Annotated in this window: 104 protein-coding genes and 1 other RNA gene; 34 read left to right on the plus strand and 71 right to left on the minus strand. The window is 67.9% G+C overall.

The features are described 5' to 3' along the window. Positions 1-246: 246 nt before the first annotated feature. Positions 247-465 carry a hypothetical protein gene (locus ACFFGN_RS20760; protein ID WP_380050198.1) on the minus strand — a complete coding sequence of 73 codons (219 nt, stop codon included), beginning with the start codon at positions 463-465 and terminating at the stop codon, positions 247-249. A 291-nt stretch (positions 466-756) separates the two neighbouring features. After that, on the minus strand, positions 757-2,556 hold the full coding sequence (locus ACFFGN_RS20765; RefSeq protein WP_380050201.1) for a DEAD/DEAH box helicase: 1,800 nt from the start codon (positions 2,554-2,556) through the stop codon (positions 757-759). A 186-nt stretch (positions 2,557-2,742) separates the two neighbouring features. On the opposite strand from ACFFGN_RS20765, the gene ACFFGN_RS20770 reads away from it, so the two are divergent. Further along, positions 2,743-3,027 carry a DUF3039 domain-containing protein gene (locus ACFFGN_RS20770; protein ID WP_380050204.1) on the plus strand — a complete coding sequence of 95 codons (285 nt, stop codon included), beginning with the start codon at positions 2,743-2,745 and terminating at the stop codon, positions 3,025-3,027. A gap of 8 nt (positions 3,028-3,035) precedes the next feature. On the opposite strand, the gene ACFFGN_RS20775 is transcribed toward ACFFGN_RS20770, so the two are convergent. The 7 genes from ACFFGN_RS20775 to ACFFGN_RS20805 all read right to left on the minus strand — a co-directional run bounded on the left by ACFFGN_RS20775 (position 3,036) and on the right by ACFFGN_RS20805 (position 11,035). Continuing rightward, positions 3,036-3,593 carry a YqgE/AlgH family protein gene (locus ACFFGN_RS20775; protein WP_380050207.1) on the minus strand — a complete coding sequence of 186 codons (558 nt, stop codon included), beginning with the start codon at positions 3,591-3,593 and terminating at the stop codon, positions 3,036-3,038. Positions 3,594-3,600: 7 nt separating this feature from the next. Then, positions 3,601-3,942: a VanZ family protein gene (locus ACFFGN_RS20780; RefSeq protein ID WP_380050210.1), complete on the minus strand. Its 342-nt coding sequence runs from the start codon at positions 3,940-3,942 to the stop codon at positions 3,601-3,603. Beyond that, positions 3,939-5,366: an NAD-dependent malic enzyme gene (locus ACFFGN_RS20785; RefSeq protein ID WP_380050213.1), complete on the minus strand. Its 1,428-nt coding sequence runs from the start codon at positions 5,364-5,366 to the stop codon at positions 3,939-3,941. The genes ACFFGN_RS20780 and ACFFGN_RS20785 overlap by 4 nt, the downstream gene beginning before the upstream one ends. Before the next feature lie 609 nt (positions 5,367-5,975). Then, the gene (locus ACFFGN_RS20790; RefSeq protein WP_380050216.1) at positions 5,976-7,142 is read right to left on the minus strand and encodes a CaiB/BaiF CoA transferase family protein; all 1,167 of its coding nucleotides are present in this window, start codon (positions 7,140-7,142) and stop codon (positions 5,976-5,978) included. A gap of 139 nt (positions 7,143-7,281) precedes the next feature. Next, positions 7,282-8,259 (minus strand): alpha/beta fold hydrolase, encoded by a 978-nt coding sequence (locus ACFFGN_RS20795; RefSeq protein WP_380050219.1) that lies wholly within the window; start codon positions 8,257-8,259, stop codon positions 7,282-7,284. A gap of 155 nt (positions 8,260-8,414) precedes the next feature. Beyond that, the gene (locus ACFFGN_RS20800) at positions 8,415-9,236 is read right to left on the minus strand and encodes an SDR family NAD(P)-dependent oxidoreductase (RefSeq protein WP_380050222.1); all 822 of its coding nucleotides are present in this window, start codon (positions 9,234-9,236) and stop codon (positions 8,415-8,417) included. Beyond that, a complete protein-coding gene (locus ACFFGN_RS20805; RefSeq protein ID WP_380050225.1) occupies positions 9,233-11,035 on the minus strand; it encodes a hypothetical protein in 1,803 nt (600 codons plus the stop codon). Before ACFFGN_RS20805 ends, ACFFGN_RS20800 begins: the two co-directional genes overlap by 4 nt. 102 nt (positions 11,036-11,137) lie before the next feature. Between ACFFGN_RS20805 and ACFFGN_RS20810 the strand changes: the two genes are divergently transcribed. Then, positions 11,138-11,899 (plus strand): MerR family transcriptional regulator, encoded by a 762-nt coding sequence (locus ACFFGN_RS20810; protein WP_380050227.1) that lies wholly within the window; start codon positions 11,138-11,140, stop codon positions 11,897-11,899. On the opposite strand, the gene ACFFGN_RS20815 is transcribed toward ACFFGN_RS20810, so the two are convergent. From ACFFGN_RS20815 to ACFFGN_RS20825, 3 genes are all read right to left on the minus strand, one after another. After that, entirely contained in the window at positions 11,851-12,090 is a 240-nt protein-coding gene (locus ACFFGN_RS20815; RefSeq protein WP_380050230.1) for a hypothetical protein, read from the minus strand. The two genes, ACFFGN_RS20810 and ACFFGN_RS20815, sit on opposite strands and share 49 nt — an antisense overlap. After that, the gene (locus ACFFGN_RS20820; protein WP_380050678.1) at positions 12,087-13,385 is read right to left on the minus strand and encodes a hypothetical protein; all 1,299 of its coding nucleotides are present in this window, start codon (positions 13,383-13,385) and stop codon (positions 12,087-12,089) included. Before ACFFGN_RS20820 ends, ACFFGN_RS20815 begins: the two co-directional genes overlap by 4 nt. Positions 13,386-13,448: 63 nt before the next feature. Continuing rightward, the gene (locus tag ACFFGN_RS20825) at positions 13,449-14,912 is read right to left on the minus strand and encodes a flavin-containing monooxygenase (RefSeq protein ID WP_380050233.1); all 1,464 of its coding nucleotides are present in this window, start codon (positions 14,910-14,912) and stop codon (positions 13,449-13,451) included. Positions 14,913-14,974: 62 nt separating this feature from the next. Here ACFFGN_RS20825 and ACFFGN_RS20830 point away from each other — a divergent pair, with 62 nt between their 5' ends. From ACFFGN_RS20830 to ACFFGN_RS20845, 4 genes are all read left to right on the plus strand, one after another. Continuing rightward, positions 14,975-15,637 (plus strand): TetR/AcrR family transcriptional regulator, encoded by a 663-nt coding sequence (locus ACFFGN_RS20830; RefSeq protein WP_380050236.1) that lies wholly within the window; start codon positions 14,975-14,977, stop codon positions 15,635-15,637. Between the two features lie 1,671 nt (positions 15,638-17,308). Continuing rightward, positions 17,309-18,043, plus strand: coding sequence for an EamA family transporter (locus ACFFGN_RS20835; protein WP_380050680.1), 735 nt, complete (start codon positions 17,309-17,311; stop codon positions 18,041-18,043). 51 nt (positions 18,044-18,094) lie between these two features. After that, complete coding sequence (locus tag ACFFGN_RS20840) at positions 18,095-19,210, plus strand: sulfite oxidase (RefSeq protein ID WP_380050239.1); 1,116 nt, start codon at positions 18,095-18,097, stop codon at positions 19,208-19,210. 87 nt (positions 19,211-19,297) lie between these two features. Then, entirely contained in the window at positions 19,298-19,552 is a 255-nt protein-coding gene (locus ACFFGN_RS20845) for a hypothetical protein (RefSeq protein WP_380050242.1), read from the plus strand. 2 nt (positions 19,553-19,554) lie between these two features. Here the strand turns inward: ACFFGN_RS20845 and ACFFGN_RS20850 are convergent, their stop codons facing one another. From ACFFGN_RS20850 to ACFFGN_RS20890, 9 genes are all read right to left on the minus strand, one after another. Further along, entirely contained in the window at positions 19,555-21,036 is a 1,482-nt protein-coding gene (locus ACFFGN_RS20850; RefSeq protein WP_380050245.1) for a multicopper oxidase family protein, read from the minus strand. After that, the gene (locus ACFFGN_RS20855; RefSeq protein ID WP_380050248.1) at positions 21,029-21,442 is read right to left on the minus strand and encodes a hypothetical protein; all 414 of its coding nucleotides are present in this window, start codon (positions 21,440-21,442) and stop codon (positions 21,029-21,031) included. Before ACFFGN_RS20855 ends, ACFFGN_RS20850 begins: the two co-directional genes overlap by 8 nt. Further along, positions 21,439-21,903, minus strand: coding sequence for a DUF1707 SHOCT-like domain-containing protein (locus ACFFGN_RS20860; RefSeq protein ID WP_380050251.1), 465 nt, complete (start codon positions 21,901-21,903; stop codon positions 21,439-21,441). The genes ACFFGN_RS20855 and ACFFGN_RS20860 overlap by 4 nt, the downstream gene beginning before the upstream one ends. Before the next feature lie 144 nt (positions 21,904-22,047). After that, entirely contained in the window at positions 22,048-23,403 is a 1,356-nt protein-coding gene (locus ACFFGN_RS20865; RefSeq protein WP_380050254.1) for an ABC transporter substrate-binding protein, read from the minus strand. An 8-nt stretch (positions 23,404-23,411) separates the two neighbouring features. After that, a complete protein-coding gene (locus ACFFGN_RS20870) occupies positions 23,412-24,293 on the minus strand; it encodes a carbohydrate ABC transporter permease (protein WP_380050257.1) in 882 nt (293 codons plus the stop codon). Continuing rightward, positions 24,290-25,180: a carbohydrate ABC transporter permease gene (locus ACFFGN_RS20875; RefSeq protein ID WP_380050260.1), complete on the minus strand. Its 891-nt coding sequence runs from the start codon at positions 25,178-25,180 to the stop codon at positions 24,290-24,292. The genes ACFFGN_RS20870 and ACFFGN_RS20875 overlap by 4 nt, the downstream gene beginning before the upstream one ends. A gap of 8 nt (positions 25,181-25,188) precedes the next feature. Then, the gene (locus ACFFGN_RS20880) at positions 25,189-27,303 is read right to left on the minus strand and encodes an alpha-galactosidase (RefSeq protein WP_380050263.1); all 2,115 of its coding nucleotides are present in this window, start codon (positions 27,301-27,303) and stop codon (positions 25,189-25,191) included. Between the two features lie 166 nt (positions 27,304-27,469). Continuing rightward, positions 27,470-28,243: a nucleotidyltransferase domain-containing protein gene (locus tag ACFFGN_RS20885; protein WP_380050266.1), complete on the minus strand. Its 774-nt coding sequence runs from the start codon at positions 28,241-28,243 to the stop codon at positions 27,470-27,472. Continuing rightward, complete coding sequence (locus ACFFGN_RS20890; protein ID WP_380050269.1) at positions 28,240-29,145, minus strand: nucleotidyltransferase domain-containing protein; 906 nt, start codon at positions 29,143-29,145, stop codon at positions 28,240-28,242. The genes ACFFGN_RS20885 and ACFFGN_RS20890 overlap by 4 nt, the downstream gene beginning before the upstream one ends. Positions 29,146-29,256: 111 nt before the next feature. Between ACFFGN_RS20890 and ACFFGN_RS20895 the strand changes: the two genes are divergently transcribed. From ACFFGN_RS20895 to ACFFGN_RS20910, 4 genes are all read left to right on the plus strand, one after another. Further along, positions 29,257-30,012, plus strand: a complete 756-nt coding sequence (locus ACFFGN_RS20895; protein WP_380050272.1) for an AIM24 family protein — start codon at positions 29,257-29,259, stop codon at positions 30,010-30,012. A gap of 153 nt (positions 30,013-30,165) precedes the next feature. Further along, positions 30,166-30,852, plus strand: a complete 687-nt coding sequence (locus ACFFGN_RS20900) for a helix-turn-helix domain-containing protein (protein WP_380050275.1) — start codon at positions 30,166-30,168, stop codon at positions 30,850-30,852. Then, the gene (locus tag ACFFGN_RS20905; protein ID WP_380050278.1) at positions 30,849-31,505 is read left to right on the plus strand and encodes an SRPBCC family protein; all 657 of its coding nucleotides are present in this window, start codon (positions 30,849-30,851) and stop codon (positions 31,503-31,505) included. Before ACFFGN_RS20900 ends, ACFFGN_RS20905 begins: the two co-directional genes overlap by 4 nt. A 132-nt stretch (positions 31,506-31,637) precedes the next feature. Then, positions 31,638-32,852, plus strand: coding sequence for an SGNH/GDSL hydrolase family protein (locus tag ACFFGN_RS20910; protein WP_380050281.1), 1,215 nt, complete (start codon positions 31,638-31,640; stop codon positions 32,850-32,852). Between the two features lie 2 nt (positions 32,853-32,854). On the opposite strand, the gene ACFFGN_RS20915 is transcribed toward ACFFGN_RS20910, so the two are convergent. The 4 genes from ACFFGN_RS20915 to ACFFGN_RS20930 are packed head-to-tail and all read right to left on the minus strand — an operon-like array spanning position 32,855 to position 34,834. Continuing rightward, positions 32,855-33,253, minus strand: a complete 399-nt coding sequence (locus ACFFGN_RS20915; protein WP_380050284.1) for a DMT family transporter — start codon at positions 33,251-33,253, stop codon at positions 32,855-32,857. 44 nt (positions 33,254-33,297) lie between these two features. Beyond that, positions 33,298-33,618 carry a DMT family transporter gene (locus ACFFGN_RS20920; RefSeq protein WP_380050286.1) on the minus strand — a complete coding sequence of 107 codons (321 nt, stop codon included), beginning with the start codon at positions 33,616-33,618 and terminating at the stop codon, positions 33,298-33,300. Positions 33,619-33,641: 23 nt separating this feature from the next. Continuing rightward, positions 33,642-34,124, minus strand: a complete 483-nt coding sequence (locus ACFFGN_RS20925) for a deaminase (RefSeq protein WP_380050288.1) — start codon at positions 34,122-34,124, stop codon at positions 33,642-33,644. Continuing rightward, entirely contained in the window at positions 34,121-34,834 is a 714-nt protein-coding gene (locus ACFFGN_RS20930; protein ID WP_380050291.1) for a DsbA family oxidoreductase, read from the minus strand. Before ACFFGN_RS20930 ends, ACFFGN_RS20925 begins: the two co-directional genes overlap by 4 nt. Positions 34,835-34,946: 112 nt before the next feature. On the opposite strand from ACFFGN_RS20930, the gene ACFFGN_RS20935 reads away from it, so the two are divergent. Continuing rightward, positions 34,947-35,306, plus strand: a complete 360-nt coding sequence (locus tag ACFFGN_RS20935) for a MerR family transcriptional regulator (protein ID WP_380050294.1) — start codon at positions 34,947-34,949, stop codon at positions 35,304-35,306. A 531-nt stretch (positions 35,307-35,837) separates the two neighbouring features. On the opposite strand, the gene ssrA is transcribed toward ACFFGN_RS20935, so the two are convergent. The 8 genes from ssrA to ACFFGN_RS20975 form a co-directional block, all read right to left on the minus strand. Beyond that, positions 35,838-36,213: a transfer-messenger RNA gene (ssrA, locus tag ACFFGN_RS20940) on the minus strand. Between the two features lie 134 nt (positions 36,214-36,347). Then, on the minus strand, positions 36,348-36,908 hold the full coding sequence (locus tag ACFFGN_RS20945; protein ID WP_380050300.1) for a DUF1707 and DUF4870 domain-containing protein: 561 nt from the start codon (positions 36,906-36,908) through the stop codon (positions 36,348-36,350). A 74-nt stretch (positions 36,909-36,982) separates the two neighbouring features. Then, positions 36,983-37,453: an SsrA-binding protein SmpB gene (smpB, locus tag ACFFGN_RS20950; protein ID WP_380050303.1), complete on the minus strand. Its 471-nt coding sequence runs from the start codon at positions 37,451-37,453 to the stop codon at positions 36,983-36,985. A gap of 21 nt (positions 37,454-37,474) precedes the next feature. After that, the gene (locus tag ACFFGN_RS20955; protein ID WP_380050306.1) at positions 37,475-38,764 is read right to left on the minus strand and encodes a M23 family metallopeptidase; all 1,290 of its coding nucleotides are present in this window, start codon (positions 38,762-38,764) and stop codon (positions 37,475-37,477) included. A gap of 204 nt (positions 38,765-38,968) precedes the next feature. Beyond that, positions 38,969-39,880, minus strand: coding sequence for a permease-like cell division protein FtsX (gene ftsX / locus ACFFGN_RS20960; RefSeq protein WP_380050309.1), 912 nt, complete (start codon positions 39,878-39,880; stop codon positions 38,969-38,971). Between the two features lie 29 nt (positions 39,881-39,909). Beyond that, on the minus strand, positions 39,910-40,599 hold the full coding sequence (gene ftsE, locus ACFFGN_RS20965; protein WP_380050312.1) for a cell division ATP-binding protein FtsE: 690 nt from the start codon (positions 40,597-40,599) through the stop codon (positions 39,910-39,912). Between the two features lie 196 nt (positions 40,600-40,795). Continuing rightward, positions 40,796-40,957 (minus strand): hypothetical protein, encoded by a 162-nt coding sequence (locus ACFFGN_RS20970; protein WP_380050315.1) that lies wholly within the window; start codon positions 40,955-40,957, stop codon positions 40,796-40,798. Next, positions 40,950-41,300 (minus strand): hypothetical protein, encoded by a 351-nt coding sequence (locus ACFFGN_RS20975; RefSeq protein ID WP_380050318.1) that lies wholly within the window; start codon positions 41,298-41,300, stop codon positions 40,950-40,952. The genes ACFFGN_RS20970 and ACFFGN_RS20975 overlap by 8 nt, the downstream gene beginning before the upstream one ends. A gap of 147 nt (positions 41,301-41,447) precedes the next feature. Here ACFFGN_RS20975 and ACFFGN_RS20980 point away from each other — a divergent pair, with 147 nt between their 5' ends. The 4 genes from ACFFGN_RS20980 (at position 41,448) to ACFFGN_RS20995 (ending at position 45,681) form a co-directional block, all read left to right on the plus strand. Beyond that, a complete protein-coding gene (locus ACFFGN_RS20980; protein ID WP_380050322.1) occupies positions 41,448-42,497 on the plus strand; it encodes a carbohydrate kinase family protein in 1,050 nt (349 codons plus the stop codon). A gap of 108 nt (positions 42,498-42,605) precedes the next feature. After that, positions 42,606-43,904, plus strand: a complete 1,299-nt coding sequence (locus ACFFGN_RS20985) for an ABC transporter substrate-binding protein (RefSeq protein WP_380050325.1) — start codon at positions 42,606-42,608, stop codon at positions 43,902-43,904. Next, positions 43,901-44,833 (plus strand): carbohydrate ABC transporter permease, encoded by a 933-nt coding sequence (locus ACFFGN_RS20990; RefSeq protein WP_380050328.1) that lies wholly within the window; start codon positions 43,901-43,903, stop codon positions 44,831-44,833. Before ACFFGN_RS20985 ends, ACFFGN_RS20990 begins: the two co-directional genes overlap by 4 nt. Then, complete coding sequence (locus tag ACFFGN_RS20995; protein ID WP_380050331.1) at positions 44,833-45,681, plus strand: carbohydrate ABC transporter permease; 849 nt, start codon at positions 44,833-44,835, stop codon at positions 45,679-45,681. The genes ACFFGN_RS20990 and ACFFGN_RS20995 overlap by 1 nt, the downstream gene beginning before the upstream one ends. 17 nt (positions 45,682-45,698) lie before the next feature. Here ACFFGN_RS20995 and ACFFGN_RS21000 read toward each other — a convergent pair whose 3' ends face one another. The 5 genes from ACFFGN_RS21000 to ACFFGN_RS21020 form a co-directional block, all read right to left on the minus strand. Then, the gene (locus ACFFGN_RS21000; RefSeq protein WP_380050333.1) at positions 45,699-45,998 is read right to left on the minus strand and encodes a hypothetical protein; all 300 of its coding nucleotides are present in this window, start codon (positions 45,996-45,998) and stop codon (positions 45,699-45,701) included. A gap of 145 nt (positions 45,999-46,143) precedes the next feature. Continuing rightward, positions 46,144-47,136, minus strand: a complete 993-nt coding sequence (locus ACFFGN_RS21005; protein ID WP_380050336.1) for a TIGR03842 family LLM class F420-dependent oxidoreductase — start codon at positions 47,134-47,136, stop codon at positions 46,144-46,146. A 9-nt stretch (positions 47,137-47,145) separates the two neighbouring features. After that, positions 47,146-48,546, minus strand: a complete 1,401-nt coding sequence (gene hydA, locus ACFFGN_RS21010; RefSeq protein WP_380050339.1) for a dihydropyrimidinase — start codon at positions 48,544-48,546, stop codon at positions 47,146-47,148. After that, positions 48,546-49,388 (minus strand): nitrilase-related carbon-nitrogen hydrolase, encoded by an 843-nt coding sequence (locus ACFFGN_RS21015; RefSeq protein ID WP_380050342.1) that lies wholly within the window; start codon positions 49,386-49,388, stop codon positions 48,546-48,548. Before ACFFGN_RS21015 ends, hydA begins: the two co-directional genes overlap by 1 nt. A 450-nt stretch (positions 49,389-49,838) precedes the next feature. Beyond that, a complete protein-coding gene (locus ACFFGN_RS21020) occupies positions 49,839-50,021 on the minus strand; it encodes a hypothetical protein (RefSeq protein WP_380050345.1) in 183 nt (60 codons plus the stop codon). 66 nt (positions 50,022-50,087) lie between these two features. On the opposite strand from ACFFGN_RS21020, the gene ACFFGN_RS21025 reads away from it, so the two are divergent. Further along, positions 50,088-50,507, plus strand: coding sequence for an SRPBCC family protein (locus tag ACFFGN_RS21025; RefSeq protein ID WP_380050348.1), 420 nt, complete (start codon positions 50,088-50,090; stop codon positions 50,505-50,507). A 32-nt stretch (positions 50,508-50,539) separates the two neighbouring features. Then, on the plus strand, positions 50,540-51,169 hold the full coding sequence (locus tag ACFFGN_RS21030; RefSeq protein WP_380050351.1) for a TetR/AcrR family transcriptional regulator: 630 nt from the start codon (positions 50,540-50,542) through the stop codon (positions 51,167-51,169). 177 nt (positions 51,170-51,346) lie between these two features. Here the strand turns inward: ACFFGN_RS21030 and ACFFGN_RS21035 are convergent, their stop codons facing one another. Next, positions 51,347-52,531, minus strand: coding sequence for a serpin family protein (locus tag ACFFGN_RS21035; RefSeq protein WP_380050354.1), 1,185 nt, complete (start codon positions 52,529-52,531; stop codon positions 51,347-51,349). 199 nt (positions 52,532-52,730) lie between these two features. Here ACFFGN_RS21035 and ACFFGN_RS21040 point away from each other — a divergent pair, with 199 nt between their 5' ends. From ACFFGN_RS21040 to ybiA, 3 genes are read left to right on the plus strand one after another with little or no spacing between them, the layout of a single operon-like run. Beyond that, positions 52,731-53,831 (plus strand): permease, encoded by a 1,101-nt coding sequence (locus ACFFGN_RS21040; protein ID WP_380050357.1) that lies wholly within the window; start codon positions 52,731-52,733, stop codon positions 53,829-53,831. Continuing rightward, positions 53,828-54,550 (plus strand): TIGR03943 family putative permease subunit, encoded by a 723-nt coding sequence (locus tag ACFFGN_RS21045; RefSeq protein ID WP_380050359.1) that lies wholly within the window; start codon positions 53,828-53,830, stop codon positions 54,548-54,550. Before ACFFGN_RS21040 ends, ACFFGN_RS21045 begins: the two co-directional genes overlap by 4 nt. Continuing rightward, the gene (ybiA, locus tag ACFFGN_RS21050; RefSeq protein WP_380050361.1) at positions 54,547-55,092 is read left to right on the plus strand and encodes a riboflavin biosynthesis intermediates N-glycosidase; all 546 of its coding nucleotides are present in this window, start codon (positions 54,547-54,549) and stop codon (positions 55,090-55,092) included. The genes ACFFGN_RS21045 and ybiA overlap by 4 nt, the downstream gene beginning before the upstream one ends. Here ybiA and ACFFGN_RS21055 read toward each other — a convergent pair. Beyond that, on the minus strand, positions 55,009-55,992 hold the full coding sequence (locus tag ACFFGN_RS21055) for an EamA family transporter (protein ID WP_380050364.1): 984 nt from the start codon (positions 55,990-55,992) through the stop codon (positions 55,009-55,011). The two genes, ybiA and ACFFGN_RS21055, sit on opposite strands and share 84 nt — an antisense overlap. Before the next feature lie 73 nt (positions 55,993-56,065). On the opposite strand from ACFFGN_RS21055, the gene ACFFGN_RS21060 reads away from it, so the two are divergent. The 3 genes from ACFFGN_RS21060 to ACFFGN_RS21070 all read left to right on the plus strand — a co-directional run bounded on the left by ACFFGN_RS21060 (position 56,066) and on the right by ACFFGN_RS21070 (position 60,214). Next, entirely contained in the window at positions 56,066-56,974 is a 909-nt protein-coding gene (locus ACFFGN_RS21060) for a LysR family transcriptional regulator (RefSeq protein WP_380050367.1), read from the plus strand. Positions 56,975-57,178: 204 nt separating this feature from the next. Then, complete coding sequence (locus ACFFGN_RS21065; RefSeq protein ID WP_380050370.1) at positions 57,179-58,621, plus strand: cellulase family glycosylhydrolase; 1,443 nt, start codon at positions 57,179-57,181, stop codon at positions 58,619-58,621. 138 nt (positions 58,622-58,759) lie between these two features. Beyond that, complete coding sequence (locus ACFFGN_RS21070) at positions 58,760-60,214, plus strand: PQQ-dependent sugar dehydrogenase (RefSeq protein ID WP_380050373.1); 1,455 nt, start codon at positions 58,760-58,762, stop codon at positions 60,212-60,214. Positions 60,215-60,346: 132 nt separating this feature from the next. Here ACFFGN_RS21070 and ACFFGN_RS21075 read toward each other — a convergent pair whose 3' ends face one another. Beyond that, positions 60,347-61,264, minus strand: a complete 918-nt coding sequence (locus ACFFGN_RS21075) for a helix-turn-helix transcriptional regulator (RefSeq protein WP_380050375.1) — start codon at positions 61,262-61,264, stop codon at positions 60,347-60,349. 109 nt (positions 61,265-61,373) lie between these two features. On the opposite strand from ACFFGN_RS21075, the gene ACFFGN_RS21080 reads away from it, so the two are divergent. After that, positions 61,374-62,789, plus strand: a complete 1,416-nt coding sequence (locus ACFFGN_RS21080) for an MFS transporter (RefSeq protein WP_380050378.1) — start codon at positions 61,374-61,376, stop codon at positions 62,787-62,789. Positions 62,790-62,867: 78 nt separating this feature from the next. Here ACFFGN_RS21080 and prfB read toward each other — a convergent pair whose 3' ends face one another. Both prfB and ACFFGN_RS21090 read right to left on the minus strand, forming a co-directional pair. Beyond that, positions 62,868-63,989: a peptide chain release factor 2 gene (gene prfB / locus ACFFGN_RS21085; RefSeq protein ID WP_380050381.1), complete on the minus strand. Its 1,122-nt coding sequence runs from the start codon at positions 63,987-63,989 to the stop codon at positions 62,868-62,870. A gap of 100 nt (positions 63,990-64,089) precedes the next feature. Next, the gene (locus tag ACFFGN_RS21090) at positions 64,090-64,719 is read right to left on the minus strand and encodes a TetR family transcriptional regulator (protein ID WP_380050383.1); all 630 of its coding nucleotides are present in this window, start codon (positions 64,717-64,719) and stop codon (positions 64,090-64,092) included. A gap of 68 nt (positions 64,720-64,787) precedes the next feature. Here ACFFGN_RS21090 and ACFFGN_RS21095 point away from each other — a divergent pair, with 68 nt between their 5' ends. Beyond that, positions 64,788-65,639 (plus strand): SDR family oxidoreductase, encoded by an 852-nt coding sequence (locus ACFFGN_RS21095; protein WP_380050386.1) that lies wholly within the window; start codon positions 64,788-64,790, stop codon positions 65,637-65,639. 552 nt (positions 65,640-66,191) lie between these two features. Here the strand turns inward: ACFFGN_RS21095 and ACFFGN_RS21100 are convergent. The 12 genes from ACFFGN_RS21100 to ACFFGN_RS21155 all read right to left on the minus strand — a co-directional run bounded on the left by ACFFGN_RS21100 (position 66,192) and on the right by ACFFGN_RS21155 (position 79,667). After that, entirely contained in the window at positions 66,192-66,584 is a 393-nt protein-coding gene (locus tag ACFFGN_RS21100) for a Tad domain-containing protein (RefSeq protein ID WP_380050389.1), read from the minus strand. Between the two features lie 239 nt (positions 66,585-66,823). Next, complete coding sequence (locus ACFFGN_RS21105) at positions 66,824-67,282, minus strand: hypothetical protein (protein WP_380050392.1); 459 nt, start codon at positions 67,280-67,282, stop codon at positions 66,824-66,826. Then, positions 67,279-67,677, minus strand: a complete 399-nt coding sequence (locus ACFFGN_RS21110; RefSeq protein ID WP_380050394.1) for a TadE/TadG family type IV pilus assembly protein — start codon at positions 67,675-67,677, stop codon at positions 67,279-67,281. Before ACFFGN_RS21110 ends, ACFFGN_RS21105 begins: the two co-directional genes overlap by 4 nt. Before the next feature lie 2 nt (positions 67,678-67,679). Next, complete coding sequence (locus tag ACFFGN_RS21115; RefSeq protein ID WP_380050396.1) at positions 67,680-67,901, minus strand: hypothetical protein; 222 nt, start codon at positions 67,899-67,901, stop codon at positions 67,680-67,682. Between the two features lie 17 nt (positions 67,902-67,918). After that, positions 67,919-68,848, minus strand: a complete 930-nt coding sequence (locus ACFFGN_RS21120) for a type II secretion system F family protein (RefSeq protein ID WP_380050398.1) — start codon at positions 68,846-68,848, stop codon at positions 67,919-67,921. Positions 68,849-68,853: 5 nt separating this feature from the next. Then, the gene (locus ACFFGN_RS21125; RefSeq protein WP_380050400.1) at positions 68,854-69,714 is read right to left on the minus strand and encodes a type II secretion system F family protein; all 861 of its coding nucleotides are present in this window, start codon (positions 69,712-69,714) and stop codon (positions 68,854-68,856) included. Further along, the gene (locus tag ACFFGN_RS21130; RefSeq protein WP_380050402.1) at positions 69,714-70,991 is read right to left on the minus strand and encodes a TadA family conjugal transfer-associated ATPase; all 1,278 of its coding nucleotides are present in this window, start codon (positions 70,989-70,991) and stop codon (positions 69,714-69,716) included. Before ACFFGN_RS21130 ends, ACFFGN_RS21125 begins: the two co-directional genes overlap by 1 nt. A gap of 190 nt (positions 70,992-71,181) precedes the next feature. Further along, positions 71,182-71,949, minus strand: coding sequence for a hypothetical protein (locus ACFFGN_RS21135; protein WP_380050404.1), 768 nt, complete (start codon positions 71,947-71,949; stop codon positions 71,182-71,184). A gap of 31 nt (positions 71,950-71,980) precedes the next feature. Further along, the gene (locus ACFFGN_RS21140; protein ID WP_380050406.1) at positions 71,981-72,478 is read right to left on the minus strand and encodes a SigE family RNA polymerase sigma factor; all 498 of its coding nucleotides are present in this window, start codon (positions 72,476-72,478) and stop codon (positions 71,981-71,983) included. 511 nt (positions 72,479-72,989) lie between these two features. Then, positions 72,990-73,733, minus strand: a complete 744-nt coding sequence (locus ACFFGN_RS21145) for a GntR family transcriptional regulator (RefSeq protein WP_380050408.1) — start codon at positions 73,731-73,733, stop codon at positions 72,990-72,992. Between the two features lie 159 nt (positions 73,734-73,892). Further along, positions 73,893-78,773: an NAD-glutamate dehydrogenase gene (locus ACFFGN_RS21150; protein WP_380050411.1), complete on the minus strand. Its 4,881-nt coding sequence runs from the start codon at positions 78,771-78,773 to the stop codon at positions 73,893-73,895. Between the two features lie 180 nt (positions 78,774-78,953). Next, positions 78,954-79,667: a hypothetical protein gene (locus tag ACFFGN_RS21155; protein ID WP_380050413.1), complete on the minus strand. Its 714-nt coding sequence runs from the start codon at positions 79,665-79,667 to the stop codon at positions 78,954-78,956. A gap of 79 nt (positions 79,668-79,746) precedes the next feature. Between ACFFGN_RS21155 and ACFFGN_RS21160 the strand changes: the two genes are divergently transcribed. Both ACFFGN_RS21160 and ACFFGN_RS21165 read left to right on the plus strand, forming a co-directional pair. Then, positions 79,747-81,000, plus strand: coding sequence for a M48 family metalloprotease (locus ACFFGN_RS21160; RefSeq protein WP_380050415.1), 1,254 nt, complete (start codon positions 79,747-79,749; stop codon positions 80,998-81,000). A gap of 16 nt (positions 81,001-81,016) precedes the next feature. Continuing rightward, complete coding sequence (locus tag ACFFGN_RS21165) at positions 81,017-86,089, plus strand: AAA domain-containing protein (protein WP_380050417.1); 5,073 nt, start codon at positions 81,017-81,019, stop codon at positions 86,087-86,089. A gap of 1,167 nt (positions 86,090-87,256) precedes the next feature. Here ACFFGN_RS21165 and ACFFGN_RS21170 read toward each other — a convergent pair. The 5 genes from ACFFGN_RS21170 to ACFFGN_RS21190 form a co-directional block, all read right to left on the minus strand. Beyond that, positions 87,257-88,111 carry a tryptophan 2,3-dioxygenase gene (locus ACFFGN_RS21170; protein ID WP_380050419.1) on the minus strand — a complete coding sequence of 285 codons (855 nt, stop codon included), beginning with the start codon at positions 88,109-88,111 and terminating at the stop codon, positions 87,257-87,259. A 102-nt stretch (positions 88,112-88,213) separates the two neighbouring features. Then, positions 88,214-89,452 carry an FAD-binding protein gene (locus ACFFGN_RS21175; protein WP_380050421.1) on the minus strand — a complete coding sequence of 413 codons (1,239 nt, stop codon included), beginning with the start codon at positions 89,450-89,452 and terminating at the stop codon, positions 88,214-88,216. A 72-nt stretch (positions 89,453-89,524) separates the two neighbouring features. Then, on the minus strand, positions 89,525-90,664 hold the full coding sequence (gene alr / locus ACFFGN_RS21180; protein ID WP_380050423.1) for an alanine racemase: 1,140 nt from the start codon (positions 90,662-90,664) through the stop codon (positions 89,525-89,527). 350 nt (positions 90,665-91,014) lie between these two features. Continuing rightward, positions 91,015-92,472 carry a glycoside hydrolase family 76 protein gene (locus ACFFGN_RS21185; RefSeq protein ID WP_380050425.1) on the minus strand — a complete coding sequence of 486 codons (1,458 nt, stop codon included), beginning with the start codon at positions 92,470-92,472 and terminating at the stop codon, positions 91,015-91,017. Positions 92,473-92,617: 145 nt separating this feature from the next. After that, on the minus strand, positions 92,618-93,643 hold the full coding sequence (locus ACFFGN_RS21190; RefSeq protein WP_380050427.1) for a LacI family DNA-binding transcriptional regulator: 1,026 nt from the start codon (positions 93,641-93,643) through the stop codon (positions 92,618-92,620). 183 nt (positions 93,644-93,826) lie between these two features. On the opposite strand from ACFFGN_RS21190, the gene ACFFGN_RS21195 reads away from it, so the two are divergent. The 3 genes from ACFFGN_RS21195 (at position 93,827) to ACFFGN_RS21205 (ending at position 96,206) form a co-directional block, all read left to right on the plus strand. Further along, positions 93,827-95,341 (plus strand): glycoside hydrolase family 30 protein, encoded by a 1,515-nt coding sequence (locus ACFFGN_RS21195; RefSeq protein WP_380050430.1) that lies wholly within the window; start codon positions 93,827-93,829, stop codon positions 95,339-95,341. Between the two features lie 39 nt (positions 95,342-95,380). After that, a complete protein-coding gene (locus ACFFGN_RS21200) occupies positions 95,381-95,878 on the plus strand; it encodes a DUF2505 domain-containing protein (protein ID WP_380050432.1) in 498 nt (165 codons plus the stop codon). A gap of 106 nt (positions 95,879-95,984) precedes the next feature. Next, positions 95,985-96,206: a hypothetical protein gene (locus tag ACFFGN_RS21205; RefSeq protein WP_380050434.1), complete on the plus strand. Its 222-nt coding sequence runs from the start codon at positions 95,985-95,987 to the stop codon at positions 96,204-96,206. Here the strand turns inward: ACFFGN_RS21205 and ACFFGN_RS21210 are convergent. After that, on the minus strand, positions 96,156-97,169 hold the full coding sequence (locus tag ACFFGN_RS21210; RefSeq protein WP_380050436.1) for a nitrilase family protein: 1,014 nt from the start codon (positions 97,167-97,169) through the stop codon (positions 96,156-96,158). The two genes, ACFFGN_RS21205 and ACFFGN_RS21210, sit on opposite strands and share 51 nt — an antisense overlap. 94 nt (positions 97,170-97,263) lie before the next feature. Here ACFFGN_RS21210 and ACFFGN_RS21215 point away from each other — a divergent pair, with 94 nt between their 5' ends. Beyond that, on the plus strand, positions 97,264-98,124 hold the full coding sequence (locus tag ACFFGN_RS21215) for a LysR family transcriptional regulator (protein WP_380050438.1): 861 nt from the start codon (positions 97,264-97,266) through the stop codon (positions 98,122-98,124). Between the two features lie 96 nt (positions 98,125-98,220). Here the strand turns inward: ACFFGN_RS21215 and ACFFGN_RS21220 are convergent, their stop codons facing one another. Next, positions 98,221-99,081 (minus strand): alpha/beta fold hydrolase, encoded by an 861-nt coding sequence (locus tag ACFFGN_RS21220; protein WP_380050440.1) that lies wholly within the window; start codon positions 99,079-99,081, stop codon positions 98,221-98,223. 139 nt (positions 99,082-99,220) lie between these two features. On the opposite strand from ACFFGN_RS21220, the gene ACFFGN_RS21225 reads away from it, so the two are divergent. Then, a complete protein-coding gene (locus ACFFGN_RS21225; protein ID WP_380050442.1) occupies positions 99,221-99,880 on the plus strand; it encodes a TetR/AcrR family transcriptional regulator in 660 nt (219 codons plus the stop codon). On the opposite strand, the gene pruA is transcribed toward ACFFGN_RS21225, so the two are convergent. From pruA to ACFFGN_RS21245, 4 genes are all read right to left on the minus strand, one after another. Then, positions 99,849-101,477, minus strand: coding sequence for an L-glutamate gamma-semialdehyde dehydrogenase (pruA, locus tag ACFFGN_RS21230; RefSeq protein ID WP_380050444.1), 1,629 nt, complete (start codon positions 101,475-101,477; stop codon positions 99,849-99,851). The two genes, ACFFGN_RS21225 and pruA, sit on opposite strands and share 32 nt — an antisense overlap. 1,565 nt (positions 101,478-103,042) lie before the next feature. Continuing rightward, positions 103,043-103,993, minus strand: coding sequence for a non-homologous end joining protein Ku (gene ku, locus ACFFGN_RS21235; RefSeq protein WP_380050446.1), 951 nt, complete (start codon positions 103,991-103,993; stop codon positions 103,043-103,045). 48 nt (positions 103,994-104,041) lie between these two features. Further along, entirely contained in the window at positions 104,042-104,548 is a 507-nt protein-coding gene (locus ACFFGN_RS21240) for a DUF6912 family protein (protein ID WP_380050448.1), read from the minus strand. After that, positions 104,545-106,011, minus strand: coding sequence for a WS/DGAT/MGAT family O-acyltransferase (locus ACFFGN_RS21245; RefSeq protein ID WP_380050450.1), 1,467 nt, complete (start codon positions 106,009-106,011; stop codon positions 104,545-104,547). The genes ACFFGN_RS21240 and ACFFGN_RS21245 overlap by 4 nt, the downstream gene beginning before the upstream one ends. Positions 106,012-106,230: 219 nt before the next feature. On the opposite strand from ACFFGN_RS21245, the gene ACFFGN_RS21250 reads away from it, so the two are divergent. Further along, positions 106,231-106,737: a cupredoxin domain-containing protein gene (locus tag ACFFGN_RS21250; protein WP_380050452.1), complete on the plus strand. Its 507-nt coding sequence runs from the start codon at positions 106,231-106,233 to the stop codon at positions 106,735-106,737. A 19-nt stretch (positions 106,738-106,756) separates the two neighbouring features. After that, on the plus strand, positions 106,757-108,085 hold the full coding sequence (locus tag ACFFGN_RS21255) for a hypothetical protein (RefSeq protein WP_380050454.1): 1,329 nt from the start codon (positions 106,757-106,759) through the stop codon (positions 108,083-108,085). 43 nt (positions 108,086-108,128) lie between these two features. On the opposite strand, the gene ACFFGN_RS21260 is transcribed toward ACFFGN_RS21255, so the two are convergent. The 5 genes from ACFFGN_RS21260 to ACFFGN_RS21280 all read right to left on the minus strand — a co-directional run bounded on the left by ACFFGN_RS21260 (position 108,129) and on the right by ACFFGN_RS21280 (position 113,525). Beyond that, positions 108,129-109,379: a glycosyltransferase 87 family protein gene (locus tag ACFFGN_RS21260; RefSeq protein ID WP_380050456.1), complete on the minus strand. Its 1,251-nt coding sequence runs from the start codon at positions 109,377-109,379 to the stop codon at positions 108,129-108,131. Positions 109,380-109,546: 167 nt separating this feature from the next. Beyond that, the gene (locus ACFFGN_RS21265) at positions 109,547-110,191 is read right to left on the minus strand and encodes an HAD family hydrolase (protein WP_380050458.1); all 645 of its coding nucleotides are present in this window, start codon (positions 110,189-110,191) and stop codon (positions 109,547-109,549) included. Positions 110,192-110,200: 9 nt separating this feature from the next. After that, positions 110,201-110,992: a DUF4097 family beta strand repeat-containing protein gene (locus ACFFGN_RS21270; RefSeq protein WP_380050460.1), complete on the minus strand. Its 792-nt coding sequence runs from the start codon at positions 110,990-110,992 to the stop codon at positions 110,201-110,203. A gap of 584 nt (positions 110,993-111,576) precedes the next feature. Then, positions 111,577-112,860 (minus strand): CpaE/TadZ family protein, encoded by a 1,284-nt coding sequence (locus tag ACFFGN_RS21275; RefSeq protein ID WP_380050462.1) that lies wholly within the window; start codon positions 112,858-112,860, stop codon positions 111,577-111,579. Then, positions 112,860-113,525, minus strand: coding sequence for a CpaB family protein (locus ACFFGN_RS21280; RefSeq protein ID WP_380050464.1), 666 nt, complete (start codon positions 113,523-113,525; stop codon positions 112,860-112,862). Before ACFFGN_RS21280 ends, ACFFGN_RS21275 begins: the two co-directional genes overlap by 1 nt. Positions 113,526-113,612: the final 87 nt, after the last annotated feature.

Consider the following 113,612-nt stretch of genomic DNA (forward strand, 5'->3'; position numbering starts at 1 on the left):
CGTCACACCCTGCTCCTCACCCAATCGCCAACTGACTCACAACCAGCCTGGCGAAGAGGGGGTTGTGCAAAACCCTGCGACGGTCGGACGCGAAATACGGCGCGGTTGTGCAAAACCCCGCGACGGTCGGACGCGAAATGCCGTGGCGGGACCGCATTTTGCGTCCGACCGTGGCAGGGGTTTCCACAGGCCGGCCGAACTGGGGTGTCGGCAGCGCATGGGGTGGTGGTTAGAGGCGGGTGGTGGTTAGAGCGGGGGGATGAGGGTGCCTTCTTGGGGGTCGTAGCAGACCAGGTTGTGCTCGGTGGCGAGTTGGCCCATGTACGCGGCGACCTCGTCGGCCCGGTCGAAGTCGATGTTGACGGCGAGTACGTCGCCCACCGCGTCGTCCAGCAGTGGCGACGACCGCCAGGGACAGCCCGGCGCGTCCAGGTCGTCGGGATATCGCTGGGTGAGCGCCAGCACGTACGCGACGATGGGCTCGCTCGGGGGTGTTCGTCGTCCTCTTCGAGGAGTTCCATCATCTCGTCGTACCGGTCGTCGGCCTCTTCGTCGTCGGTCGGACGCTTGCCAACCCAAACCGCGATGTCGTAGCTCATGCCCAGATGCTGCCCGTTTCCGGCCCGCTTGCACAGGTTCACCCGGACCTCCCGCGAGTGGACGCGACCACTCGCGGCAGAAGACCACCAGTGGCCCGCATTTCGCGTCCGACCGTGGCGGCGTTTTCCACAGGGGACCACTTCGCGGTGGTGTGGGTTAGGCGCGGCGTTGGGTGGCCCAGTCGCGGAGGAGTTCGATGCGTTCGCGGAGTTGGTCGGCGGAGGCGTGGGCCGCGGCGGGACCGCCTAGTTTGCGGCGCAGGTCGTTGTGGATGACGCCGTGGGGTTGGCCCGTTCGGTGGTGCCAGGCGGCGACCAGGCCGTTGAGTTCGCGGCGCAGCAGGGACATCTGCTCGTGGGTGGCCAGCTCCGTCACGCGGTCCGGTTCGCCCCGGGCGTCGCGGTCCTGGAGGCGGTTGGCCTTCTTCTGGGCGGCGAGGGACTTGGCCTGCCGCTTGTTCAGCAGTTCGCGGACCTGGTCCGGTTCGAGCAGACCCGGTAGGCCGAGGAAGTCGAGTTCCTCGTCGGAGCCGATCTCACCGCCGGTGCCGTAGTCGCCGCCGTCGAAAACCACCCGGTCGAACGACGCGTCCGAGCCGAGCGCCTCGAAGTTGCCCTCGAGTTCGTCGGAGGCGGCCTCGGTCTTGTTGGCCGCCGCGAGCAGCCCGTCCTCGAGGGCGAAAATGTCGCCGTCCTCGGTCGAATTCTTTCGGCCGAGAACGTGGTCGCGTTCGACCTCCATTTCGGCGGCGAACCCGAGCAGCCGGGTCACCGACGGCACGAACACCGAAGCCGTCTCACCCCGCTTCCGCGCCCGCACGAACCGCCCGACGGCCTGCGCGAAGAACAGCGGCGTCGAGGTGGGCGTCGCGTACACCCCGACGGCCAGCCGGGGTACGTCGACGCCCTCGCTGACCATGCGGACCGCGACCATCCAGCGCTGTTCGCCCTCGGAGAAGGCGCCGATCTTCTTGCTGGCGGCCTTCTCGTCGGACAGCACCACGGTCGGCGCCTCGCCGGTGAGCTCGCGCAGCACCTTGGCGTACGCGCGCGCCGTGTTCTGATCGCCCGAAATGACGAGCCCGCCCGCGTCGGGCATGTGCCGCCGTACCTCGGTCAGCCGCTTGTCCGCCGCCGCGAGCACCGCGGGCATCCACTCGCCGGTCGGATCCAGCGCCGTACGCAGAGCCTGCGCGGTGAGGTCCTTGGTCAGCGGTTCACCCAGCCGCGCGGCGATCTCGTCGCCGGCCTTGGTCCGCCAGCGCATCTCACCGGAGTACGACATGAAGATGACCGGCCGTACGACGTGGTCGCGCAGGGCGTGCCCATAGCCGTAGGTGTAGTCCGCGCGGCTCCGGGCGACCCCGTCATGGCCGTGCTCGTACGTCACGAAGGGGATCGGGTTGTCGTCGGAGCGGAACGGCGTACCGGTCAGGGCGAGCCGGCGCGTGGCGGGTTCGAACGCCTCGCGGATTCCGTCACCCCAGCTCAGCGCGTCGCCACCGTGGTGGACCTCGTCGAGAATGACCAGGGTGCGGAACTTCTCCGTGCGGACCCGGAAGGCCAGCGGATTGACCGCGACACCGGCGTAGGTGACCGCGACGCCCTGGAAGTCCTTGTTGGTCCGGCCCTTGCGTCCGGCGAAGGCCGGGTCGAGCGCGATTCCGGCGCGATCGGCGGCCTCGGCCCACTGGACCTTGAGGTGCTCGGTCGGCGTGACCACGGTGATGCGCTCGATCGTCCGGCGTTGCAGCAGTTCCGCGGCGACCGTCAGCGCGAACGTCGTTTTACCGGCGCCCGGGGTCGCGACCGCGAGAAAGTCCTTGGGTTGTTTCTCCAGATAGAGCTGCAAAGCCTCGGCCTGCCAGGCGCGGAGCTTGCTCGCTGTACCCCAGGCGGCACGGTCCGGATATGCGGGTGGAAGGACTAGTGGCTGAGCGGGGACATGCGAGTTCACCGGCTGCTCTACTCCCCCGAAAGTCGTGTGATCGGCCGTGCAGGAACGTTACCTGAAATCACACCCAAGGTCAGATCGCCGCCTGGCCGGCGCGGCAGCGGGCGTGTCGGGTACCCCGCCGCGCCGGATCAAAGCCCGGGAACTCGCGGCACTGGGCGTGTCGGCGGGATTGATTAGACTCAAGCCATGAGCACCCAGCTGAGCCCCGGCGCCGAGACGATCGTCGACGAGCGCACCAAGCCGTCACTCGATGAAGGTGACCACGAGCGGTTCTCGCACTATGTGCCGAAGGACAAGCTCACCGAGGCCATGGTGATGGGCACCCCCGTGGTCGCGTTGTGCGGCAAGGTGTGGGTGCCGAGCCGCGACCCGCAGAAGTTCCCGGTCTGCCCGGAGTGCAAGGAGATCTGGGAGTCGATGAAGCCCGGTGACGACAAGGGCGACGGCGACAAGGGCGGCGACAAGAGCTGACCGCCGCGTCAGTTGTGCGAGGGGTCGTCCGGGTACGTCGCCAGGAAGGCCATCTCGTCACGCTGGCGGCGTAGCACCCGTCGCCACAGCGTCTCCGGCCGCAGGCTGAAGACATCGTCGGGCTCGGACGGTACGACGTACCACGCGCCCTCGGTGATCTCGTCCTCCAGCTGACCGCTGCCCCAGCCGGAGTAGCCGGCGAAGATCCGCATCCGGCTGATCGCGCCGGCCAGCAGTGCGGGCGGTGCGTCCAGATCGAGCAGGCCGATCCGCCCGAAGCACTCGCGCCAGCCGGGCGGATCCACCGCGCCGGCGATCTCCGCGACGGCCAGGGCGCTGTCGGTACCGACCGGGCCACCCATGAACAGCACTCCGGGCGCGCTGACCGTGTCCGACCAGTCGGCGAGCACCCGGTCAACCTCGAGATCGGCCGCGCGGTTCACCACCACGCCCAGGGCGCCGTCGTCGTCGTGGTCCAGCAGCAGGATGACGGACCGGCGAAACGGTGGCTCGTCGAGCATCGGTGTGGCCACCAGAAGCGATCCGGTCAGGGTCGTCGCCGTCATGCCTCCATCATGTCCTGCCGACGCGCCTCGCGCTCACCATCCACGCCCCGAGTGCCACGCCGACCAGATCCGCGACGGTGTCGAACGCGTCCCCGCTGCGCATCGGCAGTACGACGTGCTGAATCACCTCGCTGATCACCGCATTGGCCGCCAGTACGGCGAACAGCGGCCATGCGGGTACACCGGCCCGCGGGCCGAGGTAGGCCACGGCCGCGAAGATCAGCAGGTGCACGACCTTGTCCGCGTACGGAAAGCCGGCCTCAGGGCCGGCCGCCCGCGGCGCGTACAACGCGGCGAGTTGCACCGCGCAGGCCACGCCGAAGGCGATCCGCCACATCAGCAGGGTCACGCCGGGGAGTCGTCCGGGAAGTGCTCAGCCGCCGGCGGCTTACCGCCCGCGGCGTCACGAACGGCGTGCGCGACGATCGTGTGCACCTCCGGGTGGAAGACGCTGGGCACGATGTAGTCCGCGTTCAGCTGGTCGTCGGTGACCACGCTGGCCAGCGCCTTCGCGGCGGCCAGCTCCATCTCGATCGAGACCTTCGACGACTGCGCGTCGAGCAGACCGCGGAAGACGCCCGGGAAGACCAGCACGTTGTTGATCTGGTTCGGGAAGTCGCTGCGGCCGGTGGCCACCACTGCGGCGTGCTCGTGCGCGGCAGCCGGATCGACCTCGGGGTCGGGGTTGGCCAGCGCGAACACGATCGACTTGTCGGCCATCGTGGCGATGTCGTCACCGGTCAGGATGTTCGGCGCGGAGACCCCGACGAACACGTCGGCGCCGGCCAGCGCGCCCTTGAGGTCGCCGCTGTACTTCGCGGCGTTGGTGTTCTCCGCGATCCAGCGCAGTTCCGGCGACAATCCGTCGCGCTCGGTGTGAATGACCCCGGCGACGTCGGCCACGATCGTGTCCTTGACCCCGGCCTCGATCAGCAGCTTGAGAATCGCCGTACCCGCGGCACCCGCGCCGGACAGCACGACCCGGACCGAGCCGATGTCCTTGCCGACCACGCGCAGCGCGTTGAACAAGGCCGCCAGCACCACGACCGCCGTACCGTGCTGGTCGTCGTGGAAGACCGGGATGTCGAGCTCCTCGCGCAGCCGGGCCTCGATCTCGAAGCAGCGCGGCGCGGAGATGTCCTCCAGGTTGATACCGGCGAAGCCCGGGGCGATCGCCTTCACCACCTGAATGATGGCCTCGGTGTCCTGGGTGTCCAGGCACAGCGGCCACGCGTCGATGCCGGCGAACCGCTTGAACAGCGCGGCCTTGCCCTCCATCACCGGCAACGCGGCCTTCGGGCCGATGTTGCCCAGGCCGAGTACGGCCGAGCCGTCGGTAACGACGGCGACGGTGTTGCGCTTGATGGTCAGGCGGCGCGCGTCGTCGGGGTTCTTCGCGATGGCCAGGCAGACCCGGGCGACACCGGGGGTGTAGACCATCGAGAGGTCGTCCCGGTTACGGATCGGGTGCTTGGCCTCCATCGAGATCTTGCCACCGAGGTGCATCAGGAAGGTCCGGTCCGAAACCCGGCCGATCTCGACGCCCTCGACCGCGCGCATGGCCTCGACCAGGCGGTTCGCGTGCTCGGTGTCGGCGGCCGCGCAGGTCACGTCGATGCGGAGCCGCTCATGGCCCGAGGCCGTCACGTCCAGCGCGGTGACCACACCACCGGCCTGCTCCACGGCGGTCGTCAGTCTGCTCACCGCCGATCCGCCGGCGGGCACCTCGAGTCGAACAGTGATGGAGTACGAAACACTCGGCATGGATGTCACGCCGGGATCTTCTCATGAGCCCACTGCCCACGGTGGTTACGTACATTGAGTACACACCGCCACCCCCTGATTCCCGCCGCCACGAGCCGCCACCTCCGCCCCCACGAGTCGCCACCTCCGAACGCGCGGGCGGCCACCTTCATCCGCGAGTGGTCGCCGCCTTTGCACGCGGCAAGTGCGGTCACCAGGGCAGCGAAACCGGGTCCACGCAGGGAAACCGGGTCCACGCAGGGAAACCGGGTCCGTGCAGGGGTAATAACCCGTCCGAGGACCCGATACCCGCAACCTGTCCTAGGCCGGCGGCGCCACCAGGGTTTCGGACCGGCCTCAGCACCGTCTCCCGGGGTGCAGACGCGACCACTCGTGGACGAGACGTTCGAACTTGCCCACTCGTAGACGAGGAGGGCGGGCCGCCACTCGTTCGCAGTAGGCGCTACCGAGCTTTATCCACAGCCGCCCGGGCGAGGTGAGAAGGGCTCGGCCGCGTCTGCTTCTGCCTCGCGGACGACCGACGGGCTACCGGGCCGACCGGCCGACGGGCTGCCGGGCCGACGGCTGATGGGCTGACGGCTGATGGGCTGACGGCCGATGGGCTGACGGAGTGGGGGACTAGTCGTCGGGGGTGGCGAGCCAGGTGGCGACGGAGTCGTTGTGTTCGCCTAGGCGGGGTGGGGGGAGGTTGGTTTCGCGGGCGCCGGCGAATGGCTGGTCGTCGAAGCGGAGGGGTGGGCCGGGGAGCTGGATCCGCCCGAGGGTGGGGTGGTCCACGTCGATCAGGAGGCCTTGCGAACGGGTTTGCTCCCACTCGTAGACCTCGGCGATATCGCGCACTTTGCCGGCCGGGATTCCCGCCGCGGCGAGCTGGACCAGGCACTCGTCCGACGGCAGCCCGGCGAAGGCGTTCTCGATCGACGCGGTCAGCTCGTCGCGGTGGGCCACCCGCAGCGCGTTCGTGGCGAACCGCTCGTCGGCCGGGTCCAGCCCCACCATCGGCGCGAACAACCGCCACTGGCCTTCGCTGCCGACGGCAACCTGGACGATGCCGTCCTTGGTCCGATAGAGGCCGTACGGCGCGATCTGCGCGTGGTGGTTCCCGACTCGGCCGGGCACCTCCCCCGCGACGGTCCACTTGGTGCCGTGGAACGCGTGCACGCCGACCACCGACGCCAGCAGGCTGGTCCGAACCACCCGGCCGCGCCCGGTGATGGACCGCTCGTGGATCGCGGCGAGTACGCCGTACGCGCCGTACATCCCGGCCAGCAGGTCCGCGATCGGTACGCCGGTTTTGGTCGGTTCGGTCTCGCCCGTGATGCTCATCAGGCCGCCTTCGCCCTGAGCGATCTGGTCGTATCCGGCGCGACCGCCCTCGGGTCCGTCGTGACCGAAGCCGGTGATCGAGAGGATGACCAGGCCCGGGTTCAGCTCGTGCAGCGCCTCGACGGAGAAGCCGAGGCGGTCGAGCACACCCGGGCGGAAGTTCTCCAGCAGTACGTCGGCCTTGCGGATCAACCGGGTGAGGAAGTCCTTGCCCTCGGCCGATTTCAGGTCCGCGGTGACGGATTCCTTGTTCCGGTTGGCGGACAGGAAGTACGTCGACTCGCGCGCGTCGTCCGGCCCGGCGAAAGGTGGTCCCCAGCCCCGGCTGTCGTCGCCACCGTCCGGCGTCTCCACCTTGATCACCCGCGCGCCGAGATCGCCCAGCATCATCGCGGCATGCGGCCCCGACAGCGCCCGCGTCAGGTCGACAACCACCAGATCCGAAAGAAGATTCTGCACCCGCCCACCCTAGTTCGCCGTCGCCTGCGCGCTCCGCGCTCGTCCTTGGCGTTCATTCGTCGGAATCCGCCCTCGGCGCCGGCAGTCTGGAGGGGGACTGCCTGGAGGGCGGATTCCGACGAACGAACGCCAACGCCAGTTAGACCTTCGCGTGGGTTGTGCGGCGGACCAGGGAGGCGAGGCGGTGGGAGACGTCGCGCGGCCTTTCCTGCATCAGCATGTGGCCCGCCTTCGGGTACATCCACAGGCGCGCGTTCGGCAGCAGCTCGGCCGTACGGTTCGCGTGGCGCGGCGAGAGCAACCGGTCGCGCGTCCCATGCATGACCTCGACGGGCAATTCCGCGAGCACCTCGAGCGCCTCTTCCCGATTGTGCTGAGTGATCGCCTCGAAGAACCCGGCCAGCGATTGCCCAGGCGTATCCGCGAGATCGGCGAGCAGGATGTCCACCTCGGCCGGATCGGGGCTCACTCCGAAGACCAGTCGCGCCAAGGCCGGCCGCTGCAACCGGGCACCCAGCGCGAGGGCCCGCCACCGCGCTGCCGCCCGGGTCAGCGCCGCAGCCTGAGCCTTCTCCGCCTCGGCGATCTCGGCCTTGGTGGCCAGCTTTTGCGCACGGCGTTCGAGACGTTGCCCCGCCAGATTCATGGCCCGCGGCGCAACCCGGGCCGCGGTGGAGTCGAACTGCCGGGGCAGGCCGAACGCCCGATGCGAGATGTTCCCGGTCGACGTACTGATGAACGCCGCCGCAGCAATCCGCTCACCGAACAAATCGGGCCGATGCTCAGCCAACGCCAGCAGGGTCATGCCGCCCATCGAGTGCCCCGCGTACACAACCGGCCCGGACGGCGCCAACGTGTCCAGCACGGTGACCACGTCCTCGGCCAACTGCTCGATCCGGGTAGTCCCCGGCAACGCCGCGTCGCTTCGGCCATGCCCGCGGTGGTCCCACGCGATCACCCGTACGTTCTCCGGGCCGAGAATGCGCGGCAGATCCTTCAACTGGTGATGCCAGCTCCGGGTCGAACAGGTCCACCCGTGCGCCAGCAACACCGTCGCCGGCGCCGCCGGGCTCCCCGTCATCACCGCCCGCAACCGCACCCCGTCCCCCGCCACCACCACCCGCTCCTCAAGCCCCCCAGCCCCGGTGTGTCGCCGTTCATCGGACGCTTGTGACACGGTGTGTCGCCGTTCATCGGACCCTTGTGACCAAGCGGACTCTTGGGACGAGGCGGGCTCTGGTGACGAGGCGGACTCTTGTGGCCGTGTTTGCGTCATAGCTTCCCCAGTTTCTCCGCGAGCTCGCCCAGACCGCCCTTACGCCGTTGCTGGTTCGTCCGCAGCCGGACGACGCGATCCGCCACCGACGGTAGATGCCGGGCGATCGCCACGCCAAGACCGGTACCGCGGGTGGAGGCGCGGTTGCGCGGCGGGCGTTTGGCCGCGGCCACGTTCACGATGGTACGAACCACCTGGCCGACCGTTTCCGCGGGCAGGAACATGCCGAGGTCGACCCCCCGCGCGAGCGACGCGTCGTGAATGGGCGTCCGGACGTAGCCGGGGTAGATCACGCTCACGTCGATGAGCCGGCCGTTCTCCAGCCGCAATGCGTCCGCGTAGGTGTCGATCGCGCGTTTGGAGACCAGGTAGGACGCGGCCAGCGGCAGGTTCACGTAGGCAAGGCCCGACGCGACGAAGATGACCCGGCCGCGGTTGGCCCGCAGTTCGGGCAAGGCGGCGGCCGTGACACCCCAACCGGCGAACAGGTTGACCTCGATCACCTTGCGGGCAACGGCGTCCGGGGCTTCCCCTGCGAGCCCCGGAACACCGATGCCGGCGTTGTTGATCAGCAGGTCGAGCCCACCGAGCCGGCTGATCGCCTCGCCGACCGCGAGCGGGATCTGCTCGGGCCGGGTCAGATCGCATTCGAGAATGTCGTCGGTCTTCTCCAGGTCGAGACCGATCACCTGCGCGCCGCGACCGCGGAACTGCTCCATCGCGGCCGAGCCGAAGGCTCCGGCGGCCCCGGTGATCAGCACCCGCTTCCCGGTCAGGTCCCAGTCGCCGGGTTTGCGCGCTCCAGCCCTGCCGGTCATGCGTTCTCCTTCTGACGGGCGTTCTCGAGGGCCTCGACGCGCAGTCGTCCACCGCGGGCGCCGCGACCGATCAGCCAGGCAATTCCGGCGAGCTCCAGAACGCCGACCACCGCGACCAGGGCGTAGCCGGTGTTCCACATCCACGGCGGTACGTCGGTCCGCTCCTCCCGGCGCAGCACCTGTTGCTCATGCCCGAAGGTCCGGGTCGATCCGCTCACGGCGGCGATGCCTTCCTTGCCGATGGCATCATCCTTCGGCGCATAGACCCACATGGCAACCAATTCGCGCGATCCGGTGTGCAGCCGCACCATCGACTTCCACTTGCCATACAAGGGCAACGGGCCTTCGGACCGATAGGTGCCTTCGGCAACTCGAACCATCCGGTGGATCTCGCGACCACCACCCTGCCAGGACATCGCGTCGAACCAGCGTGCGTCCTTCGCCGCGTCGGCCGGGCTCAGCTTGACCGTCACGTACGCCGTCGGCTCGGCGCCAACCGCGACCGGCTCAAGCGTCATCGTCGCACTCACGCCTTCCCCACCCGTCCGCGGAACGCTGAAGAAGATCGTGGCCAGTACCAGCGCCAGACCAGCCGCACCGAGCTGATGAGTGAGCCGAAGCGGCGGCGTGCGCCGTACGTCGCCGGCGACTTCCGCGAGCCGGGTGCCGATCCAGGCGCCGATCAGGCCCGCGCCGATTGCGGTGACGAGACCAAAACCGATTGCCGGCAGCAACATCGAGGACGACCAGGGGATCGGCATCCAAAGCTTGCTCCAGGCAAACTCCGCCAGTACGCCGATGGTGCCGATCAAGGCGCCCGCGATGACGCCGAGGCGGAAGCGGTTCTTGTTGCCGAAGGCAAGGGCCACGATCTCGACGATCAGCGCCTCCACGAGCAGCAGCGGGAAGTGCCCGAGGATCTCCCCCAGCGGCTGGTCCACCAGGAACGCGATGGCGCCGCGCACCGCCAGGTAGACCACCAGCGCGCCGAGCGCCGTACCAGGGCCGCGGCGTGAGCGCAGAATGGTGAAGGCCATCGCGGCGCCGAAGGCGATCAGGATCGGCTGCAGGATCAACGGGAACTGCGGTACGCCGTAGTTGAACTCCGTGCTGAAGAGGTCCCACGCGATCAGCAGCGCGCCGACCGTGATGATCTCCTGCACCCGGCGACGCAGGTTCGTACCGACGAGCTGTTCCACCTCGGCCAGCGCCAGCAGCCGGGCGAAGATCGAGAAGACCACGCCACCGATCATCAGCAGGTGGGTCGGACCCCAGAGCGTGACGTCCTCGCCGAACAGGCGGTGCCACATGTCGTCCATCGGGAAGCCGACCAGCGCGAACGTGCCGCAGAAGGTGACCAGCGCCGCGCTGCACGGAATGCGCCAGCCCTTGGTGAGCTTGATCGTGCCCGCGGGCAGCGGTTTGCCGGCCAGCGCGATCGGCAGGACGCCGGCCACGATGACACCGAGAATGCCGAAGAAGATCGGGTAGTGCGCGGGCGTACCGAACGGACCGGTGTCGCGGCCCTTGTCGATGTGCACGGCGATGTCCCACCAAACGCCGAAGGCGGCCGCGAGCAGCGAGGCGGTGTGCAGGTACGGCGAGAGCGCGGCCCAGCGCGGTACGCCGTCGAGGCGACCGACGAATCCGGCGAACCGGCCGACCACGGTCTCGCGCCCGGTCCGCTCGCGCCACAGCAGTACGGCAAGAGACAGGTAGATCAGCGCGACGAAGCCCGTCACGATCGCCACCTGGTCGAACGACGCGGTCCCGGTCGAGGCCGCCAACGGCACCGTCATCTTCGTTCTCCCTCGGGCTGGATACCCGGCTGACGCCGAGCGAATGCTACAAGCTTGATGTTACATAGAGTATGTAACGTGTAGTCTGGGACACTGTCAAGGGTGGGAGGACATATGCCGGGTCCGGCCGAAGAACTGACCGTCGACCAGCTCGCCGCGAAGGTGGGCATGACCGTGCGAAATGTGCGCGCGTACGCGGGTCGAGGTTTGATCGGGCCACCCCGCCTGGTCGGTCGCACCGGCTACTACGGACCGGACCACGTCGCGCGGCTGACGCTCGTTCGCGAGCTGCTGGCCAAGGGCTACACGCTCGCCGCGGTGGAGCGGATGATGAGCGAGATGCCCGACGGCGAGATCGCCCTCGGCGTGTTCGAAACGCTCATCACCCCGTGGAGCCCGACCGAGCCCGAGGTCGTCACCGAGGAGCAGCTGGCTGAACGGGCCGGCGTTCCGCACGACCCCGCGATCATCGAGAAGCTGCTCGCGCTGGGCATCGCCGAGCGCCTCGAGGACCAGAGCCTGCGCATTCCGAACCCGGATCTGCTTCGCGCCGGCCTCGACGTGATCAAGCTCGGCGTACCGCTCGACGCGATCTTCGAGATGCTGCCGAAGCTGTTCGAGCACAGCAACGCGATCGCCAAGGTATACGTCGAACTCTTCCGCAACACCGTCTGGCGCCAGTTCGCCGACGCGGGCATGCCCGCCGAGGGCTGGCCCGAGATCCAGCGCACCCTGGAGAACATCATTCCGCTGGCCGGGCAGGCACTGGTGGCGTCGTTCCGTGAAGCGATGGGCCGCGAGATCGAGGGAGTCGCCTACGAGGAGTTCGGCCTCGATCCGACCGCGCTGTCCTCCGCGGGCTGACGCCGTTCGGCCGATGGGTGGCCAAGCTCTGCGGGGCGGTCGCCCAGGTCGTCGTTCCATTCGTCACCCCAGTCCTCGTCGGGCGCAGCCGCATCACCCCGGCGGGCGATTCGGATGAAGGCCGCAATCAGCAGCAACGGCCCGAGCACCATCGCGAGCTCGGGAATGCCGCCCAGGTGCAGCGCGATCATGAGCCGGCCACCAACGCGATGCCGCCCGCGGTGAACGCGACCATTGCCGCCAGCAACGGATACTGCGCCCGCCGGAGCTGCCGCCGCGCGAACAAGGCCGTCGCCCGGTCGTGCGCCGCCACCACACCGAGCACGTGACCCAGCACGATCGCCCCGATCTGCACCGCCGCGATGAAGCTCGTACCGATCACGGTGTAGTCGATCCGGCGATCCCCAAGGCCGAACAAGTCCCAGCCCCGGCCGAACGGATCGCCTGCGAGCAGTACGCCTTCCTGCCCTTGGAATACGGCGAACGAGAAGTAGTGCGCCACGGCGTACCCGATCGCGATCGGCACCAGCGAATGCGCGAACACCCCCGGCAGACCGGCCGCGCCGACCATGCCCGGCCGGATCCGGGCCGTGCCGGTCGAACGCGCCGCGGTCACGAAGAGAACCGAAACCACGGCCACGCTGACGATGAGCCCGAGGGTGTACGCCGTTACGTGGTTGAGGTTCGCCGTGGCCCGGGTCCAGATCGACCAACGACTCAACCCGTCGAAGGCCGTTGACCCGAGCAACAAGCAGAGCAGGGCAACCAATCCCGTTGCCTGCGGCATTGACGCGAGATTGCGCAGCGGGTTCCGTACCACCAGACGCCCGTCGACCCGGCCCCACGGACTGAGCCGCGCGAGCGTTTCGCCGTACACCTCGAAGCTGTCCCCCACCGCGAACCAGCCGGACCCGAAGGCAATACCTGCCACCACGTTCAGCACGCCGTACGCCGTGAGGAAGATCGCGACCACCAGCGGCCGCGCGGCGTCGGGGAAGCACAACTCGAGCCAGAGGAATACGGCCAGTACGGCAACCGCCGGCCAATACGCGTAGCGCTTCGGGAAGGCCGCGAAGCCTTCCGGACGGCGGAGTAGCGCGCGGCCAAACGCTGCCAGCGTGCGGAGCGGATTCGCCAGTCGCCAGATCGGGCCGAAGAGCAGCGAGAGCGGGATGATGCCGACCCAGATCCACACGTACAGCCAGGTAGGCGCGGGATTGAGCGCGGCCGACGTACTGCCGAACCAGGACGCGCCCAGCAGTACGGCGAGCGCCGCCAGACCGAGGCCCTTCAGCGCCCACCGGGTGATCCGCGAGTCGACGATGGCGGTCAGTCCAGCCAGAGCCCGGCCGGCCGGTTGCTCGAAGCGCGGGCGGGACCAGAACGCCGCCAGCGCGAAGAACGAGACCGCCACCGCAGCGGCCGCGGCGTAGATGCCGAGCCAGAGCGGAACGGGCAGATCACCGCGGCCACCGATGCCGTGCATGAGGATCACGCCAGCTCCGATCAGCCCGAGGTATCTGACCTGGCGAATGTAACACGCTGAATGTCACATAGGAAGAGTCTGGTAATCCGCCGGCTCGAACCGCTTGGTCAACGCCCGGAACCGGAAGGTGAACGACGGCCACAGCGTGGTGTTGCGCCCCTGCGAATCGAGGTACCAGCTGACGCAGCCGCCGCGGGTCCAGACGGTGTTCTTCATCGACGACCGGACCTGGTCAACGAACTGGCTTTGCACCTCGGGCTTCACGTCCACCTCGGCCAGCCGATTGCGGTCCATCGTCTTGATCGCGTCGAGCACGTACGCGACCTGCGACTCGATCATGTAGACCATCGAGCTGTGCCCGAGGCCGGTGTTGGGACCGACGAGCAGGAAGAAGTTCGGGAAGCCGGAGATCGTCGTACCGAGATAGGCCTCCATCCCGGCGGTCCAGCGCTCCCGCAGGGTTTGACCGCCACGGCCGTGCAGCATGTCCATCACCGGCAGGTCGGTGACGCGGAAGCCCGTGCCGTAGATGATCGTGTCGACCTCGTGCTTGGTGCCGCCCTCGGTGATCACCCCGGACGGCGTGACCTCGCGGATCGCATCGGTGACCACCTCGACGTTGGGCTGCGCCAGCGCCGGGTAGTAGTCGTCCGAGATCAGCACGCGCTTGCAACCGAGGGTGAAGTCGGGCGTGAGCTTGGCCCGCAGTTCGGGGTCGCGGATCTGCCGTTCGAGGTGCTTCTCGGCGATTCGCTGGCCTTGTTTCATCAGGGCCGGGGCTTTGGTGAAACCGAGCACCAAGGCCTCGCGCGACCAGTAGATACCGCCGCGAACCGCCTTCTGCGCAAGAGGAAAACGCCGGAAGATCGCCTTCTCGACCTTACTGATCTGGCGATCCGGCCGCGGCATGACCCAGGGAGGCGTGCGCTGGAACAGGTGCAACTCCTCCACCTCGGGCTGAATCGCCGGCACGAACTGGATCGCCGAAGCGCCCGTCCCGATCACCGCCACCTTGCGCCCGCTCAGGTCCTGCGAGTGGTCCCACTCGGCGGAGTGGAAGACCGCGCCCTCGAAGGTCTCGATGCCCGGCATCTTCGGGTACGACGGCTCGGCCAGTCCGCCCATGCCGGAAACCAGAACGTCGGCGGTCAATTCACCCTGCGAGGTGACGACGCGCCAGATCCGCTTGTCCTCATCCCAATGCGCCGCCTCGAGGGCATGCCCGAACCGGATGTGCGGCCGGACGCCGAAGTCGTCGGTCACCTTCTGCAGGTAGGCCTCGATCTCAGGCTGCGGGGAGAACGTCGACGACCACTCGGGATTCGGCGCGAACGAGAAGCTGTACAGATGCGAAGGCACGTCGCACCGGCAACCCGGATAGGTGTTGTCCCGCCAGGTGCCGCCGACCTCCTCGGCCCGTTCGAGCACCACGAAGTCGTGGTAGCCGGACTGCTTCAACCGGACGGCCATGCCGATACCGGCAAAACCCGTGCCGGCCACGATCACGCGGTGATGAGTGCTGGTCATGCCGCCTCCTGTTCAGCGAACTTACTTGGAGTAAGTTACCGGGAGTCAGTTAGACTCCGCAAGTGACCTCGACCACCTCCACCCCAGCCGTTCCCAGCGATGGGCGGCCGGCGCCGCGGCGCCGGGATCGGGCGGCGCGAGAGCGGGAGATCCTCGACGCGGCCGAGCAGATCTTCGGCGAACGCGGTTACCAGAGCACCTCGATGGACGACGTCGCGGCCGCCGCCGGCGTCTCGAAGCCGCTGGTCTACCAGTACTACGGCTCCAAGGACGGGCTGTTCGTCGCCACCTTGTCGCGGCTTCGCGCGCAACTACTGGAGTACGTGTCCGAGGAGATCATGACCGCGCCCGACACCGAAAAGGCGATGTACGCCGGATTGGTCGCGTGGTTCACCTTCCTGGACGATCATCCGCGAGCCTGGGCGGTCATGGTCGACGAAGGCATGCTCACTGACGGCCCAGCGGCGGAAGCGGCCGACGAGGTACGCACGGACTTCGTCAACCTCATCGCCGCAATGGTCCGCCTCAACCAACCGGCCGACTCCCCGTACGACGACGAGGAAGTACAAATCGTCGCCCAATCCATCTCCGGCGCCACCGAACGCCTAGCCATCTGGCGAACCCGAACCGGCGGCGGCCCACCCCCCGAAAAACTAGCCACCACCCTCATGGGCCTCCTCTGGGTAGGCCTAAATTCCCTGCAATCCGGCCAAACCTGGCCCTAACGCCGGCGACCGCCCCTCCACCACCGCTGGAGGCTTCCCTCCACCACCGCTGGCGCCCGCCCTTCCCTCACCGCTAGCGCGTCCCCTCCACCAACGCCGGCGTTGGTTGGTCTGCATTCGCTCGCCCCTCCGTACGGCGGCCCGCTGTGGTCGCCGATCCACAGGAGCCGGTGGAACCGTGGCACCCGTCCCCCTGAGTCTTGCGAATTGTCAGGTCGGTCCGGGCCGCGTCAAGGGTCGAGATCGGCTGCGCCGACGCGTGCGCGCCCTTGACCCGGCCCGAACCGACCAAAGGTGGCAGCTGTCAGGGGGACGGGTGGAGTCTGGCCGGGTTTGGGATGTCCGCACGCTCCGCGCCGGGTCCATCGTCATTCGATCAGGTGGTACGGGGCCAACTGGTGGTCCATAAGGACCGGCCTGCGGTCAAACGAGTCCACTGGCGGTCCAGGGGACCGGATGGCGGGCCAGCCGGACCGACTGCCGACTTTTGGTACGACTACCCGGCTGCAACCGGGTAGCGGTCAAACAACTCGGCAGCGGAGCCACCAAATCCCGGTAGCCGCGCGAAAACCCGGTAGCCGCCCGCGAAGCCGGCACCCACGCGACCCAAACCACCTACATCGCGCCCGTCCGTCGGCTTACCCGTCGAATATCGCATCACCTCGAGCTCCGCAGCGCCCGTCCAGACTCCACCGCACGGCTATCCGGGCTCATCAACGCCGACGGCCGACCCATCCTGCGACCAAAGGCCATCGCCGCCGCCCAAAGGCAGTTCCTGGGAGTGGCCAGCCATCCCGCCGGTGGGTTACCACCTCGAATTCCGGAGTGGTAACCCACCACGCGAGTGGCCAGCCACCCTCAGAGCCCGGTCACCGCAGCACCCCGGGCGGGGATCGGCCGGGCACGGACCGGGCGGGCGCGGACCGGCGCGGATCGGTCGGGCGCGGACCGGGCGCGGATCAGCCCGGCGCGGACCGGCCAGGCGCGGACCGGCCAGGCGCGGATTGGTCAGGCGCGGATCGGACGGGCGCGGATTGGACGGGCGGGGATCGGACGGGCGCAAGGTCTCGGATGGCCGCCAGACATGACGATCCAGCGGCATCCGTCGCATCGGCGCAACCGGCCAGGCCTCCACGGGATCCACCCGACGCAACCGGCCACACCCCACCCGTCCCCCTGATAGCCCGCCGCCCTTGGTGGACCCGGGACGCGTCAAGGGCGCGCACGCGTCGGCGAAGCCGATCTCAACCCTTGACGCGTCCCGGGTCCACCTGACAATTCGAAAGACTCAGGGGGACGGGTGACCACCGGAACCCCCTCCCGGCTTCGGAGCTCCCAGGGCAGGCGAAGACGACGACTCGCCCGAATTCGTCCGCCCACGTCACCGGCCCCAGCGGGCCGCCGTACCCAAGGCCGAGCGAATACACACCAATCGACGCCAACGCGGGTGGGAACTGGCAACGCAACACCGTGGCACCCGTGGTACCTGGCGGCAGGCCGTGGACACCCGACGGCAGGCCTGGCCTCGGTTGGGGGTGTGGTGGGATGGGTGGGGTGATGAGGAGGGTGCCGCCGGCGGGGTTGGTTTTGGGCGGGGTGGTTTCGGTTCAGTTTGGCGGGGCGTTGGCGGCCAAGCTGATTCAGGATATTGGGCCGGCTGGAACCGTGACGATGCGGTTGTTGCTGGCTGTTCCGATCCTCCTGCTGATCGCCCGTCCCACCTTGCGCAACAGAACACGCCACGACCTTCTGGCGGTAGTTGCCTTCGGCACCGTCCTTGGGCTGATGAATCTCTCGTTCTACCTCTCCCTGGAACGTCTCCCCCTCGGGGTTGCCGTCACGATCGAGTTCATCGGGCCGTTGGGGCTCGCGGCGGTGATGTCGAGGCGCCGGCGGGACTTCGTCGCGGTGGCCGCCGCGGCGGTTGGCGTCGTACTGGTGAACGGGCATGACCTGGCGGAAGTTGATTGGCTCGGGGTGGGATTCGCCGCGATGGCCGGGGTGCTTTGGGCGGCGTACATCTTGTTGAGTGCGGAGACCGGCCGGCGGTTCGATCAGCTCGACGGTCTTGCGTTGGCGATGGTGGTGAGCAGCATCATCGTCACCCCGATCGGCATCGGCACGAGCGGGACAGACCTGCTGCACTGGCACTACCTCGCGCTCGGTGGCGCGATCGCCGTACTGTCGTCGGTACTGCCCTATTCGCTCGAGACGCTGGCATTGCGGCGGATGAACCCGGCCGTCTTCGGCATCCTCATGAGCCTCGAACCGGCCGTCGGCGCCCTCGCGGGATTGCTTGTGCTCAGTCAGCGCCTCGACGCCGTCCAGATCGCGGGAATGGCCTGCGTGGTCATCGCGTCGATCGCGGTCACCCGGACCTCTCGTTCGGAACTACGAGACCTCTGAGGCCGATCGGCTTTAGGGTGGTTGGACAGCCGGATCATCAAGGGGGCCGCCATGTCCGTCGAGACCTTCAGTACCGCGTCACGCGTCGCCGAGCAGGGCGAGGGGGTGACGCTGGATGAACTGGGACTCGCCGCGCGTAATCACGGTATGCCGCTGGAGGCTTTGCGGTACGACCTGACGCCGACCGGGTTGCACTACATCCTGGTGCACTACGACATTCCCGCGGCGGACGCCTCGACCTGGCGGCTGGAACTTGGTGGTTGCGTCGAGCAACCATTGTCGATCGGTCTGACCGAATTGCGGGCGATGTCCCGGCAGACCGTGCGGGTCACGCTGGAATGCGCGGGCAACGGCCGTGCGCGGCAGGACCCACGGCCGATCAGCCAGCCCTGGCTGGTGGAGGCCGTCGGTACGGCGGAGTGGACCGGCGTACCGCTGGCCGCGCTGCTCGATCTCGCCGGCGTACGGCCGGACGGGGTGAACGTCGTCTTCACCGGGGCGGATCACGGGTTCGAGCGGGGTGTCGAACAGGACTACCAGCGCGGGCTTTCCCTCACCGAGGCGGCCGAAGCAGGCGCGATCGTCGCCTGGGAGATGAACGGCGAACCGCTGCCGCCACAGCACGGGTATCCCCTCCGCCTGGTGGTTCCCGGCTGGTACGGAATGGCCAGCGTGAAGTGGTTGCGCTCGATCGAGGTGATCGACCACGAGTTCACCGGCTACCAGAACGCGGTGGCCTACCGGCTGCGGCGTACGGCGGAGGAACCGGGCGTGCCGGTGACCCGGATCGAACCGCGGGCCTTGCTGATACCGCCGGGCCATCCGGACTTCATGAGCCGGGCGCGGTTCGTGAAGCCCGGTCCGGTCGAGTTACGCGGGCGGGCGTGGTCCGGCTGGGCGCCGGTGGACCGGGTCGAGATCAGCACCGACGGCGGGACCAACTGGCATCAGGCGCAGCTGGACCCGGCTCCGGAAGTCGATGCTGATGGCAACGAGTTCGCCTGGCGTGGTTTCTCGTACGAGTGGACGGCAACACCGGGTGAGTACGAGCTGACCGCCCGCGCGCACGACAAGAGCGGGCGGCTGCAACCGTTGCAGGCCGCGTGGAACCGCGGCGGCTTCGCCAACAACAGCGCGCACCGCATCCCGGTGGTCGTGCTCGACTGATCCCGCGTGTCGTATCGCGAATCGGGGTACTGGCGGTTCCATGATGAGAAAAGGACGACGCACGATTTCTCACACGGGACGCGGGCGATGAACTCCTTGGACACGGATCTGGCAGTCGGTATCCACCTGCATGCACGAGTGTTCCGCCGGACCCAGGCGCCACCCGGCGCGGCCTGGTACGTCGACATCGACGACCTGGATGATCCGCAGCCGGATGATCCCTACTGGTACGGCTACTTCTGCTCCCAGCGCGCGGCCATCGACGCCGCCTGCGAGCGAATGGCCGCCGCTCAGGCGGAGCGCCTGTACCGCCTGAGCGAAACCTGGACACTGACCGGATGACGTTATTCCGGCTCGTTGTGGTGCTGACCTCCGATCCGGTACGGCGTGGTCACTCCGGTGTACGCCAAATGGGTCATCAGGCCTTCCTTGGCGTGCGGCAGGTTGTGGCAGTGGTCCATCCAGATGCCCGGGTTGTCGGCCAGGAAGGCGATCTCGTACGTCTCGCCGTCTCCGACCTCCAACGTGTCGGTCCACCAGGGACTTCCGGACGAGGCCACGCCGTCACGGCTCAGCACGATCGCATGATGACCGTGCAGGTGCATCGGGTGCGCCTGCCCACTGGTGTTGGTGATCCGCATCCGGACCACATCCCCCTCACTCACCATGTACATCGGCACGTCGGGCATCAGCTTGCCGTTGATCGTCCACCACAGTCCGGGCTTACCGTCGAGAAAACCCGGCCGCCTTCCGATCCGGTACTCGAACCGCCGATCCGCCCGCTCCGGGTCGAACCCCAAGTCTCCCGCGGGCGTCCCGTACGACAGCAGGTCCACGTTCTCCGCGGACAATCCCACCGCCGGCACTCGCGAATCCCGCGGGCCGATCAGCAACGAGGTGGCGGCACTACCCGCGTCGAGCCGCAAGGCCGAGCCGTCCGACGGGACCACCGCCGCCAAGTCGACGCGACCGCCCGCGGGTAGCAGATAGCCCGCGCCCGATACCGGCGTAGGCCCGCGCAGTTCCCGGCCGTCGACTGCCACCACGCGGTACGTCGCACCGGCGAGACCGGTCCGGATGACGGCGTTGTCCGTGTTGATCACGCGAACGCGCACCTTCGTACCAGCGGGCAGCTCCAGCCGGGACTGCCCGGTATGACCGTTGATGCTGCGCCGGTCGTCGTACGTGTGAATGGCGGCGATCACGTCCCGTACCGGAGCCGGTCCGTCGATCACGATGGTACCGAACAGGCCGTCACGCACCTGCTCGCTGGAGACCTGGTGCGAGTGATACCAGTACGTCCCGGCTTGTTCCGCCCGGAAGCGATAAGTATGACGCTTGCCGGGGGCAACCGAATCCTGAGTCACGCCGGCCACCCCGTCCTCGGCGTTCGGTACGTCTATCCCGTGCCAGTGCAGGGTCGCGCCTTCGGGGACCGACTCGTTGACCAGGGTGACCTGGACGAGATCGCCCAGCCGCGCGCGAATCGCCGGTCCTGGGGAGCTCCCGTTCAGGGTGAAACCGTCGACGGTTTGGCCGCTCGCGAGCGTGAACTTCTCCTTGCGAGCGGTCACGGTGACGTCCACGTCGGGCTTGCCGTCCGGCCCGCGCAGCTCCGCGACGCTCCTCCCGTGCTGCCCGTGTTCCTGGTGGTCGCCCGCGTGCGCGGGACCGCCACCGTTGTCGACGTACCCCATCTCCATTGCCGAGTACTCCCCCGGGACCAGGCTGGTCGCCCAGAGGTAGGCCAGCGGCGACAACACCGCGAGGGCCGACCCAAGGGCGACCAGCGTGCGCCGGCGTTTCCGCCGAGGTGCCTCAGCCACTGGTCGCAAGGGCCGGTGCATTGCTGGCCCGCCTCGCAGCCATGCTGGCGACTCCGGCGATCGCAAGGCCGTTGATCCCGTGCAGGATGCCAAGAACGGGTGCTCCCGAGGCAAGCACGGCCAGGGCGATCTGAAGTACGACCAGGCCGAACACGACGGCAGCCAGCTTGCGACCGCTCGGCACGTCCGCGAAGAACGACACCACCAGCAGTGCGAGTACAACGACCGCGAGGATGTTGCCGTTCAGCTGGTGAATCGACTGGCCGAGATTGCTGTACGACGAGTCGACCGTGACACCGTCCCGAGCGTCGCTGTTGAGCATGAACCCGTCGAGGCCGATCGCCGCCACCTGGATGACCACGCCGACGGCGGTCAGCAGGGCCAGGACCCGGTACGCCGCTCTCACGCGCGCCTACCTTGCGCCTCGCGCCGGTTCTTGCGCTGGGAGAACACGACTGCGCCGATCACCAGCGCCAGGAACAACGGCACCGGAGGATGTCCGCCCACCACCGCGCACGCGATCGACGCCAGCAAGGCGAACCCGATCAACGCCGCGATCACCGGCCCGGGCAGACCCCGTCGGCGGCCGGCCCACGGCGAACCGCTACGACCGGCCCAACCACCAAGGCCTTCCTTCTCCTCCCGCGGAGGCGTACCACCAGGGGGTGACTCGTCCGGCAGGTCGGTGAACAACGCCTTGAGATCGGCCCCGGTCTTCGCCTTCAGGGCTTCGTCGATCCGCTCGGCGTGTTCCTCCGCGGTCAGCCGGCCCGCCTCGTAGTGCCGGCCCAACCGCCGGATCGCTTCCTCCCGCTCCTGGTCCCCGACCCGGACCGCGTCCGGCCGGTCATTCTCGTTGCCGCTCATGACACTCCTCGATCGTCGTCGAACTGACTACGACGATCGTGTCCCGCCAGGGCTCCTCCCCGCGTCGTCCCGGCGGCGGCTCACCACCTACTCCCCAGGGAGTACACGGCCCTTCTTTGCGACGAAGGTGAGGAGCTGGCGGGCTCAGGAGGAGGCGGCGGCGAGGATGCGGTTGACGTTGTTGTTGGCTTCGACCAGGTCGGCTGGATCGGTTTCGAAGGCCATGACCGAGTCCATCGCGGGTTTCATCACCGAGGAGACGTCGGCCGCGTTCGGATTGGCGGGGTAGGCGAAGGTGGCGCCCGCCTGGACCGGTTCGAGGAACGGCGTGATGTCCCAGCCGTCGGCCGTGAAGGCCTGCTGGGCGGCCGGCATACAGGCCTTGACCGCCGGGAAGACCACGGCGGCCTTCGCGACGATGTCCTGCGCCTCCTTCGACCCGAGGAAGCTCACCCACGCCCAGGCGGCGTCCTTGCGATCGGTTCCGGCCCAGATCGAGTCGGCCAGGCCGTTCATCATCGACATCCGCTTGCCGTTCGGGCCTTCCGGCAACCGCGCGAGCTTGGTTTTCACCTTGCCGAGTCCGGCGTACACGCCGAGCATCCAGGAGCCGTTCGGTGTGATGGCGTACTTGCCGGCGCCGAAGGCCTCGGTGATGCCGACACCGGACTTTGCCTGCGCGAGGGTCGGCATGTAGCCCTTGGTGATCAGGCTGCGGTACCACGCGATCGTCTCGGTGAACTTGGCATCACCGTAGAAGAACTTCGTACCCCACGGCTTCCCCTCGCTGTACGTCCAGCCGTTGGTGGCTGCGTACCAGCTCCAGCTGGTCTGGCCGTCGGAGTCACCGCCGTCGCTGAAGCCGAGGCCGTACGTCTTGACGTAGTTCTTGTCGAACCCGGGCTGGTCCCCGCGACGGCCCTTGCTGTCCACCGTCAACCGCCGGACGATCTGCTCGAACGTACCGCCGTCCTTCGGGTTCCAGGTCATCGAGTTGAGCTGCTCCGCGCTGATCCCCGCATCGGCGGTCATCGCGCTGTTGTAGAAGTACGCCTCGGTGTCCCAGTCCTTCGGCAGTCCGTAACGCCGGCCGTCGTCGCCGATCCAGCGCTCGGCCAAGCCGTCTTGGTAGATGTCCAGGTCGAGCCCGTCACGATCGATCAGCTCGTCGATCGCCAGCAACTGGTCCTTCGAGGCGAACAAGGGGTACCGCGCGGAGTGCGAGGTGAACACGTCCGGCGCGGTCCCGGAGATGAAGCCGGTGACCAGGTTGGACCAGTAGTCATTCCAGCCGAACTGCTCGATCTTCACCGAGTACTGCGGGAACTTCTGCCGGAAGGCCTTCGCGCATTCGAGGTACATCGGCAGCTGCGCGGCGTCCCACAACCAGTACGAGACCTCTCCGGCCGGGCGGTTCGCGACCCCGTTGTTGCAGCCGGCCACGGCCGCGGCGGCCAGACCGGCGGCACCGGCCAGGAATGAACGACGTGAGATGGACATCTCGAACCTCACTTGATCCCGGAGAAACCGATGGAGTTGGTGATCCGCTTCGCGAACAGCAGGAACAGGATCAGGATCGGCAGCGCCGCCACCAGCGTCGCCGCCATCAACCCGGCCCAGTCCGGTGAACCCTGCGGCGTCTGCGACCGGAAGATGCCCAGGGCAACGGTCAGGACGCGCACGTTCTCCTGCTGCCCGACCAGCAACGGCCAGAAGTAGTCGTTCCACGAGGTGATGTAGGTCAGGATCGCGAGCGTGGTGATCGGCGCCGCGCTCATCGGCAGGATCAGCCCGAAGAAGATCCGGGGATGGCCCGCTCCGTCGATCATCGCGGCCTCCTCCAGCTCGCGGTTGATCGTGATGAAGAACTGGCGCAGGAAGAAGATCGCGAACGGCGTCATGAACGCGCTCGGCAAGATGATGCCGGCGAAGCTGTTCAGCAGACCAAGGTTCTTGATCAGTACGAAGTTCGGCAGCGTGCTGAAGATCGGCGGCACCATCAACGCCGCAAGGAACAACGCGAACACCTTGTCCCGGCCGGGCCAGCGCAACCGGGCGAAGGCGTAGGCCGCCATCGCGCTGAAGAAGACCTGGCACACGGTCGTGACTGTTGCCACCACCAACGAGTTCCGCAGGTACAGCCAGAAGTTGACCGAGGCACCACTACCACCTTGGGCCTGGGCCTCCTCGACCGTGGCCAGCCCGAGCACCCGCTTGAACGCGCCCAGTGTGGTCTCCACCGGCAACAGCGATCCCGGATTGCCGAACAGGGCCAGGTTGTTCGACAGCGCCGTACGCAGCATCCAGTAGAACGGGAAGAGCGTCACCAGCATCAAGGCGATCAGCAGAGCCCACGCGACCACCCGGCCGGGGTTGATCCGTTCCCTCATGCCAGATCACTCTCCTTGGCCCGCAGCAGCCGGAGCTGGAGCAACGAGACCACCGCGAGAATCGCGAACAGCACCATCGCCATCGCGGAGGCGTAACCGAAGTCGAACCGGGCGAACGCCCGTTCGTAGATGTAGTAGTAGAGAACGCGCGTGGCGTTGATCGGACCGCCCTGGGTGGTCACCGCGACCGTGTCGAAGATCTGGAACGAGCCGATCATCGTGACCACCAGCACCATCACCAGCACCGGCCGGAGCAGCGGCAGGGTGATGCGCCGAAAGGTGCTCCACTCCGAAGCGCCATCCACCTCGGCGGCCTCGTACACGTACGACGGAATCGTCTGCAGGCCGGCGAAGACCAGCAGCGCGGTGTAGCCCATGTGCCGCCAGACGTTGATCAGGGCAATGGTCGGAATACCCCAGATCGATTCGCCGAAGAAGGCGATCGGATCGATACCGACCCAGGTCAGCAACTGGTTCACGATGCCGATCTGGTAGTCGAGCATCCAGAACCAGACCAGCGCGACCACCACGTTCGCGATCAGGTACGGCATCAAGATGATGCCCCGGACAACAATCGACTTGGTCAGCCGGAACATCAGCATCGCGATCGCGACCGCCAGCACGGTCTGCAACCCGATGTTGATCACGACGTACTCGACGGTGACCAGCAGCGCGTTCCAGAAGAAGCTGTCGTGCAGCATGCGCTCGTAGTTGTCCAGGCCGTTGAACTTCGGCGGCGTGAGCAGGCTGTATTCGGTGAAACTCAGGTACGCGCCACGCAGCGTCGGCCAGATGTAGAAGACCACGAAGCCGATGGTGGCCGGGAACAGGAAGATCGCGGCCACCTTGAGGTCGCCGTACCGTCGGGTGCTCGCCTTGGCGGTCACCGGGCCTCCTAGTCGAGGGAGCGGATGTCCAGCAGAATCGCGTTCTCGGGCCACTGCGCGGGGATCTGCACGCCGACCGCGGCGAGGGCGGTGCCGTTCAGCTCGACGGCCTCGCGCATCCAGTCGGCGGCGCGCAGTTGCTTGCCGGGCGTGTCCATTCGTGTCACCCGGTAGCGCCGGTCGGGCACCAGTCCGGGAATGCGGACGCGGCCCAGGTCGGAGGTGATCGACTGGGCCAACTGCACCGCGGCGAAGACGGCGCGTGAGCCGTCCTGCGCCACCACACCATGCAGCCAGAACTCGTCCTGGCCGCGGTCGGCCCGGACTACCCGGCCCGTGTGCAGCAGCGGGCGTAGTTCCTTGTGCAGCTTGACCCAGCCTGCCAGCTCGGCCCGCTCTTCGGCGGACGCCGCACTGATGTCCCACTCGATCCCGAAGTGACCGAACATCGCGGTGATCGCGCGGAAGGCCAGTGCCTGGGTCCGGCCGCTGCTGTGCGAGGTCGGCGGGCCGACGTGGCAGCCGATCAACTCGGGCGGCAGCAACAGCTGGGTGTAGCGCTGGATGCGCTGCCGTTCGAGGGCGTCGTTGTTGTCACTGCCCCAGACCCGGTCGGTGTGTTCGAGAATGCCGAGATCCACCCGGGCACCACCGGACGAGCAGGACTCGATCTCCAGGCCGGGATGACGCTCACGCAGTTCGTCCAGCAGGCGGTAGATCTGCTGCGTCTGCACATGCACACCCGGGCGGCCGGTCAGTTGGTTGCCCGCATCAACGAGATCGCGGTTGTGATCCCACTTGAGGTAGGCGATGTCGGGATACTCCGCCAGCAGCGAGTTGAGCCGCTCGAGCAGATAGTCGTAGGCCTCGGGAATACCGAGGTTGAGCACCTGCTGATGCCGCGCGGCCGGCGGCATCCGGTTGCCGGTGGCAAGAATCCAGTCGGGATGGTTCCGGGCCAGCTCCGAGTCCGGGTTGACCATCTCGGGTTCGAACCAGAGGCCGAACTGCAGGCCCAGCTTGGTGACGTGCGCGATCAACGGGTGCAGGCCGTCCGGCCAGACGTCGGCATCGACGTACCAGTCGCCCAGTCCGGCGGTGTCGTCGCGACGGCCGTTGAACCAGCCGTCGTCCAGTACGAACCGCTCGGCACCAACCTCCGCGGCCGCGTCGGCGATCGCCTTCAACCGCTCGAGGTCGTGATCGAAGTAGACCGCTTCCCAGGTGTTCAGCACGACGGGCCGGTCGCTGTGCGGGTGGTTCGGCCGCGCGCGAAGGTACTCGTGGAACCGGGCGGACGCCTGGTCCAGACCGATGCCGTAGCTGCCGAAGATCCAGGGCGTTTTGTACGACTCCCCCGCCTCGAGCCGGCCTTCGCCGGGCAGGAGCAGCTCGCCGCCACCGATCACGCCGAAGCCGGTCTGCCCGCGTTCGGCGTACGTCGTGTGGTTGCCGCTCCATGCGGTGTGAATACCCCACACCTCGCCGGAGTTGAACCCGAACCCGCGCTCACCGGCGTACAGCAGCAACGTCGCGTCGGCGCCGGTCCGGCCGCGACGGCTGTCCCGCACATGCGCGCCGTGCGTAAAGGCGTGCCGCTGCGGCGCCCGCTCGCCCGCCCACCTGCCGGTCATGTCGAACAACTCGGTGGCCTCGGTCGGCACCGGCAGCGCGATCCGCAGCCCATCCACCGTGTACGCCGACGCGCCCGCGTTCGTGACCCGGGCCTTCGCGCGGACCAGACCGGACGGCGTGAGTTCGAGATCGATCGTCAGTGTCAGTCCGGCCGTCTCGTCGGCGGCCTCGACCCGCACGGCGTTCTCGCCGGTCAGGGCGGCACTCGTCCGGACGAAGGCGGCGGAGAAGTCGCGACCATCCCGGTGACCGGTCAGCCCCGGCAATCCGAACCAGCCCGACGAGTACTGCGGAATCACCGCGACCGGCGGGTTCACGTCCAGGCCGGTGCCCGGCGGGGCGATACCGGCACCACGGCGCAGTTCCGGCAGGTCCAGCTCGCCGAGGTCAGCACCCCAGTGCACCACCACGGGCAGCGTCGGCCCGCCGCAGTCGAGCACCAGGCTCACCCCGGCGGCGCGGAAGTGCAGCAGGTCAATGTTCGACACTGTTGATTCACTCTTCTTTCTGTTGACACCTAGGTAAGGACAATTTCGTCCCCACCGCCGGGTTGTCAATACCTTGACCAGCTTAAGGAAGGCTGGCCTGCCAGATCACAGAGAGTGAAACAAGAGGTCACGCGATCGCGCCGAGCCGCGACGGCGTTGCCTTGTGTCAGGCCAGCCGCACCCGGACCAGCAAGTCGTGCAACGCAGCTGCCGCCGAGGGCTGATCCGGCAGGATCGAGGTGGCCTCGCCGTCCTCCAGCGCCTGCTGCAACCGGGCGTAATCCACCTCCAGCACCTCGGCGGCCGGCGGGATGACCAAGTCCTTGAGACTGCCGTGCTCGGCCTCAATCTTCACCGCCATCAACTCCGGCAGATAGTCAGGTGCCTCCGGCAACGACACGAGCTGACGCAGATCCGCCTGCACCTCACCCGATCGCAGCAGGTGGATCCCCGTCAGCAGCACACGGAACGTGTAGAGCAACGGCTTGAGTTCACCACTCTTGCCGAACAGATCCCACTGGTTCCGGCCGAAGCCGCGGTAGTGATGCGAGTGCCACTTGGTCAGACATCCCGGAGTCAAGGCAACTAGTTCCTCATGATGCGGGCTGGAGGCAACGACCAACGGCGAAAGCACCTGCTCCAATACGTAACCGTTGCGGCGTAGCAACAGCCGCGCGAACTTGGCGAAGTCGTGGCTGACCAGATCGACCTCAGCCTCATTCTGGAACCACGTCCGGTCGAGCGTCTCCGGGCCGGCCTGCAGGCCAACCACTTCGGCGAGCGGCAACACGTGCACGCCGCGCAGGTCGACATCGGAGTCCCGACTGGGGAAGCCATACAAGTGCGCACCGGAGACTGTTGCGAACAGTAAGCGATACGGCTGGTCCGCGATGATGTCGCGGAGTTCGGCGAAGTCGAGTTCGGTCATGTCCCGGGTCATCGCCGGTCCTCCAAGTTGCGCGCGCGGACGGTGTAAAGCCAGGCGTTGACGCGAGCCACATCGGGCACCTCGGGCAACGAAGTCGTGGTGAGAGCCTGCTCCAGGTCGGCGTGCAGGCTCAGGCGCCAGCGCTCGACCTCGTCCCACGGCAGCTCCCCGGCCCTCAAGGCGAGCAGGCGGTCGCGGTGCGGGCCGGCGTCGATCGTGAGCTGGCCCTCGTGCAGCAAAGTACGGGCCGCCAGCAACAACCGGATCAGGTGCATGGCGTGTTTCCACTTCGGCCGGCCGTCCCGGCGGAAGTCCGCCTCGAGCTTCTTGAATTGGCTCAGCACATAGCCGGAGTACGTCTGGTAGGCCAATTGCGAGAGGAAGGCGTCCCGCAGTTCGACCAGCTCGGTGCCGATCGGCGTCTGCCGGACGACCAAGGGTGAATGCAGCACCTCAAGCATGTTCGGATTGGCCTTGAGCGCCAGCTCGCAGAACCGCTCGACCTCCCACGAGAACCACTCGTCCGCAGGTCCCTCGACATGCGTCGGCGGCTTCGCGAACGACCAGAAGGCCTCGGTCGGAGCGACGTACACGCCTCGGGTATCGGTGTCCGAGCTCTCCGTGTCCAGGCCGAAGGCCCGCGAACCGACGATCGCGGCGTACACGGTGTGCTCGCGGACCAGCGTCGCCCCGTCCACCGCCGCGACAGCGATCTGCTCGCTCTGGTACGCCGTACGCAGCGCGAGTTGGTTCCGCTCACAGACCACCTCGCGGTCGTCAACGAGCCGTACCTGGTAGCGGCCGTCGGAGCCGAGACCGGTGACCCGGCCGGTCGCGCCGGCGGGGATCGGGCCGGCCGCGGCACGGAGAACCACCTGGGTTCCCGGCGCGAGTTCTGGCGTGGCAGCGGACATGGCGTCATGCTGCCGGAAGGCGCAGGTCACGCGGTCGGCGGGTGGGAACGGACGACCCCCTGGCGTGCGTCTGTACTTACGGCTGGATCACCAACAGGGAGGGGAAGTCTGATGCGAAGTGAGCTTTTCGCCGCATCCAACCAGGAGCAGGAGTCGGCCCAGGCCGGCCTGCGACTGCAGAACTCGAAGCTGCTCAAGGTCGAGCTGCGCGGCGAGGTCTTCGCGCGACAGGGCGCCATGGTCGCCTATCAGGGCAATGTGCAGTTCGAGGCACAGGGTGCGGGCGGGATCGGCAAGTTCCTGAAGAGCAAGCTCACCGGCGAGGGCATTCCGCTGATGAAGATGCGCGGCCAGGGCGACGTGTTCCTCGCCGATCGCGCCGCGGACATCTACCTGATCGATCTGGAGGGACCGCACGACGGCCTCAGCATCAACGGCGCCAACGTGCTCGCCTTCGAACCGACGCTCAGCTGGGACATCAAGATGGTCCAGGGCGCCGGCATGATGTCGAACGCGGGCCTGTTCAACTGCAACTTCAGCGGCCAGGGCCGGATCGCGATCACCTGCGCAGGTACGCCGGTCGTGCTGTCGGTGGACCAGCCGACGTTCGCCGACCCGCAGTCCGCCGTCTGCTGGTCGACCAGCCTGCAGACCGGGTACCAGCGCGCGGAAACGCTCGGCCTCGGCACGCTGCTCGGCCGTACGACCGGGGAGGGCTTCACGATGAGCTTCGCCGGTCAGGGCTTTGTTGTGGTCCAGCCGTCCGAACAGCCGCCCGGTGGCTTCATCGGCGGTGCCGGTCAGGGCCAGCAGGCCGGCCAGGACGGCGTCGGCGGCATGCTCGGCGGTCTGCTCGGCGGCCGCTGACCCCACCCGTTTCACCAGCGGCCACTTCGTGCACCCGCGCCACCTGAGCGCTTACTGCCTCAGTGCTCGCTGATTCGGGCCGGTTCTCCTCCGTGGAGAGCCGGCCCGGATCGCTTCTTGACAAATTCATTTGTCAATAGGACAGTAGAGCTCGTGACAGAACGCATCAGGTACCTCGAGGAGCCCGAGCAGGTCCGGGCCGCCCTCTCGCCGTTGCGACGCCAGCTGCTCGGGTTGTTGCAGGAGCCGGCGTCGGCCAGTCAGCTCGCCCAGACGTTGGACCTGCCCCGGCAGCGGGTGAACTACCACCTCAAGGAGCTCGAAAAGGCCGGCCTGGTCGAGCTGGCCGAGGAACGGCAACGCCGCGGGTTCGTCGAGCGCCTATTCCGGGCGACCTCCGCGGCGATCGTGGTCGACCCGGCGGTGATGACCACCGGCGAGGAACGCGCCTTCACCCGGCTCCACGACCAGTACGCCGCCGAGCACCTCGTCGAGACGGCCGCGAGCACCGTGCGCGAGGTGGCCCGCATGCAGGGCAAGGCGGCCGAGGCCGGGCAGCGCCTGCTGACGTTCACCCTGGAGGCCGAAGTGCGCTTCGCCGAACCGGGCGACCTGCACCGTTTCACTGACGCCCTCACCGAGGCCGTGCGCCGTACGGTCGAGGACTTCGACGCCGAAGGCGGCCGGCCGTACCGCCTGATCGCAGGCGGATTCCCCCGCCCCGCCGGCCCGCCTTCCACCGCCGGCCCGCCCGAGCAACCTTCCACCGCTGGTCCCACCGAGCAACCTTCCACCGCTGGTCCCATTGAGCCACTTCCCCCGCAAGGAGATGCATCGTGAACACGCCACGTATCGAGGTAACCGTCGCCGCGCCGGTCGAGGCCGTGTGGGCCGCATTGCGCGAGAAGGACAAGATCCGGCATTGGCATGGCTGGGAGTTCGAAGGCCTTGAGGCCGAGATCGACCTGATCTACTTCACCGCCTACACCGAATCGACCGACGACCACACGCTGGAGGTGCAAGGCGGCGACCGGTTCGAGCTCAGCGAGGTCGATGGCGGCACGCGGGTAGTGCTCACCCGCGGCCCGCACAGCGACGATCCCCAGTGGGAGCCGTACTACGACGACATCACCGAAGGCTGGATCACGTTCGTCCAGCAGCTCAAGTTCGCCGTCGAGCGTCACCCGGCCGACGCCCGCCGCACGCTGTTCTACTCCGGTACGACGCCACTGCCCACGGCGGACGTCTCGGGAGAGCCAGGTACGTCGTACGAGGCCGAGGTCCTCGGCGAGAAGCTGCGCGGCGAAGTGTGGTTCCGCTCGGAGCACCAGCTGGGTCTGACCGTTGAAGGCTGGGGCGACGGCCTCCTCGTCCTGAGCCACATTCCGCCGTCGGACGCAAAGCCCGAGGGTGCCTCGATGGCCGTGCTGACCTTGTACGGCGTCGACCCGGACGAGATCGACGCGCGCTGGGCGCCGTACTGGAAGAAGTAGCAGGAACGCTAGGTATTCGGTTGTGCACGTAGGGTCTACCGTCGCGTCACTACGCGGCGGTAGATTCCGGCCACCGCGGTGGCTGCGACGGGGCTCGGGGGCGGCCACCACCCGCCCACGGAAGGCCGTGCCATGCGCCGAAGCCTGTTGTCCCTCAGTGTCACCTCTGCGACCTTGCTCGCCCTGCTGGTCCCACCACCAGCTCAAGCGGCTCCGGCCGCTCAAGCCGACGGACCCGGCTCCGGAGCGCCGTACGTCGTGAGCGTCGGTGACTCGTATATCTCCGGTGAAGCCGGTCGCTGGGCCGGTAGCTCGAACCAGTCCGAGGCCCCGGCCGACGCCCTCGGCGCGCACGCGTATCACGACAACGCCGCCGGAACCGGCGAGGCCATCGAACGCTGCCACCGCAGCAAGTCTGCCGAGATCTTCATCGGCGGCGGCGTCAACGGCCTCAACCTGGCCTGTTCCGGCGCCCGCGCGATGACCACCTCGGGTGATCTGTTCAAGCCCGGTCTCGACTTCTTCGACAACGGCGCGGGCCGGATCGGTCAGGCGAAGGCGCTGCAACAGTTCGCGACGACGCACAACGTGAAGATGGTGGTCGCCTCGATCGGCGGCAACGACTTCGGATTCGCCGACGTGATGGCCACCTGCGTGACGAACTTCCTCACCTCGCCGTCGTGGAACCCGAACCTCTGCCAGGACGACGCCTCGGTCACGGCCAACTTCACCGCCGCCAACATCACCGCCGTACGCGCCCGGATCGCGACGGGCCTGCAGAACATCCGTACGGCGATGCGCAACGCGGGTTACGCCGACACCGCCTGGACGCTGGTCGTACAGACGTACCCGTCGCCGCTACCGGCCGCGAGCGCCTTCCGCTACGGCCAGAGCGGGTTCACCCGGCAGAGCGTCGGCGGCTGCGGCTTCTGGAACGCCGACGCGAACTGGGCGAACACCACCGCCCTCACCACGATCAACGCGACGGTTCGTGCCGCCATCACCGACTCGGGCATCGCGGGTATCCGTACGCTCGAACTGGCCTCCGCCTTCAACGGCCGCCGCCTCTGCGAGAACACGGTCGGCCTGTACGAAGAGGTGGGCCTGTCCTCGTGGACCCAGCCGACGGCGGTGGACCGCACCGAATGGATCAACCAGATCCGTACGGTCACCACGGTCGGCTCGAACTACTACATCCAGGAGTCGCTGCACCCGAACTACTGGGGCCAGCTCGCGCTGCGCAACTGCGTTCGTCAGGTCTACAACGCCGGCGCACCCCGCGGCGGCACCTGCTCAATCGCCGGTACCGGCCTCACCAACGGCGAACCCCGCATGGGCTTGTCGTAGGCCTAGCCCACCTCGGGACGGTCGGCCAGTTTGAGCCAGACCACGCCGCCGATGATCACCGCAAGCCAGAATGCCTTGGCCGCGGTGAGGGATTCGTCGAAGAAGAGTGGGCCGAGGAGCGCGGCGCCGACGGCCCCGATGCCGGCCCAAACGGCGTACCCGATGCCGACATCGATCGTGCGCAGCGCGACGCTGAGCGCAAAGAGGGTCAACAAGAAGAAGACCACCGCGACGAGGGACCACGACAGCACGGTGAAACCTTCGCTGCCTCCGACGGAGAGGGCGTAGCCGACTTCGAAGGCCCCGGCGAGACCGAGCACGAGCCAGGCCCGTGCTCGGTCGCTGCGGTTGTTGCTGGCGCTGCGGTTGCTGGTGGTCTGGTGGGTGGTTGGGGTGGTCATGGCGGGTCCTAGGTCGTTGCGGGGGTTGGACTGGGTTTCAGGCATCAGACGGCTCCGCTCAACTGGAGGCCGACCACGCCGACGATGACGGCGGCAATGCCGAGGAACTTGCGCCAGCCGAGGCGCTGCCCGAACAGGAGGACGCCGAGTACCACGATTCCGACCCCCGCGACGGAGGTCCAGATGGCGTAACCGACACCAACGTCGAACGTGAGCAGCGCCAGGCTGAGGAAGTAGGTGGCGATACCGCCGCTGACGAGGGTCGCTGCGGTCCAGCCGGCTCGGGTGAACCCCTGAGCCTTACCGGCGGCGATGGCCACCGCGATCTCGAAGACGACGGCTATGCCGAGATAGAGCCAATGCATGGTGATGTCCTTTACTAGGCAGGTCAGAAATGGATGTGAGAGCGCTGCAGATACCGCGTGAACGGCTCCAGGCCCCGATCGACCGGTAGGTGCCGGGCCGTCGCCGCGAGCGGGAGCCGGTCGGTGCCGTCGGCCAGGTAGCTCGCGCGGTAGTCGAACCCGAACTCGGCCGCGGTGTTCCGATCGACGGCGAAGTGAACGGCGGCGATGCCATGGCCCGCCGCCACCCGGTAGCACAGGGCGCAGGGCTCACCCGTCGCAAGCAACATGCTGCCCTCCAGCCCGTCGGCACCGCGAGTCTCGACGGCCTCCCGAATGGCCACGATCTCCGCATGAGCCGTCGGATCGCCGGTCTCGCGAACGAGGTTCACGCCAGGGCCGGGCACCCACCCATCGCCGGCAACAACCAAGCCGACAAAGGGGATTCCGCCGGACTCAACATGACGCACGCTGAACTCCACCGCGTCAGCCATCAAAGCCCGCAGCCCATCCGTAGCGGCGGTCATGCGGCGGCCGCCTCGGCCAGCGCCCGCCGGATCACCCCTTCGCTCGCGACACCCTCGATCCGCCGAGCGCCGCCTTCGACGCGCCGGCGCGGGACGCCTCCGGCTTCGCGCCGGTGCGGGACGCGTCCGGCGCGTCGGGGCGCGCCTTCGATGCGCCGCGTGGCCAGGCCCTTGGTACGGCGAGGGGCGACGATGATCGTGGGTACGACGGTGATCCCTGCGCGGGCTGATACGGCCAAGGCGTGGCGGTGCCGATCGGCGTACTCCTGGTCGTCGAGGGCGGCGGTGTAAGCGGCCCGGTCGAGGCCGATCTCCCCGGCCAGACGAGCCAGCACAGCGCGGTCGCCGATGTCGAGGTTCTCGCGGAAGAACGCCGTCAGCATGCGACGGTGATAGGCCTGAGCGAGCCCCTGGCCGGCGGCGTACTGCGCACCGCGGAAGGCCAGCTCGGTGTACGGCTGGGGCGAGATGCTCGGCAGGCTCAGCGGCACCTCGTAGCGGCGGGCCATCGGATACACCCCGATCTGCCAGATGCCCGGCAGGTACGGGTCCTCCGGCCGCAGCGTGGGAGTCGGATGCGGACGGAGTTCGAACGGCCGGTGTACGACCTTGACGTCCGGCCGATCGCTGAGCGCGCGTTCGAGCAGCTCGTCGGCGATCAAGCAGAACGGGCAGACGTAGTCCGACCACACGTGGATCTGGACACTCATCACGGTCTCCGGGTAACGAGCGCCCCTGGTGGGCGCGGCCCTTTGATCGTGGACCTTCACATTGGTGTCAACTGCAAGAATGGAGGCGAGCCAACAGCCGGAAGGAGGTCTCATGCGCATCGGCGAACTGGCAGAGGCGACAGGGGTCAGTACCCGGTCTCTGCGGTACTACGAGGAGCAGGGGCTCATCCGGTCCGAGCGCACTCCCGGCGGCTGGCGCGACTTCGAGTCGTCGATGGTGGAGCGGGTGGTCATGATCCAGCACCTATTCGCGGCGGGCTTGAGCAGCACCACCATCAACGAGCTACTGCCCTGCCTCGAAGCGTCGCCGGAGGAGCGCAACGGCGTGATGGAACAACTACTCGCCCAAGAGGTAGAGCGCCTGGAAACCAAACGCCGCGAACTGGACCGCGAACTCGAAACCCTGCAAGCCCTCCGCCACGAAACCGCCCTAGAACCCAAGCCCACCTAAGCATCCGACGGGCCACACTCACCCACTCGCCCGCACAGGTCGACGGACACCACCCCTTGCACTCGTCGGCCCGAACCCGCCAAGGGCGAAAAAATGTCCAGCAGACTCACCAAGACGGGCAGCGGGGTGGGAAGAGGGATGTGGCCCGCCGCATTTGGCCGCCGGGGCTCGGGTTCGCGGTCCCAGCAAAGGAAATCGAGGGCCAGCAGGGGCAACGGGTTCCTGGCAGGCGTTGTAAACCCTGCCAGGACGCCGTTTGAGGCGCTCGACCCTCACAAGGTGTCCCCAATGCGGCTCGTCGCCCACCCGGGAGGCTGCACGGTGGCGCGGTACGCCCGATCCCGGCCTGCCACATGCCACCTTCCTCGAGTGGACGCGTGCGGACGCGACCACTCGCGAAGACCGGTGACCAGTCGACGGCACACGCAGGCGACAGGGCAGCAACCCTTTGCATTCGTCGGTCCGAATTCGCCCTTCCCGGGGCATGAGAAAGGGCCTCGCGTTGCCGCGAGGCCCTTTTTCGACTCATGGGGGTGGAGGTGGCGGGAATCGAACCCGCGTCCTTCAGCGTCGCCCCAAGACTTCTCCGGGCGCAGTCTGTCAGATCGCTTTTCTCAGCCCCAGCGCTCGGACAGACACGTCGCTGACAGGCTCAGTTACTGTAAATGTCCCGTGTTAACCCCGTAACCGGGTTAACAAAGCAAGCTTCCTAGCTGAGGCCAGGAACCGGGTCGGAAGCACTCCCGGGCTGACCCTTCGTTTACCTCAGGCCGTCAGGCGGCGAGAGCGAAGTTAGTGCGCGATTCTTTGGCACTTATTGTTTTCCAGAGATCGTTAACGAGATAACCCTGGATCCTCGGCCCGCTTCTCTTGGCACGTACGTCCAAAGTCGAAACCGTTCACCCCCTCTTGAGTTTTCAAGCCCCACGCCCTCCGAGCTGCCCCGGTGACCGTGGAACCTCAACACTATCAAGTCCAACCAATCCCCCGCACCTCAGATTCCCGAACCACCGGCCGCAGGGCCGCGGCGGTGCGGGCGGATCAGCGGATCAGGCGGAGCGTGGCGGGGTAACGGAAGTTGCCGCCGAGGGCCGTCGCCAGGCCACCTACGCCGGTGAGAACCGCCCAGAGCAGGCCGAGTACCGGGAAGAGGAAGGCGGTGAAGCCGTCGGTGATCCCGGTGAGCACGCCCAGACCGGCGAACATCAGGGCCGCCGTGAGCTGGAAGTTGACCGCCTCGACCGCGTGCCGGCGGACGGCGGGATTGCGCGAACCGGCGGTCATCGCGACCACGGCCGGGCCGACGAAGGAGGTGGGAAAGCCGAGCCAGTGGGTCAGCGTGCCGACGCCGCGGCCGTCGCCGTCGTACCGCTGCACCTTGGTCGGCCGGGTGAACGCCGCCGGGGCGAACGTCGGAACCGGATGGGAGACGAGGCCGGTGAAGCTCGCGTTCAGGTCGGCCCGGGTCCGGGCGCGCAGGGCCTGATCGAGTCGCTCCTCGAACTCCATCCGCCCGAGGCGGCCGTCGGCGTACATCTCTTGCAGAATCTCGACGCCGCGGTCACGTTGCTCCGGCGTCACCAGCAGGTCTGAAGTGGACATGTCTCCACTGTCCCCGCCACCTCGGCGCCAGCGTATGGGGTGGAGCCCGGATCACCCCCTGAGCAATCCCCGGGTCAGCCTCGGCGGCGGTCGGACAGGGCGCGCTGGGCCTCGCGGTTGGCCTGGCGCTCGGCCAGGGCGTGCCGCTTGTCGTAGTCCTTCTTACCGCGCCCGGTGGCGAGCTCGACCTTGGCGTAGCCGTCCTTGAAGTACAGCGACAACGGGATCAGCGAGATGCCCTGTTGCTCGACGGCCCGGATCAGCTTCTCCATCTCGTCCTTGTGCAGGAGGAGTTTGCGGGAGCGCCGCGGCTCGTGGTTCGTCCAGGTGCCGTGGGTGTACTCCGGGATGTGCATGCCGTTCAGCCACAGCTCCTTGCCCTTCACCGCAGCGAAGGCGTCAACGAGGGAGGCCCGGCCGAGCCGCAGGGACTTGACCTCCGTCCCGGTCAGCACGAGCCCGGCCTCCACCACGTCGTCGATGTGGTAATCGTGACGCGCCTTGCGGTTCTGCGCGATGGGCTTTTGGCCTTGCTCCTTCACCATCCGCCCATTGTCGCAAACCGCTCAGAGCCAGCGCATCGGGTTAACCACTCGGCCGTCCTGGTAGACCATGAAGTGCAGGTGGCAGCCGGTCGAGTAGCCGGTCGTACCGACGTACCCGATGACGTCGCCCTTGCGCACCCGCTGGCCGACGTACGACGAGTAGCTCGACAGGTGGTTGTAGACGGTGACCAGGGCCGATCCCTTCACCACGCCATGCGAGATGAAGACCCGGTTGCCGTAGCCGCCGTTGTAGTAGCGGTCCGTCACGACGCCCCCGGCGGCCGCGCGGATCGGCGTACCGCAACCGCCGCCGAAGTCCGTACCGTCGTGCAGCTTCCAGTAGCGCAGGATCGGGTGGAACCGCATGCCGAACGGCGAGGTGATGTAGGTGTTGACCGGCATGATCAGATCGCCGTCCGCCCCTGGATCCGGCGGGACCGGCCGGGGCTTGCGCTTCTCGCGCTGTGCCTTCGCCTTCTCCGCCGCCTCGGCCAGGGCACGCCGTCTCGCTGCCGCGGCCTTCTCGGCAGCGGCCCGGGCGATCAGGATCCGGGTGACGCGGTTCCGCTCGTTGACCAGCTTGTAGTACTCGTTCAGTTCCTTGGCGCGGTTGTTGGCCGCGACGTGGAACAGGCGCAGCTTCTCCTGGGCCATCTGCGCGACTTCGGCCTTCTGCGCCGCGACGGCCTGTGTCAGTCGTCCTACCCGCTGGACCGTACGAGCGGCCTCGGCCCGTTCGGCGGCGACGGCCTTCTCCGCGGCGGCCACCTTGACCTGGCGGTTCGCCAGTTGCGCCTGCGCGTCGTTCAGCTTGTTCAGGGCCTTGCCCTGGGTGGTGAACACGTTGCGGCGGACCTGGAAACCGGTGGCCAGATCGCTGGAGTTCTCGCCGCGCAGTACGAACGAGAGGCTGGCGAGGTTGTTCTGCTGCTGGTACGTCGACCGCACCGCCTCGCCCGCGAGCTGCCGGGTCTTCTGGATCGCCTGCTCGCCCTCGACCACCTCGGCCTTCGCCGCGGCGAGCGCCTGCTCGGCCGCGACCAGCCGTTTGGCGGCGACCACGTCGGCCGCCTTGGCCGCGGCGAGCTCACCCTGGACCGTGGCGTAGCGGTTCTGCACCCGGGTCAGCTTGCTGCTGGCCTGGTCGTACGCGGTCACGGACGCCTGCAGCGTGTCGTACGACTCCTCCAGATCCGCCTTCGAGGCCTGGATCTGCTTGTCGATCTCCTGCTGCTGCTTCTTCGGATCAGGCGGATCCGCTGGCCCCAGAGCTTGGGCAGCCGGATTCACCGCCAGTAGGCCGGCGGACATGGACAGGACTACGCAGCAAGCGGCGACCAGTGACGGCCGCTTGCGCCCTGAAGGCACACCCGGTCGAACACTGGTGGCGCCGATGCTGTCGTCTCGCTTGATGCGTACCCACCGAAACGGGTTCGCACCGGGGAAGTGCGGGACCACAGTCGACCCCTTGCTATGGGTGAAGGTTTGTTGCCTTCCGACGGTAACCGACAGCTATCAGACTTTGAGGTATTTCCGCGTTGTCAGGAATGTCGGAATGATCGCCAGTACCAGGCCCACGCCCACCATGATCGCGGTCGCCCACATCGTCTCGCCGATACCGATCCATTCCCAGGAGCGGAAGGTGCTCTTGGCGTACCGGTTGACGGTGAAGTAGATCATCAGCCAAAGGGTGCCGCAGGCAAGCATCGCGCCGATCAGGGCGGCCAGCACCGCCTCCAGCAGGAACGGCAGCTGGATATAGAGGTTCGAGGCGCCCACCAGGCGCATGATGCCTATCTCCCGGCGCCGCGCATACGCGGCCAGACGGATCGTGTTCGCGATCTGCAGCACACCGGCTCCCAGCAGCAGGATCGCCGCGACCACCGAACCGATCTGCAGCGAATTGAGGGCCGTGAACAACGGTTTCAGGATCGTGCGCAAATCCTGCACCAGGTCGACCCCGGGCAGACCGGAGACCGCACTGACCAGGTTCTCGAAGCGCTGTGGATCCTTGAGCTTGATCCGGAAGGACTCCTGCATCTGGTCGACCGTCACCGTGCCGACGATCGGTGAGTCCTTGTACAGCTTCTTGAACTGGTCGTAGGCCTGCTGCTTGGTCTCGACGAAGACGCCGTTGGGCGCGGTGTCGGGGCTGGCCTCGATCGTCTCGCGAATCCGGTTCTTCTGGGCGGCCGTGACCTCGGACCCGTTGCAGCCGCGGCCGCCGGAGTCCTTGGTGCACAAGAAGACGGAGATCTGGATCTTGTCGTACCAGTTCCCCTTCATCAGGCCGACCTGCTGATTGATCGCGAGGGCGCCGCCGAGCAGCGACAGCGAGACCCACATCGTCACGACGACCGCGATCGTCATCGACAGGTTCCGCTTCAGGCCGATGCCCAGGTCGGAGAGAACATAGTGCAAACGCATGGGAAGTCAGACCGTTTCGTCGGAGGAGATCACTGCTGGTAGCCGTACACGCCGCGCGATTCGTCGCGGACGAGGTGGCCGTTCTCCAGCTCGATGACGCGCTTGCGCATCTGGTCCACGACCGACACGTCGTGGGTCGCCATCACCACGGTGGTGCCGGTCCGGTTGATCCGGTCCAGCAGCTTCATGATGCCGATCGAGGTGCCCGGGTCGAGGTTTCCGGTCGGCTCGTCGGCGATCAGGATCATCGGCCGGTTCACGAACGCGCGGGCGATCGCGACCCGCTGCTGCTCACCACCGGACAGTTCGTCGGGGAGGCGGTCCTCCTTGCCGTCCAGGCCGACCAGCTCGAGCACCTCGGGCACCGTCTTGCGGATGTGCGCGCGGGGCTTGCCGATCACCTGCAGGGCGAACGCGACGTTCTCACTGACGGTCTTGTTCGGCAGCAGGCGGAAGTCCTGGAACACGGTGCCGATCTGGCGGCGCATCTGCGGCACCCGCCAGTTGGGCAGCCGGTTCAGGTCCTTGCCGGCCACCATGATCTGGCCCTTGGTGGTGCGGTGCTCGCGCAGCACCAGGCGCAGGAACGTCGACTTGCCGGACCCGGAGGTGCCGACGAGGAAGACGAACTCGCCCTTCTCGATGTCGACGTCGACATTCTGCAGGGCGGGTCGCGACTGACCCTCGTACGTCTTGGAAACCTTCTCGAAACGGATCACGTGAGCTCTCGGCCGTGGGTCGGGGGCAGGGGTGCGACTCTCCGGCGCCGGGCTGTCACCGTGCGCAGGAGTAGCGGCCGTCGTTCAGTGTAGGTGAGGGGGGCGCGGCTCTCCCGCAGGCACCTCGGACAGGCGCGGCGATGAGCGGATACCGGACACCACGGTCCTTGCGCCAGACCGCCGGCCGCGAGGTGGTTCAGGCCGGGGCCGGGGCGGGGCCGCCGTTCTCCGGGCGGGCGGTTGCGATCCGGGCCACGCCGGCGTCGGGTTTGCGCCCGGCGCGTTTGGCCGCCTCGACATGCAACCGGGCCAGCTCGACGGCCTGCCGGGACACCTTCACGGTCTTCTTGTCAGCCATCGGCGATATCTCCTTCGACCACGACGGTGTTCGCGTCTGCCAAATCAGCGTACGTCTCCGGGCCGACGCGGTCGATGGTGACAGCCGCCGTGAGGGCCGCCACGAGGTCATAATCCTCCGGTTGTAACAGCTCTGACCTCATCAGTGAGCGGAGCGTGACGACACCGGCATGGGTTTTGGTCTCGTCGCCGGTGGTGATCTGCTCGACGGCCCACCGGACCATGCGCATGGTCTCCTCGCGGTGCCGCCAGACGTCGAGTTCCTGGTCGGCCTTGCGGGTGATGCGCGCGCCGATCAGCACGCCGGCGAAGGCCACGAACGGGCTCGCGACGGTGGCCAGCACTCCCACCCAATCGGGAATCACGCTGACCTGCTCAAGCGCGCTCGACGCGGCACGAACACGACGACCCCCATAAGTCCTAGGTATTGGCCCGGCGATGATGCTACGACTGATTCCATCAGCAGGCACCGACAGTTTGCGAGCGATGACGTGACGGACCAGGTCTTCGAGTACGACGTGTTCGTCCAGGGCACGGTTTTCCTGGACATCGTGCTCACCGGTCTGCCGTCCGCTCCGGCGACCGGAACCGAGATCTTTGCCGAGGGCATGGGTTCGTGCCCCGGCGGCGTAGCGAACTTCGCCATCGCCGCCAGCCGCCTCGGCCTGCGCAGCGGCCTGGCCGCCGTGTTCGGCGACGACGTGTACGCCGACTTCTGCTGGCGCACGCTCGCCGAGCAGGAGAAGGTCGATCTGTCGCACTCCCGCCGGATCGGCCACTGGCACTCCCCCGTCACGGTCTCGATGTCGATCGACCGGGACCGGGCCATGGTCACGCATGCGCACGACGCACCGGGCGACCCGAGCAAGCTGGTCGGCCCGGGGCTGCGTACGAAGACCGCGATCGTGCCGGTCACCGAGGAACAGCCCGAATGGACGGTCGAGGCCCGCCGCTCCGGCGCGCTGCTGTTCGGGGATGTCGGCTGGGACCCGACCGACACCTGGTCACCGGCCGTGCTCGACGTACTCGACGGCTTCCACGCCTTCACCCCGAACGCGGTCGAGGCGATGGCCTACACCCGCACGGACAGCGCCGAGGCGGCATTGCGCAAGCTGGCCGACCGGGTCCCGCTGGCGGTGGTGACGAACGGCTCCGACGGCGTGATGGCGATCGACTCGTCCACCGGCGAGGAGGCTCAGGTGCCGGCGTTGCCCGTTCGGCAGTACGACCCGACCGGCGCGGGTGACGTGTTCCTGGCTTCGCTGGTGCTTGGCACGCTGCGGGAATGGCCGCTGGCGCATCGGCTGGCCTTTGGCAATCTGTGTGCGGGGTTGTCCGTCCAGCACTTCGGTGGATCCCTCGCGGCGCCGGGCTGGGGCGACATCATCGACTGGGTCCGTGACCACAGCCGCTCCCGCCCGGGTGACGTCGATCCGGCCATCTTGAGGCAGTACGCGTTCATCGGTGACGTCCTGCCCGAAGGTCCCGTGCCGATCGTTCGCCGCGCGGGCGCCACCATCGCCCGCCTCTCCGACGCGTGAACCGAGCTGCCTGTGGATAACCGCGGGCACGCGACCTGAGTTGGTCGTAGGGTCGGGGATGTTGCGTGACGGTCGGGTCACGCAGGGTTCTCGTGGAGGTGCTGGCGAATGACTGCGGGTGGCGTGCAGGGGTTGGGACGGCGGCGGTTTCTAGCGCTCGGCGGTGGGCTGGCGGCGATGGCCGTCGCGGGCTGCGGGTCGAACACCGGCCGCGAAGAGCAACCGGAGGGCGGTTCCGGCTCCGGCTCCGGCGACAAACCCAAGCTGTCCCAGTGGTACCACCAGTACGGCGAGACCGGCACTCAGCAGGCTGTGCAGAAGTATGCGGCGGACTATCCCGACGCGACGGTCGAGGTGGTCTGGACCGCGGGTGACTACGACAAGAAGGCCGCCTCCGCGCTGCTGACCGACAGTGGCCCGGACGTCTTCGAGTACGGCAACGGCCCGACGATCGACATGATCAAGGCGGGCCAGGTCGCCGATCTGAGCGACCTGCTCGGCGACGCCAAGGACGACTTCACCCCCTCGCTGCTGCAGCGGATGACCTACCAGGACAAGCTGTACGGCGTTCCCCAGGTCACCGACCTGCAACTGCTGGTCTATCGCAAGAGCATGCTCCAGGCCGCCGGCGTTCAACCGCCACAGACGGTCGACGAGTTGATCGCGGCGGCGAAGAAGCTGACCACTGGCAAGGTGACGGGCCTGTTCGTCGGCAACGACGGTGGCGTCGGCGTGCTCGGCGGTCCGGCGCTATGGTCCGCCGGGCTGGACTACCTGACCGAGGAGAACACCTTCGGCTTCGACGACCCGGCCGCGATCGAGTCGTTCCGCAAGCTGCGTGAGCTCTTCAAGTCGGGCAGTCTCCTGCTCGGCGCGCCAACCGACTGGTCCGATCCGTCGGCGCTGACGCAAGGCCTGACCGCGATGCAGTTCACCGGGTTCTGGACGTTCCCACAGCTGCAACGGGATCTCGGCGACGACTTCGGCGTACTGCCTTGGCCGAAGCTGAACGACGGCGGCAAGGCCAGCGTGCCGGTCGGGGCGTTCTCGGCCGCGGTGAGCAGCAAGTCGAGGAACGTGGATGCCGCGAAGCAGTTCGTGAAGTGGCTGTGGGTGGATCAAACCGACAAGCAACTCGACTGGGCCCAGTCGTACGGCTTCCACATCCCGGCGCGCAAGAGCCTGATCGAGAAGGCGGACAAGCTGAAATCCGGGCCGGCGGCCGACGCGGCCAGGCTGGTGAACGAGGTCGGCCGGCCGCAGTCACCGTTGCTGTGGACACCGAAGTCCGCAACGGCGTACTCCGACGCCCTGAACCGGATCGTGAAGAGCGGCGCCGACCCGGCCGCGGAGATCAAAACCGTGAAGGCCGTCGTCGACGCAGAGCTGAAGCGCATCGCGGGGTGAGTTCGACCACGCCGTCACTGGCCCGGCGGTTGCGGGGCCGCCAGGATCGCAACCTGTGGTTCGCGATTTTTGTCGGCCCCTTCCTGCTCGGCCTGCTGATCTTCGTTTACATCCCGATCCTGTGGAGCGTCTTCCTCAGCTTCTTCGACGCCCGCAACACCGTCACGCCGACGGACTTTGTTGGCCTGGGCAACTACACGGACATGCTCGGCGATCCGGCGTTCCGGTCCAGCCTGATCACGTTCGTGCTGTTCGCCGCGTTCATCGTGCCGACCACCTTCGCCTGCTCGCTCGGCCTTGCCCTGCTGGTGAATCGGGCCCGCTTCGCGAAGGCGTTCTTCCGCTCGGTGTTCTTCCTGCCGACGGCCTGCTCGTACGTGGTCGCCTCGATGATCTGGAAGCTCTCGATCTTCTCGGGTGTGCGGTTCGGCCTGATGAACACGGTGCTCGGCTGGTTCGGCCTCGAACCGATCGCCTGGTTGTCGATCACCCAGCCCCCTTGGTACTGGCTCGTCATCGTGACGGCCCGGTTGTGGTTGCAGGCCGGGTTCTACATGATCTTGTTCCTGGCCGGACTGCAGCGAATTTCCCCGTCGCTCTATGAGGCCGCGGCCATCGACGGCGCAAGAGGCTGGAAGGTGCTGCGGTTCATCACGTTGCCCCAGCTTCGAGCCACCTCAACCGCCGTACTGCTCCTGCTGTTGATCAACGCGTTCCAGGCGTTCGACGAGTTCTACAACCTGCTGTCCACCTCCGGGCAGTACCCGCCCTATGCGCGGCCACCACTCGTCTACCTGTACTACGCGGCGCTCGGCCAAGGGCAGGACTTCGGCCATGGCAGCGCCGGCGCGGTGATTCTCACGCTCATGATCGCGCTGATCGCGTTGGTGCAGGGCAAATTCCTGGGCCTCGGCAAGAGGGAGGACTGATGGCGGTCATCCAGCGATCCCGGGCCGACCGCGCCGGCAACATCATCCGGTACGTCGTGCTCGTGGCGGGCGCGCTGCTCTTCCTGCTGCCCTTCTACCTGCTGGTGCGCAACGGGTTGTCGACCACCCGCGAGATCACCTCACCGGACTGGACGTTCTGGCCGTCACAGCTGCAGTGGGGCAACATCGCGGACCTGTTCAATGACCCGTCGGTGCCGATGTTCCGCAGCCTGGTCAACTCGCTGCTGATCGCGGTCGTGCAGACCGTCGCCGTACTGGTGATCTCCGGCCTCGCGGGTTACGGGCTGGCCCGGATCCCCTTCCGGTATGCGAATGCCGTCTTCTACGTCATCGTCGCCACCCTGCTCATCCCGGCCGCGGTGACGTTTGTGCCGAGCTTCGTCCTGGTCTCCACCCTCGGCTGGATCTCGACCATGCGCGGGTTGATCATTCCCGGCTTGTTCCAGGCTTTCGCGACGTTCCTCTTCCGGCAGTACTTCCTGGGCTTTCCGAAGGAACTCGAGGAAGCGGCGCAGCTGGACGGCGTCGGCTACTGGGGCACGTTCTGGCGCGTGGTGGTGCCGAACTCGTCAGGCTTCATCGCCGCCATCGGCACGATCACGTTCATCGGTTCGTGGAACGCGTTCCTCTGGCCACTCGTGATCGGGCAGGACCCGAGCTCGTGGACCGTGCAGATCGCGCTCTCCACGTTCCTCACCGCGCAGACGATCAACCTGCCGCAGCTGTTCATCGCCGCCGCGATCGCGATCCTGCCGCTGGTGGTCATGTTCGTCTTCCTGCAGCGCTGGATCGTCGAAGGAGTCGAGCGCTCCGGCATCAGCGAGTGATACCGGAGCGCCCGCGCTCACTGCAGACAGTCGATAGCCGTCCACGGGCTACCACCGGGGAGCTGGGTCCACGAAACCCACTGGCCCGCCGGCACGTGCTTGCAGTTCTGGGCGGTCGTTCCGTTCCGGTAGGGCTGTTTCGCCTGGCCGCTACCGGTGCAGTTCTTGTAGGTCAGGTTGATGTAGCTGCCGACCGGCGTCGAACGCGCGCCGCACGGCACAACCGGGTCGGCCGAGGCCGTGACCGGGTTGATCGCGCCAAGCCCGGCGAGCAACACACCCGTGGCCAGGGCGCGGCCGATCGTCGAGTTCGTCATATTCGGTCCTTCCGATAGATGGCGAGGACCTCGTATCCTGCTGGGCGCTCCATCGCGGGCAAACCACTTCGACCCGCGTCGAACGCGCAGCGCGAATTCGACCGTGACCTGTTCGTCTCAGTCGAATAGCTGGACCCGCGATTAGTCAGACGAAGGGAATGATGCGCTCGCCATACGCGGCAAGCGTGTCTTCCTTGCTGTCGTGCTGCAGGTAGACGGCGAACTGGTCGACGCCGACGTCCTTGAGCTCCTTCAAACGGGCCAGGTGATTCTCGACTGGACCGAGGATGCAGAACCGGTCCACCACCTCGTCCGGCACGAACGCCGTGTGCCGGTTGCCCGCGCGCCCGTGCTCGGCGTAGTCGTAACCCTTACGTCCTTCGATGTACGCCGTGAGAGCCGCCGGCACCGCGCCGGTCGAGCCGTAGCGCGCGACGATGTCTGCCACGTGGTTGCCCACCATGCCGCCGAACCACCGGGTCTGGTCCCGCTGATGGGCCAGGTCGTCGCCGACATACGCCGGCGCCGCCACGCAGAAGGTGATCGCGTCCGGATCACGTCCGGCCTCTTCCGCCGCGCGTCGTACGGCCCCGATCATCCAGGCGGCGATATCCGGATCAGCGAGCTGCAGGATGTACCCGTCGCCGACCTGGCCGGTGGCGGCCAGCGCCTTCGGCCCGTACGCCGCGACCCAGACCTCCAGCTGACCACCTTCGGCCCAGGTGAACCGGAGCTGCTTGCCCCGATACGTGACGGTCTGCCCGCAGGCGAGTTCGCGCACCACCTCGACGCATTGCTTCAGCTCGGCGATCGTGCCCGGCTCGGCCCCGAGCGTGCGCAGGGCGGAATCACCCCGGCCGATCCCGCAGACCGTGCGATTGCCGTACATCTCGTTCAGGGTGGCGAACTGGGACGCGATCACGGTCCAGTCGCGCGTGCCCGGGTTCGTCACCATCGGCCCGACCATCACCCGCGAGGTCGCGGCCAGGATCGCGCTGTAGATGACAAACGGCTCCTGCCAGAGCAGATGCGAGTCGAACGTCCAGACATGACTGAAGCCCGCGTCCTCGGCCTGGCGGGCGAGTTCCACCACCGCCTTCGCGGGCGGATCGTTTTGGAAGACCACACCGATGTCCATGCGTTCTCCTCAGACCAGGTACGACGAGAGGCCGCGCTTGAGGTAGCAGCCGTGACCCTTCCGGCCATGGTAGGTGCCGTTGGCAACGATCACCTGGCCGCGGGAGATCACCGTGTCGACGTGACCAGCGATCTCGTAACCCTCGTAGGCCGAGTGGTCCATGTTCATGTGGTGGGTGCCGGCGCTGATGTGGGTCCGCCCGTTCGGGTCGTAGATGACCAGGTCGGCGTCCGAACCGGGTGCCACGATGCCCTTTTGCGGATACAGCCCGAACATCCGTGCCGGGGTGGTCGCGATCGTCTCGACCCAGCGTTCCAGTGAGAGCCGGCCGTCGACAACACCTTGATAGAGCAGGTCGACCCGGTGCTCGACACCACCGATACCGTTCGGAATCTTGGAGAAGTCACCCCTACCGAGTTCCTTCTGGTCCTTGAAGCAGAACGGACAGTGATCGGTAGAGACCACTGCCAGGTCGTTACTGCGCAGACCCTTCCACAGATCCCGCTGGTGCGACTCGTACTTACTGCGCAGCGGCGTCGAGCAGACCCACTTGGCCCCCTCGAACCCGGGCGCGCCGAGTTGATCCTCCAGTGTCAGGTACAAGTACTGCGGGCACGTCTCGGCGAACACGTTCCGCCCAGCGTCCCGAGCCTCCGCGACGGCCTCCAGCGCCTTACTGGCGGAGAGGTGCACGATGTACAGCGGGCAGTCCGACGCCACCGACGCGAGCGCGATCGCCCGGTTGGTCGCCTCCGCCTCCAACGCGGCCGGACGGGTCAGCCCGTGGTGGATCGGATCGGTCTCACCCCGCGCCAGTGCCTGTTGCACCAGTACGTCGATGGCGATGCCGTTCTCGGCATGCATCATGATCATCGCGCCGTTGTCCCGCGCGGTCTGCATCGCCCGCAGGATCTGGCCGTCGTCGGAGTAGAAGACGCCGGGATAGGCCATGAACAGCTTGAAGCTGGTGATGCCCTCGTCGGTGACGAGCTGGTCCATCGCCTTCAGCGCGTCGCCGTCCACCCCGCCGAGGATCATGTGGAAGGCGTAGTCGATATGGCAGTTGCCCTCCGCCTTCTGATGCCAGGCCGCCAGCCCGTCCTGAACCACCTCGCCGGTCTTCTGCACGGCGAAGTCGATGATCGTGGTGGTACCGCCCCAGGCCGCGGCCAGCGTGCCCGTTTCGAAGGTGTCGCTGGCCGCCGTACCACCGAAGGGCAGTTGCATGTGCGTGTGCGCGTCGATGCCGCCGGGAATCACGTACTTGCCGGAGGCATCGATCGTGGTCTCGGCCTCGACCGGGAAGGCCGGATCCAGCAGCGCGACGATCTTCTCGCCGTCGATCAGCACGTCCGCGCGGTGCGATCCGGTCGGGCCGACGACCGTACCGCCCTTGATCAGCGTGCTCATCACGGTGCCGTCAGGTCGCCGTACGCGTCCGGGCGGCGATCGCGGTAGAACTGCCACCGGTCCCGGACCTCGGCGAGCTTCGAGAGGTCCAGGTCGCGCACGATCAGCTCGGGGTTGTGCGCGTCCCCGACCTCGCCGACGAACTTGCCCTCGGGGTCGACGAAGTACGACGTGCCGTAGAAGTCGTTCTCGCCGTACTCGCTCTCGATGCCGACCCGGTTGATCGCGCCGATGAAGTACTCGTTGGCGACGGCCGAGGCCGGTTGTTCCAGCTGCCACAGGTACGACGAGAGGCCGCGGTGGGTGGCCGACGGGTTGAACACGATCTCGGCGCCGTTGAGGCCGAGCGCGCGCCAGCCCTCCGGGAAGTGCCGGTCGTAACAGATGTAGACGCCGACCTTGCCGACGGCCGTGTCGAAGACGGGATAGCCGAGGTTGCCCGGGCGGAAGTAGAACTTCTCCCAGAACCCCTTCACCTGCGGGATGTGGTTCTTCCGGTACTTGCCCAGGTACTTGCCGTCGGCATCGATCACGGCGGCGGTGTTGTACAGCACGCCGGGTTGCTCCTGCTCGTACACCGGGAGCACCATCACCATGCCGAGCTCGGCCGCGAGGGCGCTGAACCGCTCGACGGTGGGACCGGGCACGGATTCGGCGTACTCGTAGAACTTGGGGTCCTGGAGCTGGCAGAAGTACGGCCCGTAGAACAGCTCCTGGAAGCAGATCACCTGAGCGCCGGCGGCGGCCGCCTGCCGGGCGTACTCCTCGTGAGCCTTGATCATCGACTCCTGGTCACCGGTCCAGTTCGTCTGCACCAGTGCCGCCCGCACGATCCCTGCCATGCCGCCTCCACGTCGAGTCCGCTGCCGAGAAGACCTCATGCTCTATCGCGGCCGGGGTGGAGTCAACGGTTATGCCGAAGTCGTAGCCGACCCGCCGGGCGGACACAGCGGAACGCCGCGAGTGGGCGGCGGGAGGCAGCGGGTGAGCCGGCAGGACGCGGCTCACGGCCGGTGGGAGGCGGGTGGCTCGGGCCGATGGGAGGTGGTGGGAATTCTCCGCGGGCCCGGACCCGGGTGATCAACGCCGTCACGAGGACGGTGACCTCCCCGGCCGGGACCCGCAGCACCGGGATTTCACCGGCGAACGGCGAGTCTACCGCCGCGACGGTAGACGTTGCCGTGGGCATCTTGTTCGGCCGCGTCGGCGGTCCAGCTCAGCTCGGGTCACGCGGGCACCCAGGGTGACGCGGTGGTCCGGCCGAGCGCTGGTGACGCGGCGGAATCGCTTGACTACAGGACGATCAGGGCGATCACGACGATCGCCACCACGACCACAGCGGCCACGATCGCGATGGTCTTGGTGTTCGACTTCGCCGCGGCGGCGGGCTCGGTGCCGCCCTCGTCCACGAAGGCCCGGAACATCTGCGTGCTCGCGCCGGGGTCCTGCTCGTTCTCGTTGTGGGTGTCAGCCATGGGCCGCACCCTACCTGTGCCACCGGTCGAGTCCGGGCAGGCGGCCCGAGCTGTACCATTTGGTACATGCGATTCGAGCACAGGTTCCCGGTCAACGTCCCCGCCGAGCGCGTGTGGGAGGTGTACAGCGATGTCGAGCGATGGCCCGAGTGGACCGCGTCGATCACCTCGGTCGAACGGCTCGACCCCGGCCCGCTGCGCGTCGGCGCCCGAACGCGCATCAAGCAGCCGCGTCTGCCCGAAGCCATCTGGACCGTCACGGAATGGCAGCCCGACGAGTACTTCGCCTGGGTCAGCACCGTCCCCGGCATCCGCACCACCGCCGGCCACCGGGTAGAACCAACCGCCACCGGCGCGCTCGTAACCGCCTCAGTCGACCAATCGGGCCCTCTCGGCCCCCTGTTCGCCGTCCTGCTCCGAGGCCTGACCAACCGCTACCTGTCCCTCGAAGCCACCGGCCTGCAAACCCGCTGCGAATCCCGTTGACCACCTCTCCCCCTAGGCCGAACCCAGGCGGTATGACGGACCGGGTTGGTACGTCGGACTCGGGTGGCTCCGGGGCGGGAGGTGGTTCGGCGCGGGAGCGGTTGTTGGTGGCGGCGATCGAGTACTTCGCGGCGCATGGGATCGGCGACGCCAGCCTGCGCACGATCGCGACGGGCGTCGGGACGAGCCACCGGATGCTGATCTACCACTTCGGTTCCCGCGACGGCCTGCTCGCCGAAGTGGTCCGAGTCGTCGAGGGGCAGCAGCGCGACACCCTTGCCCGGCTGACCGCCTCGCTCGACGTACCACTGCTGGAACAGTCGAAGCAGTTCTGGAACGAAGTGGTCGAGGCCACCTTGATCTATGGCCCGTTGTTCTTCGAGCTGTCGGCGCAAGCGATGCAGCGCAAGCCGCATACCGATGGACTTCGCGCTGATCTCATCCACGTGTGGCTGCCGCCGCTCACGGAACTCCTCATCCGCGCCGGCATTCCCGCTGCCGAGGCACCGACGTACGCCCGACTAAGTCTCGCCGCCGCCCGGGGCTTGCTCTTTGACCTACTGCTCACCGGCGAACGCGTCGAAGTCGACCAGGCCTCCACCTTGCTCAACACCCTCATGCTCACCGCAACCACCACATCCCTGCACAAGACCGCCCCCTGACCAATCGCCGTTGACGCGATCCGGTCCGTGGGCATCTGCAGGTGAGCGTGAGGGTGGCTGGCCACTGAACGATGGGTCGCCACCAGGGATTCCGGCGTGCTAATCCACCGGCAGCCGGCTCTTCTCGGCCGGCAGGGCAGTGAGATCCGGAGCAGCTCAGACGCCGGGTTCAGCAGGTCAGGCGCCCGGTTCGCTCGGGGTCGCCAGCCAGCCGGTGACGATCGGGAGGCGAGTGGCCCGGTGCACCGCGGTGAAGGCGAACGGGCGATCCAGATCGACCACAAGCTTGCGTTCACGTTCCATCGGCATCGACGTGCGCACCATGCCCATGGCGGTCACCGCGGCCGCTTCGAAGCCCTTCGCGAAGAACCGCGCCAGCACGGTCTGCTTCGCCTGCCCCAACCGCAACGGCGTCGGGCTGATCGCAGTGAAGTGTCCCTGCGCCCCAGGATCCGACGACACCGTGGTCAAACCGAAGAGCTCCGCCTGGTCGAGCAGATCGTGTTCCATCGAGATCGAGAACGACGGCAGCGACAACTGGACCACCGGCCGCGGGGTGGTGCTCATCGCCACCTGGACCGCGGGCGATACCTGCTCACCGACACCACCGCCGATGAGGTCTGCGCCCGAACGGCCGCCCGCCGGATCGGCCGCGGCCTGCAAGAGCCCGGCCAGTACGTCGTGCTGCCCGGCGCGGGGTTCGCCGATGGCCAGCAGGATGTCGACGTCGGCATCACCTGTCACGGTGGCGACGGTCAACGGGCCCGCGGCGGTGTCGTCGTACCGCTTGATGGTGGTGAGGTCGGCGTCGGTGCGGTTGAGCCAGTGCCAGGAACCGCCGGCCCAGGGTCCGTCGTACACCTGCTTGATCTGTTCGTTGAACGGGCGGACCCAGGTGGTGCGCAACGCGAGCGCCGTGGCCAGGACGACGGCCAGGTCCGGGGTGACCTCGATCGGCATCTGCTCGATCATGCCGTCGGTGTGCGCGGTCGCCCACGCGTCCAGCTTGGCCTTGTCGCGGACCGGATCACCGGTGAGCGCACCGACCAGTTCGGCCGGGACCACCTCGCCGAACGACTCGCTGAGCTTGAGCGACTCGTGCACCCAGACGCCGAGAGCCGCGTGCAAGTCGTGGGAAGTGTCGATGTCGCGGATCAGGCCGGCTCCGCGCGCCGCGGAGGTCTCCGGCGGCAGTCCGACGGCGGCGGCCAGCTCGGCGCGGCCTGGTTCGTCGGCCGCGGTGGCCATGATGGCGAGCAAGGGCCACAGCCCCAGCGCGGACATCACTGAGTTGCCTGCCGGTAGGCTGCGAGCCCAGCGGCTGGTCAGCGCGTGCACGGCCTGTCCGGCTTCTGGTTCCATGTCTGCCACTGAACCATCCAAGCGCAAATCGGCAGAACGGCCAGCACTTCTGACACTTTGCTGAAGCGGCCGAATGGTGCCAGGGCCCAGATTTTTGCCGGAATGACGCTGAGTTTCATTAGCGACTCCGTTCCGTTGTGATATCAACACGCGCCGTTCCCTGTTCCGGAACCGGTGCGGCATGCCAGGATTCGGCCTCATGAGCACGTCCGCCGACACCCCGCCCTCTGTCGAGGGGCCCGAAAAAGCCCTTGATACCGGCCACGCCCATGCCACCGAACCTGGTGCGCCCGACACGCCCGACGCCGGTCACAACCACCCCGAGGAACCGAAGAAGGAGTCGACGGCCTCGTCGATGGTCTTCACCGGCACCCTGATCGTGCTGGTGGTGCTGGCCTTGTTCGGGCGCCGGATCTTCGCCGGGCTGTTCACCGATGACGGCGTTCGCACCTGGGCCACGATGTTCGTCGGCGTGGTCGTGCAGGCGGTGCCGTTCCTGGTGCTCGGCGTGCTGCTCTCGGCCGCCCTGACCGCGTTCGTACCGCCGTCGTTCTTCGCCAAGGCGCTGCCGAAGCACCCGGCCCTCGCCGTACCGGTCGCGAGCTGCTCCGGCGTCATTCTGCCGGGCTGCGAATGCGCCTCGGTGCCGGTTTCGGCCGCGCTGATGAGCCGGGGCGTCACTCCGGCCGCGGCGATCGCCTTCCTGCTCTCGGCACCCGCGATCAACCCGGTCGTGCTGGCCTCGACGGCGGTCGCCTTCCCGGGCCAGCCGAGCATCGTGGTGGCGCGGCTGGTGTGTTCACTGGCCGTCTCGATGGCGCTGGGCTGGCTGTGGCTGGCCACCGGTAAGGGCGAGTCCTGGCTGAAGATCCCCAAGAACCGGCACGCCGAGGGCACCGGCAAGCTCGAGGTGTTCCGCTCCTCGATGCTGCACGACTTCCTGCACGCCGGTGGCTTCCTGGTGGTCGGCGCCGCCGTGGCCGCCACCCTGAACGTCGTCGTACCGCGCAGCTGGATGGACTCGGTCGCGCAGAACCTGCTGCTCTCGGTCCTGCTGCTCGGCCTGCTGGCCGTCGTACTGGCCATCTGCTCGGAGGCGGACGCGTTCGTGGCGGCCAGCCTGACCCAGTTCTCGATGACCGCCAAGCTGGCCTTCATGGTCGTCGGCCCGGTCGTCGACGTGAAGCTGATCGCCCTCCAGGCCGGTACCTTCGGTGGCAAGTTCACAATCAGGTTCGCCCCGGCCACCTTCGTGGTGGCCGTCGGCTTCGCCCTACTCGTCGGATGGTGGCTGCTGTGAGGCGTAACGTCGCTGGTCTGATCGTTGTCTTCGTCGGTGCGGCGGTGCTTCAGCTCGCCATCTCCGACACCTACTTGCGGTACGTCAAGCCCGGTATGCGCTGGATGCTGCTGATCGCCGGCGCCGTGCTGATCGTGCTCGCGGTCGCGGACGTGCTGGCCGATACCAAGAAGGACGGCCACGACCATTCGGAGCTGGCCGACGACGGGCACGGCCACAACGGCCTGCCGCGCGCGGCCTGGCTGCTGCTGGTCCCGGTCTTCGCGCTGCTGGTGGTGGACCCGCCCGCGCTCGGCGCCGACGCGGCCCAAAGACAATCGCCGGTCGCGGCCAAACCGATGGCCGCCAAGGGCAAGATGTGGCTGCCGAACCAGGAAGAGACCAGCGGTGCTCCCGTCGTCCTGCCGCTGCGCGACTACGCGGTCTGGGCGGTGTGGGAGAAGGACAACATGAAGGGCCGGACCTTCCAGCTCACCGGCTTCGTCACTCCCGGCAAGAACGGCGTCTGGTACGTCAGCCGGATCGGCATGACGTGTTGTGTCGCCGACGGTACGGCGTTCATGGTCGAGGTCCGCGGTCAGCAGGCGCCGCCGAAGAACCAGTGGGTCCAGGTCACCGGCCAGTGGGCCGAACCGACCAAGCGCGAAGACGGGGACGTGGCCGCCATCGACGGCACCACGGTCCGAAACGTGCAACCGCCGGCCAACCAGTACGAGTGATTCCACGCTCTGTCGCCGAGCTGATCGCGTCGGGACGCCGGGACTTCGTGCACTTCTGGGGTGAGACCCCCAGGAGTCCCGGCGTACTCGACGAGAGCTGTCTGAGCCAGTGGTGGCGTGCGCCGTTCACCGTCGACGGCTTGGTGTATCCGACCGCCGAGCACTGGATGATGGCGGCCAAGGCCCGGCTCTTCGGTGATGCCGAGGCCGAAACGAAGATCCTCGCGGCGGGTCATCCCCGCGAGGCGAAGGACCTCGGCCGGACCGTGCGCGGCTTCGATCGCGAGCGCTGGCTCGAGCACCGCGTGCCGATCGTTGCCGAGGGAAACCTGCACAAGTTCGGCCAGCACCACGACCTGCGCGCGTTCCTGCGCGGCACGGGTGACCGCATCCTGGTCGAGGCCAGTCCGGTCGACCTGATCTGGGGCATCGGCCACGCCGCGGATCAACCCGGCGCGTCAGACCCCACGCAGTGGCGCGGGCTCAACCTGCTCGGCTTCGCCCTGATGGCCGTGCGCGACCGCCTCGCGCTCGCGGCCTAGCTCCCAGCTGATCGGGTCGCTCAGGCTGCTCACGTCGCTTGCCCTGCCCGGGCCGCTTGGGCGGTTTCGGCGGAGGACCGTGGCGGCCATGCCCATGACGATGAGCAGTGCGGCGAAGGCGCGTAGAGGGCTGACGGCCTCGCCGCGCAGTAGCCAGGCGGCGGCCATGCCCACGACCGGGACCAGCAGGCTGAACGGCGCGACCGTGCTGGCGTCGTACTGGCGGAGCAGGTAACCCCAGGCGCCGAAGCCGAACAGGGTCGCGGCACCGGCCAGGTACGCGATCGCACCGGCGCCGGTGAGCGTGATCTGGCCGAAGGCCGGCTGCTCGAAGATCAGCGACAGCCCGAACAGCGGTACGGCGGCGACCGCGCTGACCCAGACCATGAAGCGCAGGGTGTCCTTCGGCTTGGCGTGCCGGGTGATCAGGTTCGAGACACCCCAGCAGGCGCCGGCCGCGATGACCAGCGCGAAGGCCGAACCGGGCGCACCAAGGCCCTTGTCCACCGCGATCAGGATCATGCCGCCGCAGGCGACGGCCACTCCCGCGAGCTGCAGCGGGCGGGGCCGTTCGCCCAGGAACACGATGGCGAGTAGCAGGGTGAACACCACCTGGCTCTGCAGGACCAGCGAGGACAGTCCGGCGGGCATGCCCTGGTCCATGCCGATGAACAGCAGGCCGAACTTCGCCACCCCGAGCACCACGCCCACGCCCACGACATACCGCCAGGCGACGCGCGGCGGGCCCAGCAGGAAGATCGCGGGCACGGCCGCCAGGGCGAAGCGCAACGCGGAGAAGAACAGCGGTGGAATGCCTTCCAGGCCGACCTCGATGACAACGAAGTTGACGCCCCACACCGCGGCGACGGCAATGGCGAGCAGGACATGGCGGGGATTCATACCGGCTAGTCTCGATGGCAGCACTGTTTAGCACTAGCGCGAGTTGCTACACCGATCACTGTAGGAGTACTTCATGATCGATCTATCCCGCTTGCGTGCGCTCCATGCCGTCGCGACGTACGGCTCGGTCGGCAGCGCCGCGGACGCCCTCGGTTACACCCCGAGCGCGGTGTCCCAGCAACTCGCGAAACTGGAGCGTGAGACCCGCACCAAGCTGGTCGAGCGCAAGGGCCGTGGCATCGCGCTGACCGACGCGGCCTGGCAGCTCGCGGCCACGGCTGAACAAGTCCTCGAACTGGTCGAACAGGCCGAATTGACCCTGGAGGAGCAACGCGGGGAGGCCGTCGGCGATCTCGTGCTCGCGGCGTTCCCCACCGCCGCCCGGGGTCTGCTGCCGCCCGCGCTGGTCCGCCTGATCGAGGCGCATCCGGCTCTCGACGTACGTGTGGCCGAGCTGGATCCGTTCGACGGACTCGCCGCCGTGGCGCGCGGCGAGGTCCACATCGCGGTCGTGCACGACTGGCACAACACCCCGCTGGCCCTGCCGGAAGGCCTGTCGCGGGTGAAGCTCGGCACGGACCCGGCCGACATCCTGCTGCCGGCGAGCCATCCACTTGCCGCCCGGGAGTCCTTGCGGGCCGCGGATCTGGCCGGCGAACGGTGGATCTGCCAGCCCGAGGGATCGATCTGCCACGACTGGCTGATCCGCACGATGCGCAAGGCCGGGGTCGATCCGGAGGTGGCGTACTCCGTCGGCGAGTACCAGACCCAGCTCGCGATGCTTGCCCAGGGCATCGGTGTCGGCCTGCTGCCCCGGCTCGGCCGTGGCCCGCTGCCGCCGGGGGTGGTCGCCGTACCGCTGCTGCCGGCGCCGAGCCGCCGGTTGTACGCCGCCTGGCGCACGATCACCGCCCGCCGGCCGGCCGTGGCCGTCACGCTGCGGGCCCTGCAGGACGCCTGGGTGGAACGCGACACCGCCTGAGTTCCAGCCTCGGTCCAGCCTCGGTAAGGGCTTCCCAGGATTCGGAGAGCTTCGTTACGATCACTTGGCGTGAACGATTGACACCTTTCCGGGGTGGTGGTGTACTTCCGAGCACTGTTAGGAAACCTTCCTATTCGTTTCGCGTAGCCCCCAGAACGTGAGCGAAGAGGCCCTCCGTCACCGCCCGAAGTAGGAGGCAGTCCAGTGAGATTCCCAAGATGGTGCGCAGCCGTAACCGGCAGCCTCGTCGTCGCCACCGGCCTGGTTGTTGTTGTGCCCCCAGCGACCACCGCCGCCGCCCCTGTCCGGTACGAATCCGAGAGCGCGCTGATCAGCCAGGGCGTGGTCGAGTCGAACCACGCCGGCTTCACCGGCTCCGGCTTCGTCAACTTCGACAACGTCACCGGTAGCTCGGTCGAGTACACCGTGAACGCGCCGACCACCGGCTCGTACACGCTGAGCTTCCGCTACGCCAACGGCACCACCACGAACCGCCCGATGAACGTCACGGTCGACGGCAGCCAGATCGCCGCCAACCTGGCCTTCAACGGGACCGGCGCGTGGACGTCGTACAGCACGGTCAGCACCACCGCCCAGCTCAGCGCGGGCACGCACAAGATCAAGACCACGGCGACCACGTCGAACGGCGGCCCCAACGCCGATTCGCTGACGCTGGACACCGGGACCGCCCCGCCCACCGGCACCACGCCGGTCGCGATCAACGGCCAGCTGCGGGTCTGCGGCGTCAAGCTGTGCAACCAGTACGGCAAGCCGATCCAGCTTCGCGGTATGAGCACGCACGGCATCCAGTGGTACGCGAACTGCATCAAGACCGCCTCCTTGGACGCGCTCGCGAACGACTGGAAGGCCGACATCCTGCGCATCTCGATGTACATCTCGACCAGCGAAGACGGGTACGAGACGAACCCGCGCAAGTTCACCGACATGATGCACAACTACATCGAGGAAGCCACCAAGCGCGGCATGTACGCCCTGGTCGACTGGCACCAGCTCAACCCCGGTGACCCCAACATCTACACCGAGCAGGCGAAAACGTTCTTCACCGAGATCGCCAGCCGGCACAAGAACAAGAACAACATCATCTACGACATCGCCAACGAGCCGAACAACGTCAGCTGGGCCGGTATCAAGAACTACGCCGAGCAGCTGATCCCGGTCATCCGCGCGCAGGACAGCGACGGCGTCATCTTCGTCGGCACCCACGGCTGGGCCTCCCTCGGTGTCTCGGACACCCGCAACGAGACCGACATCATCAACAACCCGATCCGGGCGACGAACTTCATGTACACGTTCCACTTCTACGCGGCCTCGCACAAGGACGAGTACTTCGCCGCCCTGTCGCGCGCGGCCGATCGGATTCCGTTGTTCGTTACCGAGTTCGGCACGCAGGAGTACACCGGCGACGGCCCGAACGACTTCACCTACTCGCAGAAGTACCTGGACTTCCTGGCCAGCAAGAAGATCGGCTGGACCAACTGGAACTTCTCCGACGACTTCCGCTCCGGCGCGGTCTTCAAGACCGGCACGTGCGCCGGTAGCAACTTCACCGGCACCAGCATGCTGAAGCCGTCCGGTGTCTGGGTCCGTGAGCGGATGCGGACCCCGGACGACTTCCCGACCAGCTGACCGTTCCAGGCAGGCGCCACCCCGCCCCGGGTGGCGCACGCCGGCAGGCGCCACCCGCCCCCAGGTGGCGCCTGCCGCACGGTGTCACGTTCCACAGGTTTTCCCCTGCCTCGTTCCGTCCACCGAAAGGCAGAGATAATGAGTAAGACAAGGATCGCCGGGCACGCCCTGCCGGCGTTGCTGATCGCAGCCGTGCTCGCCCCGGCCCCCCAGGCCACCGCGGCACCGATCCGCTACCAAGCCGAGACCGCCACCATCTCCCAAGGGGTGGTCGAGTCCAATCACGCCGGCTTCACCGGCACCGGCTTCGTGAACGCCGACAACGTGACCGGCAGCTACGTGCAGTGGAGTGTCCCGGTCGGTACGGCGGGCACAGCCACGTTGTCGTTCCGATTCGCGAACGGCACCACCGCGAACCGGCCTGCCGATATCACCGTCAACGGCACGCTGGTCTCCGACGAACTCTCCTTCGGCGGCACCGGCGCGTGGAGCACCTGGCAGACCCGGGTGATCACGGTCCAGCTGGCCGCCGGTACCAACACGATCCGCGCCACCTCCACCACGGCCGCCGGAATGGCCAACCTGGACGCGCTCGACGTCGACACAGCGCCCGCCCCGGTTCGCGGTACGCCGCAAACGCCGTCCGACGTCACCACCGGCCTGGCCTTGCCGTGGGCGATGTCGTTCCTGCCGGACGGCCAGTCCGCGCTGGTCACCGAGCGGGACAGCTTCCGGGTCTCCCGGGTCACGCTGAGCGGCACCCGCACGCTCGTCGGCACCGTGCCGAACACCATCACCACCGGCGGCGAAGGCGGCCTGATGGGCGTCGCGGTCTCGCCGACCTGGAACGGCACCACCGATCAGGCCGTGTACTTCTTCCACACCTCCAACGACAACGGCCAGAACCAGAACCGCATCGTGCGAATGAACTTCAACGGCAGTTCGCTGTCCGGCCGGACCGTGATCGTATCGGGTATCACCAGCGCCCAGTACCACAACGGCGGCCAGCTCAAGTTCGGTCCCGACGGCTACCTGTACGCGACCACCGGTGACGCGCAGAACACCGCCCTCGCCCAGAACACCAACTCCCCCAACGGCAAGATCCTGCGCTTCACCACCAGCGGCCAGCCCGCGCCGGGTAATCCCTGGGGCAACCTGGTCTACAGCCGCGGCCACCGCAATCCGCAAGGCCTCGCGTGGGATTCGGCCGGCCGCCTCTGGTCGTCCGAGCTGGGCAACACCGCGCTGGACGAGCTCAACCTGATCATCTCCGGCCGCAACTACGGCTGGCCCACGTGCGAAGGCCCGTGCAACGTGGCCGGGATGGAGAACCCGAAGCGCACCTGGACCACCGCCGAGGCCTCGCCGAGCAGTCTCGCCATCGTCAACGACACGGCGTACGTCGCGGCCCTGCGCGGGCAGCGGCTCTGGCGGGTCGAGCTCAACGGTGACAGCGCCGGCGCCACCCAGGCGTACTTCCAGGGCACCTTCGGCCGCCTTCGTTCGGTGGTGAAGGTGCCGAACCAGAACACGATCTGGATCAGCACGTCCAACACCAGTAACGACCGGATCATTCGCTCGGAGATCCGCTAGCCGGTTTGGGCTGTCGCGATGCGGCTGGCGCCGCGGCCGCATCGCGACCGTCCGTTGGAACCGGCTCCGGTAGTTCCCCGTCCGACCTCTCGAGCGCGACCGACGCGGGGCGGTCCGCGCTCCCCCTCGGGGTCAGCCGGCGAGTTGGTGAAGGCGGCGCTCGGTTTCGTCGTCGGCCGGGGTGTACACGGTGGCGCGCACCTTGCCTGCTTGGGACAGCCAGAGGTTGGCTGGTTCGAGGCGGAGCAGGCCGACCTCGGAATTGCCGATCAGCTTGAGTTGCGCGCTCGGCCCGGCCACGTCGTACCGCTGCCACAGATTGGCGAACCGCGGTGACGCTGCCAGCAACCGGGCGGTGAAGTCCTGCCACGCCGGGTCACCGAGGTGGTCCGCCAACGCCGCGCGATATCCCGCCACCAGGCGCAGCACGATGTCGTCCGCGTCGATGAACCTGCACTTCCACTCGGTCTCGTTGAAGGCCAGCCAGACAATGTTGCGCTCCTCGACCGGAACCTCGTCGAGGTTCACGATGGCCTTCGCGTACGCCTCGTTGTAGGCGAGTACGTCGTACCGGGCGTTGACGACAAAGGCCGGGTACGGCGAGACCTGGCGCAGGAGGCGATGAACCGACGCGGGCAGCGCCGTGCAGTCGCCTTTGAAAGGCCCGAGCGGAATACCCGCCAGTGTGAAGAGGTGGTTGCGCTCGAGGCGGTCCAGCCGCAGGGTGCGCGCGATGGCCTCGACGACCTGCGCCGAGACGTTGATGTCGCGGCCCTGCTCGAGCCAGGTGTACCAGGTGACGCCGACACCCGCGAGCAGCGCGACCTCCTCGCGGCGAAGACCCGGCGTACGGCGACGACCGCCCGGGGCTAGTCCGACCTCTTCGGGCTGGATCCGCTCGCGCCGGCTGCGCAGGAACGCGCCCAGCTCCTCATGACGGGTGACCACGGCCCTCTGGATGCTGCTCGTTGCCTCTTGAGTGGTGCGGGTGGCAGCGGTTTTGCCGGCGGCGCGGTTTTTGTCGGCGGCGGGTGGCACACTCAGGCTCATGGTCACACCGCCTATGGTCGCCCGGCTGATCACCGGTTGCCAGGTGCTGGTGGTACCAGGATAAGCAGGCTCTCACTACCTGGATCGGAGCAGCGTCAGGCTGATCGACATGACCTCACAGACCCTGCCGGCCGCCGCTAGGCCCGAGGCGCCGGCGCTTGGCCCCGTGGCCCTCACGACGCTGCTGTTCGGCGCGTTCCTGCCGATGCTGTCGTTTTTCATCATCAACGTCGCCCTGCCCGCGATCGGCTCCGACCTGCGCGCCAGTACGGGTGAGCTGCAACTGGTGGTGGGCAGCTACGGCATCGCGAACGCGACGTTGCTCGTGGTCGGCGGCCGGCTCGGTGACGGCTTCGGCCGAAAACGCTTGTTTCTCTGGGGTTTGGCGGGCTTCACGCTGACGTCACTGCTGTGCGCCATCGCGCCGACCATCGGCGTACTGCTTGCCGCGCGGGCGATTCAGGGTGCGTCCGCCGCCGCGATGACCCCGCAGGTCCTGTCGAAGATCAGCAGCCTGCTGACCGGCGCGCACCGGGCTCGCGCGATGGCGATGTTCGGCGTCGCGGGTGGTCTGGCCGCCGCGCTCGGGCAGATCCTCGGCGGTGTGCTGGTCTCGGCCGACCTGTTCGGCCTCGGCTGGCGAGCGGTCTTCCTGGTGAACGTTCCGGTCGGCCTGGTCGCGATCGCGCTGGCCATTCGCCTGCTGCCCGAAACGCGTGCGACGAACCGCCTGCCGGTGGACGGCGTTGGCGCGGGTCTGCTCGCGCTCACCCTGGTCCTGTTGCTGCTGCCGCTGACCGAAGGCCGTCCGCTTGGCTGGCCGTTGTGGACCTGGCTCTGCCTCGCCGCGGTCATCCCGATGGGGATCGCGCTGGCCCTGCACCAACGTCGTACGGAACGCAGCGGCGCCGTTCCCCTCATTCCGCCGTCGGTGCTCAAACTCCGGCCGATGCGGATCGGGCTGGTGCTGGCGCTCGGGTTCTTCACCACCTTCGGCGGCTTCATGTTCGTGTTCGCCCTCGCGACGCAGGGCGAGGCCGGGATGACGCCGCTTGAAGGCGGTCTGAGCCTGCTGCCGATGGCGATCGGCTTCCTGGTCACGTCGATCTACGGACCACGCCTGCAGGTGCGGTACGGCGCGGGCCTGATCGTGCGCGGCTGGCTGGTGCAGAGCGTGGGTTACGCCGCGCTCGGCGTGGTCGCGCTGACGCTCTGGCCGGAGGTGACTCCGCTGACGATGACCCTGCCGCTGCTGGTGGCCGGGTTCGGCGGTGGGCTGGTGATGGTGCCGCTGATCGGGGTAGTGGTCGGCCAGGTCCCGCCGCAGCAGGCCGGCCTGGGCAGCGGAATTCTCCTGACCAGCCAGCAGACCTGTATCGCCCTCGGCGCGGCCACTGTTGGTACGGCGTATCTGGCCCTGGCCTCGACGTCGTGGGGCCAAGGCGGCGCGCTGGCCGCGGTCTGCCTCGCCATCGTCGCCATCAGCGTGGCGATGGCCCCGGTGACCACCCGCCTCGGGCGCTAGATCAGGTCGAGCCCGCGGCGGTTGGTTCTACGCCGCGGGCTGTTGCGGTGGCTTTGGCGGGGGTCAGTTGTCGGCGTGTCAGTTGGCGTCGGCGGCGGTTTGGCCGGTGCGGCGCCAGCGGATGCCGGCCTCGACGAAGTCGTCGATCTCGCCGTCGAAAACGCCGCTGGTGTTACCCGACTCGTACAGCGTGCGCAGATCCTTGACCATCTGGTACGGGTGCAGCACGTACGAGCGCATCTGGTCACCCCACGAGCCCTGGACGTCACCGCGCAGGGAGTCGATGTGGGCGCGCTCTTCGGCCTTCTTCAGCGCGAGCAGCTTGGCCTTCAGGATGACCATCGCGGAGGCCTTGTTCTGCAGCTGGGACTTCTCGTTCTGGCAGGACACGACGGTGCCGGTCGGAATGTGCGTGATCCGGACGGCGGAGTCGGTGGTGTTGACGCTCTGCCCACCGGGACCGGAGGAGCGGTAGACGTCGATGCGCAGCTCCTCCTCCGGTACGTCGATCTCATCGGTCTGCTCCAGCACCGGGACCACCTCGACCGCGGCGAACGAGGTCTGCCGGCGGCCCTGGTTGTCGAACGGCGAGATCCGGACCAGCCGGTGCGTGCCCGACTCGACACTCAACGTGCCATAACCGTACGGCGCCTTGACGGCGAAGGTGGTCGACTTGAGACCGGCCTCTTCCGCGTACGACGTGTCGTAGACCTCGGTCGGATAACCGTGGCGCTCGGCCCAGCGCAGGTACATCCGCTGCAGCATCTCGGCGAAGTCCGCCGCGTCGACACCACCGGCGCCGGAGCGGATCGTCACCAGCGCCTCGCGCTCGTCGTACTCGCCCGAGAGCAGGGTGCGCACCTCGAGCGACTGGATCGACTTGGTCAGCGAGGCGATCTCGCGCTCGGCCTCGGCGAGGGTGTCCGCGTCGTTCTCGTCGCGGGCCAGCTCCACGAGCACGGCGAGATCGTCGACGCGGGTACGCAGGCTGCCAACCCGCTCCACGTCGGCCTCGAGCCGGGACAGCCGGGAGGTCACCTTCTGCGCGTTCGCCTGGTCGTTCCACAGGTCGGGCGCGGCGACCTCCTCGCCGAGCGCGGCGATCTCCCGCTGCATCGCGGGCAGGTCGAGAACTTTCTCGATGGACGTCAGGGTGCCGTCGAGAGCCTTCAGGTCAGCGTCGAAATCAGGTCCAGCCACAACGAGGTAGCCTACGCCACCGGCAAAGTGCTGCGCGTCAGCTTTCCCGTCGTTCGCCTCAGCTTGCCGCTCCTCCGGCTCGGCTTCCTGGCCCTCCGGCTCAGTTTTCCGCTCCGGAGGCCCCGAGCGCCGCGAAAACCTCGTCGATCGCCTTCTCCAGGTCCTTGGTCGCACGGGCCAGCTGGCGGGCGCTCGCCTCTTCCGCCGGCATCAACCGGGCCAGTTCCTGCTCGAGCACCTTCTGGGCCGCGCCGTACTGCGCCGCGACCAGGCGCGCGATCAGCGGCGACATCGCGGCGTCCCGTTCCAGCAAGGCCTCCGCGAGCAGGTCTTCCATGGTCTGGGCGTTCTGCCGGACCCGGGCGAGCAAGGCCGAGCTGCCTTCGATCGTCTGGTTGAACCGCGGCCAGGTGGCCAGGTACCCGAGCTCGTGCCGCTGCCGGATCGCCGCCAGGTAGTGCCTGAGCAAGGTCGCCAAGGGCGGCTCGCCCGGTGGCGCCGTACGGATCGCCTCGGCCGGACCTGTGACCCAGCTCGCGTCATCGAAGAAGAGATCTTCCTTGGTCGGGAAGTGGTTGAACACGGTCTGCACGGCTACATCCGCGGCCGCCGCGACCTCCGCCACCGTCACCCCGTCGAACCCGCGCGCCATGAACAGCCGAGTCGCCACATCCGAGATCGCCTGGCGCGTGAGCTGCTTCTTGCGCTCGCGTCGGCCCAATTCCGTCACGGCAGAAACCTAGCGGATGTGCTTTACTCATCCCAATAATGTAGCCACTACATCTTTGGAGTTACACCATGACCGTGGTAATTCTCGGCGCGCGCGGCAAGATCGCCCAGCACGTCGCCACCGGACTCCAGGCCCGGGAGATCCCCGTCCGGCTCGGCACGCGGACAGGCACGGGCCAACCCGCCCGACGGGGCGCGTCGCCGTTGCCTGACGGAGCGCTGGAGTTCGATCCGGCCGATCCCGGCTCGATCCTCGAAGGCGCCGAACAGGTCTTCCTGTACGCCGATCCGGCCACCGCCCCGGCCTTCGTCGCCGCGGCCGATCAGGCCGGCGTCAAGCAGGTCGTACTGCTCTCGTCCGCCGCCTCCCAGGCCGGCACCACCGACGCCGCGGCTGATCCACACGGCACCGCGGAGGCCATCGTCGCGACCGGCCCGTACGCGACGACGTTCCTCCAGCCAGGTGCGTTCATGTCGAACGCCCTCTTCTGGGGTTATTCGATGCGCACGACCGGGGAGGTTCGCATTCCTTACCTGGACGCCGAGGAGGCCCCGATCCACGAACGCGATATCGCCGACGTCGCGATCGAGGTGCTCAGTGCCGGACCGGGCGCTGAGCACGACGGGCGCGGATACGAACTGACCGGGCCTGAATCGATGACCCGGCGGCGGCAGCTCGAACTGATCACCGAGGTACTCGGCGTGCCGGTCAAGATGGCCGAGCTGACCCCGGCCGAGGGCCGAGCCGAACTCGCCGCCGTCATGGGCGACGGCCCCCAACTCGACTCCCTGATGTCCTACTGGGCCTCCCGCGTCGGCAACCCTCACCCCACCAACACCAACGTCACCGCCCTAACCGGCCACCCCGCCCGCCCCTTCACCACCTGGCTGACCGACCACGCCTCCACCTTCACCTCCTAACAGTGATGACGCGCTGCCAGCGAGGACAGCTCCACAACTGCCGCGCGCCTCGGCTCCGACGCCGACGACGCAACGCGACGCGCTCAGCGATCGGCGCCCGCGGTACCAGGGCCCTGCCAGTACGACGATCCGGGCGACGGCCGGACCACCCTGCGAGTGGCTGGCCATCGGCGAGGTGGGTTACCACCTCGGAATCCCAGGTGGTAACCCACCGTCGGCGTGGCCAGCCACTCCCACGACACCGCGGGCGGGACGCGGCGTACCGCATCTCACGGCGGCGGGGCGGGGCGGGGCGGGGCGGGGTAGATCGTCGTCGGCGAGCCGTTGGAGGGGCGACTTTCGGTGGACCGCTCATTGCCGTGTAGCCGACGAACTCAGCGGTGCGTGTGGCGTGGCCTGCGGGGTCCTTCGGGCGGGTGCGAGGAATTAGGGGCGAAGGCGTCCGATGGGCCGTACAGCTCCGCCGCGCGGGCTCGACCGGTGGACGACGTGGCTGCCGGTTGGTTGGTCGCCTGCCACCACCGCACGCCGTCGTACGTCGCGTTGCGTGGGTCAGCTGAGGGTGACTATGGCGGCGGCGGTGGCGGCTACTTCGCGGGTGGTGGTCCAGCCGGGTGGTTCGAAGGGGAGGTCGACAGTGGTGGTGAGGGTTACGACGACGGTTTGGCCTTCCACGACGGTGGACCAGGTGAGGTCGTCGAAGCTGGCGGTTGCGTTGACCGCGTCGAGGTATTCCGCGGTTAGGCGGCTCGCCGCTTCTGGGTCGATGTCGGCGGTTGGGCCGGACGTACCGCGGTGGAGGGCGAGACCGTTCGCGGCGGCCAGGACGGCGCCGTCGGCGGTGGCGTCGAGGTCGCGCCGTACTAGGAAGGTCTTCGAGATGTCCGTGACCGCGGCAACCATCAGCAGAACCACCGTCGCGAAGCCGATGATCAACACCGTCATCTGCCCACGCTCGTCCCGCCGACCAAACCACCTGCATCGTCGTGCAGCTCGGCGACCAAACCACCTGCATCGTCGTGCAGCTCGGCGACCAAACCACCTGCATCGTCGTGCAGCTCGCTGATCAGACCAGCGAGGTCGTCGTACAGCTCGCTGACTGAGCCGGTCGATCCGCCGTTCGGCGCGACGGGGAGGGCCGGAGTGACGGTCGGAGTGTTTGCTGGAGAGGCTGAGGTCGTGGGTCATCGGTGGGCCTTGGATTCGCGGTAGGTGCCGTATGACTCGGTGTGTTCGGAGCTGATGTGGATGGCGGGGCGGTCGCCGCCGAGGATGTCGGGGATGAGCGGGAGGGGTACGGCGGTGGAGAGCGCCACCGTGACGGTTGAGCCGGATTCGAGGCAGGCTGGGGAGCAGGTGATGCTGAGCTGGTCGCGGTTGAGGTCCAGGCCTTGATCTGCCATGGCCAGGCGGGCCGCTTCGAAGGCTCGTTCGCGGGACTCGTCCACTCCGCTGTCGTCAGGGCCGATGATGAACGCCCGGGCGGCGGCGCGGGTCGCGGCGGTGGCGCCGTACGACGCGCGCTGTACGTCGAAGACCGCGAGCATGACGTAGATCAGCGGGACCAGCAGCAGGATCGCGAGCCAGGAGAACTCCACAACGGCCGATCCGCACTCATCCCTCAGCCGCCCCGACGGGGTCATCGGGCCACTTCCTTGGTCGCGTGGCCTTGGGTGGTGAAGGCTAGGCCGGGGCCCCAGAGGCCTAGGGGTGGCATGTGGGCATGGACGGTGATGCGTACGGCGGGTTGGCCGTTCAGGTCGATGACCTCGCTGCGGATGTTGTGGATCAGTTCGTCGCGGATTACGCCGTCGATCAGCTGTCGGGTGCGGAACTCGCCGTCGGTCGCGTCGCGGTCGAGCACTGCCGCGTAGTGCGCGCCTTCGGAGGCGGCGGCCGCGATGGTGTTGCGTACGTACAGGTAGAGGCCGAGTTGGAGCAGGCCCAGGAACAGCGGTACGACCAGCATCGAGACCAGTACGAAGTCGACCACCGCTGATCCAGCCTCGCCGGCCCGGGCTCGGGAGGGGCCGGGCATGGTCAGCCGCCGCTGACCTTGCTGACCGAGTCGAGGGCGCGGCGCAGCATCGATTGCAGCTCGGGTCCTACGAATGCGATCAACCCGGCCACCAAACCGGCGGTCATGACGGTGATCAGAACCCAACCCGGTACGTCGCCGCGCTCGTTCCTGGCCCGCCCCCGCGGGACCAGATCCAAGGCCATCGTCAGAGCCAGCAACAGTCTCGTCATCAGTAGCGACATCTCGATTTCTCCTTGCCTCAACCGGCAATCAGCCGGATTCCGACAGCGCCGGGGAAGAACGCAAAAACCACGGTCACGGGCAGCACCAGGAACACGACGGGCACCATCATCGCCACCTCGCGGCGGGCGCCGTTCTCGATCAACTCTCGGCGGTTCGCCTCCCGGATATCCCCTGCCTGGGCTCGCAGTACGTCGGCCAGCGGCGTACCGCGTTCGAGCGCGACGGCCAGGCCATCGGCGAAGCGGGACAACGCGACCAAGCCGGTTCGATCCGCGAGCGCGTCGAGCGACCGGACCAGCGATTCACCCGCACGGGTCTCGGCCAGGACCCGTTGCAGCTCTTTGGTCAGTTCGCCCCGGCTGGATCGCGCGACCCGGTCGAGCGCGGCGGCTGGGCCTTCGCCCGCGGCGACGGCGAGCGCGAGCATCTCCGCGACGGTCGGGAGTTCCGCCAGCAGACGGCGCTCGCGGCGACGGACCTGCGAGGTGAGGTGGGTGTCGCGCGACAGCACACCTAGTACGGCGGCGACCGCGCACAAGATGATCAGGCCGACCGGATTGCCGGAGCCGGAGGACAGCGCGACCAGCGAGATGAGCAGGGCGATACCGAAGCCGGCCGCGCCCCACAGCACCTGCTCGATCCGGAATTCCTCAAGCCCGCGGTCGATCCCGGCCCGCGCGAGGCGTTTTCGAACCGAGGTCGTGCCGCCTAGCAGGCGCTCCAGCCGACGGGCTCCCCCACGCAGCGACGGCTCGAACAACCGCCGCACGGCAAAGAACGGCGAGCCGGAATCGGGCGCACCGGCGAAGACCTCGGGGCCTTCGAGATCGCGCAGGTACGGGCTGATGCGCTCGTCGGCTGAAGGCCTGTGGAGGAAGGGAAGGCGGCGCGCGACGAGGACCAGGCCGATACCCAGGAATGCGCCGAGGGCCGCGCCCAACCACATCGGGTTCATCGCAGTACCCGCTCTGGCTCGGGGAGACGACCGATCCGCAGCATCACCCGGTAGGCGAGTAGGCACAGCGCCGCACCGATCCCGATCACGACGGCCCCGGTGGCGGAGTTGTACCGCTGGATGACGTCGCCCTGGAACGACAACATCCCCAGCACCAACCAAGGCGCCGCGACCGCCACCCGGGCACCGTTGATCGACCAGGATTGGCGGGCCTCCAGCTCCGATCTGGTTCGCGCGTCGTCGCGCAGGAACGCCGAGAGCGAGCGCAGCAACCGGCCGAGGTCACCACCGCCAACCTCGCGCGCAATGCGCAGGGCCTCCACCACGCGATCGCCGACCGGGTCCGCGAGGCGCGCCTTCAACCGATCCAGCGAATCCGCGAACCGCCCGGTCGAGGCATAGTCCGCACCGAATCGGCGGAACGGCTCCCGCAGCGGCAGCGGACCTCGATCGCCAACCTGCGCGAGGGCCTCGGACAGGGACAACCCGGCCCGGACCGCGGAGGCAATGTTGTCGACCACGTCGGGCCAGAGCTCCCGGAACTCGGCGCGGCGACGGCGGACCCGGCCCTTGAGCAAGGCCACTGGGCCACCACCAGCGAATACGCCGAAGGCCAGACCTATCGGCCACGCCCCGGATACGACGTACATCAGGAGGAAGCCGGTCGTCCCGGCCAGCGCGCAAACGCCGATGAAGGCGCCTGGGGTAACACCCTCGACGCCGGCCTCGGCGAGCAGTTCGCGACTGGCCGAGGTGAATCGGCCTTCGGCGCGTGGGCCAGCCGACGGCGGCGCGAGGAACGACCAGCTGATCATTAACAGGCCGATCCCGAAGAACAACCCGAGTAGCAGTCCCATCAGCGCCCCACTCCATGCCGATCGGCCAGCAGCGCATGCGGCGAGTAGCCCGCGCGCTGGAACCGCTCTGGGTGGGGCAACTGGCCCTCTGCGCGGACGAGCCGGCCGTCGACCGTACTGAACAGGCTTTCGGTCTCGATCGCTTGTTCCTCGATGCGGCCGCTGACCGCGACGATCTCACGCACTCGGCGCTGGCCGTCGGCCGCGATCCCGAGATGCACGACCAGATCGATACAGGCTGCGACCGTGGGCAGCACGAACCGGCTGCCGATGTTCTCTCCGGCCAAGAGCGGCAGCGTGCACATTTTGGTCAGCGCCTCGCGGGCCGAGTTCGCGTGCAGGGTGCAGAGGCCGGGGAGGCCGCTGTTCAAAGCGAGCAAGAGATCGAGGCACTCTTCACCACGAACCTCGCCGACGATCAGGCGGGACGGCCGCATGCGCAGCGACTCCTTGACCAGGTCGCGGAGCCGGATCTCGCCCGTGCCCTCAAGACCGGCCTGGCGGGTCTGCATGGCCACCCAGTCAGGGATCGGCAGGCGGATCTCGAAGACCTCCTCGCAGCTGATCACCCGTTCGCTGCCCGGGATCGAACCGGCGAGCGCGTTCAGCATGGTGGTCTTGCCTGCTTGGGTGCCGCCCGAGACCAGCACGTTCAGACCGACGGCCACCGAGGCTTCGAGTACGGCGGCCGCGTGCGGCGTGAGCGAACCCAGCGCGACCAGATCGGCCAGTCGGGTGGCCCGGATCGTGAACTTGCGGATGTTGATCGCCGCATAGCGTTGAGTGATCCCGCCGAGCACAACATGCACCCGGCTCCCGTCGGGCAGACGCGCGTCGGTGAACGGCTGGGACACGTCGATCCGGCGACCGGTGGTCTTCAGCATCCGCTCGACCAGATCGCCGACCTCCTCCTCGGTGAGCACCGTGGTGGTCAGCTCGTGCCGCCCGTCGCGGGCGATGAAGATCCGCGACGGCTCGTTCAGCCAGATCTCTTCGACTGTCGGGTCGTCCAGATAGCGCTGCAGCGGACCGAAGCCGGCCACCCGGTCATGGACTTCCCGATGCACCGCCTCGGTGTCCTCGATCGGTGGCACCAGGCCGGTCAGACTGCGCTCGTCGTACTCCTTGACGACCGAGCTGACGATGGCTTTGACCGCGCCCGGATCTCGCAGCGGATCGATGCCCTCGCGGCGAACCACATCGCGGACCTGCGCGTCGATCAGCTCGACCGCGCTGCTCCAGCCCGGCCGTCGTGCGGCGATTCTGTCGGCGGTCATCGTCGTCCCCCGTCTGCTCTGGCTGCCCAGATGCCCCGGCGGAACTATCCTCTCAGTGACCGACCCTCTACAGCCAGCGACGATCGGACACCTGTGGATAACCACTTTGTCAGTCGCCGGGGTCACAGTCCGTGAGACTGCGGACACAGAGCGTCCGAAGAACCTGTTCGGTTCTTCGGACGTCTGGCAGTTAGCTGGAACCCTTCGCCGGCAGCGCGAACAGCCTGCCGGCCGGCTTCCAGGCAGGGTTACGAGCCATCGTGGTGAGCTGCTCCACGGTGAACGGCGGGTAGGCCCGAGTCTTCGGGCTGCCCTTCTCGTCCTCGGAGTTGAAGGCGATCATGTTCACCTTGACGCCGTCCCGGCGGTACACCTCGACGCTGTTCGACAACACACCCTCGTTTCGCTCATCGGTGTACACCAGCTCGAGCGGCCGCGACACCACCAGCGTGCCGTCGGCAAGCCTCTTGCAGGCGCCTGGGAACTCGCTGGAGCACTTACGAACGTTATGCCGCTCAACCATCGCATTGACCTCGGCCAGGCCCTTGCCGTCGTCGACTGTCCAACTGCCGCCGCTGAACTGCCCAGGCTCTCCCCAGACATTCGGGTCGCTGGCCTTCATCCCCGACGGCAGGAGCTTCCGCAGCGTGTTGAGGGCGAATCGCGACGGAGGCTTGGGCGTCGCGCTAGTCGTCTTTGTGGGCGCCGGCGCGGTTGGCTTGGCCGTGGGCGTCTGAACGGCTACCTGCACGCCCTGGCCGTCGGCCGGTCCCAGGGACTGCACCGCCACCGCGAACCCGGCAGTGAGTACGACGGCCCCGGCCGCCGCCGCGGACACCAGGGCTGTCCGCCGCCGGCGCATCCGCAAGCCCTGGGCCATTCCGCGCTGGACCAGGTCGGGTGACTCGGGCGACAGGCCGTCGGTGGCCCGGCGCATCAGGTCGGAGATATCGGTCATGAGGAATTCCTCCGTGCTCATGTCAGGTCTGTCAGGAGTGGCTGAGGTCGAAGGCATCCGTACCGAGCACTTCCCGCAGGCGGGTCAGCGCCCGGGAGGTGCGGTTGCGGATGGCTCCGGAGCTCTTGCCGAGATCACGCGCGACCTGCTCGACGCTGCGATCTTCGAAGAACCGCAGCACCAGCACGGCGCGATCCAGCGGGCTGAGCTCACCCAGCGCCGCCTGCAACGAGACCCGCAGGGCCTGATCGACCTCACCACCGGCGACTTCCGGCAGATCGGCGGTCGGCCGTTCGGTCGAACTACGCCGGCGCCGCTGCGAGATGAACGTCCTGGCCAGCACGGTCTGCGCGTAGGCCCCGGGGTTTTCCACCCGGTCCAGCCCTTTCCACACCCGGAACATGCGCGCGAGCGTTTCCTGCACCAGGTCCTCGGCCTGATGGCGATCCCCCGCCAGCAACCAGGCCGTCCGGAAAAGCTGCGGGGTACGAGCCACCGCGAACTCCTCGAAATCCCTCGTCGATCTCATCGGCGCCTCTCCGTCGGGGTCGTGGGCACGCCCTCACACCCGTCTAGACGCCCTGACCCCCTCAACGTGTCACACCAAAGGTCCGCCCTCCAGACCACCCGAACCGGCCTGAGCAGACGGAACCGAGGACCGCGCGGGTGGCCCGAGCGGGCGGCGCGTGACGAGGCGGAGGGGCGGTACGGCGCGCAGGAGCGGTTCCGGGCTGGGGCCGGGATGGCTCCTCGGGTGGTCCGTGGGGCGCGTTGCGAGTCGTGGCCGGGCCTATTCCGACCGTCGGCGGTCGGAATAGGGGGTGGACTCGTCAGATCTCGCACGTCAACCCCCTATTCCGACCGCCGACCCTCGGAATAGGACGGAGTAGGACCGGCGCGACTGACGCTCTCGGCTTGATCCAAGGGTCGGGGCGGCGGTTTCATGCGGGAGTGCCGGCTTTGGTGGTTCGAGGCGGAGGCTGGCGACGATTCGTCGCGACGTCGTGAGAGACCGCCGCGTGCACGGTCGGGGTGGGTGGTTAGCGGTGGATGAGGGTGTGTTCGAAGGCGTAGCGGGAGGCTCGGAAGAGGTGGGAGCCGTATTCGACGGCTCGGCCGTGGTCGTCGTAGGTGATTCGGGTGACGGCGAGCAAGGGTGCGCCTGGTTGTTCGGTCAGCAGGCGGGCCTGTTCCGGCGTGGCCGGTAGGGCCGAGATCGTCTGGTGGGCCACCTTCAAGCGAACGCCCTCGGCGCGCAGCAACTCGTACAACCCGTTCGCGGCGAGGGTGGCCGCGTCGGTGTCGAGGATCTCGGTTGGCAGCCAGTTCCGCATGATGGCGAGTGGTTCGCCGTCGGCCCGGCGGAGGCGCTCGATGCGCAGCACGTGATCACCCTGCTCGCATTGCAAAGCCGTCGCGACATCGGCGGTGGCGCCGACCGGACCCAACCAGAGCACCTCCGTTTGCGGCGTGCGATTCGTGGCGGCCAGGTCGTCGTACAGGCTGGTGAGTTCGAGCGAACGGCGAACCTGCCCGGCGTTTCCGACCACCTGCGTGCCGACACCGCGCTTGCGGACCAGCAGACCCTGATCGACCAGGCGGGCGATCGCCTGGCGAACGGTCGGCCGGCTCAGGCCGTACGCCTCGGCCAGGTCCACCTCGTTGCTGAGGCGGGAGCCGACCGGCAGGTCACCCCCGGTGATCGCGGCTTCGAGTTGCTGCGCGAGCTGTACGTGGAGAGGGGTTCGACTGGACCTGTCGACGGTGACCTGGACGGTGTTCATCCGGACATCATGGGAGGTCGAGCGGGTCGCCGTCCACCGAGCCCGGCCTGTCCGGAAAACCCTGACCAACTGTCCGGAGAACCCTGGCCGAGTGTCCAAAGTTCTCCGGACGTTGGCGAAACGCAGACAACGCGAGTACGACGCCGGGGGGAAACCGATTTATGCCGGGTTGTCCAGCAACGTCCGGACCAGCCGCAGACCAACCGAAAGGTGCGCCAGTTCGGGTCCGTCGGTCTCGACGATTTCCGCCATCATCACGGCGGCTCGTTCCAGTGCCGTGGCGTTGAGGTCCTCCCAGGCCATCACGCGCTGTTCCGGATCCTGCTGCGGATCCGTGCTCGCGAGTACCTGCGCGGTCAACCGGGCATGCACCGCGTGCAGGTCGTCCCGCAGCGCCGCGCGGGCCATCGTCTGCCACCGGTCGCTGCGCGGCAAGGCGATGATCCGCTCCAGGAAAACGCCCAGTTGCAGGCGCTCCCCCAGCGCGTAATGCACGCGTGCAACCTCAAGTACGTCGAGGTTGTCGCGCTTGGAGGTCTCGACGATGCCAAGGGCGGCGTACGCCGGGGGGAGGATCGCGATCCGGGTGGCGAACTCGACGCCGACGCCCTTGGATACCAGGCCTTCCCGGCGCTGCTCGAACAAGGCCAGTTCGCGTCCGCGCAGCAGGTCCGGCAGGGCGTCCTTGACCGTGGTGATGCCCGGACCGAAGTGCTCGACCAGTTCCGCGATGTCGACCGGAGGCCGCCGGTTGCTGACCAGCCAACGGGTCGCGCGCTCCACCAGCGTGCGGGTCTCGAGCCGCATCCGGGTCTGGGTTTCGGCGTCGACAACGTTGTCCAATTCGGCGTTCTTCGCGAGCAGATCCGGCTGCGCGAAGATCCGCGAAGCGGCCAGATTCGCCCGGACGACGTCCTCGACCGAACCACCGGTCTCCAGCGAAAGCCGGTGGAACGCGGTGATGCCCGAGGAGTTGACGAACTCGTTCACCACCTGGGTGACGATGATCTCCCGGCGCAGCTGATGCGCGTTCATCGGCGTGGCGAAACGCTCCTGGATCACCGACGGGAAGTAGCTGGCCAGCTTGGAGGCCAAGTACTCGTCGTCGGGCAGGGTCGTCTTCAGCAGCTCCGACTCCAGCACGATCTTGGTGTACGCGATCAGCACCGAAAGCTCCGGCGGAGTGAGCCCGCGGCCATCGGCCTTACGCCGCTTGAACTCCGCGACACTCGGCAGGAACTCGAGCTCCCGGTCCAGCAGGCCTTGCTTCTCCAGCCGCCGGACCCAGTCCTGGTGCACGTGCAGCAGGGCCGGGGCCTGGGCGGCCGCGTTGGCCAGGGCGACGTTCTGCCGGTAGTTGCTCTTCAGCACCAGGTCCGCGACCTCACCGGTCATCGAGGCGATCACGTCGTTGCGCTGCTTCTCGGTCAGATCGCCGTCCGCGACGACCTTGTCCAGCAGGATCTTGATGTTCACCTCGTGGTCGGAGGTGTCCACCCCGGCCACGTTGTCGATGAAGTCGGTGTTGATCCGGCCACCGGTGGCGGCGTACTCGATCCGGCCGAGCTGGGTCAGACCCAGGTTGCCGCCTTCGCCGACGGCCTTGGCGCGCAGTTCGGCGCCGTTGATCCGGATCGGGTCGTTGGCCTTGTCACCGACGTCCGCGTGGGTTTCGGTACTGGCCTTCACGTACGTACCGATGCCGCCGTTCCAGAACAGGTCGACCGGCGCCTTGAGAATCGCCTTCATCAGATCGGCCGGCGTCATCGCGCCGACCTGGCCGTCCAGGCCGAGCACCGCGGCCACCTCGGCCGAGATCGGAATGGCCTTCTCCGTCCGCGGGTAGATGCCACCGCCGGCCGAGATCAGGTCCGGCGAGTAGTCCGCCCACGACGACCTCGGCAGGTCGAACAACCGCCGCCGCTCGGCGTACGACGTGGCGGCATCCGGCGACGGGTCCAGGAAGATGTGCCGGTGGTCGAACGCGGCCACCAGTCGGATGTGCTCCGACAGCAGCATGCCGTTACCGAACACGTCACCGGACATGTCGCCGATACCGACGACGGTGAAGTCCTCGGTCTGGGTGTCGTGGCCCATCTCGCGGAAGTGCCGCTTGACCGACTCCCACGCGCCGCGAGCGGTGATGCCCATCACCTTGTGGTCGTAGCCGACCGAGCCACCCGAGGCGAACGCGTCACCCAGCCAGAAGCCGTACTCCTTGGCGACGCCGTTCGCGATGTCCGAGAACGTCGCGGTGCCCTTGTCGGCCGCGACCACCAGATACGCGTCGTCGGAGTCGTAGCGCACCACGTTCGCGGGCGGCACGATCTTGTCGCCGACGATGTTGTCGGTGATGTCGAGCAGACCCGAGATGAAGATCTTGTAGCAGGCGATGCCCTCTTCCAGCCAGGCGTTGCGATCGACCGCCGGATCGGGCAGCTGCTTGGCGTAGAACCCGCCCTTGGCGCCGACCGGCACGATCACCGAGTTCTTCACCATCTGCGCCTTGACCAGGCCGAGCACCTCGGTCCGGAAGTCCTCGCGCCGGTCGGACCAGCGCAGGCCACCACGCGCGACCGCACCGAACCGCAGGTGCACGCCTTCGACCCGCGGCGAGTAGACGAAGATCTCGTACGCCGGACGCGGCTCGGGCAGTTCCGGAATCGCCGTCGGCTCCAGCTTGAACGAGATGTAGCCGCAGGGCTGTCCGTCCGGCCCAGGCTGGAAGTAGTTCGTTCGCAGGGTGGCCCGGATCGCGGTCAGGTACGAGCGCAGGATCCGGTCCTCGTCCAGCGACTTGACCGTGTCCAGCGCACTGTTGATCTCCTTGACCAGCTGCTCGACCGCCGCCACCCGGTCCGGGTCATCCGCAGCGCCGTGTACGGGATCGAAGCTGGTCTCGAACAACTTGACCAGCAGCGCCGCGATGTCGACGTGCGCCAGGAAGCTGTTCTCGATGTAGTCCTGGCTGAACGGCGTACCGCCCTGGCGGATGTACTTCTGGTAGGCGCGCAGTACGGAGATCTGGCGCCAGGTGAGATTGCCCTTCACCACCAGCGCGTTCAGGTTGTCGCTCTCGGCGCGGCCGTCCCAGACCGCCTGGAAGGTGTCGGAGAAGAGCTGCCGCAGCTCCTCCCGCACCTCGGTGGCGTCCGGCGCGCGCAGCCCGAAGTCGTAGATGTAGGCCATCGTGCCGTCTTCGCGGCGGAATTCGTACGGCCGCTCGTCGATCACCTCGACGCCCATGTGGGTCAGCTTCGGCAGCACCTGCGACAGCGACAGCGACGACCCGGTGCGGTACAGCTTGAACCGCTTCTCGTTGCCCTCGGCATCGATCGGGGTGTACAGCGACATCGCCAGGCCGTCGTCCGGCGGCAGGTCCTTCAGCGTGACGACATCCGTCACGGCCACCTCGGCCCGGAAGTCCTCCTTGTACGCCTGGCCGAAGGCGTTCGCGTACAACCGGGTCAGCTTGGTCGCGGTGACGTCGCCGACCTTCTCGTGCAACGCGGCGGCGAAGTCGTCCTCCCAGGCGCGGGTGGTCTCGATCACCTGGCGCTCGAGGTCGTCCGCGTCGTACTCCCCGACCGTCTCGCCCTGCTTCATCCGGACCACGAAGTGCACCCGCGCCAGCACCGATTCGGTGACGTGCGCGGCGTAGTCGACGGACTCGGCGCCGATCGCGTTCTTGAGGATCTCCTGCATCTTGAGCCGGACCGCGGTGGTGTAGCGGTCGCGCGGCAGGTAGACCAGGCAGGACAGGTAGCGGTTGTACACGTCGCGGCGGATGAACAGCTTGACCGCACGGCGTTCCTGCAGGTGCAGCACGGTCTGCACGATCGGCAGCAGGTCCTCGACCGGCGCCTGCAGCAGCTCGTCGCGCGGGTAGGTCTCGAGCACGTCGAGCAGGCCCTTGCCGCTGTGGCTGTTCGCCTCGAAACCGGTCAGCCGGAACAGGTCGAACGCCTTGCGCCGCAGCACCGGGACCTGCATGACGCTCTCGGTGTACGCCGTCGAGGCGAGCAGGCCGATGAACCGCTGCTCGCCGACGGGTTCGCCGTTCTCGTCGAACTTCTTGATCCCGACATAGTCCAGGTACGACGACCGGTGCACGGTGGATCGGGAGTTGGCCTTCGTCAGGATCAGCAGCTTCTTCTCGCGGGCCTTCGCGCTCACCTCGGGCGGCAGCAGACCGGCGTTCGGCTCCTGCTTCGGGTCGTGGCGCAGAATGCCCAGGCCGGTGCCGGGCACGCCGCGCAGAATGCCCTGGTCGCCGTCCATGGTGAAGGCGTACTCGCGGTAGCCGAGGAAGGTGAAGTGCTCGTCGGCGAGCCACTCCAGCAGTTCCTGGGTCTCCTCGATCTCGTTGTCGTCGACCGGCAGATCGGACGAGACCAGGCCGTTGGCGATCGCGACGGCCTTGTCGTGCATCTTGGGCCAGTCCTCGACGGCCTCGCGCACGTCGTTCAGCACCCGGCTCAGGTCCTCGGTGAGGCGGCGGAGTTCGGCGGGGTCGGGGATCCGGTCGATCTCCAGGTGCATCCAGCTCTCGCGGACCAGGTCGTGCCCGTCCGCGGCGGCGGTCTCGTCGGCGATGACCTCCTGCAGCGTGCCGGTGATGTCGCGCCGGACCACGAACTGCGGGTGCACCAGCAGGTGCAGCGCGATGCCGTTCTCGGCGATCACCATCGAGGCCGAGTCGACCAGGAAGGGCATGTCGTCGACCACGATCTCGACCACGGTGTGCCCGTTCGCGGACCAGCCGTGCTCTTCCAGGGTCGGCGTGAAGACCTGCACCTTCGCGGTGCCCTGGGGCCGGTTCGCGGCGGACCGGTAATGGTGCCGCGCTGCTCCCAGTACGTCGGTCGGCTGGCGCCGGCAGATGTCCTCCGCCGCCACGTAGCGGTAGTACCGCTCGAGGAACGTGGTGAGCTTGCCGGCGTCGACCGCCTTCTCACCCGTCTTCTCGTGCAGGTGCGTACCAGCCGCCACCGCCTTGCCCAGAACGTCCGCCTTCAGAACGTCCAGCTTGTTCTGCATCCCCACTCGTCTCCACGCGAAACCGCGGCGCCCGGCGCCGGGGCGTACGCCCTTGTGCGCCCACCTCCGAGACTAGTCCTCTCATGTCACTGGTGTGATGCCGGGACGGTCCTTAACTTTTGCCTACGCCTTGGATTTCGGCCTGGCCGTCGGGTTACTGACGGGTTGGTTTTGCCGGCCTCACTCGGGCGGGTCCAGCTCCTTGGTGTGCGCGCCAGGGCCCGTCTCGCGGCCGGCGCTGGTCGTGAGACCCGCGCCGGTGTCGCGGCCGGGGTCGGGGGCCAGGAGCCGGGCGGGGGCCTTGAGACCGACCGTACGGAGTTCGAGATCGGCCAGCTGGTTCAGTACCGCCGTGTCGCGCGAGCGCCAGGCCGCGACCGGGTCGTCGCTGATCTTGGCCAGCTTCTGCATCGGCTGGTTGGCCATCGCGCGCAGGGCGAACAACTCCAGATCCGCGTCGGAGTCGATGAACCGCTGAGCCGCGGTCGCCCGGCGGGAGAACCGGATCCGGCGCGGCAGCCAGATCAGCAACGCGAAGAGCACCGGCAGCAGGATCGTGACCCCGGCCAAGACGTACGCCAACTGCTCGACCGCCGCGGCCTGGTCCCGGCCGGAATCGGCGAGCTTGGTCGCGGCCCCGGCCGCACTGTCCAGCGGCGCCCTCAGCTTGCTGCCGACCGCTGGTACGTCGCCGGCTGGTTCGGCCAGGCGGCGGAGATCACCGGCCAGACCGTCGCCGGCCTCGGCCACCTTGCGCCCCGGCGCGCCGAGCAGATTGGTGACTTTGAAAACGAGTAGTCCCAGGGCCACGCAGAACGCGATCCAGCCGACCAGCAGCAGGTCCCCGACCACCTGCCCGGCCCGTTGCGTTCCGACGTCGGAGTAAAGCTTCACGATGGTCACTTCCCGGCTCGCGTGGATCGGCGCTGGCCACGCTACGGGTTTCGTCGGTGGGCGTCGTTACGCTGACGGCGTGTCCGAGATCGCGCTCGCCCCACTGGCGTACCACCGAGCCGTGCTGGCCCATGTCCGCCGCACGGACGAGGCCGCCTGGCGGTCACTGCACGGCCGCCTCGGCACGCCCGCCGCTGAACCCGACGACGGCCATGGCGGCAACAGCGGGACCGCGACTGTCGACGATCGCGGCCTGCCGGAATCCCTGCTGCGTAATGCCTATCGGCTCGAACCGGCCGGTCATCCCGAGTTGCACGAGGCGGCCCGCCGAGCCGGTACGGCGCTGGGCCTGACCGGGCCGGTCGAGTTCTTCCAGGTCCAAGGTGGCCCCGCCAACGCCTCACTGCTGTACCAACCCGACCACACGGTCATTCTCTTCTCGGGCTCGTTGCTCGATCTGCTCGACCATGACGAGCTGACCGCCATCTGCGGACACGAACTGGCCCATCAACTGCTGTGGACCCTCGATGACGGGGCCTATCTCGCGGTCGACCGGCTGCTCGACGCGGCCGCGGGAGACGCGCGAACCCCACCGCAGTACCTGGAGACCGGGCGGCGCTGGGCGATGGCCTGCGAGCTGTTCGCGGACCGCGGCGCGCTGACGGCTTGCGGCAACCTCGCGACCACTGTGCGGGCGCTGCTCAAGGTTCAGACCGGGTTGGCCCAGGTGGACCCGGACGCCTATCTCCGGCAGGCCGCCGAGGTCGATCTCAGCAGCGGCAGCCGCGGTACGAGCCATCCCGAGGGCGTCGCGCGCGCCTGGGCCTTGCGCGGCTGGCTGGCCGGTGAGGACGTCGAGGGCGTGGTTACCGGGCCGCTCGACGTGGACGCGCCCGACGTACTGGACGCCGCGATGCTGCGGGAGCTCGCCGGGCGTTTCGCCAGTCATGTCGCGGCCGAGTCCGAGCTGAGCAGCCCAGTGGTCGCCACCCATGCGGCGGCCTTTTTCGACCCACCACCGGCCGAGCTGCCGACGCCGGCTGGGCCGTTTCCACGGTTCGATGAGCCGCTGGCGATGCGTCCGGTGGATGGCTTGCCGATGCCGAGACCACGCGCGCTGACTCCTGCGACACAACGCTTTCTCGGCTATCTCCTGCTGGATCTGGCGACGGCTGACCCCGACACCGGGGACGCGGGATTGAGCGCCGCGATTCGGATCGCCAGGCAAGCGGGCCTGTCGACGTTCGAGGATCTGGCCGACGACGAGCTCGGGTGGAGCGACAAACGGCGAGCCGAGCTGGTCGCCGCCGCGAGTGTGGAACGACTGTGGTGACGAGGGGGTGGTCGTCATGAAGGCGGCGGAGCTGGTGGCGTTGGCGGTCGACCAGGGCGGCCTCGGCAGTGACGCGCTGCTTGCGGCGGTGCTGCCGTTGTTCCACCAGACGGCCGAGGTGCACGAGCGCGGCCTGGTCGCGCCCTTGCGCGGGCTGGACCGGATCACGCTCGACGAGCAGAGCCGGCTGGGGTTCGCGCCTGAGCAGGCCACCCGGCCCGTGCTCGCGCCGGCGGAGTTGCGCCTGCGCGAGGGCCGTCGCCCGGCGGCCGTCGACATCGTGCGCGAGCGGCGGGTCGAGACCGATCTGGAGCACGCGGGCGGTTCGCCGCGGCAACTTGTCACCGAGCCGGTTCCGGCCGCGATCACCTCGCCCGTTCTTGTGCCCGGCTGGCAGGGCTGGGAGCACGTCGTCGGTCACCACGACCCGCTCACCGACGTCTTCTCGCTGGGCCAGCTGCTGCTCGCGCTCGCCTGCGGCCTCGACTTCGACCGGCCCGCGGACGTCGCCCGCCTGATGGATGCCCAGGGCAACCTTTTCCGGATCGGTACGCCGGTGCATCCGGTCATCGCCGCGGTCGCGGTGCAGATGGCCGAGCCCGATCGGCATCGCCGGGCCCAGGATCTGCGCTCGCTGATCGACCGGCTGGAGAACTATCGCGATCAGCCGCTCGACTTCGATCTCGCGGCCATCACCGAGCGCGAGACCGATCGCCGGGCGGCGGTGCTGACGGCCTTGCGGCACCGGCTGTTCGACTTGTCCCGGCGCAACAAGCTGGTCCAGTTCCGCCATACCGCGCAAAGCCTGAATCTGACCGAGGCGTCGGTCCCGCTGATGCTCGACGTGCGGACGATCCGGCCGGAGCACCTCTTCACCTGGAAGGCCGAACTCGCCGCGGGCAAAACGCATTCCCTCGGCAAGTGGGTGCGATATGAGGAGGCGCCATATGCCGCGAGTTCGCTCGACAAGCTGATCTCGACGGCCCGGCGGGATCGCGCCGAGTTCGGGCAGGACCAGCTGCGCCTCGTGCCGGTCTTCCTGCGTTGGCACGACCTCAAGAATGATCCCGACACCAGGTTGTCCTCGCCGTTGCTGCTGCTCAAGGTGGAACTGGCGAAAAAGCGTGGCGTTCGCGATTCGTACACCCTGCGCGTGCTCGATCCGGTCGCCGAGGTGAACCCGACGCTGCGTCATCTGCTGCGCGAGCTGTACGGCGCTCGCCTGCCCGAGCATGTCGATCTGAGCAACCCGACGGCCATGACCGAACTGCATGCCGGGTTGACCGCGCAGTTCCAGGCGTCGGAGCCGGGGCTGACGCTGCGGTTCCAGGACAAACCGCGAATCGACCTGGTGCGGAACCGCGCGATGGTCCGGCTGCGCGGTTACCGGCGGCATCAGCGCGGCAATCTCGCGGACGAATTCGGCGGCCGCCACTATCCGTACTCCTATCGCCGGACCGACTACCAGCCACTTGGTGTGCAGATCTTCCGGCATCAACTGGCCGTGCAGGAATTGCCGATCGGCGTCGTACTCAGTGGTCCGGAGCATCCGCGCACGCCATCGGCCGCTGATCCGATCGAGACCGACACCTACACCCTGGACGAGGGCTCGGGCGCCAGTCCGTATGCGTGGGATTTCGACCTTTGTGCAGTGGCGCTCGCCAACTTCAACTACCGCACGCTCGGGCTGGTGCGCGACTACGACGAGTTGCTCGCGACCGGGCGGTCCTGTCCGTCGTTCGACCAGTTGTTCTCGGATGAGCCGCGTCCGCTCTCGGCCGAACCAGCCGAGCTGCCAACGGCCGAGCGCCATCTGGTCGTGCCCGCCGATGGTTCGCAGGTCGCCGCGGTCGCGCGGGCCCGCCGGGGCGAGAGCTTCGTCATTCAGGGACCACCCGGCACGGGTAAGTCCCAGACGATCACGAACATGATCGCCGACTTCGTGGCGGAAGGCTGTCGGGTGTTGTTCGTCTGCCAGAAGCGCGCCGCCCTCGACGTCGTACATGCTCGCCTCGCCGGGCGCGGGCTGGACGAGCTGTGCACGTTGATCCACGACTCGCAGACCGACAAGAAGGCCTTCGTGCACGGGCTGCGTGAGACCTACGAGAGCTGGCTTTCCGCCGGTGACGATCTCGATCAACTCATCGCCCGGCGGACCGAGGTGACCACCCGGATCGACGGCTTGCTGCACACCGTCGCGCAGTTCGAGGCACTGCTTGCCTCGGGCAACGAACCACGTCTGCGTGAGGTGGTCGGCCGGCTGGCGGACCTGCGCGATCAGGCCTGGGGTGACGAGTTGCCCGTCGCGGAGCGCAGGTTGATCCCGTCCGCGGCCGACTGGTGGCAGGCCCGCGCGGCGGTGCTCGAGTTGTCCCGTCTGCTGCCGGCGGTGGACCCGGCCAGCGAGGGCGTGTTGAGCCGGAGCCTGCTGGCGTCTATCCGGGCCGACCGCTGGAACGAGCCCGGCGCCGATCTCCAGATCCCCGCGAGAGCCGAGCGCGTCCGGACCGCCTGGGCAGACGTCCTCGCGACGCTGCCCGGCGACTCCTGGGACGACTTGTCCGTGCGGCAACTGCACGAGCTGGTTGCCGCTGCCGAGGTGCTTGCGCCGTTGGTCGAGCGCGGCCGGGAGCAGGCCTTGGACCCCGGATCGAGCATCGCGCGCGAGCTGATCGCGGCCCGCGACGCCCAGCAGAGCGTCCAGTCGGCCGCGGCCAGAGCCTGGTACGACGCCCGCGGCTGGAAGCAGCCTGCGCCTTCGGCCACAGAGGCCCAAGCGGCGTACGGGATTGCGCACGACAAGGAGCGCCGGGCCTTCCGGTTCCTCAGCCGCGATTGGCGACGGGTCAAGACGATGGTGGCCGGGCGGTTCGATCGTGACGCCGCGACCGAACATGCCTCCGTCACCGACGCGCTCTACCTGCTGACCGAGGCCCATCATCGCGGCGAACTGGCCCGCCAAGCCGAGGAAGACGCTGCGCGCACGTGGGGTTCGGCCGATCTGGTCGAGTTGTCGTCGAACCTGGCGCGCATCCGCCGTACGGCCGAGGCCGATCCGCTTTTGGCCGTGCGGCTTACCGACTCGCCCAGGTCGGCAGAGGCGCTCGTGGCGGTGGGAGCGGCCTTGCGGCAGGCGGAGGGACTCGGCGCGGAACTGCTCGATCCATCCACCGAGGCGCTGACACTTGGCGAGTTGCGTGGCCTGCTCGATCGACTGGCCTCGCCGGGGATCGTGCCGACGCTGCAGGCGCTGGCGGTCCCACTCAAGGCCCTCGGTACCGCCCCGGCCACGGTTCAGCACGCCGTACGGCGCCTGGACGCGACGCCGGATCAACTGGAGTTCGCGGTCTGTCGCCTGCAGTGGGACCGGGCTCGCGCCGGTGCACCCGAGCTTTCGTCCGGACAGCTCGACCGCATCGTCGGCCAGCTGGGCCTCGCCTACGACGAGTTGACCGACCTGAACGCGGCCGCCGTCGTGGCCCAGGTCCGCCGCCGGTTCCAGACCGAGCTGGCGCATTCCGAACTGAGCGCGAGCGGGATGTCGCCCGAGGACCGCGAGCGCAAGAAGACCTTCAGCGCCGGGCGGCGCGAGCTGGAACACGAGTTCGGCAAGGTGATGCGCTACAAGTCGATCCGCGAGCTGTCGTCCGGAGCCTCCGGCTCAGTGGTTTCGTTGTTGCGGCCGGTCTGGCTGATGAGCCCGTCATCGGTATCGGACACCTTGCCGCTGGACACCACCTTCGACGTGGTGGTGTACGACGAGGCCAGCCAGATTCCGATCGAGGAGGCCGTGCCGGCGCTGCACCGGGCCCCGCAGGTGATCGTGGTCGGCGATCAGATGCAGCTGCCACCCACGCAGTACTTCCGCGTCGCCACACCAACCTCCGAAGGCGCCGAGGCGGAAGACGCCGAAGCCGAGCAGGTGGGCGTGGTCCTGGACGAGGACAGCTTCCTCTCGATCAGCGCGCAACGGCTGGCCTCGACCATGCTGACGTGGCACTACCGCAGCCGGTCGGAGGCGCTGATCTCGTTCAGCAACGCGGCCTTCTACCAAGGGCGGCTGGCGACGATTCCCGATCGCCTGCCGGCCCGCACGGCTCCACCGTGGACGGTGCACGGCCCGGCCGGTGAGGTCGGCTCGATCATCGACAGCGTGCTGGCGGGCAGTATCACCACCGTGCGGGTGGCCGATGGCGTTTACCAGCGACGGACCAACCCGGCCGAGGCGCGCTGGATCGCGGCGATGATCCGCGATCTGCTCCGGCGCGATACCGGCAAGAGCCTGGGCATCGTCGCGTTCTCCGAGGCCCAGCAAGGCGAGATCGAGCGGGCGCTGGAGGATTTGGCTCAGGTCGATCCGGAGTTCGCCGCCGCCTACGAGGCGGAGCTGGTTCGCACGCGTGATGACCAGGACGTCAGCCTGTTCGTGAAGAACCTCGAGAACGTACAGGGCGACGAACGCGACATCATCGTGATGAGCGTCTGTTACGCCGCCGGACCGGACGGGCGGATGCTGATGAACTTCGGCCCGATCAACACCGCCGGTGGGGAAAAACGCCTGAACGTCATCTTCTCCCGCGCTCGCGAACACATGGTGATCGTGTCGAGCATCGAGCCGGACGCGATCACCAACACCTACAACGACGGCGCGAACGCCCTGCGCCGCTTCCTGGGATACGCCGAGGCCATCTCGCGCGGCGATCTTCCCGCCGCGCAGGCCGCCCTCGCCGGCTATCCCGCCGTACGACGTACCGCCGGGTCTCGCGAGCACTCCACGGTGGTTCGCCAGTTGGCCGAGGCCCTTCGCGCGGCAGGCGTCGAGGTGGCTACGGATGTGGGCGAGTCGGTGTTCCGGTGCGACCTGGCTCTACGCCGGCCGGGTGAGATCGGGCATCGGCTGGCGGTCCTGGTCGACACGCCTGACCGGGTCGCGGCCGACTCCCTGCTCGAGCGCCTCGGCACCCATCCGCGCGCGCTCGCGACCGGCGGCTGGCGAGTCAAACACGTACTCAGCACCGACTGGACCCAAAACCCCGAAGCCGTGCTCACCACCCTGCAAGACGCCCTGTCCCGGCCTTCGGACGCCTAAGCCCTCGCCGCCGTTTCTTTTGCGTTCATTGGCCGGAATCCGCCCTGCCTGCACCGCGGAGCAGCACAAGTCTGCAATGTCTCGGGACAGTGGTGACATGCCTGTGTGCCAGGACGTCGGTGAGGACCTGGTCAATCGTCGCTTCGCCGTGCAGGCATCGAACAGATCGCCTGGTTGGCGTCTTGCGCTTAGCCGGCCGATTCGTGCGACCGCTGATACGACGCGAGCCCGGGTCGTGGAGCGGCTGCCTGGTTTGTGGGTGCGCCCGCTACCGGCTTGCACTGCGACAGCCGGGTTGTGGCGCGCCCACTACCGGCTTGCACTGCGACAGCCGGGTTGTGGCGCGCCCACTACCGGCTTGCACTGCGACAGCCGGGTTGTGGCGCGCCCACTACCGGCTTGCAGTGCGACTGCCGGGTTTTAGTGTGCCCGCTACCGAGTTTTTGCGCGGCTACCCGGTTGCAGCCAGGTAGCCGTGCCGAAACTCGGCACCCGACCGTCTCGGGTGATTTGTTCCGAGGGTCGGCCGTCGGAATCGGGGGTGGACCCGTCAGATTTGGCACGTCGACCCCCGACCTCCAAGGAGGGGACCTGGTGAATAGGCGCAGGTAGAACCCGTTCGTCCGCATGCGCGGAGCCGCCACTGCCTGCTCCGGGTACGGGATCACTCGAAGGCGACCGGCCATACCTCACGCGTCCCCCTGACAGCCAGCTGCGCTTGGCCCAAGCGGCCCGAGTCAAGGGCGCGCAGCATCGGCGAAGCCGATTCCACCCCTTGACGCGGGACGGTTCGGCCCGACAATTCGAAAGACTCAGGGGGACGGGTGACCACGGAACAAATCCCGGCTTCGGCCAGATCTGAACTTGTGCGCCTGCTGGACATTGCACTCACCCCTGACACCAAGGCCGAAATTATGTCGAGTGGACTCACCAAGATCGATCCGAGGCTGTTCAGTAGCCGGTGAGTCGGGCGCACTCGTGAGTGAAGACGCGCACGACCCCGTCGCATCAACCCTGCCGCTATCACCAACGTCCGGCCGCGAAACAGCTACCGACGTCCTGCGAAATGACCGGAGCAGGCACAGGTCCGCGGCGGCACAGGGCGGATTCCGACGAACGAACGCAAAAGGACGAACGAGCGCAAAGAACGAACGAACGTAAAGGAGATCAGAGGGAGCTGCGGAGGGACCAGAGCAGGGGGTAGTACCGCAGGTCGAGGCGGCTGCGGAGGTAGCCGGCGCCGGAGGAACCGCCGGTACCGGGCTTGGTGCCGATCATGCGCTCGACCATCACCACATGCCGGGCGCGCCAGGCGGCGGCCAGCTCGTCGTGCTGCAGCAGCGCCTCGGCCAGCTCCCAGACCGCCGCGAACTGGGACCGGTCATGCGCCACCTTGTGCAAGGCGCCGCGGATGTCGTCCTCGGTCTCGGTCTCGAACCCGGCCTCGCCCAGTACCGCCAGGAAGGCCTCCCACAACGTCGGCTCTTCCAGCCGCTGAGCGAGCCGGACCTTCTCCGCCTCGCTCAGCCCGCGGAAGCGCCGTACGAACGACGGGTCCTTCGCCCCGGAGAGGAACTCGATCTCGCGGAACTGCACCGACTGGAACCCGCTGGCCGGGGACAACCGGTGCCGGAACTCGCCGAAGTCCTGCGGCGTCATCGTCTCCAGGATGTCGACCTGCTGGGTCAGCGTGCGCTCGATCGTGTGCACCCGGCGCAGCAGGTGCTGCGCGCGCCACAGTTCACCGGACAGCATCGCGTCCCGGGAGGCGGTCATCTCGTGCAGGATCTGCTTGAACCACAGCTCGTACACCTGGTGGATCGTGATGAACAGCAGTTCGTCGTGGGCGGGCGGATCGGATTCCAGGTGCTGCTGGTCGAGCAGCTGTCCCAGACGCAGGTAGCTGCCGTAGGTCAGGCGGCCACCCTCCTCACCGAAGTGGACGTCGACACCGTCCCAGCGGCCCTTGACGGACTCGCTGGACGGCTGCGCGGCGGCAGTGGACTCGTTCGGAGTGGTCACGGCCCGAGGATAACCCCGGCTCCCGGAACTACCCCGTGCCGTTACAACCGGCCACCAACCGGCCCCGAACCGCAGCGACCCCGGCCGCGACGCGCCGAGCGCTCAGCCGCGCGGCCAGTACCGGTCGAGGAAGTCGTTGCGGAACTTGCCCGCCGGGTCGCTCCGCTCGAGCAGCTCCGCGAAGTCCTTGGCGTGGTCGTACAGCTCGCGCGGCGATTCCATCGCGAAGACCTTGCCCCAATGCGGCCGGGCCCCGAACGGCGCGAGTACCTGCTCGATCGCCTCTACCACCTGCTGAACCGCCTCGGGCTCCCGTACCCAGGTGAAGTGCAGCGCGACCGTGTCCCGCCCTTGGCTCGGGCTCAGCCACAGGTCCTCGGCCGCGATCGTCCGGATCTCCGAGATCTGCAACAGGCCCGCCATCCTCGGACCGAGCGCCGCGATCGCCTCGAACGCGGCCGGCGCGACCTCCCGCGGTACGAAGTACTCCGACTGCAGCTCCTCCCCCGTGCTCGGCGTGAACCGCAGCTGGAAATGCGGAATCCGCTCGAACCACGGCCCGGGCACTCCCAGCTGCTCCGTGCTGTACGTCGCGGGCATACCCGGCACGGGATGACGCGGGCCGTCCGCCGGGGTTGAGCCGAGCCAGCCGGGTTCGAGCGGTTCCTGGTCCGCGAGCGCCTTCCGCCAGATCTGCGCGACGGGCCGCTGCCAATCGGTGAACGCGCTCACGCTGTACGCGCTCGACCAGATCGCGTCCAGGTCGCTGCCGAGGCGGTCGAGCGGCAGGTCGTCGTACACGAACTGGCGTACGTCGAACGCGGGTACGGCGTCCAGGGTCAGGCCGACCACCACTCCGAGCGCACCGAGCGCCAGCACCGAACCGGGGAAGTCGGGCTCACCCCGGCGTACGCGGATGAGCGAACCGTCGGCCCGGACCAGGTCGATCGCGGCGACGGCCGAGGCGAGGGTTCCGTTGGTATCGCCCGAGCCGTGCGTACCGGTGGCGCAGGCGCCCGCGATCGAGATGTGCGGGAGCGAGCCGAGGTTGTGCAGGGCGAGACCCGCGGCGTGGAGCCGCTCGGTCACCTCGCCGTAGCGCAGACCGGCCGAGACGTTGACCTGCCGGGCGGCGGTATCGACCTCGACCACCGGGGGCAGACCCGCGACGGAGATCAGCGTGCCGGTGGTGTCGGCGATGCGGTTGAACGAATGCCCGCTGCCGAGCACGCGGACCCGCTCAGCGGACGCGACCGCCTCCTGCACCTCCGCGACCGAGGCACAGCGAACCAACTCCCCCGCCGAGAATTCGACATTGCCGGCCCAGTTCGTCAATCCCACGGCTTCTCCCTCATCAGAACGCCCCGCATGTCAGGAGGAAGCCTAGGCGGTGGCGCTGGCCGGCCCGAGTGGTTACCACCAGGTGGGCGGCTGTGGGGCGGTGGTGTGGTGGCGCGGGATTCGCGGTCCCAGTGAGCAGTAGATCTCGTGCGGGATGGTGTCGGACCAGGCGGCCCAGTCGTTGATGGTGGGTTCGCTCTCGGTGCCTGGACCGAAGATGACCACCTCCTCGCCGGGCTGGACCGGTACGTCGCCCATGTCGATGCAGAACTGGTCCATCGCGACGCGCCCTGCGATCGGCATCCGCAGACCACGATGGCTGACCGAGGCCCGGGAGTACGAGCAGCGCGGAATGCCGTCGGCGTATCCGACCGGGATCAGCGCGATGGTGGTATCGGCCGGGGCAACGTAGTCGTGGCCGTAGGAGACACCTTCGCCCGCGCGGATACGCCGTACCTGGGCGATCTTGGCGACCAGGCGCATCGCGGGACGAAGGCCGATACCGGCCTCGTCGATGCCGTACAGACCCGCGCCGATCCGGCCCAGGTCCAGCTCCGGCGCATCGAGAATGGCCGTGCCCGCCGAGTTCGTGAGGTGGACCAGATCGGGGCGAAGGCCAATCCGGCGGGCCTCGGCCACGCCCGCGAGCAAGGCCTGGAGCTGGCGGTGACTCTGTACGCCGCTCGGGTCCTCGCCGTGGGACAGCTGTGACCAGATCGCGCGAACGACGAGTTCGCCCGCGCTCTGATGCCGTACGGCGGCCCGGGTCAGCTCGGTCCATTGGTCGATCGTGCTGCCGGCGCGGTGCAGGCCGGTGTCCAGCTTGAGGTGGACCGAGGGCACACCCGGTACGGCGGCGGCCGCGGCCAGCTCGATCGGACTCGACACGCTGATGTCGACACCGGCGCGAGTCATCGTTTCGGGATCGGCGTCGAGCCAAGCCAGGATCGGCTCGGTCAGCCCGGCCGATCGCAGTTGCAGGGCCTCAGTGCCGTGGGCCACGCCGAGCCAGGTGGCGCCGGCCTCGATCGCGGCGCGGGCAACGGGTACGGCGCCGTGGCCGAAGCCGTCGGCCTTCACCACCGCCATCAGGCTGAGGCCCGGGCGGAGCTGGCGAAACGCCCGCACGTTGTCCCGGATCGCGGTCAGGTCAACGATCGCCTCGGCCAGCGAGCCAGACGTCGACCGTGGCGCGGTGCCGCGGAGATCCATGCGGGGTCCTCCCTCATCAGAGGCTCACGCTACTCGTTGCCTTGACGGCACTTCCTGCCTGCGACTCCTTTCGCTATTCCTTTGCGACGATCGGACCCGGTTTGCCGCTCGTCCGCTGCCTGTCAGGTGCAGGCAGCCTCGCAGCGGCAAAACCGGGTCCGATCGTCGCAAAGGAACGGGCCGCCTCTAGTGTCCTGAGTCGGAAGTTCGTGCTTCAGCTCCGGTGTCCAGGTGCGTGCATCGCAAGGCGGAGAAGCGGTCGCGATGCTCTAGCATCGTGGCCGTTTCTCCAATGCCGCGAGGTGCGTGCCTGGGCGCCGGAGATGTGCACGAACTTCCGACTCAGGACACTAGGAGACGTTCATCAAATCCAGGGCGCTGTGTTGGCGGGCCGAGTCGGCCTTGTCCCACGGCCCGGTCCAGCGAAGGCCGTACTGGCCCAGCGGGTTCCGGTTGTTGTTGTAGGCGCTGTCACGCTGGCGCGCCAGGTACGCCGTGTAAGGACGATCCGAGAGGGCCGCGTTGAGCTTGCCGAGCCCTCGCACATGTGCGCCCTTGAAGGACATGCCGTCGGGTTCACAGCTACTGGGCTCGCACGGCTCCCGGAGAATCCCGTTGCTGTGCAGGCCTGCCGCCGTGGTGGACGCGTCCGCAATCGCCCGCGCCCTCGTGAGCAACGTCCCGTCACCGGTGGCTCGATTGAGCTCGGTCAAGGCGCCAAGCAGTACGCCCTGGTTGTACGTCCACACGGTGTCGCCATTGCTCTTGCACGTCGAGAGGCTTATGCCGTCATTCACGAGGTTCGAGCCGTTGATCATGCCCGTGCCCTGGAACCACGTCCAGGTAGCGCGAGACCGCTGCAGGTACGTCGTATCGCCGGGAATCCGGTTATGCAGTGCAGCCGTCAGGTGGATGTACAACGAGTTGGTGATGGCGTTCTTATAGTTGCGCGAGTTGTGCCACCAGACACCACCTCCGCAGGTGTTGTCCCAGTACCCCGCCATGTGGTCCGCATCCGCCCGAGCCGTCTGCAGGTAGCGGGAATCACCAGTGAGGTCGTACGCCGCTATCCAGGCAAGGCCCCACCAACCGGTGTCGTCGAGGTAGTCGTTGCGGAACTGGCCGAAGTGCGCATTGAGGTTCAGGTCGTACGTCCGGCCGATGGCGTAGCGGTAGCTGCCCATCCCGGTGACGCGGGCGTTGTCGATGATGGCGGTCAGTGCGTTCGCAGAGTTCCACCAGCCGGAGGTGGCGAAGAGGCCCGTCGAGTAGTTGTAGAACATCATCTGCCCGGTAGCAGCCGCTGTACGACGATCGCCCGCGTTCCACGTCGTACGAGCCCAAGCCGTGCAGGCGATCTCGGAACGGTCCCAGGCCTTACCGCAGGCTCGCAGGGCGCCAACGCCGTGGTTCGCCCAGTCGTCCACGTTGTACATGCTCGTGCGCCAGCCGGTTTGGCCGGCCGGGATCTTCGTGGCGCCGAGGCGGCTGTCCGAGCTCCACGTCCGGCCGCCGTCGAACGAGCGGTCCAGCCAGACCTCGTCGCCGGGACTGCCGTTGCCGACCGAACCCCATCCCATCGCGTCGGTGTCGTTGAAGTGCAGGACGAACGACCGGCCGAACAAGGTCGCCGACACCGGAGTGCGATCGCCGGGCGAGAGCGCCGGATCGCGGGCATCGCAGTACTTGTTGCATATAGTTGCCTGGATCGCGTGAGTTTTGGGACTTGGATCCGGCGCCGGCGCGGGCGCGCCGACTGGAAACACAGCGGTAGAGACTAGAGCGGCGGCCGTCGACAGAACCATCATGCTGGGACTCCCTGGGGGCGGGCCGTCGTGGCATCGCCAACGACAGCAGGGATCTGAGCGCTGTCATGCAAGGTACGGCGCCGTGCTTGCGCCGGTCAACGGCTCAGCCAGAATTCTTGGAAACGTTTCTGTCCAGCTCGAATAGCTACCGCCTCGACGGCACCGGACCGGTGGAACCACGGACGACCAGTTCGGTGGCCAGCTCGACATGCAAGGCCTCGACTTCGTGCTGCTCGAGCAGCCGGTTCAGCAGACTGACCGCCATCCGGCCCATCTCCTGCAAGGGCTGGCGCACGGTGGTCAGCTGCGGAAAGGTCGCGCGGCTCAGATCGATGTCGTCAAAGCCCGCGATCGAAAGGTCGTCCGGTACGCGCAAGCCCCGCTCGGTGGCGGCCTGCAATGCGCCGACTGCCGCCTTGTCGTTGAAGGCGACCAACGCCGTCGGCCGTTCGGGCAGGTCGAGCAACTCCCCAGCGGCCCGATAGCCGTGTTCCACCGTCGGCTGCATGTACCGAACGAGCCGGGCATCAGGCAGTACGCCGGCGTCGGCCAGCGCGGCGGTATGACCGTCCATCCGGGCAGAGCTGGCGAGCCACTCCCGCGGCCCACCGATCACCCCGACGCGGGTATGGCCGAGTTTCGCCAGGTGCGCCGTCAGCTGCCGCGCACCCGACGCGTGAGCCGCGGAGATACCGGCGATATCCCGCGGCAACACCGTGCGCGGATCCACCACCACAAAGGGAAAACCAGTCGCACTCAGCCGTACCAGCTCTGAGCCCGACTCCGGCGGCAGGATCAGAATCGCGCCACCAACACCGGCGACATCGGGCAAGCCCGGCAGCACATCAGCGTCCTGCGCGGCCTCACCCGCATTCAGCACGAGCCGCCGGTCATGACGATCAAGCGTCTCGGCGATCGAGGACACGATGACACCGAAGTAGTCCGTCAGTACGTACGGGCAGCGCACGAAAACGGCACCACCCAGGCTCGACCGTCGCGAACCCGGCCGGCGCGGATCGCGTGCGCCCAGGCGTTCGGCCGCCTGCTCGACCAGCTCGCGGGTTTTCGGCGTCACGTTCGGGTGCTGGTTCAGCGCACGGGAGACGGTCGCGATCGACAAGCCCGCCTCCGCGGCGATATCGCGAACTGTCACCCGGCCCTTACCGGCCATTTGTTACATCGCCTTGTTTCATTCCCGAACTGTAGCGAGCTAGCGCCGCAATGACCAGACGCCCTATTGACACAAACATTGCGGGCTTGTTTCCTGGACCTCCCGCGAGCAGTTCAATGTTTCATTTGTTACATCGCGCCGGCGTGAGGGAGAACAATGAAAAGGCAAGCGATCATCGCGGTCATGGCGGTTTCCGCCCTGGCCCTGACCGGATCGACCGCGCTGGCGGCCGATCCGGAAGACCTCGCGAAAAAGCAGCAGGCGAAGGTGTGGGTGACCACCGTCGACCGGGCCGAGCTGCTGACCGAGCGCGCCCCGATCGCCTTCCGGCGTGGCGGAAGTCCCGAGACCACGATCACGGTCGATCCCAGCCAGACCTTCCAGTCGATGGACGGTTTCGGCGCCTCCATCACCGACTCGTCGGCGGCCGTGCTGTATCGCCTGAGCGCGGCCGACCGGGAGCGGACCATGCGCAAGCTGTTCCACCCCAAGCAGGGCATCGGCGTCAGCTTCCTGCGCCAGCCGGTCGGTTCCTCCGACTTCACCGCGGCGGCCGAGCACTACACGTACGACGACGTACCGGCTGGGCAGACCGACTTCGGCCTGCGGCACTTCAGCATCGCCCGCGACGAAAAGCAGGTGCTTCCGTTGTTGCGCCGGGCCAAGCAGCTCAATCCCGCGCTGAAGGTGATGGGCAGCCCCTGGAGTCCGCCCGCCTGGATGAAGACCGGTGATTCCCTGGTGGGCGGACGACTCAAGGACGATCCCGCCATCTACACCGCGTATGCGCGCTACCTGGTGAAGTTCGTGCAGGCCTACACCAGGGCCGGCGTACCGATCGACTTCCTCACCATTCAGAACGAGCCGCAGAACCGTACGCCCGGCGGCTATCCCGGAACCGACCTGCCGGTTCGTCAAGCGGTGAAGGTGATCGAGGCCCTCGGCCCGATGCTGCGCGCGGCCAGTCCGCGGACGAAGATCCTCGGCTACGACCACAACTGGTCCACCCATCCCGGCGACATCGCGAACACTCCGCCCGGCGAGAGCCCGGAAACGGACTACCCGTACCAGCTGCTGGCGAGCCCGGCCGCGAAGTGGCTCGCGGGTACGGCGTACCACTGCTATTACGGCGAGCCGGCGGACCAGTCGAAACTGCGCGAGGCCTTTCCGGACAAGGGCATCTGGTTCACCGAGTGTTCCGGCTCGCACGGGCCGAACGACACCCCGCCGCAGATCTTCCGTGGCACCTTGACCTGGCACGCGCGCAATCTGGTGATCGGTACCACCCGCAACTGGGCGAAGTCCGTCATCAACTGGAACATCGCCCTCGACAGCACCGGCGGCCCGCACAACGGCGGCTGTGAAACGTGCACTGGCCTGGTCACCCTGCAGGCCGACGGTTCGGTCACCACCGACGCGGAGTACTACACGATCGGCCATCTGGCGAAGTTCGTCCGGCCGGGCGCGGTGCGGATCGCCAGCACGTCGTACGGCACGACCGGGTGGAACGGCCTGATCCAGACCGTGGCCTTCCGCAATCCCGACCGCTCGATCGCGCTCGTCGTACACAACCAGAACGACGAGCCGCGCAAGTTCGCCGTGGCCGTCGGCGATCGTTCGTTCGAGTACACCCTGCCCGGCGGCGCGCTCTCCACCTTCACCTGGCCCCAGCCGGCGGACCCGCGTCATCACCGCTGAGACGTGTTGTGACCATTCGGTAATGCCATGATGGGCGGCATGGATCTCAACATGTCAGCGTCCTACGACGCGACCCCTGAGGAAGTGTTCGCCATCATCACCGACGCGACCTTCCGCGAGCAGGCCTGCGAGAAGACCAAGGCGTTGTCGTACGACGTGTCGGTGACCGAATCCGGCAGCGATACCGTCGTCCGGGTGCAGCGGGAGATGGCGTCGGACGACGTTCCGGATATGGCCCGCAAGTTCGTCGGCCAGACCCTGACCGTCGTACAGACCGAGACCTGGCACCCGGCCGCCGCGGACGGTTCGCGCTCGGCCGAGGTGAAGGGTGAGATCACCGGTACGCCGGTCACGCTGAAGGGCAACGCCAAGATCGTTCCGCAGGGCGCGCAGACCGAGCAGGCGATCGATCTCGAGGTGAAGGTCAACGTGCCGCTGATCGGCAAGAAGATCGAGCCGTTTGTGGTCGAGGCGATTCGCAAGGGTCTGCAGACCGAACACCAGCTTGGCGCCTCCTGGCACAACGGCAACCTCTGAGCCGCGGTGCCCTGGGGCACCACTCGTCCAGGCCGTGTCGTTACCCGATCACGGCGGCCTCCGGTGGCACGCTGACATCAGTGGTGCCACCGGAGGAGGCGATCCCATGCGGAGCAAACACCGGACCATCGAGCCACTCGCCGGCGACCTCGGTCCCGCTGGCGACGAGGCGCAGTACTGCGTGTTGTGCGAGGGCTACGTGGTCTTCGAACAGGTCGAGGCCGAGGACCTGCCCAGCCAGGACACGATCACCGAATGGATCTGCGTCCAGTGCGGCTCAGCCGTTTTCCTCGACCCGCCCGCACAACCCCTGGACGCCACCGGCTGACTCGCGCCGTACTGGATCGCTCGAGAAGCGGGCGGCTCGTGGGGCCAACTCGTTGCCGGTGCGGCGGGTGAGGATGCCGTAGAGCTCTGGCCGGCGTCCGCGTATCCAGCGCTGCCCGGTCGCCAACGGCACCAGGCCGAGATCCAGATCCGCCAGCACGACGGCCTGATCCGGCACGGCCGTCTCCGCGACGATCCGGCCGTACGGATCCAGCACCATCGAGTTGCCGGTGCGAACCTCGTCGTCGTCCCGCCCGACACCATTGCTGAACAGCACGAACAACCCGTTGTCGTGGGCGCGCGCGGGCAGCCAGCGCATCAGCCAGTCACGCCCGTTGGGCCCGTTGAACGCCTCCTCCACGGCGGCTGGATCCGCGGCACGGTTCTCCCACACGTCCAGCGGGATCGGCTTCATGCCGTGCGGACTACGCGAGCTGGTTCCGCCTGTCTGGTGCGGCGCGAGAAGGACCGTCGCGCCGAGCAAGGCCGTCGCCCGGACGTTCTCGACCAGGTTGTTGTCCCAGCAGATCAGAATGCCCATCCGCACCTGCCAGGGCGTATCGAAGACCGTGAAGTCCTCGCCACTGGAGATCGCCTCGTGCTCGAAGGCGTGCAACTTGCGATGCACGTGAACGATCCCGTCGGGCAGGCAAACGGCGTACGAGTTGAACAGGCGGCCCTCCTCCCCGCGTTCGAGAAAGCCGACGCCGAGCCCAACGCCCAACTCCAGCGCCAACTTCTGGACGCGGCTGACCGAAGGCCCATCGGCCGACTCCGCGAGTTCCCGCAGCCTGGTGGCGTCGTGCCTGCGCAGGTGCCAATAGCCGAGCGCGCACATCTCCGGGAACACGACCAACTGGGCACCATCGGCAGCGGCCTCGCGAGCCAGCCGTTCCAGCACAGCCAGGTTGGAATCCGGCCGATCCGGCGTCGGCTCGAACTGGACAACGGCAACACGCAGCATGACGGTCTCCTCGACGTGGTTCGGTCAGTCCATGGAATCCGCTGCTGGAGATAACTTCCAATAGTTCTTTGTGGTCAATCCATACACTGAAGGAATGGATCTCCGGCTTCTGCGCGCCTTCGAGACGGTCGCCCGACGGCAGAACTTCGGCGCGGCGGCGACCGAGCTGTCCATCAGCCAGCCCGCGCTGACCAAGCAGATCCAGGCGCTGGAACGACGCGTGGGTTCGGCCTTGTTCGTCCGCGGCAGGCAGGGCGCCCGGCTCACTCGGGCCGGACGGCTGTTGCTGCCGGACGCGAAGGACGTGCTCAACCGGGCCGACGCTTTCGATCAACGGGTCGCCCGGATCGCCGAAGGCGCGGAAGGCTCGCTCGCGATCGGCTTCGGGTTGTCCAGTATCGAACTCGCGCCACGGGCCATAGCACTGTTCCGAAGGCGCCACCCGGGCGTCCGGCTCTCACTGGATGACCTGTCGTCGACGGTCCAGTACGAACGCCTCGCCACCGGTAGCCTGCAAGTCGGCTTCGTACGGCTGCCCACGCCGCCGGGGCTGGACCACTTACCGCTCTGCGACGACCACCTCGTACTAGCGACGCCACAGGCCGAGGTGGTGCCCGACGACGTGACAGCCTGGCTGGACGGGCAGGCCCTGGTTCGCCTGACCACCGAACGCGGGCCGGGCCTCGCGGCGCAGATCGCCCGCCTGTACGACGAATTGGGCTGCGCGCCATCGGTGGCGCAGGAGTCGGCGGACCTACAGACGGTACTGGCGCTGGTCGCGGCGGGCGTGGGCAGTGCCGTCGTACCGGCAACCGCGGCTGGTATCGCGCCGGCGGCCGTACGACTGCAACCGCTGCCGGGTCAGACCGGGACGTGGCAGATCGGCGCCGCCTGGCACCCCGCCGCCGGTTCCCCGCTGATCACCAGCTTTCTCCAGGCGGCCCAGGAAGCCTGACCTTGGCGTTCATTCGCCGGAATCCGCCCTCCGCAGCCTGCCGGCGTTGCGTAGGGCGGATCCCTGACTGACCGCCAGATCGGATCGAGTTCGGAGCTAGACGATCGGGCCGAAGCCGCACAGCACAGGGCGGGCCGCGGCAGGGTCGAGGGCGTTGGCGACGAGCTGGCCGACCGTGGGATCGAAGGCCAGTCCGACATGGCCGACCGGGTCCAGCGGGCAGATGTCCTGCACGAACAGGTTGCGCACACCCGGTTCACGGATGAACGAGGTCTCGTGCGGTACGACCAGGGCGTCCGCGCGGCTCGCGATCACGGTGTAGCTCACGCCGGGCTGGGCGATCGGGCCGTTGGTGAGCTGCTCGACGGCCGAACCGCCGACGATGAGCTCGCTACAGGCGGGACAACCGAAGTTGTTCAGGATGTAGTTCACCTGGGGCCGCAGGCCGAGGTAGTCGCCGACGCTGACCAGCCCGGCGAACGTCGTACCGTGCGTGGGCGGTGCCATCGCGACGACCTTGCCCACCTTGTGCTTCCAGCCGCGGATCTTGGGCCCGTAGATCGCCTGGAAGGCGCCTTCGCTATGTCCGACCACGTCCACCTTGGCGGCACCGGTGGCCTGCCGCACGCGGTCGACGTACGCCTCGATCTGGGCCGAGGACTGGGTGATCGAGATGGTGCCGCCGACCGGGATCGACGCGACGGCCTGGCCGTACGTCTCGGCGAAGGCGCAGTAACCCCGGCTGGCCAGATACGGACCGAGGTAGGAATAGTTGCCCGGGCCGTTACCGCCCAGGCCATGCAGCAGAACCAGCGGGTTGGGATGACTGCTGGACGGTTTACACGACCAGTCGTTGAACCCGGACGTCGGTGCGGCCGCGGCCACACCGGTCAGGCCGGAGCTGAAGAGGGTCAGTGCCAGGACGGCTAGCACGGTACGGCGGAGTGCGGATCGCATGGGCTGCTCCCGGAGAAACTTACGGAGGGGTAACGGAGGCGTGACCCTCAGTGCAGCACGATAGCGAGTTATGAACAAGAGCTCGTGTTCAAAACACGATTGCTGGTTCCGAAGCTGGTTTTACGGGTAGCTTCAAGCCATGGCGGAGAAGACGGGACGGCGTATCCGGGGTCTCGACGCGGAACAACGCCGGGCCGAGCGCCGCGAGCTGCTGCTCGACGCCGCCCTCGAACTGTTCGCCGCGCACGGTTATCTCAACACCTCCATCGAGCAGATCTGCTCCACCGCATACGTCGGCACGAAAAGCTTCTACGAGGTCTTCGACTCCCGCGAGGCCTGCTACGTAGCGCTCTTGCAACGTACGACGGAACGCCTGGTGGCGGGCATTCTCGAAACGGCTCAAGGCCTGCCCGACAACGAGGACGAGGCCGTACCGCGACTGGTGGCCGCCTTCGCGCACTCGCTGGTGGACGATCCGCGGGTGGCGGCGGTGACGTTCGGCCAGGCCGGAGCGATCTCGGCGGCGGTCGAGCGGCAGCGGCGGACCAACCGGCGCTGGGCGGCCGGGTTTCTCGAGACGATCTGGCAGCGCTACGGCGGTGCGGAAATGGCCGACGCCGACCGGCACGGAGTGGCGATCGGCGTCGTCGGTGGTTTGTTCGACCTGATCGCCGACTGGCTGCTCGACGCCGATCCGGGCGAACCGGCCGACGTCGAGCGCCTCATCGATGATCTGACCCGCTTCTACCGGGTCGTGCGCAGGGGAATCAGCCCTGGTGCGGGTAGCGGTAGTCCGTAGGCGGCGCGAAGGTCTCCTTCATCGAGCGCGGGCTGGCCCAGCGGATCAGGTTCCACATCGAGCCGGCCTTGTCGTTGGTACCGCTGGCGCGACCGCCACCGAACGGCTGCTGGCCCACAACCGCGCCGGTCGGCTTGTCGTTCACGTAGAAGTTGCCGGCCGCGAAGCGCAGGAAGTCGCTCGCCTCGGCGATGGCCTGCCGGTCCTGGGCGATGACCGCGCCAGTGAGGCCGAACGAGGCGGCGCTCTCCATTTGGGTCAGCACCTTGGTGTAATCAGCGTCGTCGTACACGTGCACGGCGAGGATCGGGCCGAAGTACTCGGTGGTGAAGATCTCGTCGGTCGGGTCGTCGCAGACCAGCACGGTCGGACGGACGAAGTAGCCCTCGGAGTCGTCGTACGTGCCACCGGCGAGCACCTCGATCGAGTCGAGCTCCTGGGCCCGGTCGATGCAGGCCTTGTGCTTGGCGAAGGCCCGGTCGTCGATGACGGCACCGATGAAGTTCGACAGGTCGCTGACGTCGCCCTGGGTGAGGCCGTCGGTCTCCGCGGCCAGCTCGTCGCGGATCTGGTCCCACACGCTGCGCGCGATGTAGGCGCGGCTGGCGGCGGAGCACTTCTGGCCCTGGTACTCGAAGGCGCCGCGAACCATCGCAGTCTTCACCACGGCGGGATCGGCCGACGGGTGCGCGACGATGAAGTCCTTGCCGCCGGTCTCGCCGACCAGGCGCGGGTAGGTCTTGTAGTTGGCGATGTTCTCACCGACGGTCTTCCACAGGTGCTGGAAGGTCGGCGTCGAACCGGTGAAGTGGATACCGGCCAGGTCCGGGTGGGTGAGCGCCGCCTCGCTGACCTCGATGCCGTCGCCGGTCACCAGGTTGATCACGCCCGCGGGCAGTCCGGCCGCCTCGAACAGGCGCATCGTCCAGTGCGCGGCGAACTGCTGCGTCGGGGACGGCTTCCAGACCACGACGTTGCCCATCAGCGCCGGGGCGGCGGGCAGGTTGCCCGCGATGGCGGTGAAGTTGAACGGGGTGATCGCGTAAACGAACCCCTCCAGCGGCCGGTAGTCGACCCGGTTCCAGATCCCGGGCGAGGAGATCGGCTGGTCATTGATGATGTTGCGCGCGAAGGCCACGTTGAAGCGCAGGAAGTCGATCAGCTCACAGGCCGCGTCGATCTCGGCCTGCTGCACGGTCTTGGACTGGCCGAGCATGGTGGCCGCGTTCAGCGTGTCGCGCCACGGGCCGGCCAGCAGGTCCGCCGCCTTGAGGAAGACGGCCGCGCGGTCGTCGAACGACAGCGAGCGCCAAGCCGGCGCGGCAGCGAGAGCGGCGTCCACCGCGGCCTGGCCGTCGGCCTTCGTCGCGTTGCCGAGCGTGCCGAGCACGTGCTTGTGCTTGTGCGGCTGGACCACGTCGATCCGCGCACCGCCGCCCAGGCGCTGCTCACCACCGATGGTGCAGGTCAGCTCGATCGGACCCGCGGCGTTGAACTCCTTGAGCTTCGCCTCCAGGCTGGCCCGCTCGGGCGAACCCGGGGCATAAGTCCGGACCGGCTCATTGACCGGAGTAGGTACGGCGGTGACGGCATCCATGGTGCGGTGCTCCTCGAGGTTCGGGCGGTCAGACCCGATCGGAGCCTGCCGCGACACATTCGCGACTTTCATGCTGCCACGTCCGCCCCGCTACCACGAAGTCGACTGGTCTGATCAGCCCTCCCCCGCGCCTCCCCTCCGCCTTCCCCTCGGCGCGAGTGGACCCGTCCCACCCCACTCCGCCTCCCCCTCCGCGCGAATGGACCCGTCTCACCCCCACTCCGCACACGAGTGGACCGGCCTGACCACATGCGCGAGTGGACGCGTCTGCACCACCACCGTCACGAGCCGACGGCCCACGTCGTCCTGATTGGCGGGCAACCAGGCGGACGGGTGAGGTATGGCCGGTCCTTGAGCAGTCGCTCACGTACGGCTGATCCGTCGGGTCCGTACGGCAATACGCGACCGCGAGCGCCCTCGCGCGAGTGGACGTGCCTGCGCGGGACAAATACGACGCCCGCGGGAGTACGGAAACGGCCCACCTAGCGGGGGAAATGGGCTCCTCGCGGGGGAAGCGGTGACCTGGGACGGGTTATTACCCCTGCTCGGCCCCGGTTTGGGGTGCTCGGTTCCCAGAAAGTGTTCTCGGTGCCGGGGTTCAGCATGACTACCTGGTTCAGCGCGGCTACCGAGTTGCGCGCAACTGGGATTGGCGCAGCTACCAAGTTGCGGCACTACCGGGTTTAGCGCCGCTACCGAGTTGCGGCACTACCGGGATTGGCGCGGCTACTGAGTTGCGGCACTACGGGGATCTCGCGCGGCTACCGGCCTCTGGTGGATCCGCTACCGGGATTTGGCGCGGCTACCGGCATGTGGTGGATCCGCTACCGAGTTTTCGCGCTGCTACCGGGTTGCAACCGGGTAGGCGCGCCAAAAGTCGGCATCCCGCCGCCGCTCGCGGGCAGCAAGGGGCGGCGCGGCGCCCGCACAGCCACACGAGGGGCAGCGGCGGGAGCGCGCGGCGGCGCGCCCAACGGGCGGTGCGCCCAACGGGCCACACCGCGGGAGGCAGGCGGCAGACGGAGCGCACACAGCGGACGAGGGCAACGCGGCGGCGCACACAGCGCGCGGCGGACGGCGGACGGCGGACGGCGGACGGGGCACACAGCCACATGACGGGCAGCGGCTGGCGGCACGACGCGGCACCCAGCGGGCGGGCGGCCGGCGCAGGGGCCCCACGGACGGACGGCGCGGCGGGTCCCGACGGACGGGCGGCGCGGCGGGCCACCGGCGGGCGACGGCAGTACGGCAGCGGAGGACACAGCGGGCGGTACGGCGGTTCGGCAGTGGCCGCAGGCCGCGGAACCGCTGGCCGGCTCGTTCTGGGAGGCATTCGCGTACAACGAGGACGATTCGTACGGCGGTACGGCAGCGCAACTCGCCAGTGGCGCACGGGGTGCTGGGCGGGCGCCAAGGCGGCAGGTGTGCCGAGGAGGCAGGCAGGCGGGGTGGCGAGCGTGCCGGGGTGGCGGGTGTGCCGAGGCGGCGAGGGGGCGGGTGTGCCGGGGGCGGGTGTGCCGGGGAGGCGGGCCCGCCGCCTGTGAGTTGGCGGGCCCGCTACGACCTCAGGCTGATTTTCGGGTGGCGGTTTTTTTGGCCGCCGCCTTCTTCGCGGGAGCCTTTTTGGCCGGCTCCTTCTTCGCCGCCGTCTTCTTGGCGGCGGCCTTCTTGCCCGGGGTGGTCTTGCCCTCGCCCATGTCCGCCTTGTCGTCGGCTGGTTCGGCCGCCTTGCCGGCGCGGCGGGCCTTGGCGGCCTCGACGGAGGCGCGCAGAGCCGCGACCAGGTCGACCACCTCGGCGCCCTCAGTCTCCTCCTCGGCGGTCTCCGGCATCGGCACACCCGCGGCCTTGGCCTCGACGACCTGTTCGAGCGCATGCCGGTACTCGTCGTGGTACTGGCCGGGATCGAACTCACCACGCAGGGTGTCGATGTACGACTCGGCCATGGCCTGTTCCTGTTTGCGGATCTCGACGTCCTCGTCGGGCGCCGCGAAGGAGGCGTCGCGAACCTCGTCCGGCCAGAGCATCGTCTGCAGAACCAGCACGTTCTCGTGGGTCCGCAGCAGACCGAGACTCTCCCGCGAGCGCAGAGCCACCTTGACCAGCGCGTACAGCTCGGAGCCTTCCAGAGCGTCCCGAAGCAACACATACGGCTTGGCGCCGGGACCGCCGTCAGCAGCCAGGTAGTACGACTTGCCGAGGTAGAGCGGGTCGACCTGGTCGGCCGGCACGAACTCGAGCACGTCGATGACCTTCTTGCTGCTCAACGGCAGATCGGCGAAGTCGTCCGGCTCGAGCACGATCATGCGCCCGTCGGGCATCTCGTAGCCCTTGCCGATATCGGAGTACGGGATCTCCTTGCCGCACTCCTGGCAGGTCCGCTTGTAGCGGATCCGCCCGCCGTCCTCGGTGTGCACCTGGCGGAAGGAGATGTCCTTCTCCTCGGTCGCGGAGAACACCTTGATCGGGATCGTCACCATCCCGAACGAGATGGCACCCTTCCAGATCGCCTGCATCGCCCATCAGCTCCTTCCGCCGCCGGCCTCAGCCGCCGCCCGCTTCTTCTAGCCGCCGCCAAACTCTTTGAGCAGGTCAGGTACCTCTTGTGTCGCGTACCACAACAGTTCTTGACCTTCGCACGCGTCGAGGGCGAACACCGCGTCTTCGTCGCCTTTTTGCGCCGCATCCCAGGAATCAACCGCCTGCGTGACGATCTCGATCGCCTGCGTAGCGTCCACATGGACCGCCTGGACCGCTGACCAGGGCAGTCCCGCGCTCAGATCGAGCCGCGCGTCACCCAGTTCGCGGTCTCCCCCGGCGGGCGGCACGGACTTCACCTCGCACGCGAGCACCACGCGGCGCCGGACCACACCTTCCTCGGCCGCGATCAGGCCCACCGAGGCACGAGCGGCTTGCGCCATCGCGGCGTACTCCAGCTCCTCCTCGTCGCCCGCTGCATACCACTCGCGGAGCGCGGGGGTGACGGCGTACACCGTGAGCGGCGCGGGCAGCTCGGCCGCGCTGAATGCGGCGGCCAGCCCGCCGAGCGTGAGTGGGACGTACAGCCTCATGCGCCTGCCTTCTTGGTTCTCGGCTTGCTCTTCCGGCCGCGGGCGGCGCGATTCCGGCTGCCCGTGGTGGTGTCGACGAGTTCGTCCAGCGCGTCGGTCAGGCACTGCGCGAACACGGCAAGATCCGGCATCGCGGTGCGATCCGCGTTCAGCCCGAACGACACCTTGCCGTCGTACGACGTGACGCCGACCGCGAGGCCCTGGCCCTGCAGCAGCGGGACCACCGGGTACGACGCGAGCATGCGCGCGCCCGCCGCGAACAACGGGAACTGCGGGCCCGGCACGTTGGTGATCACCACGTCGTCGGCCGGCCGGATCGTGGTCGCCGCCACCCGCGCGGCGAGCGCGTGCAGAGTGGTCGGCGCGAACCCGGCGATACCGACCAGCGAGCGCGCGCTGACCGCCCGGCCGGTGTCCTTGTGGGCCTTGGTCTGGTACGAGATCTGGTGCAACCGCATGACCGGCGAGTTCTCCCCGACGGGCAGGTTGACCGTGGACGCGATCACCCGGGAACCGAGCGAGGTCGGCTCGCCGTCCTCCTCGTCATCGCGAATGCTCACCGGTACGACGGCCCGCACGCCGCGAGTCGGGCTGACGCTCTCGCCACGCGTCATCATCCAGGCCCGCAAGGCGCCGGCGACGGCCGCGAGCACCACGTCGTTCACCGTGCCCCCGTGCATCGCGCGGACCTTGCGGTAGTCCTCGAGCGAGGTCTCGACCGTGGTGAACCGGCGCTGACCCGACGTCTTCACATGCAGGGAACTCTCTTGCACGTGGCGTTGCGCGACCACCGAACCGACCACGTCACCGAGCACCTCGCGCACCGAGGTCTGCCCGGTCAGGCTCGCCATCTCGGCGCGGGCCAACTCCAGCACCGCGGTCGGATGGCGCATCGCGTCGGAGAAGACACCGGCGAGCAGTTCCAGCGCGGACGGCGGATGCTCCGGCTGCCAGGAATCGACCGGCGTCTCGCGTGGATGAGCCGTGGAGTCGAGCACCACCTGGCCGATATCGACCGTACTACTGCCGTCGACGAGGGCCTGGTGAGACTTGGCGATGATCGCGAACCGGTCGCCCTGCAGGCCTTCGACCAGATACATCTCCCACAGCGGCCGGGCGCGGTCGAGGCGCCGGGACATGATCCGCGCGACGAGCTCCAGCAGCTGCGCATGCGTCCCGGGCCGCGGCAGGGCCGAACGCCGCACGTGGAAGGTGATGTCGAAGTCCTCGTCATCGACCCAGACCGGGCCCGCGAACCGGCCGGGCACCTGTTGGACGCGCTGGCGATACCGCGGCACGAACGCGATCCGGTCCCGGATCAGCGCGACCAGGCTCTCGTAGTCGAACCCGTCCTCGGTGTGCTCCGGCGGCTCGAAGATGTCCACAGTGCCGACATGCATCGGCGTGGCCGCGCTCTCGGCGGCCAGGAAGGTGAGATCCAGCGACGTCAACCGATCCGGCATCCGGCACCTTCCTCTCTGGGCGATCGTGTCTGGTCTTTTGGTCACCCTAGCTGTGGCCCCGGACAGTTTCCGGCGACACCGTGCGGCGGGTTTGAGAGCGGACTGTGACATTGTCGATGGCGAATGCCGGGAACACCGCCCACCGCACGTTCGTAGTGCCCTGTGTAAAGCGATTGCGCTTTGCAACTAATTGACAAGTCAGCTGAAAGGCCCCAGTCCATGCGTTCGACGTTCACCCGCGGCACCGCGCTCGCGCTCCTTCCCGCTCTCGGCATGCTCGTGCTCGCCGGATGCGGCGACGAGACGGACCCCGGGACCGGTGCCGCACCCAGCAGCACCCCGTCGAGCACGCCGTCGGAGCTGCCGTCGACGCCTACGACCGCCGCGACCACCCCGACGGCACCGGCGACCCCGCCGAAGGCCGGCACCCCTTCCAACACGGCGGATCCGTCCGGCGAGCTGGCCGACGTGACGATCGACGTCGTGATCGCGAACGGCAAGGTCTCCCCCAGCGGTGTGAGCGTCAAGGCCAAGGTCGGCCAGACCGTGCGCGTCACCGGGACCAGTGATGTCGAGGAAGAGTTGCACATCCACGGCTACGAGAAGGCGCTCGAGCTCAAGCCGGGTAAGCCGCAGGCCGTGACATTCAAGGCCGAGACCAAGGGCACCTTCGAGATCGAGACCCACGAGACGGCGAAACTCGTCGCCAAGCTCGTCGTGTCCTGAACAAGGCAGAATTCGCGCAGTGATCCCTCAACTCCTGCCGCTGCACGGTATCGGCGGCCGCCAGGACCTGCCCATTCCCTTCGGCCTCGCCGTCGCCGGTGCCGCCGTCGCGATCGCCTTGTCGTTCGCCGTACTCGGTGTCGCCTGGCGGACCTCCCGCTACCGGGGTGACGAGGCCGGCAAACCGCTGCCGGCCGGCGTCGCCCGGCTGATCGACTCGGCCTGGTTCCGCTGGGTGCTCCGCGCCTTCGGCCTGGCCACTTTCCTGTACGCGGGAGTGGCCCTGCTGTTCGGCGTGGACCGGCTGACGAACCCGATCTTCGGCTTCATCTACATCGTGGTGTGGGTCGGCCTGGTTCCGATCTCCCTGCTGTTCGGACCGGTCTGGCGGCTGCTCAACCCGCTGCGAACGCTGCACCTGCTGCTGAGCAAGGCGATGCGCCAGCCCGCGTCGAAGGGCCTGTTCGAGCTCCCGTCCTGGGTCGGCCTCTGGCCCGCCGCCCTCGGCATCTTCGCCTTCACCTGGCTGGAGCTTGTCGCGCCGGACCGAGCCACCTTGCCGGTACTGCAGGGTTGGCTCGCGCTGTACGTCGTAATCGTCTTGTTCGGGGCGATCCTCTTCGGCGACAGGTGGTTCGCCCAGGCCGATCCGTTCGAGGCCTACGCGACGCTGATGGCCCGGCTCTCTCCGTGGGGCCGTCGCCCGGACGGCGTACTGGTGATGCGTCGTCCCCTGGAGAACCTGGACGGCCTGAAGCCGCAGGCCGGTCTCGTCGGCCTAGTCTCGGCTCTACTCGGTTCCACCGCGTACGACGGCTTCTCCAACGCAACGGTGTGGATCGGCTGGGCCCAGAACACGGACTACTCGATGACCCTGCTCGGCACACTCGCCTTGCTCGGCTTCATCCTCTTCGTGATGCTGACGTACTCCACGGCGACACTTCTCGCCGGGAAGCTCTCGGACAGCTCGCGGGCGGATCTGCCGGGCTTGTTCGCGCACTCGGTGGTACCGATCGTGCTCGGTTATGTGATCGCGCACTACTTGACGCTGTTCATCCTCGAAGGCCAGCGCACGATGATCTACCTGAGCGATCCGTTGAGCAACGGCGCCAACATCTTCGGCACGGGTCTACTCGGCCTGAACACCGGTATCACCAACCACAGCACGGCGATCTCGACGATCCAGGTGTGTGCGGTGGTCGGCGGCCACCTCCTGGGCGTCGTCTCTGCGCACGACCGCGCGGTGGCGCTCTTCCCCCGCCACAAGGCCCTGGCCGGTCAGCTGCCGCTGCTGATCGTCATGGTCGGCTACACCACCGCAGGCCTGCTCTTGCTCTTCGCTCCGTGAGGTAGTTCAGGGTTGTTGAGGTACCGCGGCGGGTTCAGGTGATTCAGCGGGGTGCGGTGTTCGGCGCCGGTTCGGACAGTTCCGCACCGGCGGCGGGCTGCGGGGCCAGTGCGCGGCTCACCACGGTCAGGTAGGCCATCGCGGCCAAACCAGCCAGCAGGTACGAGTTGCCCAGCAGGGCCTGGCCGAAGTTCCACTCGAGTTCACGGTCGTCGCGGTACGGCACATGCCAGATCGGTCCCCACGCGAACAACCCGAACCAGGCGACCCCGATCAGGATCGGCTTCGCGTTGGCACGCAGTCCCACCTGCGCGGGCCGACGGCCCCAGAGGTCGTACGACGCGCGGATCAGGCTGATGCCGAGCGGAATGATCCACACCCAGTGGTGGCTCCAGCTCACCGGCGACGCGTACAGGACGGCGAACGCACAGACGGAGATCGCCCCGAGCCGCTCGCCCTTGACCCACAACTGCCGACTCAGCCAGATCGCCGTGAGCGCGATGATGCAGGACAGTACGAACCACAGCGGGCGCACCGCCGACGAATCGCCCAGCACACGGGTCAGGAAGCCCATCACCGACTGGTTCGCGGTGTAGGCCAGCCCGCCAACCCGCTCGGCGTTCGGCATGATCTCGGTCCAGTAGCTCCACGACTGCTTAGGCACCACCGCGAACCCGATAGCCATCGTGGCGATCAGGCCCGCCAACGCGTTGCGCAGCGCCTTCCATTGCTTGGTGACCAGCAGGAAGGCCAGGAACGGCAACGGCGTCAGCTTGATACCGATGGCGACGCCAACCCAGAAGCCGCGGCCGCGGGCGTTGGCCGGCCGCATCAGATCAACCAGGATCATCGCCGTCAGCAGCAGGTTGATCTGGCCGAACTGCACGGTTTGCCAGACCGGTTCCAGCGGCAGCGACAGCACCGTCAGCACGGTGATGACCAGCAAAGTGGGCCGGAACCGCTCCGGCAGATCCACCGTCGCGAGCGTCGTACGCCAGATCCAGGCCAGGCACAGCACCGACAACGTGGTCCACGCGATCACCGCAAGCCACAGCGGTACGACGGCCAGCGGCAGCATCATCACCGCGGAGAACGGCGGATAGGTGAACGGTAGACCCGATCCGGCCAGCTGGGCGTCGTACAGCGAGCCGCCATCCAGCAGCACCGAACCGCCCATCCGGTAAACCCGAAGGTCGATCTGGCTGTTGAGAAACCCGAACTGCCAACTGCCCAACGCGACCGCGCCCAGCGCACCCACCAGGATCAGGGCCGGGCGAATGGTTCCGCCGGTCATGCGGTCATACACCACTTTGGGAGAAAGTCACAGGCACACCCTGCCATATCCCGGCGCCCTGACGGACGACAACCTGTCCACCCGGATCGGTCCGCGGCTGCTCCTCCCCGTCCAGGGCGCCCCGGTCGTTTCTTCGTCAGTCGTCGGCGTGCCTGGTCAGGCTGGGGTTACGTCAGGTCGGTGCCGAGCAGGGCTTCCAGCTCGCGCCGGGTCTCGTCGTACGACGTGTGCAGGATCGCGGTCATGCCGAGCACGCGGGCACCATCGACGTTCGGCTGCATGTCGTCGATGAAAACGCATTCGGCCGGCTCGAGCCCGATCCGCTCCGCCGCGAGGTGGTAGATCTCCGGCTCGGGTTTGCGCAGGCCGACCTCACCGGAGATGACGATCGCGTCGAACATGCCGTCCCAGGTGTCGCGGGGATAGGTGTTGCCCCACGAGTTGGACAGCAGGGCCGTCCGGAAGCCCTTTGCCCGCGCCCGGCGAACCAGCGCCGACATCTGCGGCGCATGCTCGAAGTGCGCGAACATCCGCCCGATCAGCCCCTCCGCCTCAACCGGCCGGCCATCGCGACGAACCAGCACGGCGGCGAGCTTGCGCTCGAAGTCCGGTACGGCGATGAGGCCGCGCTCGAGCGCGTGGATCGGATTCAGCTCGGCCTCGACCGGCGTGGCGGCGATCCAGTCGGTGATCGCGGTGAAGTACGCGTCGAAGTCGAGCTCGTCCTTGTCAGCCCATTGCCGTAGAGCGTGGGACAAGTCCGAGGTGAGCACGCCACCCCAGTCCACCAGGAGACCACGAAGCTCAGACATGCCGAAAGCCTACGGTCTGCCGTACTCCAGCTTGACGTCGCCCGACGAGCTCTTCGCCCGGATCTTGCGGGTGGCGGCCGGATCCTGCTTCAACAGGTTGTCGGTCTCGCCGGACGAGGTCTCCGCCTCGACGGCATACACGTCGGCGCCCGGAACCTCGATCGTCACGTCGCCCGAACTCGACTCCGCGTCGACCGAGGAGGGCGCGGCCGCGAACTCCAGTTCGACATCGCCCGAACTGACCTTGGCGCGATACTGACCTTCACCAAGCGCCTGGCCCTCGATGGAACCGGACGACGTCTGCGCCTTGACCTCGCCACTCACGCCGTGCAACTCGATCTGTCCCGACGACGTCTTCAGGTCGGCGCCGTTACTGAGGCCGACGGCCAGGATCTCGCCGCTGGAGTTGTCCACCTTCAGCGCAAGATTCTTCGGGATGACGATCACGTACTCGGTGTCGCAACCGCCGATCGACAGGAAGCCACAGCCGGTGTCCTTCAGCTCGAGAACGCCATCCTTGTAGCTCTCCTCCGGGTCATCGGAGAACAAGTTCCGCTCGGCCTTGCGGCTCACGGTGATCTGACTGACGTCGCCGGATCGGATCTCCAGGTCGTTGTCACTGGACTCGATCCGCAGCGAAGTCCCACTGACGGGAAATTCCAACTGCTTGGTCTGCTCGGACTCGGTCAACTGCGACACAGCCCACCAGCCACCACCAAGGATCAACGCCACCGACACCGCGACCCCAAAACGCCGCTCCGACGTCATCGCCGACCCCGGCCGACTGTCGATCTCCGACATGCCCCTCCACCCCTGACTAGTTCCACCCCACACCCTGACACACCCCAGTGTCGCCCCAGCGCAGCCCGGGCAGGTGGTCCGAAGGGGCGCGGCCCTCCCACTCCAGCCCACGGCCCCTCGCCTCATCGGGCCAACCAGCCCGAGCTGCGCTTACTGGCGTCGGCCGCAAGCTTGTTCGCCCCCGGGCGGCCTTCTCGACGAGGCCCATGCTGAGTTCGGCCGCGCCCGCATTCGAGCTGGGGCAGCCAGCTCCATCAGCTCGGACGGCTCAGCGCGTCGGCGCACCCTCGTTGAGCCGGCGATCCGGACGACCGTACTCACTGCGGCTCTGCGCGGAGCGGACGAGGGACCCCGCGACGAGACGCCGGTACCGGCCGAACGGACGGTTGGCTGAAGCGGCCAGCTCCGTCGACAACCTTGTCCGGACCGACGATGTCCAGCACCGGAGCCGGGGTCGACTCGGGCGACACACACGCGCCGGCGCCCTCGTTGAACTGAAGCGGCCAGCTCCGTCGACTCGGGCGGCACACGGACGCCGGGTTGGCCGGGGCTCGGGTTAGGTCCTCGCATTGCTCGAGGGATCGTTATGTCAGCAGGTCGGTGGCGACGGTGGTCGCCAGTTGCTGCATCGCCTTTCGCAGTCGGCTCGACCGGGCTGCCTCGGCCAGACTGCGGCCGTGGGTGAGGGCGGCGTCGCAGGCAGCTTGATCCAACGGCAGCAACGCCGACGGTTTGACGCCCGCATACCGCCCGAGCGCCTCGGCCGCCGCGTCGCCTGGAGATGACCCAAGTGAACCGGAGCGGACCCGGTTGACCACGACGCGCGTCGTCGCCGAAGGCACCACCGAACGCAGATCGTGCAACGCCCGGATCAGCCTGGTCAGCCCGACCGGATCCGCGCTGCCGACCACGACGATCTCGTCGGCCTCTTCCAGCGTCACCAAGCTCGCGCCGTTGCGCCGTGGGGCCAAGGTGTCGAACGAGATCTCCTCGTCGCTCTCGATGCAAAAGCCGACGTCCACGACAGTGCAAGGCGCGAGCGAACGGGCCGTGGACCAGACCGCCTCGATCGCGGTCGGTCTTAGCTCGGTCCAGCGATCGGCCCGGCTCAATCCCGTCAGTACCAGCAGATGCGGATCGAGTTGTCGCGCCTGTCTGGCCAGCGTCGGCACATCTAGCGAACCACTTCCCGCCGAACGCGCCGCAGCCGCAAGGCCCGAGGTCTCGTCGAGCATGCCGAGCATCTGCGCGACCGTCCCGCCGTACACATCCGCGTCGGCCAGCAACGTGGAAACGCCCGACGCGGCCAACTCGGTGGCAAGACCGACCGCGACCGTACTGCGCCCTGGCGCACCGGTCGGTCCCCATACCGCGATGAGCCGCCCTGAGCCGGACAACTCGTCGTACCGCTGAGTTGCAGTCTCGACCGCGGCTCCGAGCGACGGCACAAACCCACCCGCGAAGTGCGACGTCGTGACCGGCGGCCCGGCATCGACCGCATCGGTGATCGCGCGGCCGAGGTCCTCCGGCCCAACGTCGGCAGGGAGAATCCGCTCGATCCCCATACGGCTGAGGCGTTCCTCGCTGCCAGGGATCCTGCCCGGACCGTCAGCGGGTCCCGCTGGATCGACCAGGGCTATCACCGTGATTCGCCTTGCGTGCAAGGCCGCAACCGCGTCGGCGGTCAGTCTCGGTAAGTCCTCCGCGATCAGGACGGCACGGGCCTGCCCGCTGGCCGCGGCCGCGAGCACATCCGCCATGTCCACGCAGCGACGTACGACGCGAAGGCCGGGCGCCCGTTCCGTACGCCGGACGACCTCCGCCTCCCAGGGCGCGCCCGTGATCGCCAGCAGAATCGGCACGGCCATCAGCGACCTCGCCGGACCAATACGGGTTCACCAAGGGCGACAGCGCTCAGGCCGGTCGGCAGCTTCGCCGCGTCGGCCGGTTCCAGCCCGATCAGCACCTGGCGCCGGGACATCCCGCCGGTAACCCCCTTCGCGGCATCGATCTGCACCACGCGGACTTGGTCCCACACCTTGCGGGCAGGCGGATCGGCACCGGTGGCGGGCGCGGACTTCGGCGCGACCCAGATGTCGACCTCATCACCGACGGCCAGATCGGCCGGCAGCCGCCCAACCTGGGTGGACACCGGAACCTCCAGCCGCTCGGAGTCGAGCTCGGCGGCGGTCGCACCCTTCGGCACGAACTCGCCAACGCCAATCGGGCGAACAGCTATCAGGCCGTCCAACCGGGAGTCCGCCGAAACGTACTGCCCCGCCGAGTCCGTACTGGTGAAGCGGACCCGGGCTCTGGTCAGATCTTCCGGGCTGATCCGCGACCCCGCCGGGATGGCGCGTTTGGCCGCCCAGACGGAGGTCGTGTCGTCAGCCGAGGACAGCAACTTCGCGCCAGTCAACGCGGTGGCCGCGACCAGCAGCACGCCGAGCACCAAGCGGCCGTCCTTCCAGCGGGCACGGGTATTGCGTTGGCTCGGCGTCGAAGGCGCGGCGAATCCACTGCGGTCAGCCACGGTCCATCCCCCTCTCGTACGGCTCTCCACTCCTGGCGGAGCACGATCACGCTGTGATACCAGGCGATCGCTCTCCGAAATCACATT

Origin of the sequence: Kribbella deserti (genome assembly GCF_042434725.1) — a bacterium.
GTDB lineage: Bacteria > Actinomycetota > Actinomycetes > Propionibacteriales > Kribbellaceae > Kribbella > Kribbella deserti.

Excerpts from the sequence above, each read along its gene's own strand:
- ACFFGN_RS20770 (WP_380050204.1), top strand. The coding sequence starts at position 2,743 with ATGAGCACCCAGCTGAGCCCCGGCGCCGAGACGATCGTCGACGAGCGC.
- ACFFGN_RS20775 (WP_380050207.1), bottom strand. The coding sequence starts at position 3,593 with ATGACGGCGACGACCCTGACCGGATCGCTTCTGGTGGCCACACCGATG.
- ACFFGN_RS20800 (WP_380050222.1), bottom strand. The coding sequence starts at position 9,236 with ATGACCGGCAGGGCTGGAGCGCGCAAACCCGGCGACTGGGACCTGACC.
- ACFFGN_RS20805 (WP_380050225.1), bottom strand. The coding sequence starts at position 11,035 with ATGACGGTGCCGTTGGCGGCCTCGACCGGGACCGCGTCGTTCGACCAG.
- ACFFGN_RS20815 (WP_380050230.1), bottom strand. The coding sequence starts at position 12,090 with ATGATCGCGCTGCACCTGGGCGGCATTCCCGAGCTCGCGATGGTGCTC.
- ACFFGN_RS20820 (WP_380050678.1), bottom strand. The coding sequence starts at position 13,385 with ATGCACGGCATCGGTGGCCGCGGTGATCTGCCCGTTCCGCTCTGGCTC.
- ACFFGN_RS20825 (WP_380050233.1), bottom strand. The coding sequence starts at position 14,912 with ATGACCAGCACTCATCACCGCGTGATCGTGGCCGGCACGGGTTTTGCC.
- ACFFGN_RS20835 (WP_380050680.1), top strand. The coding sequence starts at position 17,309 with ATGCGGTTGTTGCTGGCTGTTCCGATCCTCCTGCTGATCGCCCGTCCC.
- ACFFGN_RS20840 (WP_380050239.1), top strand. The coding sequence starts at position 18,095 with ATGTCCGTCGAGACCTTCAGTACCGCGTCACGCGTCGCCGAGCAGGGC.
- ACFFGN_RS20845 (WP_380050242.1), top strand. The coding sequence starts at position 19,298 with ATGAACTCCTTGGACACGGATCTGGCAGTCGGTATCCACCTGCATGCA.
- ACFFGN_RS20860 (WP_380050251.1), bottom strand. The coding sequence starts at position 21,903 with ATGAGCGGCAACGAGAATGACCGGCCGGACGCGGTCCGGGTCGGGGAC.
- ACFFGN_RS20865 (WP_380050254.1), bottom strand. The coding sequence starts at position 23,403 with ATGTCCATCTCACGTCGTTCATTCCTGGCCGGTGCCGCCGGTCTGGCC.
- ACFFGN_RS20870 (WP_380050257.1), bottom strand. The coding sequence starts at position 24,293 with ATGAGGGAACGGATCAACCCCGGCCGGGTGGTCGCGTGGGCTCTGCTG.
- ACFFGN_RS20885 (WP_380050266.1), bottom strand. The coding sequence starts at position 28,243 with ATGACCCGGGACATGACCGAACTCGACTTCGCCGAACTCCGCGACATC.
- ACFFGN_RS20890 (WP_380050269.1), bottom strand. The coding sequence starts at position 29,145 with ATGTCCGCTGCCACGCCAGAACTCGCGCCGGGAACCCAGGTGGTTCTC.
- ACFFGN_RS20895 (WP_380050272.1), top strand. The coding sequence starts at position 29,257 with ATGCGAAGTGAGCTTTTCGCCGCATCCAACCAGGAGCAGGAGTCGGCC.
- ACFFGN_RS20910 (WP_380050281.1), top strand. The coding sequence starts at position 31,638 with ATGCGCCGAAGCCTGTTGTCCCTCAGTGTCACCTCTGCGACCTTGCTC.
- ACFFGN_RS20915 (WP_380050284.1), bottom strand. The coding sequence starts at position 33,253 with ATGACCACCCCAACCACCCACCAGACCACCAGCAACCGCAGCGCCAGC.
- ACFFGN_RS20920 (WP_380050286.1), bottom strand. The coding sequence starts at position 33,618 with ATGCATTGGCTCTATCTCGGCATAGCCGTCGTCTTCGAGATCGCGGTG.
- ACFFGN_RS20925 (WP_380050288.1), bottom strand. The coding sequence starts at position 34,124 with ATGACCGCCGCTACGGATGGGCTGCGGGCTTTGATGGCTGACGCGGTG.
- ACFFGN_RS20930 (WP_380050291.1), bottom strand. The coding sequence starts at position 34,834 with ATGAGTGTCCAGATCCACGTGTGGTCGGACTACGTCTGCCCGTTCTGC.
- ACFFGN_RS20935 (WP_380050294.1), top strand. The coding sequence starts at position 34,947 with ATGCGCATCGGCGAACTGGCAGAGGCGACAGGGGTCAGTACCCGGTCT.
- ACFFGN_RS20945 (WP_380050300.1), bottom strand. The coding sequence starts at position 36,908 with ATGTCCACTTCAGACCTGCTGGTGACGCCGGAGCAACGTGACCGCGGC.
- smpB (WP_380050303.1), bottom strand. The coding sequence starts at position 37,453 with ATGGTGAAGGAGCAAGGCCAAAAGCCCATCGCGCAGAACCGCAAGGCG.
- ACFFGN_RS20955 (WP_380050306.1), bottom strand. The coding sequence starts at position 38,764 with ATGTCCGCCGGCCTACTGGCGGTGAATCCGGCTGCCCAAGCTCTGGGG.
- ftsX (WP_380050309.1), bottom strand. The coding sequence starts at position 39,880 with ATGCGTTTGCACTATGTTCTCTCCGACCTGGGCATCGGCCTGAAGCGG.
- ACFFGN_RS20970 (WP_380050315.1), bottom strand. The coding sequence starts at position 40,957 with ATGGCTGACAAGAAGACCGTGAAGGTGTCCCGGCAGGCCGTCGAGCTG.
- ACFFGN_RS20985 (WP_380050325.1), top strand. The coding sequence starts at position 42,606 with ATGACTGCGGGTGGCGTGCAGGGGTTGGGACGGCGGCGGTTTCTAGCG.
- ACFFGN_RS20995 (WP_380050331.1), top strand. The coding sequence starts at position 44,833 with ATGGCGGTCATCCAGCGATCCCGGGCCGACCGCGCCGGCAACATCATC.
- ACFFGN_RS21000 (WP_380050333.1), bottom strand. The coding sequence starts at position 45,998 with ATGACGAACTCGACGATCGGCCGCGCCCTGGCCACGGGTGTGTTGCTC.
- ACFFGN_RS21005 (WP_380050336.1), bottom strand. The coding sequence starts at position 47,136 with ATGGACATCGGTGTGGTCTTCCAAAACGATCCGCCCGCGAAGGCGGTG.
- hydA (WP_380050339.1), bottom strand. The coding sequence starts at position 48,546 with ATGAGCACGCTGATCAAGGGCGGTACGGTCGTCGGCCCGACCGGATCG.
- ACFFGN_RS21015 (WP_380050342.1), bottom strand. The coding sequence starts at position 49,388 with ATGGCAGGGATCGTGCGGGCGGCACTGGTGCAGACGAACTGGACCGGT.
- ACFFGN_RS21020 (WP_380050345.1), bottom strand. The coding sequence starts at position 50,021 with ATGGCTGACACCCACAACGAGAACGAGCAGGACCCCGGCGCGAGCACG.
- ACFFGN_RS21025 (WP_380050348.1), top strand. The coding sequence starts at position 50,088 with ATGCGATTCGAGCACAGGTTCCCGGTCAACGTCCCCGCCGAGCGCGTG.
- ACFFGN_RS21030 (WP_380050351.1), top strand. The coding sequence starts at position 50,540 with ATGACGGACCGGGTTGGTACGTCGGACTCGGGTGGCTCCGGGGCGGGA.
- ACFFGN_RS21035 (WP_380050354.1), bottom strand. The coding sequence starts at position 52,531 with ATGGAACCAGAAGCCGGACAGGCCGTGCACGCGCTGACCAGCCGCTGG.
- ACFFGN_RS21040 (WP_380050357.1), top strand. The coding sequence starts at position 52,731 with ATGAGCACGTCCGCCGACACCCCGCCCTCTGTCGAGGGGCCCGAAAAA.
- ACFFGN_RS21055 (WP_380050364.1), bottom strand. The coding sequence starts at position 55,992 with ATGAATCCCCGCCATGTCCTGCTCGCCATTGCCGTCGCCGCGGTGTGG.
- ACFFGN_RS21060 (WP_380050367.1), top strand. The coding sequence starts at position 56,066 with ATGATCGATCTATCCCGCTTGCGTGCGCTCCATGCCGTCGCGACGTAC.
- ACFFGN_RS21070 (WP_380050373.1), top strand. The coding sequence starts at position 58,760 with ATGAGTAAGACAAGGATCGCCGGGCACGCCCTGCCGGCGTTGCTGATC.
- ACFFGN_RS21075 (WP_380050375.1), bottom strand. The coding sequence starts at position 61,264 with ATGAGCCTGAGTGTGCCACCCGCCGCCGACAAAAACCGCGCCGCCGGC.
- ACFFGN_RS21080 (WP_380050378.1), top strand. The coding sequence starts at position 61,374 with ATGACCTCACAGACCCTGCCGGCCGCCGCTAGGCCCGAGGCGCCGGCG.
- ACFFGN_RS21095 (WP_380050386.1), top strand. The coding sequence starts at position 64,788 with ATGACCGTGGTAATTCTCGGCGCGCGCGGCAAGATCGCCCAGCACGTC.
- ACFFGN_RS21100 (WP_380050389.1), bottom strand. The coding sequence starts at position 66,584 with ATGACGGTGTTGATCATCGGCTTCGCGACGGTGGTTCTGCTGATGGTT.
- ACFFGN_RS21105 (WP_380050392.1), bottom strand. The coding sequence starts at position 67,282 with ATGACCCCGTCGGGGCGGCTGAGGGATGAGTGCGGATCGGCCGTTGTG.
- ACFFGN_RS21110 (WP_380050394.1), bottom strand. The coding sequence starts at position 67,677 with ATGCCCGGCCCCTCCCGAGCCCGGGCCGGCGAGGCTGGATCAGCGGTG.
- ACFFGN_RS21115 (WP_380050396.1), bottom strand. The coding sequence starts at position 67,901 with ATGTCGCTACTGATGACGAGACTGTTGCTGGCTCTGACGATGGCCTTG.
- ACFFGN_RS21120 (WP_380050398.1), bottom strand. The coding sequence starts at position 68,848 with ATGTGGTTGGGCGCGGCCCTCGGCGCATTCCTGGGTATCGGCCTGGTC.
- ACFFGN_RS21125 (WP_380050400.1), bottom strand. The coding sequence starts at position 69,714 with ATGGGACTGCTACTCGGGTTGTTCTTCGGGATCGGCCTGTTAATGATC.
- ACFFGN_RS21130 (WP_380050402.1), bottom strand. The coding sequence starts at position 70,991 with ATGACCGCCGACAGAATCGCCGCACGACGGCCGGGCTGGAGCAGCGCG.
- ACFFGN_RS21135 (WP_380050404.1), bottom strand. The coding sequence starts at position 71,949 with ATGACCGATATCTCCGACCTGATGCGCCGGGCCACCGACGGCCTGTCG.
- ACFFGN_RS21140 (WP_380050406.1), bottom strand. The coding sequence starts at position 72,478 with ATGAGATCGACGAGGGATTTCGAGGAGTTCGCGGTGGCTCGTACCCCG.
- ACFFGN_RS21145 (WP_380050408.1), bottom strand. The coding sequence starts at position 73,733 with ATGAACACCGTCCAGGTCACCGTCGACAGGTCCAGTCGAACCCCTCTC.
- ACFFGN_RS21150 (WP_380050411.1), bottom strand. The coding sequence starts at position 78,773 with ATGCAGAACAAGCTGGACGTTCTGAAGGCGGACGTTCTGGGCAAGGCG.
- ACFFGN_RS21165 (WP_380050417.1), top strand. The coding sequence starts at position 81,017 with ATGAAGGCGGCGGAGCTGGTGGCGTTGGCGGTCGACCAGGGCGGCCTC.
- alr (WP_380050423.1), bottom strand. The coding sequence starts at position 90,664 with ATGGATCTCCGCGGCACCGCGCCACGGTCGACGTCTGGCTCGCTGGCC.
- ACFFGN_RS21185 (WP_380050425.1), bottom strand. The coding sequence starts at position 92,472 with ATGATGGTTCTGTCGACGGCCGCCGCTCTAGTCTCTACCGCTGTGTTT.
- ACFFGN_RS21190 (WP_380050427.1), bottom strand. The coding sequence starts at position 93,643 with ATGGCCGGTAAGGGCCGGGTGACAGTTCGCGATATCGCCGCGGAGGCG.
- ACFFGN_RS21195 (WP_380050430.1), top strand. The coding sequence starts at position 93,827 with ATGGCGGTTTCCGCCCTGGCCCTGACCGGATCGACCGCGCTGGCGGCC.
- ACFFGN_RS21200 (WP_380050432.1), top strand. The coding sequence starts at position 95,381 with ATGGATCTCAACATGTCAGCGTCCTACGACGCGACCCCTGAGGAAGTG.
- ACFFGN_RS21205 (WP_380050434.1), top strand. The coding sequence starts at position 95,985 with ATGCGGAGCAAACACCGGACCATCGAGCCACTCGCCGGCGACCTCGGT.
- ACFFGN_RS21210 (WP_380050436.1), bottom strand. The coding sequence starts at position 97,169 with ATGCTGCGTGTTGCCGTTGTCCAGTTCGAGCCGACGCCGGATCGGCCG.
- ACFFGN_RS21215 (WP_380050438.1), top strand. The coding sequence starts at position 97,264 with ATGGATCTCCGGCTTCTGCGCGCCTTCGAGACGGTCGCCCGACGGCAG.
- ACFFGN_RS21220 (WP_380050440.1), bottom strand. The coding sequence starts at position 99,081 with ATGCGATCCGCACTCCGCCGTACCGTGCTAGCCGTCCTGGCACTGACC.
- ACFFGN_RS21225 (WP_380050442.1), top strand. The coding sequence starts at position 99,221 with ATGGCGGAGAAGACGGGACGGCGTATCCGGGGTCTCGACGCGGAACAA.
- pruA (WP_380050444.1), bottom strand. The coding sequence starts at position 101,477 with ATGGATGCCGTCACCGCCGTACCTACTCCGGTCAATGAGCCGGTCCGG.
- ku (WP_380050446.1), bottom strand. The coding sequence starts at position 103,993 with ATGCAGGCGATCTGGAAGGGTGCCATCTCGTTCGGGATGGTGACGATC.
- ACFFGN_RS21240 (WP_380050448.1), bottom strand. The coding sequence starts at position 104,548 with ATGAGGCTGTACGTCCCACTCACGCTCGGCGGGCTGGCCGCCGCATTC.
- ACFFGN_RS21245 (WP_380050450.1), bottom strand. The coding sequence starts at position 106,011 with ATGCCGGATCGGTTGACGTCGCTGGATCTCACCTTCCTGGCCGCCGAG.
- ACFFGN_RS21250 (WP_380050452.1), top strand. The coding sequence starts at position 106,231 with ATGCGTTCGACGTTCACCCGCGGCACCGCGCTCGCGCTCCTTCCCGCT.
- ACFFGN_RS21260 (WP_380050456.1), bottom strand. The coding sequence starts at position 109,379 with ATGACCGGCGGAACCATTCGCCCGGCCCTGATCCTGGTGGGTGCGCTG.
- ACFFGN_RS21265 (WP_380050458.1), bottom strand. The coding sequence starts at position 110,191 with ATGTCTGAGCTTCGTGGTCTCCTGGTGGACTGGGGTGGCGTGCTCACC.
- ACFFGN_RS21270 (WP_380050460.1), bottom strand. The coding sequence starts at position 110,992 with ATGTCGGAGATCGACAGTCGGCCGGGGTCGGCGATGACGTCGGAGCGG.
- ACFFGN_RS21275 (WP_380050462.1), bottom strand. The coding sequence starts at position 112,860 with ATGGCCGTGCCGATTCTGCTGGCGATCACGGGCGCGCCCTGGGAGGCG.